The sequence below is a fragment of the Haloferax sp. Atlit-10N genome (genome assembly GCF_003586325.1).
GTDB classification, from domain to species: Archaea; Halobacteriota; Halobacteria; order Halobacteriales; family Haloferacaceae; genus Haloferax; species Haloferax prahovense.
On the sequence record NZ_PSYX01000003.1, the window covers coordinates 273,479 to 380,892 of the forward strand.

Genomic DNA, 107,414 nt, shown 5'->3' on the forward strand with positions numbered 1-107,414 from the left:
GGTCGAATCCGAGAATGGTTTCGATTCGCCGGTTCGCTCGGCGCTCCGACGCGCCGGCGCGCTAGCCGCCGCTGACCGGCGGGAAGAGCGCGAGTTCGTCGCCGGCGGCGGCCTCCTCGCCGAGCGCGGCGGCTTCGCCGTTTCGCAGAACGTTGATGTGGTCGTACAGTTCACCGTCGTCGCCGAACACCCGCGATTCGAGCGCCGGGTGCGCCCCGACGAGGGCGTCGAGCGCGTCGCCGACGGTCGCGTCGCCGTCGACGTCGACCCGAACGGTCCGCGTGCCGGCGACTTCCGCGAGGTCGGCGAACAGCTTCCACTCCATACTCCCGTCTCGTCGCCCGGCGCTCATGAGGATTGCGCCCCTGACGACCGCGGCGCGTCGCCGTCGGAGTCGCCGTTTTCGTCTCCGTCTCCGTCTCCGTCGCCCCCACCGTCAGTTCGGCTCGTGTCGGTCGTCGCCCGGCGTTCGACCTTTCGGAGGACCTCCGGCCGGCCGACGACGTAGAGCGTGTCGCCGGCCGCCAGTTCGCGTCCCCGGCCGGGAATCGCGTCCACCGGGCGGTTCGCCGACCGGATGGCGACGACGGTCGTGTCCACGTCCGAAACCGCTAGTCCGTCGAGGTCTGCACCCGGTGCGACGGTCGTGACCGCCATCGTCTCGTCGGCGTTCCGGAGGAGCGACGCGAACTCGCGGTCGACGTGGGGGTCCGCGGGGAGCGTCACGAGTCGGTACTGCTCGCCGCTCGTCAGGCGGTCGGCGTCCTCCTCGTCGAGGGCGACGGTCGCCACGTCGTCGGCGACGCCGCGAAGTTCGCCGAAGGCGACGCGGGTCGGTGCGGACGGTGCGGCCGGCGCGTCGGTGCCGCCGTCGGACAACGACCCCGAACCGCTGGGAGGCGTCTCGGTCGTCGGTTCGGCGGACTGGGCCGGTTCAGTCGCGTCGGTCGCTCCCGCGACGGCGTCGCCCGACGGGTCGTTTTCGTCGTCAGCCGCCGGCTTCGGAACCGACCAGACCTGCACGGGGTCGCCGGCGGCCGCGCCGGAACCGGGGTCGCCGCGAATGGCGACCGCGACGGTGCCGGGTGCGAGCGTCGGCCCGAGGCCGGCCGCGCGACTGCCGAGCGCGAGGTACGACACCTCGTTCCCGCTGGCTTCGAACTCCACGTCGACGTGACCGACGCCGTGGTCGTCCTTGATGCGCGTCGCGAGTCGGTCGCGGAACTCGGCCTCGCTGAGCCGCCGGGGGAACAGCAGCGTCTTGCCGCTCAGTTGGGTCTTGACGGCCTCGCCGACCGGGTCGTACCCCTCGATGTCGCCGATGTCCTCGGGGAGCGTCACCGACGTGACGCGGCCGACGGTCCGGACCAGTCGGCTCACGTCGGCGTCGAGTTCCTTCGCGCCCGCGACGGCGAACACGTCCGTCGCGAGTCGGTCGCCAGCGACGCGGCCGACCGGCGCGATAAGCGCTCCGCCAAGGAGCGACACGGTGTTGAAGAGGACGGTGTCGAGTTGGAACACCTCGGTCTCGGTGCCGGTGGTGAACGCGCCGAACAGGCCGATCGTGTTCAGGTAGAGCGCGACGACCGCCCCGCCGAAGAGGACCGAAAGCGCCCGCGGGATTATCTCCCGGGTGTACCACCGGTAGAGCAGCGAGGCGATCGCCGAGACGACGAACGCGCCGACGACGAGTCCGACGAACCGGAGAATCTGCAGGACGAGCGAGTCGTCCGCCGGCGGAATCGACACCTGTCCGGCGGTCGCCGACCCCCCGACCGCCGCGAGCAGGTCGGCGGCGGGTGCGGCCGAAGCGGGCCCGGCGGCCGAGGCGAGGGCGGCGAACATCACGCGACCGCCTCCTCGAAGCCGGTGAGGTCGCTTCTCGACCCGACCGCATAGAGCGTGTCGCCGGCGGAAATCTCCTGGTCTCCCCGCGGCGCAATCGTCCAGTTCCCGCCGTGGCGGACCGCGAGAACGGCCACACCGTAGCCGTCGCGGACGCCGGCCTTCCCGAGTGTCACCCCGTCAAGTGGGCTCTCGGCGCGGACCGAGAGCCGCGAGAAGCGCTTGCCCGCGCGGCGGAGCAGGGAGACGAGTTCGAACTCCCGGCGGACGCCGCGGGAGGTGACGATGAACCGCTTCACGTCGCTCCCGAGAAGCGATTCGACCTTTCCTCGGTCGACCGCGAGCGTGACGCGGCCTTCGCCGCCGACGGCCGTCGGCGCGCGCGGCGCGGCCTTCGGGGCGTCCGCGTCGTCCTCGTCCTCGTCGGCGTCGCTCGGGGTCTCGACGACCGATTCGACTCCGGCGACGCTCGCCGGGACGGTGCCGCCGTCGGTGACGACGACCACCTCGTCGCCGCGCGCGAGTCCAGTCGGGACGAGCGCCGTCACCGACACCGCGCGCTTGCCCGTCGGGAGGCGCTTCGAGAGACCGCCGACCGGGGCCGCGGCGGAGACGGTCGCACGGGCTCGTTCATCGAGTCTGACCTCGACGGCGGCGAGGTCGAACTCGTTCTGCAGGCGGTCGGCGAACCGCGATTCGAGTTCCACGAGCGGGATGTCGGCGGGGAACGTCCACTCGCCGTTTCGGATACTGGTACGGATGTCCAGCGGGACCGGCGGGTAGCCCTCGATGTCGCCGACCTCACCGGTGACGGTGACGCTGACCTGTCCGCGGCCGCCGACGAGTTCGACCACGTCGGTCGAGAGCGACCGCTCGGTGAGCTTTCGCAGCGACATCTTCCGCGGGATGTCGTTGGCGAAGGCGTCCCCGCGGTTGTGCGCGTACAGCGACCCCATCAAGACGACAAGCAGCGCGACCGTCAGCCTGACCTGACTCTCCGACTGGGTGATTGTCGGGTCGGCCAGCGCCATGAGACCGCCGCTCGCGCCCGCGATGGCGACGCTGAGGACGACGACGGCGAGGCCCGGAACGGTGACGCCGGTGACGTAGCGGAAGCCGAATCCGAGGAGCCACGCGACGGCGGCCGGGACGAGCCCGGTGAGAATGCCGAAGTACAGCCCGTAAACGACTTCGACGGGGAGTGAAGCCATGGACCGGTACACTCGCCGACGGAATAAAGACGTGACGACGCGCCCGTGACAGGCCGATACCCGACCGTTTTTGGCCTCGGACGCCAGAACTGGGAGAGACATGGCTTCGGTACGCGAGTGGGTCGGTGCCCGCGCGACGATTGGGACGGTGTTCTTCGCCGCCGTCCTATCGGTCGCCATCGGCATCCTCAACATCAGCTCCCCGGTCACCGGCGGCGTGCTGGCACCGTACATCCCGGAAGCGGTCCGCATCACCGCCGGCTTCACCGGGACGCTGACGGGCTTTCTGCTCCTCGCGAGCGTCTTCGGACTCCGCCGACGCTACCGCGCCGCGTGGTACTCGACCGCGGTGTTGCTCCCGGTGACTGCCGCGCAGGGGCTCATCCAGTCGCCGGAACGGGCGGCACCCCTCGTCGGCCTCTCGCTTATCAGTCTCGCGCTCCTGCTTTTCAACCACAGGGCGTTCGACCGCGACCTCGACCTGACGGCGACACAGCTGTCGGCCCTGCTCGCCATCGCGGGCGCACAGACCTACGCGACCGCCGGGGCGTGGGCGCTCAGAGAGCAGTTCAACGGCATCGACACGCTGTTCGACGCGTTCTACTTCGGCGTCGTCACCGGCAGCACGGTCGGCTACGGCGACATCACGCCGCAGACCGCCATCGCAAAGCTGTTCGGCATCTCGGCGCTGTTGCTCACGGTGGCGACGTTCGCTGTGGCGCTCGGTGTCCTGCTCACGCCCGCAATCGAAGCGCGACTCACCAAAGCACTCGGACGCATGACCGAATCACAACTCGACATCCTGGAGAACCACGTCCTCGTCCTCGGCTACGGGGAACTGACAGAACCGATTCTCGAAGAGCTCGGCGACCGCGCCCGCGTCGTCATCGTCACGCCCGACGAGAGCCGCGCCAAGCGCCTCACCGACCGCGGCTACGACGTGGTCACGGACGACCCGAGCGACGAGGAGGCGCTCCAGCGGACCCGCGTGGACGCCGCCCGCTCGGTCGTCGTCGCCACCAACAACGACGCCGAAGACGCGCTGGCCATCCTCACGGCGCGACAGCTCAACCCCGACGTGCACATCGTCGCGGCGGCGACCCAGCGCGAAAACGAGCGAAAGCTCCGCCGCGCCGGGGCCAACACCGTCATCAGCCCGGCGGCGCTCGGCGGTCACTTCCTCGCCGAGTCCGCCGTCGGCGGGAGCGGCCTCGAAACCATCGAGGAACGGCTGCTCGACGAACAGCCCACCGACCCGACCGTAGACGAGACGGTCGAGACGAACGGGAAGGGTGCGGCCGACGAGACCGACGACACCGACGAGACGAACCGCTCGTAACCGCGCGCCGCCTCCGCTCTGACTCTACGACCGCGCGCTCAGTGCCCGCGGTCGAACACCGCAACGTCGCAGTCTATCTCGCGGATTCGCTCGAACGTCGGCGGCGAGATGAACCGCGAGGCGGGCGAGCGGTCGCCGCTGGACCCGAGCACCACGAGGTCGTAGGTGGCGGCGTTCGAGGCGATGAAGTCGGTCACGTCGGAGCGGGCGACCCGCGTCTCGATGTTCCCGTCTGCGGTTTCGACCAGATTGGCGAGTTTCGACTCCGCGGGCCGGCGCTCGACCTCGGAGGAGATGCAGGTCGTGACGCTCACGCTCCCGGTCTGCCCGGCGAGGCGGGTTGCGAAGTCTATCATCGCGTGGGCAGAGTCGCCCGGCCGCGAGACGAGGACGAGGATGCGCCGCCAGCGGGTGGTCTCACCGGTCGAGCGAAACGCCACGGTGTCGTACGACCCGCCGAAGAGGCCGCGGATGTAATCGGAAAGCAGGCCGCGATCCTCCTCGTAGGGCGTCACCACGAGGTCCGAGTTGGTGTTCGCCGCGGCCTCGGTCGTCGCGGTCAACGGGTCGCCGCGGGCGACCGCGACCTCCACGGGCACGCCCAGTCGGGTCCGCAGTTGGTGCGCGCAGGATTCGAGGCGCTCGACCGACGCGTCGGCGTCGGTGTCGAGTTCGCCGCCGGCGTTCGTCTCCGCGTCCGCGTCGCCCTCGGCGGTCGCCGCCGGCGGGAGCACGTCGAGGAGGACGACCTTGCCGGCGCTGTGGGCGGCGGCGAGTCGGGCGGCGAAGAAGGCCGTCTGGGTCGCCGCCTCCCCGCGCATCGGGACGAGCACGTGGTCGTCGCCGCGGACGGTCCCGTAGAGGTACTCCGCGCGGCGCTCGTAGAACTGCTCGCGCCAGATAGTGAACGCGATGGCGATGACGACGCTGGCGAAGAAGATGCTCACCACGTACTCCTCGGGGTTCACGTCGCCCGTGACGAGCGTCAGGAGCGCCGTCGAAAACGCGGAGGGGGCTTCCACGTCGAGGAGCCACGTCGTGACCCCCGCGAGGAAGATGGCGAGCGCCGCCGCCGACGGGTGGACGATTGCGGTCCCCGTCGGGCCGTAGGTCCACCCGGTAAAACCGACCGCGACGAGGCCGCAGAGCGCGCCGATAGTGAGTGCGACGACGAACTTCACCGGCGACGCGTACCGCCCCTCTGGGTCGGAAAACAGCGTGTACGACCCCGACGCGAGCGGCGGGAACAGCAGGAACGAGAGCGTGCTGACCGAGTTGGAGACGAACGTCACCCCGGCGATGAGCACGGGGATGATGAGGAGAATCGAGAGGTGAAGCAGGTTGTTCGTGTTCTCTATCCACCGACCGAACGCCACCATCTCACGCCGCTCTATCCGGCGGAGCCGGGCGCGGAGCGCGCCGGCGCGTGCGACCGCTCGGGCCGCGAGGTGGCGCAGGTCCACGGTTCGGTTACGCGAGGTCGGTGACGGCGTCGAGCGTGATGGAGATGGCGCGCTCGACGTTGTTCTTGGCCTTCTCGGGGAGTTCCTCGTCCGAGTCGGCTCCCTTCTGGGTGCCGGCGACGAGGTTGCCGTCGACCGTGCAGATAGCCCCGGCGCGGAGGCCCTTCCGGCGGGCGAGCGAGAACACCGTCGCGGCCTCCATCTCGATGGCGAGCAAGCCGGCGGCGTTCCAGTCGTCGACGTACTCGTCGGACTCGTTGTAGAACGCGTCGTCGGAGACGATGGGGCCGACGTGGACGTCCTCGTCGTTGGCCTCCGCCGAGTCGACGAGCGACGTGAGCACGTCGTAGTCGGGGACGGCCGGGTAGACTTCGGACTCGTAGCGCTTCGAGGTGCCCTCCTCCTTGGCCGCGCCCGTGGCGACTATCATGTCGCCGACTTCGATGTCCGCCTGCAAGGCACCGATGGTGCCGACGCGGATGAACGTCTCCACGCCGACGCGGGAGAGTTCCTCGATGGCGATGGCCGCCGAGGGGCAGCCGATACCGGTCGAGGAGATGGTGAGCGGGACGCCCTCGTACTCGGCGTTGACGACCTTGTACTCGCGGTTCTGCGCGACTTCCTCGACGTTGTCACACTGCTTCGCGATGCGGTCGACGCGCCCGGGGTCGCCCGGGATGAGCGCGATGTCGTTCACGTCGCCTTCTTCGACGAGGAGATGGGGCTGTTTCGCCATGTACCGACCGACTCGGGTCGCGGGCAAAAACGACGCGGTTCGAACGGGGGCGGGTGCGATCGGCTGGAACGGCCGGCCGACTGCTCGGCCGACCGACCGAGCCGCCGTCACGCGAACCCGGTGAAAAGCGCCGGCGCGAGGACCAGCAACGTCGCGCCGAAGACGAGCGAAGAGCGGAGCCACTGCCCGCGCACCGCCGTCGCGCGCTCCTCGTAGATTCGCCGGCCGGCGCGCGGGAGGACGAAGCGGGCGAACGCGACGTAGATGAACGCCACGACGACCGCGGTCGCGACGAGATGCGACGGGAGGTCGACGCCGGCGACCCCGAGGTCCGGCGCGACGGCGTCGGTCGCGAGGTAGACGAACGCGTAGAGGACGCCGGCGAGCGCGCCGGCGGCGTGGTGGACGACGTTGGCGTCGCCGAAGCTCACCTCGTCGGGCGTCGTCCGTCGGACGACCGCCGCGGCGACGTAGGCGGGGGTAAAGCCCTCGTCCTGTCGCCACATCGGGATGGCCATCACGACCGCGGCCGCGACCCCGACGACCGCGCCGAGGAGCAGTCGCCCGGCGACCGCACCGAGGCTCGACGCGGCGTCGAGGACGGCGACGGCGACCGGGAGCTGGTCTAACATCGTCCCGACGAATGACTGGTGGGGATAAAATTTGTCGGGTCGGAACCGAACGGTGTCGAACCGAGGCGTGCGGTCGGTTCAGCCCTCGACGAGGTCGTCCAGCCGCCGCCAACTGAGTTGCGTCCGCGCGCCCGGCTCGGCCGCGGTGAGCGCGCCGCAGGCGTTGGCGACCGCCAGCGCCCGCTCGTAGGCGGCCCCGTCGAGGCGGGCGGCGATGAAGCCCGAGGCGAAGGCGTCGCCCGCGCCGGTCGTGTCCACCGCGTCGACGGGGTAACCGGGGTGAACGTGTCGGTCGTCGCCGTCTCTGACCTCCGCGCCGCGCGGACCGTGTTTGAGGACGAGCGTCGTCCGCGCGAGCGCCTCGGCGACCTCGGACGGGGGCTCCGAGCCGGCGCTTCGGCCGCGCTCGACCGCCGCCTCGCCGAGCGCGGTTGCGGCCTCTCGGTCGTTGAGAAAGACGTAGTCAACCTCGCGGAGGGCGTCGGCGTAGCCCCGGTCGCCGACGCGCCGACCGGGGTCGAAGCTGACCGTCGTATCCACCTCGTGTGCCCGTCTGGCGAGCGTCGCGGCCGTGTCGGGCGACTGGCTCGTCAGGTGGAGGTGGTCGGCCGCCGCGAGCGGGTCGGTCGGGAGGTCGGTCGCCTCGAACGCCTCGTTGACGCCGGGCGAACCGAGGACGAACACCTCGCCAGCGGCGTCGACGACGATGTATTTGACCGTGGTCGGGCCGCGGTCGACGCTGACGACGTGGCGGCAGTCGACGCCCTTCGAAGCGAGTTCGGCGACGGCGGCGTGGCCGTGTTCGTCGTCGCCGACGCTCCCGAGGAGCGCGGCGGGCACGTCGAGACCGACGAGGCCGCTGGCGACGTTGGCGGCGCTCCCGCCGCCCGCGCCGACCCGCGACTCGACGGTCGCCTCGCCGTCGGGCTCCGGCAGCGCGTCCACGCGGAGGGTGACGTCCCAGTTCACGTGGCCGGCGCAGATGACACGGGACATGCGTCCGCGTAGGTCGGTTCGCCGGTGGGATAACTCTCCCGGGTCGGGCGACTACGGAGCGCGGAGAAACAAAGCGTGGACGCGGGGCGCGGTCGCGACCCGGCCCGAACCTCAGCCGGCGATGGCGAACAGCAGGAGGTTGTGGACGCCGGGGCCGAGGCCGACGGCGGCGACGAGACCCAAGAGGAGCGACCCCTCGGTCGGGTCCTCGCGGACGTAGTCGGCGAGCAGGGCGACCACGAAACCGGCCACGACGAGTTTCACGAGGACGAACAGCCAGCCGACGCCGATGACCTCGGCGGTCGGGAGCGCAGCGGCGGCTTCGAGGATGATGCGCGACAGCGGCGTCCGCTCGCCGAAGCCGAGCACGTCGATGCCGACGGCGGTCGACAGCGCGTCGAGGGCGTGCCCGAAGATGGCGAGCAGGCCGAGCGACCCCGCGGCGGCCGCGTCGGGTGCGACCCGGGTCACGACTCGCCACGTCAGCGGAGTGACCGCGAGCGCGGCGACGAGGGCGACGCCGGGCCAGACGATGGAGAGCGTGCCGGCGGCCAGACCGATGAACAGCGCGAAGCCCGAGAGTCCGGCGGCGACGAGCAGTCCGGGAACCGCGAGCGCCGTCGGGGAGGCGAGGTCGGCCGCGTCGAGCGCGAGCCACGTCGCGCCGGCGGCGACGGCCACGGAGAGGTAGACCGCGGGCGTGCCGGCGAGCGGTTCGACCGCGGGCGGGAGCGCGTCGATGACGTAGAGGACGTGCAGCGCCGACCCCGACACCATCCACGGGACGAGTGCGGCGACGTGGGCGGGCGTGACCGTCGGGCGCGTGCGGCTCAGTCCGACGCCGACGCCGACGAGTCCCGCGACGAGGACGACGAGGTAGGGAAGCGGCGGGAGCGCGAACCCCTCGGGAAGGATGGCCATGCAGGAGGCGCGGCGGGGCGGCGTGAAAGCCTTACGTTCTTTAGCCTCGGGTCGCCTCGACAGGGTATGAACCGAGCCGACCTCGCCGCCCGCATCGACCACACGGTCCTCGGACCCGAGACGACGATGGCCGACGTGGAGGCCGTCCTCGACGACGCCGACGAGTGGGGGATGAACGCCTGCATCCCGCCGTGCTACGTCGGCGAGGCGAGCGAGTACGCTCCGGACGTGTTGCTGGCGACGGTCGTCGGCTTCCCCCACGGGCAGAACACGACCACGGCCAAGCGCGAGGAGGCCGTCGACGCGTGGCAGGCCGGCGCGGACGAACTGGACATGGTCATCAACGTCGGCCGGCTCAAAGCCGGCGAGGACGAACTCGTGACCGAGGACATCTCCGAGGTCGTCGCGGCCGTCCCGATCCCGGTGAAGGTCATCATCGAGACGTCGCTCCTCACCGAGGAGGAGAAACACCGCGCCTGCGAGGCCGCCGTCGAGGCCGACGCCGCCTTCGTCAAGACCGCCACCGGCTTCGCCGACGGCGGTGCAACGGTCGAAGACGTGGCGCTCATGGCGGAGTACCTGCCCGTCAAGGCCTCCGGCGGGGTCGGCTCCTACGACGAGGCGGTCGCCATGTTCGAAGCCGGCGCGGAGCGCATCGGCGCGTCGTCGGGCGTCGACATCGTCGCCAGCGCGCCCGAGGAATAGGTCGGTCGTCGGCCGATTGGCATCGCGCGGTCGCCGGTGCCCAACATTGATTACTCGACTCCCGAGAACCCAGTACCATGCTCCGAGGCGGGCCGGTCGTTCAAATCGGCGTCATTTTCGTGTCAGTACTGGGGCTTTGGGTCGGCGCGCGGCTGTTGGTCGACGCCGCCGTCCGGTCGGCTCGGAGGTTCGGGCTCTCGGAACTTACCATCGGACTGACAATCGTCGCGATAGGGACCTCGACGCCGGAGCTCTCGGTCGCGGTCGACGCCGCGTACAAGGGGTTGGGCGACATCGCGGTCGCGAACGTCCTCGGTTCGAACATCTACAACCTGGCGTTCGTGTTGGGCGTCATCTCTCTGCTCCGGGTGATTCCGGTCGCGGAGTCGCTCGTCTATCGGGACGGCCTCGCACTGCTGGCGAGCACGCTCCTCGGCGGACTGGTCCTGTTCGACCTCCGGGTCACGAGGCTCGAAGGCGTCCTCTTAGTCGGGGCGTTCGTCGCCTACACGGCGTACCTGCTCCGGGGGTCCCAGTCAGACGGGGACGGCGCGACCGACCAGTCGCTCGGCGACGGCGGCGTGACCCGCCCGATAACCGAACGAATCGACTTCCCCGGACGAGACGCCGTGTTCCTCCTGGGCGGGTTGGGTCTGGTGTTGGTGAGCGGCGACTACATGGTGCTCGCCGCGTCGGGGTTGGCCCGTGGTGCCGGCGTCTCCGAGTGGGTCATCGGCGGGACAATCGTCGCGGCGGGGACGTCGACGCCGGAGTTCGCCGTCTCGCTGGTCGCGCTCCGACAGCGGAGTTTCGGGGTCTCGGTGGGCAACGTCGTCGGCAGCAACATCCTCAACATCACGGGCATCGTCGGCGTCGCGGCGGTCGCTAGCCCGCTCGCGGTGAGCGGGTCGGCGCTCGGAACGTTCGCGTGGCTCGTCGCGGTCACGCTCCTGATAGTCGCCGCGCTCTGGACGGGGCGGGTCCTGTCCCGCTTGGAGGGCGCTTTCTTCGCGACCTCCGAAGTCACCCGGTGGATACTGGGGCTCATCTGAGGGCCCCGGGAGTCCCCTGATGCGGTTCTTTCGGACGACCGCCCTCGCACTCTTCTGTTACTCGGCTCGCAACGCGACGAGCCGTCGCGGCCCGTCGTCGCCGCCGGATTCGAGTACGAACAGCGCGTCGCCCGCCGGCGTCGGGCCGGTCAGCGCGCCGCCCGCGAGTTCGTACCGCCAGCGCTCGGCCCCGATTCGGGTGTCGTCGAGGCCGACGCCGCCCCCGGCATCGTAGGCGACGACGCGGCCGTCGTCGCTCGTGTCCGAGACGAATATCGTGTCGCCGGCACCGGCGGGCGGGGCGAAGAAGTCGTCGCCGGCCTGCCACGCGGGCGACCCCTCGCGCCTGTCGAAGGCGTCGAGGCCGGTCCCGTCGGTCGAAAAGACGCGTCGAGGGCCGACGACGAGCGAACCGTGCGGGGAGGGGTGTTCGCGGTGCCAGTCCACCGCACCGGCGCGGAGGCCGCCTCTGAGCCGGGCGACGCCCGCGCCGAAGAAGCCGGCGAACACGTCGTTCGACTGGGCGACTGCGAGCGACTGCACGCCGCCGGGGAGTTTGGTTCGCCACTGCCCGGTCGCGCCGCGCTCGACGCCCTCGTCTTGGAATGTGAACACTTCGCCGCCCTCCGTGCCGGCGACGACGGTGTCGTACCGGGCCGCGAGGGACCGGACCGCGCCGAACACCTCCTCGCGCCACTCGACGGTCCCGTCGCTGGCGCGGACGCGGTAGAGGTTCCCCGCGGTGTCAGAGACGTAGAGGCGGTCGCGGTCCGGTTCGGGTCTGACGACGGGTGCCCAGACGCTCGACTCGGTCGGCGCGTGCCACGCTTCTTCGCCGTCGTGGGTGTACGCGAGCACGCCGGTTTTGGTCCCGACGTGGCCGATGTAGACGCGCTCCGAATCGACCGTCACCGACGAGCGGAAGCCGCTCTGGGGGTCGCTTTCGACCGACCACAGTTCGGTGCCGTCGGCGACCGAAAACGCTCGGAGGCGCTCGCTGGTCGCGAGGTAGACCGTCTCGCCGAACACGACCGGGCGCGCCAGTTCGATACCGTTGACCTCGACGCCCCACGACTCGCTCGGCTTCGAGGCCGGTCCGGTCGAACGGGGGTTGTAGCCAGTCCCCTCGGGCGAGAAGTACGGGTGCGGCCAGTCGGCGCGGCCGTCGCCGGTGGAGCCCTCGTCGCCGCCGACACAGCCCGCGAGACCGGCGGCCGCGCCGATTCCGAGGGCTCCGAGGAACGTTCGTCTGGATAGGTCCGCGTCGGGTTCCGTCACGACTCCGAACCTCCAGCGTCCGCGGCTGTCCTCGCGGTCGCGTTCGTCCCCGCAGCAGCGGTCGTTCCCGCGGTCGACGCGTCGGGGTCGGCGTCGCCGACGACGGTCAGGCTGAACAGGCCGTCGTCGCGGACGAGCGGGCAGAACACGCGCCGGTTGGTCGCGGCCAGCGAGTGGCCGACGTTGCGGCCGAGCGAAATCGACCAGCGCTCGCGGTCGCCGAAGAGGCCGCGGTCGCCGGTTCGATTCAGGGCGACGAGTTCGCCCTGCCCGGTGCCGACGTAGACCGTGTCGCCGACGATGCTCGCGGCGGAGACGGTCTCTCGCGGGTCGTACTTCCACCGCTCTTCGCCGGTCGCGCTGTCGAGCGCCCGGAGCGACCCGCGGGCGGCGTAGAGGCGCTCGCCGTCGAACGCGAGTCGCTTGTGGACGCCGCGGTCGTCCTCCCAGACCACGTCGCCGTTTCGCCGTTCGAGCGCGGCGATTCGGTCCCAGCCCGCGATGTACACCCGCTCGTCGCCGACGACCGGCGCGACGGCCTCGACCGTTTCGGTCGAGACCTGCCAGAAGGGGCTGCCGTCCGTGCCGAGGCAGTAGAGCCGCTGTCCCTCGGTGACCACGAAGAGCGAATGGAGGTTGACCGCGAGGGGACGCCGAACCGCGCCGAACAGCGACCGCGTCCAGTTGACTTCTCCGGAGTCGATGTCGACCGCGCAGACGCGCTCGTCGTCGAGGCCGAGAAACAGCGTCTCGCGGTCGTTGGAGAACGCCGGCGGCGTCTGCGGACGGCCCGGGAGTTCGATAGTTCGGAACAGCCGACCCGAACGGGCGTGGTAGAGCGCGAGCCGGTTCGGCCCGTGGACCGTCGTGCCGAGCGAGTAGACGACGCCGTCGAGGACGACGGGAGCGGTCCAACGCTCGCCCTGTGCGGCCCACAACTCCTCGCCGGCGGCCGGGGCGATTACTCGCATCGGGTCGCCGGGCGTGTAGCCCACTCCGTCGGCGACGACGGGCTCGGTGGAGTCCATCCCGAAATCGGGTTCGTATTCGATGGTCGGCTCGGAGATGGGAGTCCCCTCGCGGAGGTACGCGGTGTTGGCGTCGTCGTGGGCGTAGGTCCGCCAGCCGCTTTCGAAGCGGACGCCCTCGGCGGAGTCGTCGTCGGTCTGTTCGTCGCCGCCGAGGCAACCGGCGAGGCCGACGGCCGCACCCGACCCGAGTAGTCGAAGTACGTCGCGGCGGCGTGGAGAACCGACGGAAGACGGACTGTGAGCGGCGGACGAAGCGTCGCTGTCGGTCGAGCCCGAGTCGTGGGCGGAGGGCGAACCGGGCGGTGTCCTGCGGGAACGCATCTATCACAACTGCACAACACCGTGACAAGTAACTTTTCGCCGGGAGCGGTGGCGAGGGCGCGAAAGTGAGAGGGGGTGAAAGGAAGTGAAAGGGAGCGTGAGGGCGCGGGAGGAAGGCGAAACGCGGACGAAAAGCAGGAACCGGGGCCGGGTCGGCTCAGGCCGCGGGTCTGGTGCGGCGGGCAGCCGAGCGGTCGTGGAGCATGCTGCCGACCGCACCGCCGATAGCGCCGGGGATGCCCGCGAGGGCGATGACGACGACGGCCGCGGCGAACACGGTCAGGCCGAAGAACGCGCCCGCGAACAGGACGTTCATAATCACGAGGCCGATGGCGACGATAATCGCGCCCAGCGTCGTGCCGACGAGGCCGTTGAGCGCACCGTCGGCCATGCCGGTCGTGACGAGGTAGCCGGCGACGAGACCGCCGATGATACCCGTGAGGACGTAGCCGACCGTGGGAAGCGTGACGTTCGTGAAGGGAACCGTGAGGCCTCCGAGGATGCCGACGACTACGGTCGCGATGAACCCGTAGGCGATGGCGCGCATGTTGAACTTCATAGCGAATCTAAATACAACTCTTGAGGTAATGAATTATATTCGTCCTCGGGCGGATGATACGGCCGACACGAGACTCATCGGCGACGGAGCGTCCGGTCGGTGCGACGCTCCGCCCGCCGTGTTCGTCGGCGTTCGTTGGCTTGTCGGCATCCGCGTCGAGCGGGCGAAGCACTCGGGAGACGATATCACGGGCCGTGGACGCCGGCGGTCTCGGGGGAGACCGCGGCGTTTTTGCCCGCTGACCCGGTATGTGGGATAACCGAATGGCCCGATACCACATCGAGACATACGGCTGCACCTCGAATCGCGGCGAGAGCCGCGCCATCGAGAGCGCGCTCCGCGACGCCGGTCACTACCGCGTCGACGGGCCCGAGGAGGCCGATGTCGCCATCATGAACACCTGTACGGTCGTGGAGAAGACGGAGCGGAACATGCTCCGTCGGGCCAAAGAGCTGGAGTCGGAGACGGCGGACCTCATCATCACCGGCTGCATGGCGCTCGCGCAGGGCAACGACTTCCGTGAGGAGGGCATCGACGCCCAGATTCTCCACTGGGACGACGTGCCGACCGCCGTCACCAACGGCGAGTGTCCCACTCCCGGCCCCGGCGTCGAACCCGTCTTGGACGGCGTCGTCGGCATCCTGCCAATCGCCCGCGGCTGTATGTCGAACTGCTCGTACTGCATCACGAAGTTCGCCACCGGCCGGGTCGATTCCCCGTCGGTCGACGAGAACGTCGAGAAGGCGCGGGCGCTCGTCCACGCCGGCGCGAAGGAACTCCGCATCACGGGCCAGGACACCGGCGTCTACGGCTGGGACAAGGGCGACCGGAAGCTCCCCGAGCTACTGGACCGCATCTGCACCGAAATCGACGGCGAGTTCCGCGTCCGCGTCGGCATGGCCAACCCCGGCGGCGTCCACGGCATCCGCGAGGAACTCGCCGGCGTGTTCGCCGAACACGACAAGCTCTACAACTTCATCCACGCGCCGGTGCAGTCCGGCTCCGACGAGGTGCTCGAACACATGCGTCGCCAGCACCGCGTCGACAAGTTCAGAGAAATCGTCGAGACGTTCGACCGGGAGCTTGCGTACTGGACGCTCTCGACCGACTTTATCGTCGGCTACCCGACCGAGACCGACGAGGACCACGAGCGGTCGATGGAGCTGCTCCGCGAGATTCGCCCCGAGAAGGTCAACGTCACGCGCTTTTCGAAGCGCCCCGGTACCGACGCCGCCGACCTGAAGGGCCTCGGCGGGACGCTCAAAAAGGAGCGCTCCAAGGAGATGTCCGAGGCGAAGATGGACATCGTCGCCGCCGCCTACGACGAGATGGTCGGCACGGAGCGCGAGGTGCTCGTCGTCGAGGAGGGCACCGGCGATTCCGTGAAGTGCCGCGACGAGGCCTACCGACAGATAATCGTCCAGAACGCGACCGAACACGGCCTCGAACCCGGCGACTTCGCCCGCGTGAAGGTGACCGCCCACCAGACCGTCTACGCCTTCGCCGAACCGGTCGAGGCACAGCCCGACCCGCGCGAGCCCACCGCTGCCTAAGCGGTCGATTCCCCGCCGATTCCCCGCCGACCGCACTCGTTTCTCAGCGCTCGTCGCGCCCCCGAACGCCGTCCTCGCCGACCCGGAGAAACATCCCTTTGGACGCCGGCGCGGTCGGTTCGAACCCCCAGCGCTCGTAGTAGCCGTCCACGTCGGCCAGGAGGTTCACGAACGCCGACGGCGGGGCCTCGCGGTCGAGGTAGTCCACGAGCGCGTCCATCACGCGGGTGCCGAGCCCGCGGCCCTGATGGTCGGGGTGAACCGCCACGTCGACGACCTGAAAGACGGTGCCGCCGTCGCCGACGAGCCGACCCATGCCGACGACGAGCTCGTCCGAGTCGTCGCCGCCACGGGCCACGTCAGCGTCGCCATCGCGGTCACCGCCGTCGAAGACGACGCGCACGCCGAACGTCGTGTTCGGAACGCCGCGCTCGGCGGCCGCGAGCGACCGGGGAGGCATTCCGGCGGCGTCGCGGAGGGCGACGTACGTTTCGGGGTCGGGAAACTCGGGGACGAGGCGGTAGTCGTCGGTCACGATTCGGCCGTCGCGCCGCCCGGTCCTAACGGTTTCTCTCCGCCGAACCCAGCAACAGATTGATAGCGACCCGCGGGGTGACAGCACCCGTGTCCGACGACAGCCCATCGGAGCCCCGAACACTCGCGAGAGACGCGCTGGAGACGGTCGCTATCGTCGTCGCGGTCGGCGCGGTGCTCTTCGCGGTGAGCGGCGTGTGGCCCCCGATGGTCGCCATCGAGAGCGGGAGCATGCAACCCACGCTCGAACGCGGCGACCTCGTCGTCGTGACCGCGGAGGGTCGCTACGGCGGCCCCGCGGCCGACGACTACGGCGTCGTCACGGCCAACGCGAGCGAGGGCTACGGACGGCTCGGTGGGCCGGGCGACGTCGTCGTCTACGACGCGCCGTCGCACCCCACACCCATCATCCACCGCGCCGTCTTCTGGGTCGAGGAGGGCGAGAACTGGTACGACCGGGCCAACGAGTCCTACGTGAGCGGCGCGGGCTCCTGTGCGGAGCTTCTGAACTGTCCCGCGCCGCACGCCGGCTACGTCACCCGCGGGGACAACAACGACTACTACGACCAAGCGCAGGGTATCGCCGTGCCGGTCCGCCCCGACTGGGTGCGGGCGAAAGGCCAGTTCCACGTGCCGTACCTCGGAGCGCTACGGCTGGAAGCCGAGAAACTGTTCTGAACACCCCCCGACGCGTCAGCGACCGTCGCCGCCGTCGGGCGAGAACATGGTGTAGCGGTCCGTCTCGTCGTCTTCCTTCCACTCGCCGAGTTCCCGCGGGTCGATGTGGACGAACACGTCGTCGACCTCGTCGATGTTCCGAATCGCCTGGACGACCCACGTCTCGATGTCGTGGGCCTCGGTAATCGTCATGTCGCCTTCGACCTCGATGTGGAGGCTCACGTCGATTTCGGGGCCGACGTAGTGGGCGACCACGTCGTGTGCGCCGTAGACGTCGGGGTGCGACAGGGCGGTCTGGACGATGAGCGCCCGGAGGTACTCCGGCGGGGCGGCCCCGACGAGGTAGTTCACGTTGTCGCGGACGATTTCGTAGCCGGTGTAGACGATGCCGATGGAGACGACCATGGCGGCCAGCGGGTCCAAGATTGGGTAGCCGAACTGCCCGCCAATCACGCCGACGAGCGCCGCCCCAGCGGTGAGGATGTCGTTTCGGTTGTCGACGCCGGCGGCGACGAGCGCGGGCGAGTTCTGCTCGCGGCCGACCGAGTAGCAGTAGCGGTAGAGGACGTACTTGGCCGCCGCCGCGACGACGAGGACGACGACGCCGAGCATCCCCGCGTCTCCGCCGTAGGTTCCGGCGAGGATGCTGGACGTGCTCTGCCAGAGAATCGCCCCGCCGGCGGCGAAGATGCCGACCGCGACGAAAAGCGAGATGAACGGCTCGATGCGCTCGTGGCCGTGGGGGTGTTCCCAGTCCGGCGGCTTCGTCGTCAGGTAGAGGCCGCCGAGGATGATGGTGCTGTAGACAACGTCCGCGAGGCTGTTGACCGCCTCGGACCCGAGGGCCAGACTCCCGGTCGTCCACCACACGCCGCCCTTCCCGAGGACGAGAAGCAGGTTCGCCACGAGGACGACGAATCCGACTCGACGGATGGCCCGCTTTCGCTCCATTACCGTGGCTTTCGGGAGTGGGGTTCAAATGCGCTTCGGGCCGGAGCGGCCCATTAGATGCACTTGATGCGAGTTTTAGAGTCAGTCTAATCCGAAGTGAACCGCGTCGTCGTCGCCGTCGACGACCGCGCCGTCGAGGCCGGCGAACGCCTCGTGAAGTTGGTCGTAGGAGTCGTCGAGGGCCTGCACGAGCACTTTCGTGTCGGAGATGACCGGCATGAAGTTCGTGTCGCCGCTCCACCGCGGGACGACGTGGGTGTGGAGGTGGTCGTCGATGGAGCCGCCGGCGGCCGACCCGCCGAGGTTCTCGCCCGCGTTGCAGCCGTCGGGGTCGAAGGCGGCGTCCAACGCGGCGAGCGTCTTCGATTTGAGCCGCGCGTGGTCGAGGAGCTCCGCGTCGGAGAGGGCGGCGAACTCGCCGGTGTGGCGGTACGGGATGACCATGACGTGGCCCGGCGCGTAGGGGTAGTTGTTCAGGAGGACGAACGAGTGCGGGGAGCGAGCGACGATTTTGCTCTCCCTGTCGTCGTCGCGTTCGGGGAGCGCACAGAAGGGACAGCGGTCGTCGTCCGGGTCGTCGGCGTCGGCCGCGTCTTGGTCGTCGTCGCGGGCGACCCACTCGATGCGCCACGGGGCGAACAGTTGGTCCATGGCGGCCCAACGGGACCGGACGTGCAAGCCGTTTCGGTCTCGGAGCGGTCGATACCGACCTCGAGCCCGACGCCGACCCCGACTTCGTCCGATTACCGCGTGAGGTTCTCGTAGCCGTCTTCGGTGACGATGATGGTGTCTTCGGCCTGTCCGACCAGCGCGCCCTCCTCTTCTTTCAGGACGGGGTAGCCGCGCAGGATGCCCTGTTGTTCGAGCCGGCGGATGGCCATCTCGGAGCGGCCGCCCTCGAACCAGCGACCCGCGAAGGGGAGCAGTTTGTACTTCTCGCGGACCTCGTCGAGCAGTTTGCGCGACATGCGGTCGCGGACCGAGCGGTCGTTGACGAGGCTGTAAATCTCGTTTTTCGAGCCCTCGGTGACCTTGCCGGAGCCGTCGGTGGCGAACGGTTCGATGGCGACCACGTCGCCGACTTCGAGTTCGACGCCGCGCTCTGCGCCGCGGTTCGGGATGGTCGGGTCGGTGTGGGCGTCCCACTGTTCGACGCCGTGGCCCGAGAGATTGAGGACGGGCGTGTAGCCGTAGCCGCGAATCACGTCCTCGATTTCCGCGCCGATTTTCCCGGTGTGTGCGCCCGCTTCGACCATGTCGAGGGCGGCGTCGAGCGCCTCTTCGGCGGACTCGACGAGTTCGTCGTTGCCCGAGAGGTCGACGGTCACGGCGGAGTCGGCGATGTAGCCGTCGACGTGGACGCCGACGTCGAGACAGACCATGTCCTCGCCGAACACGGTGTCGTCGTCGCGGCCGGGGCTGGCGTGCGACGCCTCCTCGTTGACGCTGATGTTGACCGGAAAGGCGCAGCCGTCGGCGAGTTCGCGGATGCGACCTTCGGCGTACTCGGCGACTTCGAGGTGGGTGACGCCGGGTTCGACCATCTCGGCCGACTCGTCCAGCACCGTGCGCAGGACCTCCCCTGCCTCTCGATACTTCTCGACCGTCTCGTCGTCGAGGGGTCCGATGCTCATGGTCGCGACTTCGCGGCCGCGCCGGAAAGCGATTGCGGGATGGCCGGCGACTGAGCGCGGGCCGCCGCAGCCGACTCGGACACCATGCGAGACAAATGCTCTCATGTCTATATAGCACAACATTCCGAAACTAGCAACCCTTTCTTAGGTAGCCGTGCTCAGAAACAGGAGAGAACGTTTCCAATGAGTGTCCCATCCTTCCATCCCGACGTCGCCGAGCAACACCTTCGAGTCGACATCGACGACTGGGACGACGTGTACGTCGTCGGCGACGTACACGGGTGTCTGCCGGCGCTCGAACGCCTCGTCGATCGGCTCGACCCGTCCGAGGACGACCTCGTCGTCTTCGTCGGCGACCTCGTGCGGAAGGGGCCGGACAGCAAGGGCGTCGTGGACTACGTCCGCGAGCGCGACAACTTCCTGACCGTCCGCGGCAACAACGAAGAAAAGCTCATCCGGGGCACGAAGGAGATAGACGCGCTGACCGACGACGACCTCGAGTGGATTTCGAACCTCCCGGTCGCCATCACGTGGGACGGGGCCATCGTCGTCCACGGCGGCATCCACCCCGAGAAACCGCTGTCCGAACACGACATCGACGCCCTCGAAAACACCCGGGCGATGAACCCCGGCGACAGCTACGACGGCCCGTTCTGGTTCGAACACTACGAGGGCCCCGAGCGCGTCTTCTTCGGTCACACCGTCATGGCCCACCCCGCCGTCTTCGAGCACGCGATGGGTCTCGACACGGGCGCGGTCTACGGCGGCGCGCTCACGGCCTACGACCTCCGCGCCGACGAACTCGTCGCCGTCGAGTCCGAGGTCACCCACGAGTCACGCAAGGACTCGAAGATTCTCGAACCGCGCCAGCCCGCGCTGGTCTGAGCCGCGCCGGGGCGGAGGCGGCGAACTAAAGGTCGCCGCCGAACCATCTCCTCTCAGCACATGTCCGACGACGAGGCTCGCGGCGGCGACTCGCAGGCCCGGCAGAGTCAGACGACCGCGCCGGTCCGCGTCCGCGAGCGCGGAGACGGTGAGTCGACCTCAGCCGACGCCGACCTCACCGACCCCGCGCTGTACCTCAACCGCGAACTCAGCGAACTCGCCTTCCACGAGCGCGTCCTCCACGAGGCGGTCGACGACCGCAACCCGCTTTTCGAGCGCGTCAAGTTCCTCTCGATTCTCACCTCGAACCTCGACGAGTTCTTCATGAAGCGCGTCGGCGGCCTGAAACAGCAGATGGCCGCCGGCGTGAGCGAACTGTCGCCCGACGGTCGGACGCCGAGCCGACAGTGGTCGCTCGTCCTCGACCGCGCCCGCGACCTGCTCGACCGGCAGTCGGCCTGCTTTCACGACCTCGTCCGACCCGCGCTCGCCGACGCGGGCATCGAAATCGTCGGCTACGACGACCTCGCGCCCGACGAGCGGGCGGCGCTCCGCGACTACTTCGAGGCCTCGGTCCTGCCGACGCTCACGCCCCTGACGTTCGACCCGGCGCACCCGTTCCCGTTCATTTCGAACCTCTCGCTGTCGCTCGCGGTCCGGACGACCGAGGGCGACGACGAGCCGACGAAGTTCTCGCGGGTCAAGGTCCCCGGCAACCGCCCGCGACTCGTCAACGTCGACGAGCGCGTCGGCGACGCGGACGGGGCGACCGTCGCCGATGCCTCCACCACCGAATCCGCCGGCTCAGCCGCTCCGGTAAGGTTCGTCCCGCTCGTGGCCGTCATCGAGCGCAACATCGACCTCCTGTTTCCGAACGTCGACGTCGTCGACACCTCGGCGTTCAGGGTGACGCGGAACGCCGAGGTCCGCCGGAACGAGGAGGTCGCCGAGGGCCTCATCGCCACGATAGAGGACGTGCTCCGCCAGCGTCGGTTCGCCACGGTCGTTCGGCTGGAAGTCCAGTCGGGCACGCCCGAGGCGGTCCGCGACCTGCTCGCGGAACAGCTCGACGTGGACGACCCCGAGGTGTTCGAGCGCGACCTGCCGCTGGACTACGGGGCGCTCACGTCGCTTTTCGACCTCGACCGCCCGGAACTCGAAGTCGAGCCGTGGACGCCGCAGCCCCACCCGCGGTTCGCCGGGCGCTCCGCCGACGACCCCGAGTCGGTGTTCGCCGAAATCGCCCGGAAGGACGTGCTCGTCCACCACCCGTACCACTCGTTTACGGGCACGGTGGGAACGTTCCTCGCGGCCGCCGCGGCCGACCCGGACGTGCTGGCCATCAAAGCCACCATCTACCGGACCGCGCCGGACTCCGAGGTCATCGAGACGCTCATCGAGGCCGCGAAGAACGGCAAGCAGGTCGCGGTGATGGTCGAACTCAAAGCGCGGTTCGACGAAGAGAACAACCTCCGGTGGGTCCGCCGCCTCGAAGAGGAGGGCATCCACGTCGCCTACGGCACTATCGGGCTGAAAACCCACTCGAAGACGGCGCTCGTCGTCCGCGAGGAAGACGACGAGGTGCGACTGTACTCCCACGTCGCCACCGGGAACTACCACTCCCAGACGGCGAAGCTCTACACCGACCTCGGGCTGTTCACGACCGACCCCGACATCGGTCACGACCTCGTGCGCCTGTTCAACTTCTTCACCGGCCACTCGCGGCAGGAGACCTACCGGAAACTGCTGGTCGCGCCGACGAACCTCCGCGAGGAGATGACTCGGCTCGTCCGCCGGGAGGCCGACCACGCCCGCGCCGGCCGCGACGCCCGCATCGTCGCCAAGATGAACTCCCTCGAAGACCCCGCGATGGTCCGCGAACTCTACGAGGCGTCGATGGCGGGCGTCGATATCGACCTCGTGGTCCGGGGCATCTGCCGGCTCAGACCCGGCATCGAGGGGCTCTCGGAGAACGTCTCGGTGTCGAGCGTCGTCGGGCGGTTCCTCGAACACTCGCGTATCTTCTACTTCGAGAACGGGGGCGAGCCGGACTACTACGTCGGTTCCGCGGACTGGATGACTCGCAACCTCGACCGTCGGGTCGAGGCCGTCGCGCCCGTCGAGGACCCCGAGCACCGCGCCGAACTCGACGCCGTCCTCGACGCGCTCCTGTCGGACAACCGCCGGCGCTGGGTGATGGACGCCGACGGTCGGTACGAACAGCGCCGACCCGGCGACGACGAGCGGGTCAGAGAGGCCCACCGAGAGCTGATGGACCGGGCGTTCGGCGAGGCGTACCGGGCGGGCGACGACTGACCAAAAAAGACCGATTCAGGCGCTCGGTTGCACCCGCGCGAGCACGTCGCCGCGGTCGAAGTCGCCGCCCTCGGCGACGAGTATCTCCGTGACCGTCCCCGTCGCCGGCGCGGCCACGTCGATGCTCACCTTCTCGACCTGTATCTCGCAGAGCGTCTCGCCCTCGTCGACCGCCGAGCCCTCGCGGACGAACCAGTTGGCGAGGTAGCCCTCGACCACGTCGTCCGCGTCGTCGGGCCAGACAGACGCCGAATCGACGTCGATGGCGTCCGTCATGCGCGACCTCCGTCTGGTTCCGACGCTCCCGTCATTCGTGGAGTTCGCGGACGGCCGCCGCGATGTCGTCGGTGCCGGGGTTGACTTCGTCTTCCAGCGAGCGGGCGTAAGGAATCGGCACGTCCGGGATGGCGAGACGCTTGACGGCCGAGAGGTCGTCCAGCGCGCCCTCGGCGGCCCGCGCGATGATTTCCCCCGTCACGCCGAACGACTGGTAGTCCTCGTCGACGACGAGGAGTTTGCCGGTCTTGCGGACCGAGTCGAGCACCGTCTCGGTGTCGAGAGGCACGAGCGTCCGGAGGTCGATGACCTCGGCGTCGATGCCGTCGTCGTCGAGCTGTTCCGCGGCCTCCATCGCCCGGTGGACGTGCAGGCCGAGGGTGACCACGGTCACGTCGTCGCCGGGGCGCTTCACGTCCGCCTCGCCGAACGGAATCGTGTAGTCGTCCTTGGGAACCCCAGTCTTCGGGCCCGAGGGCGAGGGCATCCAGCCGAGGCCCATGAGGCGCTTGTGGAACATGTAGACGACCGGGTCGTCGTCGCGGATGGCGCTGTGCATCAGCCCCTTGGCGTCGTAGGCCGTCGAGGGGACGACGACTTTCATCCCCGGCAGGTGGGCGAAGGTCCCGTAGAGCGTCTGGGAGTGCTGGCCGGCGTCGTTGTAGGTGCCGCCGACGGCCGTAGTCAGCACCATGGGGACGGAGAACGACCCGCCGCTCATGTAGGTGTTCTTCGCCATGTTGTTGTAGATTTGGTCCATGGCGACGCCGAAGAAGTCGACGAACATCAGTTCGGCAATCGGGCGCATGCCGGCCTGTGCGGCCCCGACGGCCGCGCCGAGGTAGGCCGTCTCGCTGATGGGAACGTCCATCACGCGGTCGCGACCGAACTCGTCCAAGAGGCCCGTCGTACTGGAGAAGATGCCGCCGTAGTCGGCGACGTCCTCGCCCATGTAGAACACCTCCTCGTTCTCGCGCATCTCCCACGCGATGGCTTCCACCATCGCCCGGCTCATGGTCAGTTCGCGGTCCGTCTCGGTCGCCTCCGTGTAGTCTCGTGATTCGGTCGCCATCAGTTGTCACCTCCCGTCTCGTCGGCGTCACCCGACGCGCCTGTCGCGCTCCCGCCGTCCGTCGCCGCCTGCGCCGGCGGGTTCGTAAACACGTTCTCGTACGCCTCCTCCGGGTCCGGTTCGGGCTGTTCTTTGGCCCACGAAATCGCCTCCTCGACCCGCTCGTGGGCGCGCTCGCGAATCTCGTCGAGTTCGTCGTCGGTCACGCCGTGCGAGCGGAGGTCCTCGGCGAGTCGCTCGATGGAGTCGCGCTGTTTCGCGCGGTCGATGTCGGCCTCCGGGCGGTACGCCTCGGCGTCGCCCATGAAGTGACCCATCCGGCGGTGGACCTGCACCTCGATGAGCGTCGGCCCGTTGCCGTCGCGGGCGCGCATCACGGCCTCGCCCGCGGCCTCGTAGACCGCCGTGGCGTCGTCGGAGTCGATGCGGACGCCCGGCAGGTCGAAGCCGGCGGCGCGCTGTGCGCCGTTCTGCACGTCGGTCACGCGGTCTTTCGGCATGCTGATCGCCCAGTCGTTGTCCTCGACGACGAAGACGACCGGGAGGTCGTGGACCGCCGCGAGGTTCAGCGATTCGAGGAAGCCGCCCTGGTCGATAGCGCCCTCGCCGAGGAAGGCGACGGCGACCGAGTCGGTGTTCCGCTTTTTCGCGGCCATCGCCGCGCCGACCGCCGGCGGACAGCCCTGCGCGATGATGCCCGAACACGCGAAGTTCACGTCGGGGTCGAACAGGTGCATGTGGCCGCCCTTCCCGCGGCACAGCCCCGTCTTCCGGCCGAAAATCTCGGCCGTCATGCGCTTGAGGTCGACGCCCTTCGCGATGGCGATGTGGTGCGGTCGGTGCGGCGCGGTCACCGTGTCGTCGTCGCGGAGGTGCATGCAGACGCCCGCCCCGGACGCCTCGTGGCCGGCCGCGAGGTGCAGTTCGCCGGGAATCGGCCCCGCCGAGATGTCGAACGCCGGCTGTTTGCCGACGAGGTACTCGTCCACCAGTCGCTCCTCGTAGTGCCGAGCGGTCACCATCTGCTCGTACATCGTCTGTAGGTCGGTAACACTCACCATGGTTGGCGTCCGGGTGTACTCCCGTAGAACTATTAACATTAATTGTGTAAGTCATGACCATCAGAACGAGCGGACTGCGGATTCACGCGAAGCGACGGGTCGAGACAGGTCTAAGCCCGACTCGAGCGTATCGTCTCGTATGAACGACACGACGCCGAACCTCGTCTCGATACCCGTCGGCGACGCGGTGCTGGAGGGCGACCTCCGCGTTCCGTCCGGGGCGTCGGGACTCGTGGTGTTCGCCCACGGCAGCGGCAGCAGCCGCAAGAGCCCGCGGAACACCTTCGTCGCCGAGGTCATCCGCGACCGCGGGCTCGGGACGCTCCTTTTCGACCTGCTCACGGAGTCGGAAGACGAGACGTACGAGACGCGGTTCGACATCCCGCTTCTGACCGAGCGACTGCTCGGCGCGACCGAGTGGCTCCGCGGCCGCGACGACGCCGCCACCCTCGACTACGGCTACTTCGGGTCGAGCACCGGTGCGGCGGCGGCGGTCCTCGCGGCTGCCGACCTCGGCGACGACGCCGGCGCGGTCGTCTCTCGCGGCGGGCGCGTCGACCTCGCGGAGTCGCGGCTCGGCGACGTGACGGCACCGACGCTGTTCGTCGTCGGCGGTGCCGACGAGCCGGTTTTGAGCCTGAACCGCGACGCGTTCGACCGACTGGACTGCGAGAAGTCGCTGGCGGTCATCGACGGCGCGGGCCACCTGTTCGAGGGGCCGGGCGAACTGGACGAGGTGGCCGACCTCGCCGCCGACTGGTTCGAGAGCCACCTCGGCTGAGGGCGTCGCCCGCGGTCGCCGGCGACCACGGAGCGGCGGGTCGGGACGGTCAGCGCGAGAACTTGCGGTCCTTCGCGGGGTCTTCGACGACGACCCACCAGCGGACGTCCTCCTTCGGGTGGCGGCGCTCGACGTGTTCGTCGAGTCGCTCCCCGGAGTCGAAATCGCGGCCGCAGCGGTTGCAGCGGTGGTGTCTGTTGGCCATGGGTACGGATACGCCGTCGATGCTGATCAACATATATGGGTGGCCGCTTCCGACGCGACCGAACTGTTGTAGACGGCCTGAACCGGTACGTTTAGAACGGTTTATTCGAAAAACACCGCTCAATGACAGAACCCGAGTCGACGGAGCTCGACGAATCCGTTCGCGAGGCCGTCGAACGGTCACGAAGCGGCGCGCCGGCGGTCGGTTCGGTGGTTCGAGACCGGTTTTCGTCCGACGAGGTGTTCCAGCGCATCGTCGCGGCCGCGGACGAGGAGATAACCTCCGGCGCGCGGGAACTGTTCTTCAGCGCCCTCGCCGCGGGCTTCGCGATTACGATCACGTTCCTCCTCTACGTCTCGATGAAAGCGTCCACCGGCGGCGACCCGGTGTTAAGTGCGATGCTCTACCCGCTCGGGTTCATCTACATCATCATCGGGGGCTATCAGCTCTACACCGAGAACACGCTCCCGCCGGTCGCGTTGACGCTGGAGCGGTTGGCCAGTATCCCCGCGCTCTTGCGTAACTGGGTCGTCGTCCTCGCGGGGAACCTCTTCGGCGGGACGCTCGGTGCGGCCGCCCTCGCCTTCGGCGGCGTCCTCTCGCCGGAAGCCGCGAACGCGGCGCTCGAACTCGCTCAGAAGGGCGTCGAGACGCCCTGGTGGAGTCTCTTCTTCAAGGCCGCGTTCGCCGGCCTCATCGTCGCCGGCGTCGTTTGGGTCACCTTCGCCGCCCGCGACACCATCTCTCGCCTCGTCGTCGTCTACCTCGCGTTCCTCGCGGTTCCGCTGGGTGGCCTCTTCCACGTCGTCGTCTCCTACACCGAGATGGTCTACCTCGTGATGAACGGCCAGCTGGCGTTCCTCGTCGGCTTAACCGAGTTCGTCGTCCCCGTGCTGTTGGGCAACACCTTCGGCGGCGTCGTCCTCGTCACCGTCGTCAACTACTTCCAGACGACGGAAAACCGGTTGGAATCCGCTCGCTTCGAGGGGGCGAAACGACAGCTCTCGGTTCGCGAGTGGGTGCTGGGTGGGCTCGCGGGACGGTCGTACGTCCCGCTCATCGAGACCGAAGAGGGAACCGAAGACCACCCGGACTCCTACCGGGTCGTCGTCCCCATCGCGAATCCGCGGACCGAGTCGCACGTCGTCGAACTCGCCTGCGCGCTCGCGAAGTCGAAAGAGGACGCTATCGTCGATATCGTCCACGTGGTGCAGGTCCCCTCGCGCGTCTCGCAACGCTACGGTGCCGCACAGAACCAGCGGATTATCGCACACTCCAACGAGCAGCTCGAAGACGCTCGCGAACGCGCTGCCGGCTACGATATCGAAGCCCGGACGTCGACCGTCGTCTCACACCGCTCGTTCGAGGAGATATTCACCGTCGCCCGACGCAAAGACGCGGACCTCGTCGTCATGGGCTGGAGCAACGACCGAATCTGGGCGGGGGGACGTGCAGAGCGGACGATGAGCGAGTTGACGAGTCGCCTGCCCTGTGATTTCCTCGTCCTCAACGACCGGAACTACGACACCAGTCGACTCCTCTTGCCGACGGTCGATAGCGCCCACTCGGCGCTCAGCGCCGAAGTCGCGAAATCCCTCCACTCGACCGTCGGGTCGGAGGTGACGCTCCTTCACGTCGTCGACGGCCCGGACGACCGCGAACGGGGCGAGGCGTTCCTCTCCGACTGGGCGACCGAACACGGCCTGCAGGACGCGGCGCGAATCGTCGACGACTCCGGCGACATCGAACGAGCCATCGCCGACCGGGCCGACAGCCACTCGATGGTGCTGATGGGAGCGACCGAACGGGGCCTTCTCACTCGACTCCTGACCGACTCGCTGCACCTCGACGTGGTCAACGACACCGACCACGCGGTTCTCTTGGTGGAGCGCGCCACCGACCGAAGCCTCAGGCAGCGTCTGTTCGGACGCTGAGGCGGTCGGCTACTCTCCTCGCGGCCGTTCGCTCTCTGCAACTCAGTAGCGTCGGCATTCGAACTGGTCGCCCGCGACCGCGCCGTTTTTGTAACCGTAGGAGAGACAAATACGCATGAGTTCAGACGCCGACCAGGCGATAACGGTCTACTCGGACTACGTGTGTCCCTTTTGCTACCTCGGGAGGCAGTCCCTGTCGCAGTATCAAGAGACGAGAGACGAGGAACTCGATATCGACTGGCATCCGTTCGACCTGCGGAGTCAGAAGCGCCGCCCCGACGGAAGCATCGACTTCTCGGTCGACGACGGAAAAGACGAGGACTACTACGAGCAAGCGAGACAGGGTGTCCGACGGCTACAAGAGCGGTACGACGTCGAGATGACTCTGGAACTCGGGACCGACGTGGACTCGCTTCCGGCGCAAATCGTCTCGTACTACCTGAAGGAACACGCCGACTACGAGACGTGGCTCGCGTTCGACGAGTCGGTCTTCGAGGCGCTCTGGCAGGACGGCAAAGACATCGGCGACGAGGCGGTACTCGTCGAACTCGCCGAGTCGGTGGGCGTCGACGGCGAGGAAGTCACGTCCGCGCTCGACGACGAAACGCTTCGGACCGAAGTGCGCGAACGATTCAGTGAGGCCCAGCGACACGGCGTCACCGGTGTCCCAACGTTCGCGTACGAGGGCTACGCCGCGAGAGGTGCAGTTCCGCCGGAACAGCTAGCGCGACTCGTCGAGGGCGCGTAGACACCGGACGACCGACCAACGAGACCGACAGCGCTCGAAGGGTCGTCGCGCCCGCCGGCGAGTCGGTTCACCCGGCGGTGTTCGTTTCGAGCATCCGACGGAGCGCGACTTCCATCTCCTCGAACTCCGAGAGTTCGAGTTCGTCGGTGGTGACGATGACGCCGCGGTCCCCGGCGACGACGCGGCCGACGAACCCGTCAGAGAAGACGCGAAGGGTGAACTCGTACTCGCCGAACTCCGGACGCTCGCCGTTCCTGCCGGCGTTGTAGGTTTCCTGCGGTCCGAACCCGGTGCGCTCGCTCTCGACGAGTTCGGATTTGGCCGCGCGCGCCGCGGCCTCGTCGCCGCCGTAGAGGTCCCGCCGGACGTACAGCACGTCGAAGTCGTCGCGGGTGAAGTGGACGACGCTTCGGAGAGAATCCCCGAGAGTCGTTCGGCAGGTGGAGACGAGGGCGTCGGCGACGCTCCCGGTGATTGTCGGCGTTGATTCGGTCACAGGAGTAGATAGCACGCCACAGTATTTGGCCGTCTCGCCTCTCCCACCCGGTCGCCGCGCCGCTCGGCCCGGCGCGGTTCAGGCCAGTCGGAACCGCGTGTCGGTGAGTTCCGCCGAGACCTCCCAGAGCCGTGCGGCAGTCTCCGGGTCTCTGGCGCGGTCGCTCGGCTCCGCGATGCCGGGGTTGCCGCGCATGCCGAACAGCCCCTGCGGGCCGACGTACTCCCCGCTTTCGACGGCCGGCGACGTGGCGGCGTACAGAAGCGGGAGCGCGCCCATCTCGGCCGACTGGGCGAATATCGCGTTGCCGAGTTTGCTCATCCAGTACCGGAGTGTCGACCCGGACGCCTCGGGGCCGCGGAACTGGAGGTTCGTGTCGGCGTAGCCGGGATGTGCGCCCACGCTCAGCACGTCGTCGATGCCCGCGGCGGTCAGCCGGCGGTCGAGTTCGAACGCGAAAAGCAGGTTCGCGAGCTTGCTCTGGGCGTAGGCGTCCCACTCGTCGTAGTCGCGTTCGCCCTGCAGGTCGTCGAAGTCCATCCGGCCGCGCTCGTGGAGGCCGCTCGACATCGCGACGAGTCGCGTCTCGCCGGGCGTGTCGCGGAGCGTCGGAAACAGGCGGGCGTTCAGGACGAAGTGACCGAGGTGGTTCACGCCGAACTGCGTCTCGAAGCCCTGTGCGGTCTCCCGCCGGGGAATCGCCATCACGCCGGCGTTGTTGCAGAGGGCGTGTAACGCCCCGTGTTCGGCGGCGAACTCGTCGGCGAACCGCCGAACCGAATCGAGGTCGGCGAGGTCGAGTTCCGAGAGGGTCAGCGAGGCCGCCGGCACCGAGTCGCGGATGTCGGCCATCGCGTCCTCGCCGCGGTCGAGGCTCCGGCAGGCCATGACGACGTGCGCGCCCTTCTCGGCGAACGCGCGCGTCGCTTCGAAGCCGAGGCCGCTGTTCGCGCCGGTGACGATGACGGTCTTCCCCGAGAGGTCGGGGGCGTCGGCCGCGGTCCAATCGCTCATGGGGAACTGCAAGGACCGAACCGAGTAAACCGTGGCGGCGACCGCCGGCGCGGCTGGGCGAGCGGTCGCAGACGCTCGATTGAGACTACTTCGACGCGGTGCTGGTCTGCATCCCGTCGGAGTTGTACGCCGAGCCGAAGCCCTCGTCGTCGAGGAGGATGATCCCCGCCGACGACCCGGTGAGTTCGCCGAACTCCTCGATGGCGAGGTCGGCCGCGGTCTGGGCGTCGCAGCCGCGTTCGAGGTGGCCGACCGCCCTGCGAGCGAGCGTCACGCGCGCGATGTCTTCTCCCGCTCCCGTGGTCGACGCGCCGCCAGCGGGGGAGGCGTAGAAGCCCGAGCCGATTTGGGGTACGTCGCCGACGCGGCCGGCGAGGGCGAACCAGCGGCCGCCGGTCGAGGTCGCGGAGGCGAACGTCTCGCCGTCGGTGGCGACCGCCCCGACCGTGTCGTGACCGGGAAGGCGAACATCGTGAGCCGAGCGGTCACTGCTTGCTGAGGTTCCCTCAGAATTGTCGTGGCCGGGCAGGCGAACGTCGTGAGCCGAGCGGCCACTGCCTGCCGAGGTCTCCTCGGAACTGTCGTGCGCCGGCAGATAACCGTCGCCCGCCTCGGCCGTCGGGTCGCTCGTGCTACCGCCGAATCGGTCGGCCAGCCACGCGAGGTGTTCGCTGGGCGAGCCCTCGGGCGCGTCCGCGTTCGCCCAGCGCTCGCGGGTCTCGTCGGTGAAGAGGTCGACGCCGGTCTCGACGCCCGCGTCGGCGGCGAAGTCGACCGCCGGCTCGCCCGTTAGGAGGACGTGCGGGGTGTCTTCGAGGACAGCGCGCGCGACGGAGACGGCGTGTTCGACGCCCTCCATGCCGGAGGCCGCGCCGGCGCGTCGGTCGCTCAGCATGACGCCCGCGTCGGTGCGGACGACGCCGTCGGACTGGACCGCGCCGCCGACGCCCGCGTTGAACCGGTGGTCCGATTCGAGGACGCGGACTGCGGTCTCGACCGCCGAAAGCGGGTCGGGTTCGCTCGCGCCCGCGTCGGCCGCGTCGTCCAGGACGGCCTGTCTGGGTTCCGGTTCGCCGGGGATGCCGCCGGCACCGCCGTGGAGGATAATTCGCATACGAGGGTGTCTTCGGAGCGCGGTCCTAAACGTATCGACCGACGAATAGAGCGATACTTGCACTTCGCCGTCGATAACGGCAGGACTTTTACACCGCACTGGAAAACCCAAATTGTTCATGAGCTACGACCAGATTGAGGTTCCGGACGACGGCGAGAAAATCACGGTCGACGAGGAGACGGGCGAGCTCTCCGTCCCCGACAACCCGATTATTCCGATCATCCACGGCGACGGAATCGGAACGGACGTCGGCCCCGCCGCACAGAAGGTCCTCGACGCCGCCGCCGAGGCGACCGGCCGCTCTGTCTCTTGGATGCGCGTCTACGCCGGTTCGTCCGCCCGCGACAAGTACGACGAGAACCTCCCGGAGGACACGGTAAGCGCCATCCGCAACCACCGCGTCGCAATCAAGGGCCCGCTCACGACACCCGTCGGTGCCGGCTTCCGCTCGCTCAACGTCGCGCTCCGCAAGAAGCTCGACCTCTACGCGAACGTCCGCCCGACCTACCACCTCGACGGCGTCCCGTCGCCCGTGAAGAACCCCTCGGCGATGGACATGGTCACGTTCCGCGAGAACACCGAAGACGTGTACGCCGGCATCGAGTGGGAAGCCGGCACCGACGAGGTCCAGAAGGTCAAGGAGTTCGTCGAAGAAGAAATGGGCGCGGACGGCGTCATCCACGACGGTCCCGTCGGCATCGGCATCAAGCCCATCACCGAGTTCGGGACGAAGCGCCTCGTCCGCGAGGCTATCGAGTACGCCCTCGAAAACGACCGCCCGTCGGTCACGCTCGTCCACAAGGGCAACATCATGAAGTTCACCGAGGGTGCCTTCCGTGACTGGGGCTACGAACTCGCAGAAGAGGAGTTCGGCGACGTCACCATCACCGAAGACGAACTGTGGGAAGAGTACGACGGCGAGCGTCCCGAGGACAAGGTCGTCGTCAAGGACCGCATCGCCGACAACATGCTCCAGCAGCTTCTCACCCGCACCGCCGACTACGACGTCATCGCCACGATGAACCTCAACGGCGACTACATGTCCGACGCCGCCGGCGCGCAGATCGGTGGTCTCGGCATCGCCCCCGGCGCGAACTTCGGCGAGGGTCTCTGCCTCGCAGAGCCCGTCCACGGCTCCGCGCCCAAGTACGCCGGCCAGGACAAGGTCAACCCGACCGCGATGATTCTCTCCGGCCGCCTCATGTTCGAGTACATGGGCTGGAAGGACGCCGGCAAGCTCATCCGCGACGCCGTCGAGAAGACCATCTCGGACGGCGACGTCACCTACGACCTCGAACGCCAGATCGAGGGCGGCAACAAGCTCGCCACGAGCGAGTACGCCGACAAGGTCGTCGAGAATATTCAGGAACTCGCGTAAGCGAACACACCACTTCTCTCTCGCGGCATCGACGCCGCAGTTCTTTCGCGCCGACTACAGTCGATTCGGGTCCCGCCAGCGCTGAATCCGGTTCCACAGGGGGCGGACGAACCCGAAGACGACCGCGCCGGCGGTGTCGGCGACGATGTCGACGCCCGTGTCCTCCAAGTAGACAGAGCGGGGCCACTCGACCCAGAAGCCGGTGAACAGACGCTCGTACACCTCGAACCACGTGCCGATGGCGGCGACCGCCATCGGGAGGACGACGAGGAGCGCGACCCGCGAGTGGAGCAGGCGGGGGTTGAGGACGTAGAGGACCGCCGCGACGCCGAACCCGGAGGCGGCGTGGACGAGGATGTCCCACCACCAGATGCGGGTGTAGAGAAACAGCGCCATGCTCGTGAAGTGCGTCGCGGTGACGGCGCCTCCGAACACCGCGACGGCGGCCATCTCTCGGGGGCGTTCTTCCCACCCCGCCAGCACCATCTCGTCCCAGGTGCGCCTCAGCATGCGCGAGGGGGTGCGCGGGTCGCGCCGAGTACGGTGTGGAGGTTCGGTGCCGGGTCTTCTGCGAGCGGAGGCATAGACGAGAGATAGGACATCATCAATATGTACGTTTTCCCGACGGAGCAACACGTTTGGGGTTAAATTAACCACCTCGACGGGAGCATCGCGTCCGGAGTCAGCGGTTCGACGGGGAGTCGTCGTCCGCCTTCTCGCCGCCGTCGGAGCGGAGGTGACCGGCGCTGCGCGGCGAGTCGCCGCGGGGGGAATCTGCCCGCGCCCGCGACCTGAGGACGCCCTCGACGAGGACGAAAAAGCCGAGGCCGCCGACCACGTCGACCACGAGGTCAATCGCGGTGTCCTCGAGGTAGTAGGCCATCGACCAGCCCCACCAGAAGTCCTTGAACAGGTACTCGTACACCTCGAAGCCCGCGCCGATGGCGAGGATGACGCCGGCGACAACCACCGGGGCGCGATCGCCCCGGAAGGTCCGCGGGAACACGAGGAACAACACGCCCGCGACGCCGAAGCCCGAAAGCGAGTGGGTGAGCACGTCCCACCACCAGATTCTCGTGTAGATGTCGTAGGCGAGCCCGCCGAAGTGGAGCGCGCTGACGACCGCCGCCCAGACGCCGACGAACACCCACAGCCACGGCTCGCGTGCGAGCTTCGAGTGACTCATGGTCGCCCGCTGCTCGGCGGGGTATCCGGGGTGTTCGGCGCGCCGGGCGCTATCCATAGAGGAAGTACGCGGGGGAAGGGCATAGTTAGGGACTACCGTCTATCGGATGGTGACACCGGACTGATAAATGCTTTCTCCTCATGTGTTTCGAACGAAACGTTCCGGGACTCGTTCGAGAGACCCCACCCCGACGGCCCGTCAGGGAGATTCTAACGGGGGGTCGCGCTCGGCGTCAGTCCAGCCACGGCGGGTTGTCCCGCGGCGGCGAAAACACGTCGATGCCGACGACGGTCTCGTCGCCGCGGTTCTCCGCGCCGTGGAGTTCGCCGCCTGCGAGCGAGTAGGCGTCGCCGGGACCGACGACGAGTTCCTCGCCGTCGTCGCCGACGAGGAACGTCAGTTCGCCGGCGACGATGTAGCCGACCTGCTCGTGTGGGTGGTCGTGAACCGGGACGGCCGCGCCGGGTTCGATGCGGAAGTGCTGGACGTTCATCTTCTCCCCGCCCGCGAGGAGCGAGAGGGAGACGCCGTCGGCCGCCTCGGCGGACGGCGCGTCGTCGAGTGAAACTCGGTCCATGGTGGCAAGCCACAGGGAACGGGGATAAATCCGCCGGGGAGGCGCCGCGGGGGTCGTCACCCGCGAGGGGTCCACGGTCGCTTCCGCTCCCGAACGTTCAAATCCGACGCCGCGGAACATCGGCGTATGTACGCGGTCGTGGGGTGTACGGACTGCGCGAACATGTGGCTCCTTTCGGACCCCGACGGGTCGAAGACGGCGACGTGTCCGCGGTGCGGCAGGCGACACCAGACGAAAAAGCTCCGGCGGTTCTTCGAGTCCGATGACCGGGACGCCGCGCGGCAGGCGCGGTCGGCGCTCTTGGCGAAGAAACACGGCGACAGCGAGGCGTTCGCGCAGGTCGAACACGTCTCGGAGCTCGACCGGCGGGTCGAGGAGTCGGGCGTCGACGACCGCGAGTACCTCGAAGGCTCGGGACTCGACGCCGACGAGGTGTTCGAGGCGGGCGAGGCCGCCTCTCGCGGTCGGAACTCGTCGGCGGCGTCGCCCGACCGCCTGACGGTCGTCCGCGAGGCGGTTCGGGATGGCGACCGGCCGACCGAGGAGGAAATCGTCGCGACTGCGGTCGAACGCGGCGTCCCGGACGACCGCGCCCGCGACCTGCTCGACAAACTCCGGCGGCGCGGCGAGGTGTCGGAGTCGCGGGGCCGACACCGACTGGTCTGAGCGTCGCGGCGGGCGACCGGTACAAAGGGGCCGCGAGCGCGGGCACCTCAGAGCGCGCCGAGCAACTTCGCCACGGTCAGCGCGGAGGCGACGACGCCGAGGGCCAACTTCACCAGCCTGAGCGCGAGCGCCAACCGCCGCGCGTCGTCGTAGTCGTCGGGCGATTCGGGGTCGGTACTGCGTGTAGAGAGTGGCATGGGAGGGGATGGGTTGTGGACACGCCCGCGGGTGCTGCCCGACGGACGCGTTTTCATCGTTTCCGCGGAAACGGAATAAACGCGAGCCACGGGTGCGGGGTGAAAGTGAAAGTGGACGTCGATGACTGAATCCGTCGATACAGGTCTGTGGGAAGCGAATAACGGCTGTTTAGTCGTCTCCGACAGCGGTGAAACTGAAACCGGGTTCGGATTACCGGCCGAGTTCGGCGTGGGCGCTGGAGAGGTGCCGCGAGGCGAGCGCGGAGAGGAGCGAGAGTTCGCCCGCGAGGGAGCCGACGGCGATGCATTCGGCGAGGGCGTCGGCGTTGGAGCCGGCGGGGTCGCCGCCGCCGCTGACGCCGAGGATATCGAGGCCCTCGGACTGCGTCGGGAGCTTCGTGCCGCCGCCGACGGTGCCGACTTCGAGGGAGGCGATAGAGACCGAGACGTAGAGGTCGCCGTCCTGCACCTCGGCGGTCGTGATGGCGTTCGCGCCCTCGACGACCTGCGCCTCGTCCTGTCCGGTGGCGAGGAACATCGCGGCGACGACGTTGGCGACGTGGGCGTTGAAGCCGAGGCTCGCGGCCTTCGCGGAGCCGACGAGATTCTTGCGGGTGTTGAGTTCCGCGACCGCCTCGGGCGTGGTGTGCAGGCGCGCTTCGACGACTTCGCGCGGGATGCGCACGTCGGCGGTGACGCTCCGGCCGCGCCCCTCGACGGCGTTGATTGCGGCGGGCTTCTTGTCGGTACAGAGGTTGCCCGAGAGGGCGACGAGTGAGGCGGTCGTCTCTTCTTCGACGACGCCGCAGGCGGCCTCGGTGGCGATGGTGGCCATGTTCATTCCCATCGCGTCCTTGGTGTCGTAGCGGAACCGCAGGTAGACCGAGTTGCCGACGACGTACGGCGTCACGTCGAGGAGTTCGCCGTGGTTCGTCGTCTCCTCGGCGGCTTCCTTCAGCGCCGCGAAGTTGTCGCGGGTCCACGAGACGAGCGCCTCGGCCTCGGCCACGTCGGCGACGCGGAACACCGGCGCGCGGGTCATCCCGGACTTGAGGACGCGAGCGGTCGCGCCGCCGGCGCTGTTGATGACCGAACAGCCGCGGTTGACCGACGCGAGGAGCGCGCCCTCGGTGGTCGCGAGCGGGAGGTACTTCTCGCCGGAGACGGAGCCGCCGTCGACCGAAACGGGGCCGGCGACGCCCATCGGCACCTGAATCGCGCCGACCATGTTCTCGATGGCCGACTCGGCGGCTTCGGCGGGGAAGCCGTAGTTCCCGACCGCGTCGAGCGACGCGCCGGACTGCGATTCGACGAGCAACCGGCGCGCCTCGGCGGCGGTGTCGGCGTCGGCGTGCGCTTCGAGTTCGTGGAGGCGGAGTTCGCCCTCCCGAACGCGGTCGGCGAGGGACGCGGCGTCTGTCATGCTCCGACGTTTTCCGCGCCGGCCCTAACGCGTTCCGGTTCTTTCAACGGTCGCTGTCCGGCCGCCTCCCGAACCGTTTTGCCCTCCCGCGTCGGGGTCGAACGTATGACCGCGGCAGCGGACCTCGTACTGACGAACGCGGAGGTACACACGCTCGGGTCGCCCGACGAAACCCACGAAGCCGTCGCCGTCCGCGACGGCGAGGTCGTCCGCGTCGGCCGCGCGTTCGACGTGGAACTGCTCGTCGGCGTCGAGACGCGGGTCGTCGACTGCGAGGGACGAGTCGTCCTCCCCGGCTTCATCGACGCCCACACGCACCTCCCGATGGTCGGCCGGTCGCTCGTCCACGCCGACCTCTCCACCGCCGACTCCGCGGCGGAGGCGGTCGAACTGCTCCGCGAGCGAGCCGCCGAAGTCGAAGCCGACGACGGCGGAGCCGGCGGTGATGGGGCCAGCGGCGGCGGGACCGGCGACGAGACCGACTGGGTGCTCGGCTACGGCTACGACGAGAGCACGTGGGACGAATCCAGGTATCTCACCCGCGACGACCTCGACGCCGTCTCCGAGTCGCTTCCCGTGGTCGCCTTCCGCGAGGACCTCCACACCGCCGGCGTCAACTCGGTCGTCCTCGACCGCTACGCCGACGAGATGCCCGACGCGGGCGTGCAGACCGCCGGCCGAGACGCTGTTTCCGAGGGTGTCGGCGACGGCGACGCCGCCGGCGAGCCGACGGGCGTCGTCGTCGAGGGCGCGGTCGACGTGCTCCGCGAGGCGACCGAACCGGGCCGCGAGGAGATGGCGGCGCTCGTCCGCGCCGCGCAGTCGTACGCGACCGCCCGCGGGGTCACCGGCGTCCACGACATGGTCCGTGGCTCCCGCGCTCCCGAGGTCTACCGTGACCTCGACGAAGCCGGCGAACTGGACCTCCGCGTCCGAATCAACTACTGGTCGGACCACCTCGACGCGCTCCGCGAGGTCGGCCTGCGGACGAACCACGGAGGCGGAAGCCACCGCGACCTCGTCACCGTCGGCGCGATAAAGACGTTCACCGACGGGAGCTTCGGCGGCCGGACCGCGAAGCTCACCGAACCGTACGCCGACGCCGCGGGTGACCCCGCCGCGGCCGACGACGAGACGGGCCAGTGGGTCGTCGACCCCGAAGAACTCCGCGAACTCGTCGCCGACGCGGACGAGTCGAGCTACCAGCTCACCGCGCACGCCATCGGCGACGCGGCCATCGACGCGGTTCTCGCGGCGTACGAGGAGACCGACGACCCCGGCTCGGCCCGCCACCGGGTCGAACACCTCGAACTCGCCTCCGACGAGGCCATCGAGCGGTTCGCCGAACTTGGCGTCGTCGCCTCGGTCCAGCCGAACTTTCTGAAGTGGGCCGACGAGGGCGGCCTCTACGACGCCCGCCTCGGCGAGCGACGCCTGCGAACCAACCGCTACCGCGACCTGCTCGACGCCGGGGTCGACCTCGCGTTCGGGAGCGACTGCATGCCGCTCGGGCCGCTTCTCGGCGTCGACCTCGCCACCGACCACCCGAACCCCGACCAGTCGCTCACCGTCACCGAGGCGCTCCGGGCGTACACGTCCGGCGCGGCCTACGCCGGCTTCGACGAGGACCGACTGGGAACCGTCGCGGCAGGCACCGCCGCGGACCTCGTCGTCCTCGACGAGTCGCCGTGGGAAACCGACTCGATTCGCGACGTCGCGGTCTCGATGACCGTCGTGGACGGTCGCGTCGTCTTCGAACGCGACTGAACGAGAAATCGCCATCGACGGAGGAGTACATTCGAAGAAAATTATTCTTCAACCGAGTAGACGACGTTCGAGGGTTCTGAACCCAATCAGACTGAAGTACCACCGACCAATCGGGACTGAAGAGAATCTTTACTGGTGGGTTGCGAGTATTGAAGAAAAATATTTTTCAATAAGGGCCGATGATTGGACTTCTACCGTGGTGACCAATCGTGGTTGAATTACAGTCGGTCGGGTTCGAGTCGGAGCTCAGCCTGTTCAAATACGACACGCTCGAACAGCTTCCGGAGAGCCACCGCGACCTCGACGAGGCCGCCCGCTCCCGGCGAATCGCCGCCGCCCGCGAGGAGCTCGGCGACCGGGTTATCGTGCTCGGACACAACTACCAGCGACGCGAAATCGTCGAGCACGCGGACTTCATCGGCGACTCCTACGAGCTCTCGAAGCGCGCCGCCGAGTCCGATGCCGAGTACGTCGTCTTCGCCGGCGTGACGTTCATGGCCGAGAGCGCGGACATCATCACCGACGACGACCAGACGGTGATTCTCCCGTCGATGGAGGCGTCGTGTCCGATGGCCGGGATGGCCGAGGCCGTGCAGGTCGACTCCGCGTGGGAGACGCTCGTCGAGGAGTCCGGCGGCAAGGACATCGTCCCCGTGACGTACATGAACTCCTACGCAGACCTGAAGGCGTTCTGCGCCTCCCACGGCGGGCTCATCTGCACCTCCTCGAACGCCACCGACGCCTTCGAATGGGCCTTCGAGCGCGGCGACGCCGTGCTGTTCCTGCCCGACAAGCACCTCGGGCGCAACACGGCCGACGAACTCGGCATCGACGAAGTCGTCGAGTGGGACCCGTGGGCCGGCGACGTGGCCGAGTCGATGGGTGCCGCCGGCGAGGTCGAACCCGAGGTTCCCGACCTCGGCGACGCCGAGGTCATCCTCTGGGACGGCTACTGTCAGGTCCACGAGCGCTTCCGGGTCGACCACGTCGAGGAGGCGCAGGCCGACGGCGCGAAGGTCGTCGCCCACCCCGAGTGCCGCCCGAGCGTCGTCGCGGCCGCCGACGAGGTCGGTTCGACGAGCCACATCTGCGACGTCATCGAGAACGCCGCCCCCGGCGAGACGTGGGCCATCGGCACCGAAGTCCACCTCGCGCGACACCTCGCGCGCTGGCACCCCGAGGTCGACGTGCGGCCGCTCTGCGGCGACGCCTGCATGGACTGCAACGCCATGCGGCAGGTCGACCCCAACTACCTGACGTGGGTGCTCGAAGAACTCGCCGCGGGCCACGAACCCAACGTCGTCGAGGTCGCGCCCGAGGAGAAGGAACTCGCCGCGGTCGCGCTCGACCGCATGCTCGAACTATGAAGGCCGACGTGCTCGTCGTCGGCTCCGGTATCGCCGGCTGTGCCGCCGCCCTCGCCGCCGCCCGCGAGGGGGCCGACGTGCTGGTCGTCACGAAGGCGACCGAGCCCGAGGACGCCGCGTCCGACTGGGCGCAGGGCGGCATCGCCGTCACCCAGTCCGCGCCCGAGGAGTTCGCCGCCGACATCCGCCGGGCGAGCGACGGCACCGCCGACCCCGAGGCGGTCGAGACGCTCGTCTCCGAGTCCCGAGCCGTCGTCGAGGACGTGCTCTTGGGCACGCTCGAAGTCGAGTTCGACGCGGTGGGCGGCGGCACCGACGGCACCGGCGCCGCCGACTTCGACCTCGCCCGCGAGGCGGGCCACTCCAGCCGCCGCATCCTCCACGTCGACGCCAGCACCGGCGCACACGTCCTCCGGCCGTTTCTCCAGCACCTCTCGGCCCGCGACGGCGTGCGCATCGTCGACGACGCGACGGCGCTCGACCTCCTGACCGAGGAGGGAACCGTCCGCGGCGCGACCGTCCTCGCCGACGGCGAGGTCGAACCTGTGTTCGCCGGAGCGACCGTCCTCGCCACCGGCGGCATCGGCGACTGTTACGCCCGGTCGACCAACCCCGCGGGCGCGACCGGCGACGGCGTGGCGATGGCCGCCCTCGCCGGCGCGACCGTCTCGGACATGCAGTACGTCCAGTTCCACCCGACGGCGTACGACCCCCGGACTGACCCCCAGGCCGACGACGCGCAACCGTTCCTCGTCAGCGAAGCCGTTCGCGGCGAGGGCGCGGCCCTGCGCGACGCCGACGGCCGCCGATTCATGCCTGACGTGCACGAAGACGCCGAACTCGCCCCCCGAGACGTGGTCGCCCGCGCCGTCTCTCGCGCCCGCGACCGAACCGGCCGCGTCGTCCTCGACGTGTCCGACCTCGACTTCCGCGAGGAGTTCCCCGACCTCGCGGCGCTCTGCGACGACCGCGGCGTCGACCTCGACGCCGGTATCCCCGTCGCCCCGAGCGAGCACTTCCTCTGCGGCGGCGTCGCCGTCGACGACCGCGGCAGGACCTCGCTGTCCCGCCTGTTCGCCGCCGGCGAGTGCGCCCGCACCGGCGTCCACGGCGCGAACCGACTCGCCTCGACCAGCCTGCTCGAAGGGCTCGTCTGGGGCGTCCGCGCCGGCGAGACCGCGGCCGAGCGGGGCCGCGGCGAAGCCGAGGCCGTCGAGTACGCGTCGCCGCGCGACTCCGACCCGGCGCTGCCCGACGCCTTCGCCGACACGAAGTTCGACCGCCTCGGGCGAACGATGGACGGGTTCGTCGGCATCGAGCGCACCCCCGATGGGCTCGGGACCGCGCGGGCTCGGCTCCGCCGCCTGAAGGGCGAGGTCGACGCCTACGCCCGCACCCGCGTCTCGCGGTCCATCTACGAACTCCGGAACGCCTGCGTCTCGTCGCTCCTCGTCGCCCGCGCGGCCGCCGACGCGCCGTCGGCCGGCTGTCACTCGCTGGTCGACCCGGACGGAAGCGAGGAAAGTGACGACGCGGGTCAGGGGGTGACCCCGAGTGCTGACGACTGAGACCGTCGAGCGCTGGCTGGCCGAGGACGTCGGCCACCGCGACGTGACGAACGACGTGCCCGGCGACACCACCGGGCGACTCGTGGCGAAGGAGCCGGCGGTCGCCGCCGGTCTCGACGCCGCCGTCGCCGTCTTCGACTCCCTCGGCGTCGAGGCCGAGCGAGCGGTCGAAGTCGGCGACGCGGTCGAAGCGGGTGACGAGGTTCTCCGGGTCGAAGGCGACGCCCAGAGCGTCCTCCGCGGCGAGCGCGTCGCCGCCAACGTCGTCGGCCACGCCTCCGGGGTCGCGACCACGACTCGCGAGGCAGTCGACGCCGCCCGCGAGGTTTCCAACTCGGTTCGAGTGGCGGCGACCCGCAAGACCACGCCCGGCCTCCGCGGCGTCGAAAAGCGCGCCGTCGTCGCCGGCGGCGGCGACACCCACCGCCTCACGCTCTCGGGGATGGTGATGGTCAAGGACAACCACGTCGCCGAACTCGGCTTGGAGGAGGCGGTCAACCGCTTCGCCGAGCGCAAGTCGTTCGCCACGAAGCTCGAAGTCGAAGTCGAGACGCCCGAGATGGGCGAGCGCGCCGCGGCCGCCGGAGCCGACATCGTCCTGTTCGACAATCTCCCGCCCGAGGCGGTCCGCGAGGGCGTCTCCCGGCTCCCCGAGGGCGTCATCGCCGAGGCCAGCGGCGGCATCACGCCGGAGACGCTCCCCGCCTACGCCGACACCGGCGTCGACGTGGTGTCGATGGGCTGGCTCACCCACAGCGCGCCGAGTTCGGACTTCTCCTTCCGGACCGGGTGAGCTGGGCGCCCCGCCAGCCGCGCCGAAGGGAAAACCCCTTACTTTCGGTCGTCGCACTCGCGGGCAATGGGCTTCTTCGACGACCTCCGCGACCGCATCGAGGCGACAGACAGCGTCGTCTCGGTCGGCCTCGACGCCGACATCGACCGTATCCCCGACCACCTCTTCGACAAGGACCTCCCGCGGTGGGCGTTCAACCGCCGCATCATCGACGCGACCCACGAGCACGCCGCGGCGTTCAAGCCGAACGCGGCGTTCTACGAGGACGAAGACGGCTGGCGCTCCCTGCGCGAGACCATCGCCTACGCCCACGGCAAGGGCGTGCCGGTACTCCTCGACGCCAAGCGCGCCGACATCGGCAACACGACCCGCAAGTACGCCGACCTGCTCGACGACGCCGACGCCATCACGGTCAACCCCTACATGGGCCGCGACTCCATCCAGCCGTTCCTCGCCCGCGAGGACAAGGGCGTGTTCGTCCTCTGCCGCACCTCGAACCCCGGCGGCTCCGACCTCCAGTCGCTCGAACTCGATTCGGGAGAACCCCTCTACGAGCGCGTCGCGGCGCTCTGCGACCTCTGGAACGAACACGGGAACGTCGGCCTCGTCGTCGGCGCGACCGGTCCCGACGAACTGGAACACCTCCGCGAACAGGTGCCCGACCTGCCCTTCCTCGTCCCCGGCGTGGGGGCGCAGGGCGGCGACGCCGAGGCCGCCGTCGAGTTCGGTCTCGCCGACGGCGTCGGCCTCGTGAACTCCTCGCGCGGCATCATCTTCGCCGGCGAGGACGACGGCGAGGACTTCGACAAGGCCGCCGGACAGGCGGCAAAGCGCCTCAAAAAGCGGCTGAACCAGTACCGTTGAGTCGGCGCGGGCGCTCGATTTTCGGCAGGTGACTCGTCGGCAGGTGACTCCCCGGCGAGACGTTTACCACCGTGCGCCCCTAACTGCGGCCGTGGACCGAGACCGACTCGTCATGGGGCTCGCGGCGGTGTTCGCGGGAATCACCATGCTCCTCGTCGTGTTGGCGTTCGCCTACCAACAGCTCCTGTTGCTGTTCGTCGCCATCCCCTTCGGCGCGACGACGTACTTCATGTACGCCCACGTCAGCGGCCGCCTCGAAGAGCGGTTCCGCCGGACGCGCGTCCGCGCCGACGCCGGGCGCGGCGGGTTCGGCTTCCGGTCGGAGCGACGGCGGGGCGACCGCCGACAGACCGGCGGCTTCGGCGCGGGTCCCCGCGGCGACCCCCAAGAGGGACCGCGAGCCGGGCGATTCGGCCCTAACGTCGGTCCCGACGGCGGGTTCGACGGCGGTCGGCGGAGACGGCGCGCCCGCGACGGAAGCGGGACGCGAGTCCGCCCGCCGCGGCGCGGTATGAGTCGGCAGAAAGCCCTCGAAACGCTCGGCCTCGACGACGACGACGCCTCCGAGGACGAGGTGAAGGCGGCCTACCGGAAGCGAGTCAAAGAGACCCACCCCGACTCGAAGACCGGCGACGAAGAGGCCTTCAAGCGCGTCAACCGCGCCTACGAGCGCCTGACCGAGTAACACGGTTTCCTTTTCACCCGCATTCGACCGCCACGAGCCCCGACGAGCGCCCCCGCGTCGGTTCCGTCTCGATTGCGGTACGTTCTCATGGTAATGGCTATCGCGGAAAGCGTTTTCACGGTCGGTTTCCTACCCGCTTCCATGAGCGCGGATCGGGCCCTCTTGGATGAGGCCCTCGAGCGCGGTGAGGAAGAAGGCGGCAACGTCGAGTTCAAAGAACGCCTCACCCGCGCCGTTCACCTGTCCGACGGCCGGATGGAGTCGCTCGCGGCTCAGCTCCGACACCGAGTGCTCTCCGGCGACGGCGTGGCGACCTACGTGGTCGGCGTCACCGACGACGGCGGCATCGCCGGCATCCCGCCGGACGACTTCTCCGAGACCATGGACGTGCTGTCGCTTCTAGCCGAGGAGGCCGGCGCGCACATCGAAGACGTGGAGACGTGGGGCGTCGGCGATTCGGCCGAGCGCGGCCTCGTCGGCGTCGCGACCATCCGCGAGGGGGCGATGCTCGACGTGGACGACGACCACATCGTCGTCGGCACCGCGGGCCACGTCGACCACGGGAAGTCCACCCTCGTCGGCTCGCTCGTGACCGGACAGGCCGACAACGGCAACGGCGGCACGCGGTCGTTCCTCGACGTGCAACCCCACGAGGTCGAACGCGGACTGTCGGCGGACCTCTCGTACGCCGTCTACGGCTTTTCGGACGACGGCCCGGTCCACATGCGAAACCCCCACCGGAAGTCCGACCGGGCGCAGATCGTTCAGGAGGCCGACCGGCTGGTCTCGTTCGTCGACACCGTCGGCCACGAGCCGTGGCTCCGGACGACGATTCGCGGCCTCGTCGGTCAGCGTCTCGACTACGGCCTGCTCGTCGTCGCCGCCGACGACGGCCCGACGCGGACGACCCGCGAACACCTCGGCATCCTGCTCGCGATGGAGCTACCGACGGTCGTCGCCATTACGAAGGTCGACGCCGTCTCCGAGGAGCGCGCCGCCGAGGTGGAACGCGAGGTCGAGCGACTCCTCCGCGACGTGGGTCGGACGCCCCTGAGCGTCGAGCGCCACGGCGTCGAGGCCGCGGTCGAAGAGATAAGCGAGTCGGTCGTCCCGCTGTTCCTGACGAGCGCGGTCACGATGGACGGCCTCGGCGACCTCGACCAGTTGTTCGAGTCGCTCCCGAAGCGCAGCGCCGCGGAGGGTGACTTCAAAATGTACATCGACCGCACCTACTCGGTCACGGGCGTCGGCGCGGTCGCCTCGGGCACGGTCAACTCCGGGGCGGTCGAGGCCGGCGACAAACTGCTCTTGGGGCCGATGTCCGACGGCGAGTTCCGCGAGGTCGAGGTCCGCTCCATCGAGATGCACTACCACCGGGTCGACCGGGCCAACGCCGGCCGCATCGTCGGTATCGCCCTCAAGGGCGTCCGCGAGTCCGAAATCGAACGCGGGATGGTGCTCCTCCCGGCCGACTCGGAGCCCACCGCCGTCCGCGAGTTCGAGGCCGACGTGATGGTTCTCAACCACCCGACGCGGATTCAGGAGGGCTACGAGCCCGTGGTCCACCTCGAAACCATCTCCGAGGCGGCCGTCTTCCACCCTGACGGGGGGCGGCTCCTGCCGGGCGACACCGGTACGACCCGCGTGGAGTTCAAGTTCCGGCCGTACTTCGTCGAGGAGGGCCAGCGGTTCGTCTTCCGCGAGGGCCGGTCCAAGGGCGTCGGGACCGTGACGAAGGTCGACTAACGTAACACGGGCGGCGACGCGGATTCGTCCCCGCCGGCGGTCAAGACGATTCTTCGACCGGGGCGTAGCCGTCCGGTTTTCTCGCCGCCGCGCCGAACAGCACCGCCCAGTCGAGCAGCCGCGCGACCCTGTCTCGCCAGCGAGATTCCCACCCGTCGGGGTCGCGGTGGCGCTCCCAGTTCGGGACGGCCGGCTCGAACGCGTCGAAGACCGCGTCGGCAGACCTCGGCTCGTCGCCGAGCGCGTCGAGGGCCTCTCTCGCGCCGAAGACGTTCGCCTCGAAGGCGGCCCGCAAGGCGTCCCGCGTCGGGTCGTCGCGGACGCGCTCGAAGCCGCGGCTCACCTCGCGAGCGAGGCCGAGCGACTGGCAGAACACGAGCCAGTCGCGGCCCTCGTCGGGCGTCACGTCGAGTCGGTTCGCCACCCGGCCGCAGCAGTCGTCTTCGGAGCCCGGAATCAGGGGCACCGCGCGGTGGGCGTCCCACAGTCGGTCGAGGGAGTCCGGCGCGGGCGGGACCGGTTTGCGCCTCACAGTCCGAACGAGTCGGCGAGCACGTCCTCGTCGGTCTCGCCGAGGGTGTACGTCGGGCCGTCGACCACGTCGACGGTGACCTGCGCGGGGCCGAACACGCCGGGGTCGACCTCGCCGAAGTCCCAGTCGGCGTCCTCGAACAGTTGTTCGAACGGCACGCCGTAGTCGGGTCCGGCCGTGGAAATCGCGCGGTCGAAGTCGTCGAAATCCTCGCTGACGGTGACGTGGACGCGCCCGCCGTAGGCGACGGCGTCGTTCGTCCGTCCCATGGCGACGCTCTCGTCGTAGCTGACGGGGGCGAGCGGGGCGGAGCCGTTGATAGAGAGGACGTTCGTCGGGTCGTAGCCCGCCTCGAAGAGGTTGAACACGGCGAGTTCGGCCGCGCGGGCCGCGCCCGTGACGCTCCCGACGAGCGAGCCGGTCGCGTAGGTCGGCAGGAAGACGGCGCTCGGTTCGAGACCGGTCGTCTCCGCGACGTGTTCCGCGACCTCGTCGGTCGGGAGGTCGATGCTCTCGACGGAGAGGACCGTCAGGTCGAACTCGTCGTAGTAGCCGAGGTGGTGGAACTCCTCTTCCTCGCCGACCAGCGCGCGTGCGGGGCCGGAGCCGAGGCCGTCGAAGTCGTCGAAGGTGAGCTCCCAGCCGGCCTTCTGCGAGCAGAGGAGAGCCAGCGCGGGGCGGTCGGTGGAGAGTTCGACGTGCGGGCGGGGCGTGCCGGCGACCTCGCCCATCCGCGTCTGTACCGTGGCGAGACCCGCGGTCTGAATCTCCGCGAGGAGCATCCCCGCCTCGACACCGCCGTCGGCGTCGACGCCGAAGTCGATGACCGTCGCGCCCGAGTCGAGTTCGTAGCCCTCGATGCCGAGTTCCCCGGCGAAATCGAGCGCCTCGTCGACCAGTTCGATGGCCATCCGATTGATGCTGTCCATGCGAGGCGATTGCGCGCCTTCGGCTAAAGGGTTTGTCAGTCACCCACCGCTCCGGGGCGCGTGGACGTGCCACGTGGGGCGGGTCGCGGGAATGCGCGGCGGGTCGCCGCGCCCCCGTGCGACACTATTCGCGGTCGCTTCTCGCTTCCCGACCGAGGTGGGCTTCGACCGCGTCGACCTTGTCGGCGGCCGTCTGGTCCTTCGTGCGCTTGTCGTCTATCTTCAGGAACGTGCTCACGCGGTCGCCGTCGACCGCCTTGTGGGCCGCGCCGACCGCCGCGAGCAGTTCGTCGATGTCGTCGGCCTCGATGACCGTCCCCATCGGGTTCGTCTCGTAGGACACCTCGAAGTCGTCGAGGGCCGCGACCGCCTTGGCGACCTCGCCCGACATGCTCCCTTCGACGACCGGTGCGACGCTCAGCATCGCGATGACTGTCATGGTCGAACCCACGCGCCACGCGGTAGTAAAACGGAGTGGACCGAGACGGCCGATTCGACGACGGAACCGACGAGGCTATCCCCTCGAACAGCCACAGGTTCCGATATGTTCCAGAGCGAACTCACTCGGGTGGCACTCGTCGTGGGGGCGAACGTTGTCGGCGGGGTGACCCTCGGCTCGGCCATCGGCGGAACGGTCGGCTACGCGGCGGAGTGGACCGCGACGGGCGCCGTCTTGGGGCTGGCAGTCGCCGTCTTCGCCGCCCGACGATAGCCGCCTCCGCACCCCCGACTTGGCGGCGCATCGCGCTTTTCTCGTCGGCCGACGTATCAGTGTCCATGAATCCGCGTGTCACGAGAGCGCTCACGCTCGGCCGGGCCATCGTCTACGAGGTGCGAACCGAGCGGCTCACCTTCATGGCGGGAAGCATCGCTTACGGGGCGTTCGTCTCGCTGTTACCGCTGTTCCTGCTCGTCCTCGCGGCCGTCTCCGCCACCGGCGACAGCGGCCTCCGCGAGGGCGTCATCGCCGTCATCCAGTCCGTGTTGACCCCCGGCGCGGGCGACGTTATCATCGCCGAACTGGAATCATCGACCCAACTGGCGAGCCTCTCGCTCGTCGGGGTGCTCGTGTTGGTGTGGGGGACGCTTCGCATCTTCCGCGGCCTCGACACCGCCTTCTCGGACATCTACGAGTCGGAGGCGGCCAACACCTTCGCCGACCAGCTCTCCGACGGCATCGTCGTCCTCGTCACCGTCGCCGTCGCCGTCGTCGCCGGCGCGCTCATCGAGTCCGCGCTCCCGGCGCTCGACGGGGCGCTCGGATGGGTCGTCTACCGCGGGCTCCTCGTGGTCGTCCTGTTCGTGACGTTCTACCCGATGTACTACATCTTCCCCGACGAGGACGTGACCTACCTCGAAGTCGTCCCCGGGACCCTCGTCGCCGCCGTCGGGCTGACGACCTTCGAGTCGCTGTTCCGGCTCTACGTCGAGTTCAGTAGCCGCGCGCCCGAGTCGAGCGTCGTCGCCGGCATCCTCGTCCTCCTGACGTGGCTCTACTTCAGCGGGCTCGTCATCCTCCTCGGCGCGGCCGTCAACGCGGTGCTGTCGAACCGCTCGCGCGACGTGAACGTCCGCCCACTGTTCGGCGGCGTCCCCCTCGACTCGCAGACCGACGCAGTGACTCGTGGCGAGGTGACGGCCGCCATCGAACGACTCGACCACCTCGTGGCGGCCGCTCCGCACGAGGACCTGACGGTTCGCGTCGGCGACGAGTCCGTCACGCTCCCCCGGCCCGAACGGGTCGTCGTCGACACCGAAACCAGTCGATTCCTGCCGGAGGGGCCTGTCAGACTGGAACTCCGATGGTCCTCGTGGCCTGACAGTCAGGAGGAGTGATGACGGGCGTTATGTGGCTGGCGTGCGTATGCGACACTATGGCAATAAAGACCCCTGCCCGACCGACTCAGCCGGCGCGACCGCTCGAACGGGACCGAACGAGGTGGGAGGCCGTGGAGACGACCGCCGAGACCGCCTCCCGCGCGGTTCGGCCTCCGACCGTCGTCGAACACCGACGACTGCCCGAGAAGGATTTCGGCGAGGCGCGACTCGTCTGGCGCTGTGACGACTGCGGCGAACTCGGCTCGCTGACCTCGTTCCCGACGGGGTGTCCCGACTGCGGCGCGGGTCGCGAGGCGCTGTTTTACTTCACCGAGGACTGACGCCTCGGTCGAGCGCGGTCCGCCACCGGCCGACCGCGACCGTTTTCCCGCCGGCCGACGACCCCCGGATATGTATCTCTCTCACCCCGTCCGTCGCATGCGCGACGACCCCCTCGACGACGAGGTCGCGGAACTCCGCGTCGAACCCGCGGACGACGACGCCCGCGCCGCGCTCGAAACCCGCGTCGAGTCGCTCGGCGGCAGCCTCGAACGCGAACTCCGGTTCGGCGGCGTCGTGGTCTCGATCGCCGAATCCGCCGTTTCTGACCTCTGCGAACTCGACGGCATCGAACGAATCGAGACGGTGGACACGCTCGGATATTGATTCTTCGCCCACGCGTGCGAGGCCAGAATCGCGAATGGTGTCAACTATTTAGTGTATCCTCTGCGGACGTGCCGTATGGTCTCCCTCCATTCCCGCGTCACGCGAGTGGTCGGCGTCGTCGCCGCCGCCGTCGGCGCGTCCGCCGCGCTCTCCGCCAGCGAGTTCGGCATCGAACTCCGTGAGAGCACCGCGCCCGCGTCGCTCATCACACGCCTCGCCACCCGGTCGCCGCTCGAATTCGGCGCGCTACTCGTCGTGTTCGCGGCCGTTATCGCCCTCGTGACGTTTCCGACCGAGTCATGAGCGTGCTCGCCGACCTCGGGGGCGTTCCCCTACTCGTCGCGTACCTGTTGCTCCTCGCGGGCACGGGCGTGCAGTACCGACGCGGAGCGCTCTCCGCCACGCGGGCGGTTCTCCTCGTCGGGATGTGTCTCACGTGGCTCTCGTACGCCCTCTTACAGGTGACGCAGTCCGGGACCGTACCGACGGGAACGCCGCTCAACTACGCCCTCGACGCGCTCGCCGTCGTTGTCCTCATCGTCGGCGTGGCCGCGATGGTCTGGTGGTGGCGAGCGCGGGACGAAACGTGAGTTCTCGGGGACGCGACGAGACGCGTCGCTGACCGAGTTGAATTCAGAGAAGTGCGTCGGCTGGGATTTGAACCTCAGTCGCTCTGCTCACTCCGTTCGCGTCGCTCCCTGATTTAAATCCCACCGGGCCGCATTCACAACTCATAGTCCGAGCGACACGCACAGCGGTCGCTCGGAAGGTAGATTCGTTGTAGAAGTGCGTCGGCTGGGATTTGAACCCAGGTTGTGACCATGGCAAGGTCACGTGATACCACTACACTACCGACGCATGTGGTGGAAGTGCGCTGGCTGGGATTTGAACCCAGGTTGTGACCATGGCAAGGTCACGTGATACCACTACACTACCAGCGCATTCCGCGTGTATCGTGGCGTGCTGCTGCGTTACTCGATAGTGTCGGGTTGATAAATAAGACTTGCGAAACGGGGGAGAAATCGGGCGACGGCGCGCCACCTGCTACCACGTGAGATTCGCCTTCGCCGACCTGTCGTCGACCGTGTAATTACGTACCACGCGTCATTCGCCAATCGTCCACAAACTGGGTCGTGGGACGCTCTATCACCCCAGAACGGATTCGCTACTCTTTTAGGTAGGCCCCCGGTACAAACGCCACAGTCTAGACGAGACGAGGATGAACCCGGCATGAAACTCAGCGTACTCGTGCCGTCCTCACTCGTCCGGGAAGCCGAAGATCAACGCGAGGCAACTCGCAAACTCGGCTACGTCGCCCGCGCGGCGGCGGTCTTCCGGGCGAACGAACTCGTCGTCTTCCCCGACGAAGACGGCGAGAACAAGTGGGGCGGCGAGTTCGTCGAAACCGTACTTCGGTACGCCGCGACGCCCCCTTACCTCCGCAAGGAGGTCTGGGGCAAGCGCGACGAACTCCGCTACGCTGGTATCCTGCCGCCCGTTCTCGTGGCGTCTACGACCGCGGACGGCTCTGACGAGTCGCCCGCGTTGCGAGAAGGAATCGTGACCGAGGTCGGACCTGACGACCGCGTTCGGGTCAATTGCGGAATGCAACACCCGATCTCCCTGTTCGTCCCTCCCGGGATGGACCTCACAGAGGGAGAGCGCGTCGCTGTCAGGATCTCTTCGCGAGAACCGGTCCGTGCGCGGATCGTCGACGAGCCCCTCCCGGGCTTCGACGTATCCCGCATGGACCTCACGGAAGCACTCGGCAGGCCAGATGCGGGCGTGCGAATCGCCACGTCTCGCTATGGCGAACCGCTGTCGGTCCCCACATTGGGTGACTTGACGGCCCGCATCACCGATGTCGGCGGCATGACCGTCGTCTTCGGGTCGCCGGGCCGTGGGCTTCCGGACATGCTCGGGATGTCTCCCGAGGATGTTGCAGACGTCGAACCTTCCGTTGGTCCGGGGTTCGACCTCTGGCTCAATACGATTCCGCGACAGGGCAGCGAGGTCGTGCGAACAGAAGAAGCGATGTTCGCCTCCCTCGCCTCCCTGACACTCACGGAGTGAATCCATGCCACAACCAAGCAGACCACGAAAAGGCTCGATGGGCTTCAGCCCCCGCAAGCGTGTGACCAAAGAGGTCCCGCGTATCAAGTCGTGGCCAAGTGACGACGGTTCCCCTGCACTGCAGGGATTCGCTGGCTACAAGGCCGGTATGACCCACGTCATGATGGTCAACGACGAGGCCGACTCCCCCCGCGAGGGAATGGAGGAGTCCGTCCCGGTGACCGTCGTCGAGACGCCGCCGATGCGCGCCGTCGCCCTTCGCGCCTACGAGCAGACGCCGTACGGTATGAAGCCGCAGACCGAGGTCTGGACGGACGAGTTCCACGACGAACTCGACCGCGTCCTCGACCTGCCGGCAGAGAACACGTTCGACTCGGACGCCGACGCGCTTCGCGAGGCCGTCGAGGCCGGCGAAGTCGATGACCTCCGCGTCATCACGCACACGGTGCCCGCCGAGCTCGCGAACGTGCCCAAGAAGAAGCCCGACGTGATGGAGACTCGCGTCGGTGGCGGCTCCATGGTGGAGCGCGCCGACTTCGCCCTCGACCTCGTTGCCGAGGGCGGCGAACACGAGATGTCCGACGTGTTCCGCGCCGGCGAGTACCTCGACGCCGCGGGTGTCACGAAGGGTAAGGGTACGCAGGGTCCCGTCAAGCGATGGGGCGTCCAGAAGCGTAAGGGCAAGCACGCCCGCCAGGGCTGGAGACGCCGTATTGGCAACCTCGGCCCCTGGAACCCGTCCCGTGTCCGCTCTACGGTTCCGCAGCTCGGTCAGACTGGGTACCACCAGCGCACCGAGCTCAACAAGCGCCTCATCGACCTCGGTGAGGGTGACGAAGCCTCCGTCGAAGGTGGCTTCGTCAACTACGGCGAGGTCGACGGCTCCTACGCGCTCATCAAGGGCTCGCTGCCGGGCCCCAACAAGCGCCTTCTGCGGTTCCGCCCGGCCATCCGGCCGAACGACCAGCCGCGCCTCGACCCCGAGGTGCGCTACGTCTCTACCGCATCGAACCAGGGATAATCCATGCAGGCAACTATCCGAGACCTGAACGGCGACGACGCGGGCAGCATCGACCTGCCCGAGGTCTTCGAGACGGCTTACCGTCCCGACCTCATCAAGCGTGCCGTCATCGCCGCGCAGGCAAACCGAAAACAGCCGTACGGTGCCGACCCCTACGCCGGACTTCGAACCCCGGCAGAGTCCATGGGCAGCGGCCGTGGGATGTCCCACGACCCACGCCAGAACGGCGTCGCCCGACGCGTCCCGCACGCCGTCTCCGGCCGTCGCGCTCACCCGCCGAAGGCCGAGAAGGACCAGGGGAAGGAGATCAACACGAAGGAGCGTAAGCTCGCTGTCCGCTCGGCGCTCGCCGCCACGACGGACTCCGAGCTGGTCGCCGAGCGCGGTCACCGCTTCGACGACGACGTCGAGCTCCCCCTCGTCGTCTCCGACGACTTCGAGGACCTCGTCAAGACGAAGGAGGTCGTCGACCTCCTGCAGTCGCTCGGCGTCTACGACGACATCGAGCGCTCCGAGGAGAACAAGAAGGTCAAAGGCGGCCAAGGCAAGCTCCGCGGTCGCAAGTACACCCGTCCGAAGTCCATTCTCTTCGTGACGGCCGAGGAGCCCTCGAAGGCCGCTCGCAACCTCGCCGGCGTCGACGTCGCCACCGCGGCGAACGTCTCCGCCGAGGACCTCGCGCCCGGCACCCACGCCGGTCGCCTCACGCTCTTCACCGAGAGCGCGCTCGAGGAGGTCGCAGAACGATGAGCATCATCGAACACCCGCTGGTCACGGAGAAGGCGATGAACCAGATGGACTTCGACAACAAGCTCCAGTTCATCGTCCACATCGACTCGACGAAGTCCGACGTGAAGGACGAAGTCCAGTCGCGCTACGACGTGACCGTCGAGAAGGTCAACACGCAGGTCACGATGAAAGGCAAGAAGAAAGCAACAGTTCGTCTCTCTGAAGACGACGACGCGCAGGAAGTCGCGTCGCGTATCGGGGTGTTCTAACAATGGGACGCCGAATTCAGGGCCAGCGTCGTGGTCGCGGTACGTCCACCTTCCGGGCGCCGTCGCACCGCTACAAGGCCGAACTGTCGCACAAGAAGTCCGAGGAGAAAGACACCATCACGGGCACGGTCGTCGGCATCGAGCACGACCCCGCACGCAGCGCGCCCATCGCCCTCGTCGAGTTCGAGGACGAACAGCGCATGATTCTCGCGCCCGAGGGTGTCACCGTCGGCGAAGAGCTTCAGATCGGCGTTTCCGCCGAAATCAAGCCCGGCAACACGCTGCCGCTCGCCGAGATTCCCGAGGGTGTCCCCGTCTGTAACGTCGAGCACCAGCCCGGCGACGGCGGGAAGTTCGCCCGCGCCTCCGGCGTGAGCGCGCAGCTTCTCTCGCACGACCGCAAGGTCGCCATCGTGAAGCTCCCGTCGGGCGAGGTCAAGCGCCTCAACCCCAACTGCCGAGCCACCATCGGCGTCGTCGCCGGCGGCGGCCGCACGGAGAAGCCCTTCGTCAAGGCAGGCAAGAAGTACCACAAGATGAAAGCGCGCGGTATCAAGTGGCCGCGCGTGCGTGGTGTTGCTATGAATGCCGTCGACCACCCGTTCGGTGGCGGTGGCCGGCAGCACCCCGGTCAGCCGAAGTCCGTCTCGCGGAACGCTCCGCCGGGCCGGAAGGTCGGTGACATCGCCTCCAAACGCACCGGTCGCGGTGGCAAGGGAGGTAAGTAACCATGAGTACGCAATACCGCACCGGCCGCGAAGGTGAGTTCACCTACCGCGGCTACACGCTCGACGAGCTGCAGGACATGGAGCTCGACGAGGTCACGGAACTGCTCCCCGCTCGTCAGCGGCGAACCATCACCCGAGGCCTGTCGGCCGAGCACGAGAAACTGCTCGCGAAGGCTCAGGACAAGACGGAAGAGGAGACGGCTAACACGCCGATTCGAACGCACCTGCGTGACATGCCGATTCTCCCCGAATTCGTCGGTCTCACCTTCGCCGTCTACACCGGCCAGGAGTTCGAACGCACCCAGATTCAGCCCGAGATGATCGGTCACTACCTGGGCGAGTTCCAGCTGACCCGTAGCTCGGTCGAGCACGGTCAGGCCGGTATCGGCGCGACCCGGTCTTCGAAGTTCGTGCCCCTCAAGTAAACCATGGGAATCAACTACAGCGTCGAGGCCGACCCGGACACCACGGCCAAGGGTATGCTCCGGGACCGGCCCATCAGCATCAAGCACAGCAAGGCCATCTCCCGAGCCATCAAGGGGATGCCCGTCGCCGACGCAGAGGAGTACCTCGAAGCCGTCATCGACGGCGAGCGGTCGGTTCCGTTCAAGCAGCACAACTCCGGTGTCGGTCACCGAAGCGACATCGACGGCTGGGACGCGGGACGGTACCCCGAGAAGGCGTCCAAGGCGTTCCTCGAACTCCTCGAAAACGTTCGCAACAACGCGACCGAACAAGGGTTCGACGGACCGGCCATGGAGATCAAGCACGTCGCCGCCCACAAGGTCGGCGAACGTCAGGGTCGCAAGCCCCGCGCCTTCGGTCGGGCGGACCCGTGGAACACCCCAATCTGTGACGTCGAACTCATCATCGAAGAGGTCGAGGAATAATGGCTGACGAACACCAATTCATCGAGAACGGACTGCAGCGGTCCCAGATCGACGAGTTCTTCGCAGAAGAGCTCGGCCGAGCGGGCTACGGCGGCATGGACGTCGCCAAGACGCCGATGGGCACCCAGATCGTGCTCAAGGCCGAAAAGCCCGGGATGGTCATCGGGAAAGGCGGGAAGAACATCCGTAAGGTCACCCGCGAACTCGAAGAGCGATTCAACCTCGACGACCCCCAGATCGACGTGCAGGAAGTCGACGAGCCGGACCTCAACGCCCGGATCGTCGCCGACCGCCTCGCCAACGCGCTCGAGCGCGGCTGGTACTTCCGTAAGGCGGGCCACACGACCATCGACCGCATCATGGACGCCGGCGCCCTCGGTGCCGAAATCGTCCTCTCCGGTAAGGTCACGGGCGCTCGCTCCCGCGTTGAGAAGTTCAACCGCGGCTACATCAAGCACAACGGCGAGCCCGCACAGGAGATCGTCGACGAGGGCCAGGGCGTCGCAGTCATGAAGCTCGGCACCATCGGCGTGACGGTCAAGATCATCCCGCCGGGTGCGAAGCTCCCCGACGACTTCGAAGTCGAGGAAGACGCGAACCCCGAAGCGGTCGAACAGATCGAAGAGACCGAGAGCGTCGAGGACCTCCTCGAAGAGGAGCCGGAGGAGGTTCCGGACGTCTCCGAGGAGGCCGACGCCGAGACGGACGCAGTCGACGAAGACGTCGTCGAGGAAGCGGCCGTCGAAGCGGTCGAAGAAGAAGTCGTCGACGAAGCCGACGACGAGGACGACGAAGCGGTCGAGGAAGTCGTCGACGACGACGAAGAACTCGACGAAGACGTCGCCGAAGAGGCGGCCGACCTCGTCGCGGAGATGGAAGACGACGACGAAGAAGAAACGGAGGAAGAATAAATGGCGATCCTCTACACCGAAGAGATTCGCGACATGACGCCCGCAGAGCGCACCGCCGAGCTCGAAGAGCTCGAGACGGAGCTGCTCAACGCGAAGGCCGTGCAGGCCGCGGGTGGCGCGCCGGAGAACCCCGGCCGCGTCTCTGAACTGAAGAAGACCATCGCCCGAATCAAGACGATTCAGGGCGAAGAAGGCGACCTCGACGAAGAATAAAATGCCACTTACACCCGAGACCCTCACGCGACACGAGCTCAACGGCCTCCACGTGGAGGTCGTCGACGCGGCGAACCCCGACCTCGTCGGGATAGCCGGTCGCATCGTCGTCGAGACGATGCACACGCTCATGGTCGACGACGGGTCCCGGGTGCGGCAGGTGCCGAAACGAGGGGCGACCTTCGAATTCGAGATTCCGCGTACAGATGAAGCCGCCGGCGCCGCGAAGGCGTCGGGGACCGCGTCCAAACTTCGGTCGGATACTACTGGCGGATTTGATGCCAGTCAGTCTGATCGGCTCGCCGACTCATCATCGGCAGCTTCCCCTTCAGGGAATTGCGAGGGCGCGGCCTACGTTACGGTGGATGGCGCACAACTGCTCTCACGACCCGCCCTGCGCACCGAAACTACAGGTGACTCGAAATGGCGATAGGACTTGACGTTCCAATGCCTCCGGAACCTGACGATTCCGAGGCTTACGACTACGAAAAATGTCCGTTCTACGGCTCGCTCTCCGTCCGGGGTCAGACCCTGGAGGGGACAGTCGTCTCGACGGACATGGCAAAGACCGTCATCGTCGAGCGGGAGTACGACGTATTCGTTCCGAAGTACGACCGCTACATGAAGCGACGTTCCCGCATCCCGGCACACGTGCCGGGCGTGCTCGACGACGTCGCTGTCGGTGACGAAGTAACGATTGCGGAGACCCGACCTCTCTCGAAGACGAAATCCCACGTCGTCGTCGAGATTATCGGAGGTGACGAGTGATGGAAGCGCTCAAAGCGGACATCACCAAGGGTGTCGCCCGTGGCTCGCTGGTCACGTGCGCCGACAACACCGGCGCTCGTGAACTGAAGATTATCAGCGTCGCGGGTTACTCCGGCACGAAGAACCGCCACCCCAAGGCAGGCATCGGGAACAAGGTGACCGTCTCGGTCACCAAAGGTACCCCCGAGATGCGCCGCCAGGTGCTCGAAGCGGTCATCGTCCGCCAGCGGAAATCCATCCGCAGGCCCGATGGCACGCGTGTGAAGTTCGAGGACAACGCCGCCGTCATCATCGACGAGATGGAAGAGCCTCGCGGGACCGAAATCAAGGGTCCCGTCGCACGCGAAGTCGCCGAGCGCTTCGGGAGTATCGCATCGACGGCTACGATGATTGTATAGTATGACTCGACAACCGCGCAAACAGCGAACCCAGATTCGCGACGCGCCGCTCCACGAGCGGCAAAAGCAGGTCCGCGCACCGCTGTCGGACGACCTCAGCGAGGAGTACGGCAGCCGTAACGTCCGCGTCAACGCGGGCGACACGGTCGAGGTGCTCCGCGGCGACTTCGCCGGCGAAGAAAGCGAAGTCACCGAGGTCGACCTCACCGACGCCGTCATCTACGTCGACGGCGTCACCGTTGAGAAAGCCGACGGCGAGGAGGTCCCACGCCCCCTTCAGGCCAGTAACGTCCGCGTGACGGAACTGGACCTCGAAGACGACGTGCGCGAGGCCCGACTCAAGGAGGATAACGAATGACTCGACACCAGAAGCGACTGTCCGTACCGAAGTCCTGGCCGGTCGAGCGCAAGACAGGCACGTTCACGGTCAAGGCCGGAGCGGGTCCGCACGGCGAAGAGGGGGTTCCCCTCCTCATCGTCCTGCGCGACGTGCTCGGCTACGTGGACTCGAAGAAGGAGGCCCAGTACGCCCTCAACCACCAGAGCATTCTGGTCAACGGCGACGTGGCCTCCGACGTCCGCCGTCCTATCGGGATGTTCGACATCCTGGCGTTCGTCCAGCGAGAGGAGTACTACCGCGTCTTCCCCGACGAGGGAGGCCGCCTGGCGCTGACCCCCATCGACGCCGACTCGGCATCCAGCCGTCTCGGTAAGATCGTGAACAAGACGCAGGTCGGCGGTGGCGACTTCCAGCTGACGCTCCACGACGGGGCGACCCTCATCGTCGAGGACGCCTCGGAGTACAGCGGCAAGGACTCCATCGTCGTCGACAACGAGACGAAGGACGTCGTCGCGCACTTCCCCTACGAAGAAGGCGCGCTCGTCACGGCCGTCAACGGGCGGCACTCCGGCGAGATCGGCGAAATCACCGAGATTATCGTCACGCCCGGAAGCGGAAACAACTCCGTTGTCGTCGAGACCGAAGACGGCGAGTTCGAGACGGTCGAACAGTACGTCGTCGTCATCGACGAGAACTTCACGGGTTCGGACGACGAGTCCGAAGCACGTCAGGCTACTGACGGCGGTGATGACGAATGAGCGAGGCTGACTTCCACGCGATGCGCGACCCGCGCATCGAGAAGGTCGTCGTCCACATGGGCGTCGGCGAAGGTGGTCGCGAACTCGCGAAGGCCGAGGACATCCTCGAGGAGATCACCGGTCAGGAGAGCGTTCGCACGATCTCCGGCCGCGCCTCGCAGGACTTCGGCGTCCGCCGCGGCGAACCCGTCGGCGCGAAGGTCACCCTCCGTGGTGACACCGCCGTCGAGTTCCTCGAAACCGCACTCCCCATCGCGGACCTCTCCGTCTCGTCGTTCGACCAGACGGGCAACTTCGGCTTCGGCGTCGAAGAGCACACGGAGTTCCCGAGCCAGGAGTACGACCCGCAGATCGGTATCTACGGGCTGGACGTGACGGTCAACCTCGTCCGCCCCGGCTACCGAGTGAAAAAGCGCGACAAGCGTTCCCGTCAGATTCCGTCGTCCCACCGGATGACCGTCGAGGACGCCGTCGCGTTCATCGAGTCCACGTTCGACGTGGAGGTTGAAGAATGAGCGATAGCGAAACAGAACAGACGGGCGAGCACGCATCCCGCCGCACCGGCCAGGAGAACGAGTGCCGGCGCTGCGGTCGAAAGCAGGGACTTGTCAGCAAGTACGACATCAACCTGTGCCGCCAGTGCTTCCGAGAGATCGCCCGCGAGATGGGATTCAAGAAGTACCGATAAGCAATGGCTGACAACGACCCACTCAGTAGCGCTCTCTCCGGTGTGGACAACGCCGAGAGCGTCGGACATCTGTCCCACGAGATCCAGCCCGCCTCCAACATCATCGGCTCCGTCCTCGAGGTCTTCTACGACCGCGGGTACATCGACGGCTTCGAGTTCGTCGACGACGGCAAGGCCGGTCTGTTCGAGGTCGAACTGAAAGGCGCAATCAACGATTGTGGCGTCGTCAAGCCCCGGTATTCCGCCGGAGCCGACGACTTCGAGAAATGGGAGAAGCGATTCCTCCCCGCCCGTGACTACGGCGCGCTCATCGTCACGACGAGCCACGGCGTCATGAGCCATTACGAGGCCCGCGAGAAGGGCATCGGTGGCCAGATCATCGCCTACGTCTACTAGAACAATGAGCCGAATAGAAATCGAAACCCCAGACGAGGTATCCGCCGAGGTCAAAAACCTCGAGCTCACCATCGAGGGCCCCAACGGAAGCGTCACCAAGCGCCTCTGGTACCCGAACGTCTCGGTCTCCGCCGAAGACGACGCTATCGTCATCGAGAGCGACGTCGAGAACGCGAAGACCAACGCGACCATCGGTACCTTCGAGAGCCACGTGAACAACATGCTTCACGGCGCGACCGAGGGGTGGGAGTACAAGATGGAAGTCCACTACGCTCACTTCCCGATGCAGGTTAGCGTCGAAGGCAGCGACGTGGTCATCAAGAACTTCCTCGGCGAGAAGTCCCCGCGACGAGCGCAGATTCGCGGCGACACGGACGTACAGGTCGACGGCGAAGAACTCACCCTGACGGGCTCCAACAAGGAGGACGTCGGGCAGACCGCCGCCGACATCGAACAACTCACCCGCGTCAAGGACAAGGACACTCGCGTGTTCACCGACGGCGTGTACATCACCCAGAAACCGCAGACTGGTGATGCCTAATGTCGGAAGAAATCACCGAACTCGAAGACATCAGCGGCGTCGGCCCGTCGAAGGCCGACGCGCTCCGCGAAGCCGGCTTCGAGAGCGTCGACGACGTACAGGCCGCGAGCCAGTCCGAACTGGCCGAGGTCGACGGCATCGGTAACGCGCTCGCCGCGCGTATCAAAGCCGACGTCGGTGGCCTCGAGGTCTCCGACGAGGCCGAGGCCGAAGTCGAAGACGAGTCCGAAGCCGAGCCAGAGGAAGAGGAAGCCGAAGAGGTCGAGACGGAGCTTCAGCCCCGCGGTCACGCGGACAAGAAGCCCCAGCTCGACGAGGAAACCGCGGAAGCCCTGGCGCAGAAGCGCCGCGAGGGCAAGCCGCAGTTCAATCGGCAGGACCACCACAAGAAGAAGCGCACGCCCACGTCGTGGCGTCGCCCCCGTGGTGGGCTCTCCAAACAGCGTATCGGCATCAAGGGCAAGGGCCCCAAGGTCGAGGCGGGCTACCGCACGCCGAAGGCCGCCCGCGGCCTACACCCGTCGGGCTTCGAGGAGGTCCGCGTGTTCAACACGGACGACCTCGAAGGCATCGACGGCGATACGCAGGCAGTTCGCATCGCCTCCTCGGTCGGAGCGCGCAAGCGCGAGCGTATCGAGGAAGCGTGTGAGGACCGCGAGATTCGCGTCCTCAACCCCACCTACGTCGAAGTCGAGGTGGACAACTGATGACGGACCTCAAAGCGCAGAAGCGAATGGCGGCCGACGTCCTTGACGTCGGCAAGGGTCGAGTTTGGTTCGACCCAGAGGAACAGGCCGAAATCGCGGAGGCCATCACGCGCGAAGACATCCGTGAACTCGTCGACGAGGGCACGATTCGCGCCAAGGACGCCAAGGGCAACTCGAAGGGTCGCGCACGCGAGCGCGCCGCCAAGCGTTCCTACGGTCACCGCAAGGGTGCCGGCTCCCGCAAGGGCCGTTCCGGCGCTCGACAGAACAAGAAAGACGCATGGGTCAGCCGAATCCGCGCCCAGCGCCGTCGCCTGAAGGAGCTTCGCGAGGACGGAACGCTCGACCGTTCCCAGTACCGCTCGCTCTACAACAAGGCGTCCGGTGGCGAATTCGATAGCGTGGACCGGCTCGAAGCGTACATTCAGAACAACTACCAGGTGGAGATTCAATAATGGCGACCGGACCACGATACAAGGTTCCGATGCGGCGTCGCCGCGAAGTCCGGACCGATTACCATCAAAGGTTGCGCCTGCTGAAATCGGGCAAGCCCCGCCTCGTTGCTCGCGTGAGCAACAAGCACGTCAGGGCGCAGCTGGTCACTCCGGGCCCGCAGGGCGACGAGACCCACGCTGCAGCGACCTCTGCCGACCTCGACGAGTACGGCTGGGAAGCCCCCACGGGCAACCTCCCGAGCGCGTACCTCACGGGGTATCTGGCAGGTAAGCGGGCGCTGGCCGCCGGCGTCGAGGAAGCGGTCCTCGACATCGGCCTCAACACGGCCACGCCCGGAAACAAGGTCTTCGCGGTGCAGGAGGGTGCTATCGACGCTGGCCTCGAAATCCCCCACAACGACGCAGTACTCGCTGATTGGGACCGCAACCGCGGTGTCCACATCGCCGAGTACGCAGAGCAGCTCGACGAGCCGCTCTACAGTGGAGACTTCGATGCCACGAACCTCCCCGACCACTTCGACGAAGTGCTCGGGAACCTTCAGGAGGACGAATGAGCAGAAATAACAACGGCTGGGAGCCGCGAACGCGGCTCGGCCGCATGGTGCAGAACGGCGACGTCACGTCGATGGACCAGGCGCTCGAGACGGGACTTCCGCTCAAGGAACCCCAGCTCGTCGACCAGCTCCTTCCCGGACTGGACGACGAGGTGCTCGACATCAACATGGTCCAGCGCATGACCGACTCCGGCCGCCGGGTGAAGTTCCGGTGTGTCGTCGCAGTCGGGAACCGTGACGGCTACCTCGGCTACGCTGAGGCCCGCGACGACCAGGTCGGCGGTGCCATCCAGAAAGCCATCGAGGTGGCGAAACTGAACATCATCAAGGTAGACCGCGGCTCGGGGTCGTGGGAAGACCGCGCAGGCGGCCTCAACTCCCTCTCGCGCAAGGCAGAGGGGAAGGCCGGCTCCGTGACGGTCCGCATCATCCCCGCCCCGCAGGGTCTCGGCCTCGCGGCCGCAGAGACCGTCCGGAACATCCTCGAACTCGCCGGCATCCAGGACGCCTGGACCAAGAGCGACGGGAACACCCGGACCACGGTCAACCTCGCGAAGGCGACCTACAACGCGCTCAAGAACGCGTCGCAGTCCCGTACGCCCCAGCGCGCTCGTGAAGTGCGTCAGGAGGTGCGCGAATAATGCAGGCTATCGTTCAGCTTCGCGGTGAAGTCAACATCGCACAGGACGTCCGCGACACGCTCACGATGCTCAACATCCACCGCGTGAACCACGCGACGTTCGTGCCGGAAACGGACGCCTACCGCGGGATGATCTCGAAGGTCAACGACTTCGTCGCGCACGGCGAGCCGAGCGTCGACGTCGTCGAGACCCTCATCAGCACGCGCGCCGAGCCCGAGCAGGGCGACGGCGACATCACCGACGAGTGGGTCTCCGAGAACACCGACTACGACGACGTGGCCGCGCTCGCGCAGGCCATCGTCGACGAGGAGACGACGCTGCGAAAGCAGGGCGTCTCGCCCGTGCTCCGTCTGCACCCGCCGCGCGGCGGTCACCGCGGACAGAAGCACGTCACCAAGGAAGGTGGCCAACTCGGAAAGCACAGCACCGAACAGATCGACGAGCTCCTGGAGGACATGCGATGACGTCCAAGAAGCGACGCCAACGCGGTTCCCGCACGCACAGCGGCGGTACGCACAAGAACCGACGCGGTGCTGGTCACCGCGGCGGTCGCGGCCGCGCCGGACGCGACAAACACGAGTTCCACAACTACGAGCCGCTCGGCAAGCACGGCTTCAAGCGACCGGACGTCCTGCAGGACGACGTCGCCGAAGTCAAGATCCAGAAGCTCGACGAGGACGCGGCGCTCCTCGCGGCCGACGGAGTCGCCGAGAAGGACGGCGACACCTACACCATCGACGCCCGTGACGTGGCCGAGGACGGCTGGGAAGCGGACGTCGTGAAGGTGCTCGGTGGCGGGCAGGTTCGTAACGAACTGCACGTCGTCGCCGACGCCTTCACCGCCGGTGCCGTCGAACTTATCGAAGAGGCGGGCGGCAACGCCGAACTCTCCGAACGCGCCGAAGAAGCGGCGGAGGCCGAGGAATCGGCCGACGCCGACGAGGACGACGAGGAATAAATCATGGGATGGAAGGACGCCGCCGAACCAGTGCTGGCGCGGATGCCCGCAGTCGCCCGACCGGAGGGACACGTACCGTTCCGCCGGAAGCTCGGGTGGACTGGCGGGATCCTCGTTCTGTACTTCTTCCTGACGAACGTGACGCTGTTCGGTGTCGACGCCGCGACCGCGAACGACCTGTTCGGTCGGTTCCGGTCCATCTTGGCCGGCCAGCAGGGCTCGGTGCTCCAACTGGGTATCGGCCCAATCGTCACGGCGAGCATCGTCCTACAACTGCTTGGCGGTGCTGACCTGCTCGGGCTCGACACGGACAACAACCCGCGCGACCAGATCCTCTACCAGGGACTGCAGAAGCTGCTCGTCGGGGTCATGATCGTCCTGACGGGTCTGCCGATGGTGTTTGCCGGCAACTTCCTGCCGGCCGACCAGGCCGTAGCGGCGTCGCTCGGCATCGGTACGCTCGGCGTGAAGGGACTCATCTTCGCGCAGATCGCCGTCGGTGGTGTCCTCATCCTGTTCATGGACGAGATCGTCAGCAAGTGGGGCGTCGGCTCCGGGGTCGGCCTGTTCATTATCGCCGGCGTCAGCCAGCAGCTCGTCGGTGGGCTGTTCAGTTGGGAGGGCCTCGGCGGCGCGTCCGGGTTCTTCCCGACGTGGATCGGTATCGTCACCGGTGCCATCGAACTGCCTGCCTCGCCGACCGACCTGCTGTCGACGATCTTCCTCGGTCAGGGACAACTGCTCGCGCTCATCACGACGGTGCTCATCTTCGGCATCGTCGTCTACGCCGAGAGCGTCCGCGTCGAGATTCCCCTCTCGCACGCCCGCGTGAAGGGTGCCCGCGGTCGCTTCCCGGTCAAGCTCATCTACGCGAGCGTCCTGCCGATGATCCTCGTTCGCGCCCTGCAGGCGAACATCCAGTTCCTCGGGCGCATCCTCAACAACTCGTGGGCCGCCATGCCAGCGTGGCTCGGCCAGTACACGAGCGGACAGGTCACCGGTGGCCTGTTCTACTACCTCGCGCCCATCCAGTCGCGGTCCGACTGGATGTGGTTCCTCGGGCTCACGTCGGCCGACCCGCTCGACATCGCCATCCGCGTGCTCATCGACCTGGTCTTCATGATCGTCGGTGGCGCGGTGTTCGCGATATTCTGGGTCGAGACGACGGGTATGGGTCCGGAATCGACCGCGCGACAGATTCAGAACTCCGGGATGCAGATTCCCGGGTTCCGACGCAACCCGCAGGTCATCGAGAAGGTCATGGAGCGGTACATCCCGCAAGTGACCGTCATCGGTGGCGCGCTCGTCGGCCTGCTCGCCGTCATGGCGAACATGCTCGGCACCATCGGCGCAGTCTCCGGGACGGGGCTGCTCCTTACGGTCTCCATCACGTACAAGCTGTACGAGGAGATCGCGGAGGAACAGCTCATGGAGATGCACCCGATGATGCGCAACATGTTCGGCTCCGAATAGCGGGCACCGACGCGCTCGACTGCCGCCGCACGCTCGCGGCGAACGTCACTTCCACATCACCTCATTTCTGACGCGCTCGCACCGAGAGCGGCGCGGCCGCCTCGGATCGCCCGTACCGCCGGACAATCCGGTCACTTTTGACTGCCGCCGCCGGAACAGCGGGGTATGCACGAGGGGCGACTCGCAGTCGACATCGAGACGGCCAGCCCGAACGGCCCGCCGAGCGACTTCCGGAACACCGACGACTTCGAGTTGGTCGCCGTCGGCCTCGGCCACCGTGGCGACGGCGACGACCCCGAGGTCGAAGTCGAAGTGCTCCTCCGCGACGGCGACTGGTCGCTTGAACACACCGCCGACCTCCTCCGACGGGTCGTCGAGTGGTGCGAGACGCGCGACGAGGGCGTCGTCACCTACAACGGCGAGTACTTCGACGAACACCACCTCCGCGCGTGGGCCGACCGCGTCGCCGACGCCGGCGTCTGGGCGGACGCGCCGCGTCGAATCGACGCGCTGTTCGCCGACCACGTCGACCTCGGAACCCTCGCCGCGGACGCGTACCCGGAGGCGGTCCGTCCGAACCGCGACATTCCGGCGCTGTGGAAGGCGTGCAAGGAAGCCGGCGTCGACCAGCCGACCGTCTGGTACGACGACTACGACCTCCCGGCGGGCTACCTCGAACGCCTCGGCATCGAGGACGGCCACGTCAAGGGAGCCCACGTCGGGGAGGCGTTGGGCGAGGCGTACGTCGACGGCGTGGTCGCGGGGCTCGACCACACGCGGACGCACGCCGAACTCACTCGGCTCCTCGTCGACTACGCCGCCGGTGACATCGAACCGCTGTTTTCGCTCCACGACGCGCTCCGCCGGGCCGACGCGAGCGCGGACTGAGTCGTTTCGCCCCTGCCGACCCGGCCCGACGCCGTCGTCGGACCCGCGCGTCGTCCTGTCTCGCGGCAAACGTTTAGCCGCCGGCAGTCGTATCGCGTGGTATGAACGACCTCGAACCGGCGGCCGCCGTCGAGGAGGCGCTCCGCGGCAACGGCATCAGCGTCGAGTCAGTCTCGCTCGACGACGCCGTCTCGCTGACCTATCTCACGGCGTTCCCGGACGTCGAACCCGACCACGGCGAAGTCGGCCGCGCCGTCACGGCCTTCCTCGACCTCGCTCGCGACGACGAGTTCAACCCGAGGACCGTCGAGGCGACGGTGCTCCGAAGCGAGGGCGACGTGCAGGCGACGTGGACGCTCGAAGCCGACTGGATTCGCGCGTACAACGACTACTCGCTGGGCGACGAGGAACTGTCCCAACGCGTTCTCGACAGCCTCTACGAGGAGGGAGACGCGTGAGTGCGTGGCGTCACCGCGGCGAGCCCTCCGCCGCGCGCGGCCCGCGTCGGCCCTCGCACTTCGAGTACTCGCGCGTCTCGCTGACCTTCGAGAGCGAGGGGACGAACTGCGCGGGCTGGCTCTATCGCCCCGACGGCGTCGAGTCGCCGCCGGTAGTCGTCATGGCGGGCGAACTCGCGGCGGAGCGTCGCTTCGGGCTTCGACCCTACGCCGAGCGACTGGCCGAGGCGGGCTACGCGGCGTTCCTCTTCGACTACCGGAACACCGGTGACTCCAACGGGGAGCCCCGGAATCTCGTAGCCCCCGACTCGCAGGTCGCCGACTGGCACGCCGCGCTCGACGGACTCCGCGGGCGCGACGAAATCGACTCGCGCTCGCTCGTCCTCTGGGGCGCGGGGCTCTCCGGCGGCTACGCGCTCCGCGCGGCGGCCGAAGACGGTCGGGTCGCCGCGGTCGTCGCCCAGAACCCCATGCTCGACGGAAAGGCGGTCACGCGGGGCCGAGGCGTCAAAGGGACGCTCGCGGCGGTCGCGGCCGCCGTTCGCGACAAACTCCAGTCGCGGCTCCTCGGCCCGTATCGCGTCCCCGTCGTCGGCGACGGCTCGTCGATGGCGGTCTTCGAGGACCCCGGCGTGCGCGCCGCCTACCGCGACCTCGTGCCGCCGGGGAGCGCGTGGCGCGACGAGACGCCCGCTCGGCTGTTCCTCTCGCTGCTCCGCTACCGGGCGCTCCCCGACCCGGAGGCCGTCACCTGCCCGACGCTCCTCGTCTCGGGGACGCGCGACGACCTCGCGCCCGCCGACGCGGTGGCCGACCTCGCCGACGAGCTACCGGAGTCGACGCTGGTCGAACTCCCCGCCGGCCACTTCGACCACTACGACCGGGTGTTCGAACAGACGTTCGGCCACCTCCTGTCGTTCCTCCGAACGGTTCGCTGACGGGGGACAAGTCACCCCGTTGAACGCTCGCGCGAACCATTATGTCCTCGCCCGGCCTATACCACACAGAAATGTCCACATCCACACGTTTCGTCTCGTTGTTCCTCGCCGTCGCGCTCGTCGCGGTGGCCGCGTCCGCCCCGGTGTTCGCACAGGAGTCCGAGACGCCGAGCGACGAGGAGATGCAACAGCTCCTCGAAGAGGGCGTCGCGCTGTACAACGACAACGTCGAACAGCTCGACGTCTCGTTCGCGCGGAGCCTCATCGCCGGGAAGACGGTGAACGTCTACGTCGAAGACGGCGACGAGACGCACGTGTTCTCGGCGTCGGTGCAAGACGACATGCGCATCGACGACATCTCGACCGGTCCCAACGACGAGGCCTCGACCCGAATCACGACGGACCGACAGACCCTCGAAACCATCGCCGACTCGTCTGACCCGCTCGCCGAGGTTCAAGACGCTCTCGCCGACGATCGCATCCGCGTCTCCGGCGAACGGGGTCACCCCGTCGACCAGGTCGTCTGGACCGTCGCCAACACGTTCAAGGGCTTCTTCCTCTGAACACGGGCAGAACCGAACTTCGTCCGACCCCGTCTTTTCTCCGCGTCATCGCGTCCGTAACCCACTTTGCCGCCTCCCCCGTCTCTCCGTCGATGACGTTCACGCGCACGGTCGAACTCGACGGCCACATCATCGACTCGGGGATGATGCAACAGGCCATGGGCATCGTGATGGACCTCGGGGGGGACTTCGACGTCGAGCAGTTCGACGTCGGCCGGCAGAAAGACGAGACCTCCTACTGCCGGATGTCGGTGTCCGCGGACGACCGCGAGACGCTCCAGGAGATACTGCACGAACTCCACCAAATCGGCGCGAACCTCACTGACCCCGTCGACGCGCGCGTCGAGGCCTCGCCCGCCGACCGGGTCGTCCCCGTGGGCTTTTACTCGACGACGAACCACCCGACCGACGTTCGGTATCAAGGCGAGTGGCTCCCGGTCGAGGACATCGAGATGGACTGCGCGATAGTCGTCGAGGAGACCGACGACGGCCCGCGGGCCTACACGAAGGTCCTCAACGGCATCGAGGAGGGCGACCTCGTCGTCACCGACGAGGCGGGGATTCGCGTCAAGCCGCCGGAGCGCCCCCGAGACGCCTCCGGTCCCTTCGGGTTCATGCAGGGCGGCGTCTCCTCGGAGCGACCGTCGGAGTCGCTCATCGGCGAGGTGGCCGACGCGCTCCGCGAGACCAAAGCCGATGGCGGGAACGTCCTCGTCGTCGCTGGGCCGGCGCTCATCCACTCGGGCGGCGGCGACGCCCTCGCAGAACTCGTCCGCGAGGGCTACGTGGACATGATTTCCGCCGGTAACGGCTTCGCCACCCACGACATCGAACGCGGGCTGTACGGCACCTCTCTCGGGATGGACATGGAGACGATGGAACACCCCCGAAAGGGACACAAACACCACATCTACACCATCAGCGAGGTCATCCGCGCCGGCGGTATCGCCGAGGCCGTCGAGGAGGGACTCATCAAAGAGGGCGTGATGTACGAGTGCGTGAAAAACGACGTGCCGTACGTCCTCGCGGGGTCGATTCGAGACGACGGCCCGCTTCCGGACACCATCACCGACACCATCGAGGCGCAGAACGCCATCCGCGAGCAGGCCCACCGCGCCGACATGGTGCTCATGCTCTCGACGCTCCTGCACTCGGTCGCCGTCGGCAACTGCTTGCCCTCGACGGCGAAGACCGTCTGCGTGGACATCAACCCCGCGACCGTCACGCAACTGCTCGACCGCGGCTCCTCGCAGGCCATCGGCATGGTCACGGACATCGGGACGTTCGTGCCGACGCTCGCCGAGAAGGTGCTCGAAGCCGACGGCGAGAGCTGAGCGGGTCGCTCGCGGGTCGCGTCGTGCGCCCCCGTCTGACGTGTCTATTATGACCCCGGGTGGCCTCTCGTGTCCTGTATGCAACCCACAGCAGCGCGAGTGCTTCTCGCGGCACTCATGGTTCTCCTCGCCGGGTGCGGGGGCGGTGTCGGCGGCGACGCCACGACCGCAACCGACGCATCGACGGGTGCGACAGACGCGACCGCGACAGCCACCGACGGCGAATCGGCCGACCAGAGCGGCGACGGCGACGCCGAACGGGCCTCGTTTTCGTTCAACGGGACGTGGGACCAGCGGTACCGGACCGGGCAGTACTACCGCTACGACATCACGAGTCCGAGCATCGATGGCACCGCTACCTACGAGTGGGAGGTCGTCTCCGCGACCGACGACGAGGTGACGATTCGGACGAAACTGGTCACGCCCAACACGACGAGCGAGCAGACCGTGAGCGCGCCGCCGGACGAGATTTACGGCGAACTCGCCGGAAGCCCGTCGGGGTCGGTCGCTACCATCGGCTTCGACTCGCCGTACTACAGCGGGGTCGACGGCGAGACGCTCCGCGTCGGCGACGGCTGGGAGGCCTCGGGCGAAAACGGCAACGTGAGCTTCAAAGTCGAGGAGATATCCACCTACGCCGGCCTGGAGTGCGCGAACTTCGTCGTCCGGACGAACGGGAGCGTCTTCTGGGAGAGCTGCGTCACGCCGGAGAGCCCGCTGCCGGGCTACATGGCGTTCTACGAGGAGGAAGGCGACGAAGAGCCCGCGTTCGAGATGGTGCTCGTCGAGTACCGAGCCGGAGACTAACGCGGCCGCGGGCGACCTCGGACGCGACGATTAGACTTTTTCCAGCGGGACGACCGCCATCGGGATGTTCGAGTTCAACAGCACGTCCTGTGCCGTGCTGCCGAAGACGATTTTCGAGGTCGGATTGCGCTTTCGGACGCCGATGACGATTTCGTCCGCGTCCTGTTCGTCGGCGCACTGGAGGATGTCGTCGGCGGCGTCGTTACCGCGGATGTACTGGTGAGTCTCCACGTCCACGAGGTCGCCGAGGCGGGAGACGACGACGTTCAGGGCGTCCTCGCCGTCGCGAACGTCCTCGCTGTCGGTCTCGTCGCCGCCGCGGTGGGAGTTGACGACGTGGAGCACGTCGCCGGCGTCGATTCGTCGCGAGAGATAGTCGCAGACTTCGGCGCTGGTGTGGACCGAGTTCGTCCCGATAACGTATGTTGCCATGCCACATATCGCTACGCCGTCCTATAAAAATCCACGCCCGACCGCGCTCGTCAGGCCTGCTTCATCATCGCCAGCACGTCGTCTCTCGTCATCTCTTTTCCGTGCTCGTCGTGGGCGTGGTGCTGAATCACTTTCACGACCTCGTTTCTGTTCTCAGAGGTCACGCTGAACCCGCACGAACACGTCGCCTGTTGCATCGCCTTCGACATGGTAGCAGAGATAGGCGCCCCGAGAGCAAAGCGTGTGTTCACACTCGTCGTGACACTCCCGCTGACGGGCGGGTCCCCGCGGCCACGGTGTCTCTGCGGCCGTGGTCTCGCCGTTGTGTCGCCCGCTCCGCCAACCCATCGGGGACAAAACATATACCCGACCGTAAATGTCAGTCGGGTATGGAAAGAAACGCCCTCCTCACGGCCGGGGCGGTCGGCGTCGTCGTCGTGGCGCTCGTCGCCGCCGCCGTCGTTCCGGGGGTCGTCGCGGACCCGACCGACGACGGCCCCGTCCGTCCCGGACCGGTGGACGTCGCCGGCGTCTCCATCGCGGCCGGACAGGCGACGGGGGAGACGGTCACGCTCGAAATCGAGACCAGAATCGACCACCGAGGTAACCCCACGCAGAACGTGAGCGTCCTCGTCCGCGCCGTCGACGCCGAGTCGGGGCTGTTGACGACGACGCAGGAACTCGACGTCGGGACGCTCTCCAAGGACGGTGAGGTGGCGACGACGACCAACCTCACGGTCCCCCGCGAGGGCGGCTACGACATCGAGGTCGTCCTCTACAGCGACGACGAGCGGGTCGACCAGGCGCGAAAGAGCGTCCGCGGCGTCTCGGCCATCAAGCCGCCGTACCTCCGGTCGACCACCTCGTTCACCGACAGCGAGGCGCTCCCGCCCGTCTCCTTCGCCATCGCCGAGGCCGGCGAGGACCGGACGACGCTCGACCTGACGGCGACGCTGACGAACGCCGGCGACGACCCGGCCGAGGACCTCTCGGTGCTGTTCGTCCTCCGGCAGGCCGAATCGAACATCGTGGCCTCCCGGACGACGGTCGACGCGGGGACCATCGCGGCCGGCCGGACCGAGACGGTGGACGCGTCGGCGAGCGTCCCGAACGACTACAACTACTACATCGACGCCGTGTTGCTCCGCGACGGGGTCGTCATCGACACCGCCCGCGGCGCGGCGAACCTGAACCCAACGAGGACGATTAGCGTGAACCAGACCAGAGAGGACGTGGAACTCCGCGTCGAAGACTTCGAGAACGGCGACGGCGGCGACGCGCCGCAGCGAACCGACTACGAGCGGACCGAGACCTCCTCGGCGGCACCGGGCTTCGGCCCGATAGTGGCCGTCGTCGGACTTCTCGTGGCCGTCTTCGCCACCCGGAGGTGGTCGAAATGAGCGACGAGACGCGGACGGAGGGAGCGCAGTCGACGACTGACGAGCCACCGACGACCGACGATGACGCGTCCGGGGTGGACAGACTTCGAGAGCCCACACCGGACCCGACCGACGAGGAAGAAGGCGAGAACCGCGAGTTCGCGGAGCGGATGCGCCGCTACCTCGACTACGCGGTCCTCGCGGGACTGCTGTTGCTCGCGCTCATCGCGGCGCTACAGTTCTACCTCAACGCCAGCCAGACCATCACGACGTGGGTGAACCCCGAGTACCGCGCGCCGTTCCAAGCGGCGTTCAACCTCGTGTTGCTCCTCGGGGCGGCGCTCGGCGTCTCCATCCAGCTTCGCCGGCTGACGAGCGACTGAGCGGTCGCCGAGGTAGCTCTCGCCACACACACAGTTTTCAGGCCGCCGCCCGACACCTTTGTGTGAACTTCCTTTTCGTGTCGGCGGACGCCGCGCTCATCACCGACCTCGCGTGGCAGGTCCACAGAGAGGGCCACGACGTTCGGTACTACATCGAAGCCGAGCGCGACAAAGAGATCGGCGACGGCTTCGTCCCGAAGACCGACGACTGGCGCGCGGAGGTCGAGTGGGCCGACGTGACCGTCTTCGACGACATCTGGGTCGGCTCCGACATCGGCACCGGCGCGCTGGCGCAGGAACTTCGCGAGGAGGGACACGCCGTCGTCGGCGGGACGCCCAACACCGACCGCCTCGAAGAGGACCGCGGCTACGCGATGGACGTGCTGGAGTCCCACGGCGTGAACACGGTCGAACAGCGCGTCTTCCACGACTTCGACGAGGGCATCGAGTACGTCCGGCGGAACCGCGCCCCCTACGTCATCAAGCCGCTCGGCGAGGTGCAGAACGTCAAGCGACTCCTCTACGTCGGCAACGAGGACGACGGCAGCGACGTGGTCGAGGTGCTCCGCGCGTACAAGCAGGCGTGGGGCCACCGAATGAAGGGCTTTCAGCTCCAGCGGAAGGTCGAAGGCGTCGAAATCGCCGTCTGCGGCTTCTTCAACGGGGAGACGTTCGTCGACCCGGTGAACTTCAACTTCGAGCACAAGAAACTGTTTCCGGGCAACATCGGCCCCTCGACCGGCGAGATGGGAACCTCGATGTTCTGGGCCGGGCGGAACCGGCTGTTCGAGGAGACGCTGGGTCGACTCGAATCGTGGCTCGCCGAGGAGGGCTACGTCGGGAGTATCGACATCAACTGCATCGTCAACGAACACGGCATCTATCCGCTGGAGTTCACGCCGCGGTTCGGCTACCCGACGATTACGCTCCAAGAAGAGTCCTTCGAGTCGTCGACGGCGCAGTTCTTCTACGACCTCGCCCACGGCAACGACCCCGAACTATCGGTCCACGGCGGCTACCAGATCGCGGTCCGCATCGTCCTGCCGCCGTTTCCCTTCACCGACGAGAAGACCTACGACGAGAACTCCCGCAACGCGGCGGTCGTCTTCGAGACCGACAGCCGCGAGGGCGTCCACATCGAGGACGCGAAACTCGTCGACGGGCAGTGGCGCGCCGCCGGCGAGAGCGGCATCCCGCTCGTCGTCACCGGGAAGGGCGAGACGATGCAGGAGGCGAGAAAACAGGCGTACGACCGCGTCGACGACATCGTCATCCCGAACCTGTACTACCGCGACGACATCGGCGAGCGCTGGATAGACGGCGACGGCGACCGACTGCTCGCGTGGGGCTACCTCGGCCCGACCGGCCAGTAGTCGATTAGTTGAGCACCAGCCACGCGACGAAGACGGCGAGCCCGCCGACGGCGGTGCTCACCGCGGCGTGGAACCGGAGACGGTCGAGAATCGCGTGGGCGTGGCCGTCTTCGACCGACAGCAGTTCGTGAATCTCGCTACCGATTTCACAGCGCGGGAGGAAGTCCATGGCGACGTGGAGGAAGACGCCGGAGGCGAAGCCGAAGACGAGCCCGCGGAAGGCACCGGTCGCCGGGAGCGACACGGCGCTGGAGACGATGGCGGCGATGCCGAGACCCGCCGCGGGGAGGAGAAGCGGGGCGACGGATTTGCCCTGTCCCGAGAGCCGCCGGGCGGCGGCGTAGCCGGCCGGGCCTTTGTGCGAGACGATGGCGAGTCCGAGGCCGACGCCCACGTCGATGTTCCCGTAGACGATACCGATAATCGCGCCCGCGGAGATGGCGTGCGCCGAGAGTTCGGTCACGGTGCGGTCAACGGGGAAGTCCATGTGGGCGAAGCGGTGGCCGACGGTGTGAGCGGCGAAGCCGGCGAGGATGCCGAAGGCGATGCCGAAGCCGCCGAACTGGGTGTGGTGGCCGAGCGCCTGCGGGACCAGAAACACCGCGGCGCTCGTCACCATCGCGCCGCTGGCGAGGCCGTAGCCCCAGACGAGTCCCTCGGCGTGCTCGGCCCGGCTGCGCGCGCCGAAGGGCGCGGCGAGCGCCATCGCGCCGAAGGCGGCCCACGAGACGACGAGCAGGTTCCACGCCTCGGCGCTCGCGGCGTACGCGGAGAGCGCGACGAGTGCCACGACGCTCCCCACGCCGATGGCCGTCGAACGGTTCATATTGTGAACGAACTGGTTCGGATTAATAAGGGGCGCGGTTCCGGCGGGATGGGGGAGTCGAAGCTGCGAGAACCCTCACCGCGTCGCTTTCTTCCAGACCCTGCGGTCCGCGATGTCGCCGTCGAACTCGGCGGGGTCGGCGTCGGTCGCCGCCCAGACGAACAGGTCGGCTACGTCGTCGGGGTCGCGGCCCTGTCCGCCGGTGAGGTCGGTGGCGACGAGACCGGGGTCGACCACGGTCACGGTCTGGTCGCAGTCGGCGGCGAACTGTCGGACGAGCGCCTCGGCGGCCGCCTTGGAGACGGCGTACGCCCCCATTCCCGGCTTCGCCTCACGAGCGATTGAGCCGGAGGGCACGAGGATGCGCCCGTCGTCGGCCATGTGCGGGAGCGCCTCTTTGACCGCCGCGAAGACGCCGCGAACGTTGGTCCGGAGCGTGTCGTCGAACGCCGCGTAGGACTCTTCGGGCGCGGGCATCTCGCCGGGCGTCCCGTGGGCGACGGCGGCGTTGGCGACGAGCACGTCGATGTGCCCGCCGGCGCGGGCCGCCGTCTCCATCAGTCGCTCCATGTCGAGTTCGTCGCGCACGTCGGCGCGGACGGCGCTCGCGGTCCCGCCGTCGGCCTCGATGTCGTCGACGACCGACTGGAGGGCGTCGCCGTCGCGGGCGCAGGCGACGACCGTCGCGCCGGCGCGACCGAGGGCGCGCGCGACCGCCGCGCCGATTCCGGAACTCGCGCCTGTGACCACCGCGGTGGTGTCGTTCATGCGGGGCCGTAAGGAGGGACCGAGCCTAAAGCTACCCCCCGACGGCGGTCGATTCGGTCAGTCGATTTATGTTCTCTACGTCCTTACGAACGGACATGAATTCTGTCTCGGCTCTCGACTCCCTCGCCGGCGAGTCCGTCGTCGTCGTCGGCGGCGGGTTCGGCGGCCTCTCGACGGCGTGCTACCTCGCGGACGCCGGTGCCGACGTGACGCTGTTGGAGAAGAACGAACAGCTCGGCGGCCGAGCCAGCACGCTCGAACGCGACGGCTTCCGGTTCGACATGGGGCCGTCGTGGTACCTCATGCCCGACGTGTTCGAGCGCTTCTTCGCCTACTTCGGCAAGCGGCCTGAGGACTACTACGGGCTGACCCGACTCGACCCGCACTACCGCATCTTCTTCAAGGACGGCGACCGCGTGGACATGCTCCCCGAGGTCGAGGCCAACAAGGCCACCTTCGAGTCCTACGAGCCCGGCGCGGGCGACAGGCTCGACGACTACCTCCGGAAGGCCGAGCGGAACTACCGCATCGGGATGGAGCACTTCGTCTACACCGACCGCCCGGAGCTGACCGACTACATCGACCTCGACGTGTTCCGGTACTCGTGGGGGCTGTCGCTCGTCGGCTCGATGCAGGACCACGTCGAGAAGTACTTCGACCACCCGAAGCTCCAGCAGATAATGCAGTACACGCTGGTGTTCCTCGGCGGCGCGCCGAACAACACGCCGGCGCTCTACAACCTCATGAGCCACGTGGACTTCAACATGGGCGTCTACTACCCCGACGGCGGCCTCGCGGGCGTCGTCGACGCCATCGTCGACCTCGCCGAGGAGCTGGGCGTCGAGTTCCACACCGACTCGCCCGTGGCCGAAATCGCCGGTCGCCGCGGCGGGTTCGCCGTCCGCACCGAAGACGGCCGCGAGTTCCTCTGCGACCAGGTCGTCTCCGACGCCGACTACGCCCACACCGAACAGGAACTCCTCCCGGAGAAGAAGCGCCAGTACGACGCCGACTACTGGGACTCCCGAACGTACGCCCCCTCGGCGTTCCTGCTCTACCTCGGCGTCGAGGGCGACGTGGACGAACTCGCCCACCACACGCTCGTGTTACCCACCGACTGGGACGACCACTTCGAGACGATATTCGAAGACCCCGCGTGGCCCGACGACCCCGCGTACTACCTCTGTGTCCCCTCGAAGACCGACGACACGGTCGCTCCGGAGGGCCACAGCAACCTGTTCGCGCTCGTCCCCATCGCGGCCGGGCTGGAGGACACGCCGGAACTCCGCGAGAGCTACCGCGACCTCGTCCTCGCCGACATCGCCGACAACACCGGCGTCGACCTCCGCGACAGAATCGTCGTCGAGGAGTCGTTCTGCGTGAACGACTTCAAGGAGCGCTACAACAGCACGCAGGGAACCGCCCTCGGACTCGCCCACACGCTGTTCCAGACGGCGCTCCTCCGCCCGCCGCACGGCTCCGAGACGGTCGACGGCCTCTACTTCACCGGCTCGTTTACCACGCCGGGCATCGGCGTCCCGATGTGTCTCATCAGCGGTCAACTCACCGCCGAGGAGATGGCCGAAGACGCGAGATGAGCGCCGATATGGCCGCACAGAGCGAGTCCGGCGAGGGCGGCGACGACGGACGAGCAGACGGCGGTCTCCGAGACCGACTCGTCTACCTCGCGGTCCTCTCGCGGCCCCGGTTCTGGCTCTACCTCGCCGGCCCCGTCGTCGTCGGCGTCGCGGCCGCCGCGAGCGCCCCCGCCGACCTGTTCGGCCTCGAACCCGTCGCCCTGTTCGCGTACTTCCTCGTCCCCGCGAACGTCTTTCTCTACGGCGTCAACGACGTGTTCGACGCCGACGTGGACGAAGCGAACCCGAAGAAGGACGACCGCGAGGCCCGCTGGCGCGGCGACCCCGTGAACACCGTCGTCGTCGCCGCGAGCGGCCTGCTCGGAGTCGGCCTGTTCGCCGTCGCTCCGCGGGTGGCGTGGCCGTGGCTCGCCGCGCACTTCTTCCTCGCCGTCGAGTACAGCGCGCCGCCGTTTCGGTTCAAGACGACGCCGCTTCTCGACTCGGTCTCGAACGGCCTGTACGTCCTGCCGGGCGTCGCCGCCTACGCGGCCGTTTCGGGGTCGAACCCCCCGATGCTCGCCGTCGCGGGCGCGTGGCTCTGGACGATGGGGATGCACACGTTCTCCGCGATTCCCGACATCGAGCCGGACCGCGAGGCCGGCATTCGAACGACCGCGACGGCCCTCGGCGAGCGGCGGACCTACTGGTACTGCGCCGCGACGTGGGTTCTCGCGGCCGTCGCCTTCGCCGCGGTCGACCCCCGACTCGGCGCGCTCTTGGCGGCCTATCCGGTCGTCGTCCTCGGTATCGCCACCTCCGGCGTCGACGTGGACCGGGCGTACTGGTGGTACCCCGTTATCAACACCGTCGTCGGCATGCTCATCACCCTCGGGGCTCTCTGGAGGCTCGTCAATGGGTGAACCGGAGGTGCGGCCGTGAGCGCGAGCGACCTGCGAGCGCGGCTGCCGTCTACCCGCGGTGAAGCGGAGGCGGCGCTCGACCGACTCGTGCGCGACAACCGCTTTACCATCTCGGTGTTCTTCCCGCTGAACGGCGCGGTGCTCCTCGTCGCCAGCGCGATGGGCTGGCTCCCCGACCCGCTGGCGTTCAACGCGTTTCTCATCCTCCTCGGGACGTTCGTGATGCGCTCGCCGCTCATCGTGGGCGTCCTCCCGCTCGTGACCAGACGTGCCGCTCTCGGCGTCGGCGCGCTCACCGCGTACGCCTACGCCATCGAGTACACCGGCGTCACCACGGGCTGGCCGTACGGCTGGTTCCACTACGGCGTCGACCTCGGGCCGACGGTCGCCGGGGTTCCTATCGGCTTGCCGGTGTTTTTCATCCCGCTCGTCATGAACGCCTACCTGCTGTGTCTGCTCTTGCTGGGCGACCGCGCCCGCAACGGGGCCGTCCGCCTCGGCGTCGTCATCGCGGCCGTCCTCGCCATGGACGTGGTGCTGGACCCCGGCGCGGTCGCGCTCGGCTTCTGGGAGTACTACCGCCTCGCCGACGACGCGGTGCTGTTCTACGGCGTCCCGCTTTCGAACTACGCCGGTTGGGTCGTCAGCGCGACCGTCGCCGTCGTCGCGCTCGATTGGTCGTTCGACCGCGAGGCGCTTCTCGCGCGACTCGACCGCACGGAGTTCATGCTCGACGACCTGGTGAGCTTCGTCATCCTCTGGGGCGGCATCAACGCGTGGTTCGGCAACTGGATTCCCGTCGCGGTCGCGGCGCTGTTCGGCGTCGGACTGCTCAAGACGGACCGGTTCGACTCGCGGCTTCTGCGGCTTCCGCGGCGGTTGCCGTGGCGCTCCTGAACGGCGGGATTCCCTCGCGCTCGCGCCCGTCTGTCGCGGCCCCAGCGCTGTCTCTCAGTCGGATTCGACGCCGCGACGCCGGCCCCGATAGGCGGCTCCGAGCCGTTTCCACTTGAGCAGGCCGAAGCCGAGGAGGACGAACCCGAAGCCGACGAGCGTGGTCGCGGTCACGGGCTCCGTGAACAGAAGCCAACTGTACACCGTCCCGAAGCCGGCGATGGCGTAGGTGACGAGGTTGAGCTCGACGGAACCGAGTCGGGGGAGAAGCGAGAAGTACAGCAGGTAGCCGACCGCGCTCACGAAGACGCCGAGATAGACGAGACCGACGACGCCCGCCGGCGACGCGTCGACCCCCGCCAGCGACTCCGTCGGACTCGCCGCGCTCGCGAGATGGGTCGCGGCGGCTCCGACGACCATCGCCCACGCGGTCTGGGTGGCGAACGGCATCTCGGTCTCGATTCGCTGGGCGAGCACGCCGCCGAGCGCGAAGGACGCCGCGGCGAGCACCAGTATCGCCTGCCCCGCGGCGTTCCCCGCGAGGAGGTTCGACGGGTTCGGGTCGGTGATGACGACTAAGCCGAGGAAGCCGACGACGACGCCGAGCAGTTCGACCGGGCCGAATCGCTCGTCGGGCAGAAACAGCTTCGCGAACCCGACGGTCAGTATCGGAATCAGCCCCGCGAGCACCGAGGCGACCGCGCTCGGGACGGTCTGCTGGCCGACGTTCTGGAGGACCCCGTAGCCCCCGAGCGTCAGGAGACCGGCGACCGAGACGGCCGCCCAGTCGCCTCGTGTGCGGGGTCGCCAGTAATCGGTGCGTCGCCCCGCGTACAGCAACAGGAGGACCGCCCCGATGTCGAGCCGGAGCGCGGCGTACAGAATCGGCGGGAACGACCCCAGCCCGACCGTCACCGCGGGGTAGGTGCCACCCCAGACCGCCGCCAAGAACACGAACAGGACGGCGTTCCGGTATCGACCGGCGAGGAGTTGGCTACCGACCATGACGAGGGACGGTGTGTGAAGCCGGCGTCGCGGGCGCGGTCGAGTCAGCGGTTCGCGGTGACGTGTCGAGAATCGATCTCGGCTCGTCGGCGGTCGAGAGCGATGCGTCGGCGTGTGCGCTCATCACCGGGACCTACGCCCGCGAGCCGGGAGAACCGGAGGGTTAGGATGCTAACCCCCGTCGCCGGGCCGCGCAGCCGGCGGGTCGCGGTCGGCGTCGAGACCGGCGAGCGCGGAGACGGCGGCCCCGAGGAGCTTTCGCTCCGCGCGGCGGAGCGTCTTCGAGATGGCGACGTCGGAGACGCCACAGCGGTCGCCGAGAGAGGCGAGCGACTCGCCCCGCGGCGTCTCGTAGTAGCCGTGTTCGACCGCGGTTCGGAGCACCCGCGCCTCCGTCTCGGTGAGTCGCTCACAGCCGTCGAGGAGCGTCGCGGCCTCGTGGAAGTTCCGGAAGACGGCGGCCGCACCCGAGTCTGTGAGCGGCGTCTGCTCGACGACGGTGAGTTCGTAGCGGCGGTCGAGCGAGTCGAGAGTGGCCGCCGCGGCATCCGGCTCGGCGAACCCGAGGTGCCACCGTTCCCAGCCGTCCCTGTCGCGGAACGGAGCGATGACAGCGCCGCCGTTGGCCATGACCGTCTCGATGGCGACGGTCTCTTCGAGCACGACGTGGGCCGTCGCGTGCGACCCGCGCTTCCACTTCAGTTCGAAGTGGCGCACGCCGTCGGCGTCTCTGAGCGCGCGGATGCCGGCCTCTAACTGCGACCGCCCCGGCGACGAGGCTTCGACCCAGAGGTCGCACTGGCCGGTTTCGGGCGAGAGATTCCAGTACGGCGTGGTCAGCGTCACGTCGTGCGCGGCGGTCACCCGTCCCAGCGGACAGTCGTCTAACCGGGTGTCGAGGGTGACGCGATGCATGCCGGGGGCTCTCTCGGCCACCCAGTAAATCTTTCAGTCGCGGAAAAATCGCGCGTCGCTCAGTCCGAGCCCCAGCGGTTCAGCGACCGGAGCCAGCCGGAGACGCGCCCGCTCCGTCGGCTGCGGCCGATCCGCGTCGAACCGGGGCCGAAATCAGCGTCGAGGTCGTCGTCGTCCGGGTAGGGGACGACGCTGACGGCCTTGAACACGGCCACGGGGTCGCGCCAGACGGCCCAGTACGCCGCGGTCTTCGCGAGGAGCGTGAGCTTCCGCCCGAAGCTCAGTTCGGGCGTCGCCGTGAGCGTGTCGTAGCCGAGGTTCCGAATCGACCGGTGGTGGTCGGCGTACAGCACCGCCGAGAGGAGCACCGGGAACTGGCAGTCCGCCGGGAGGTACTCGATGCCGGCGACGCCGTCGCGGTACAGCGACTCCGTTCGACGGAGTTCGTCGCGCATCACGTCGGCGACGCGCTCGTCGAACTCGAGGTCGAGTATCTGTTCGGCGTCGACGCCGTGGCGGTCGAGCGTCGTCCGCGGGAGGTACACCCGGTCGCGCTCGACCACGTCTTCGCCCACGTCGCGCAGGAAGTTCGACATCTGGAACGCCTGTCCCAGCGCCGTCGCGTGCGGGAGCGCCGCCTCGGGGTCGTCGGGACGCATGACGTCGGTCATCATCCGACCGACCGCGGAGGCCGACCCGTCCATGTACGTCTCAAGTTCGTCGTAGGTCTCGTAGCGGTCTTTTTCGATGTCCGACTCCATCGCGTCGATGAAGACGTTCACGTCGTCGGGGTCGATACCGTAGCGCTCTCTGAGTTCGGCGAACGCCGACAGGACGGGGTCGTCGGTCTCGACCTCGCCGAGCGCCTCGGCGCGGAGGTGTTCGAGACGCTCGCGCTGTTGTGCCGGCGGCGCGGTCTCCTCGGCGTCGACGACCTCGTCGGCGACCCGAAAGAACGCGTACAGCACGTACGTGGCGTGTCTGACGCGCTCCGGGAGGAGGCGCGTCGCGAAGTAAAACGTCTTTCCCGTCCGCTGTTGGATGTCTTTTCCCGCCTCGACCTGTGATTCGTTGAGCATCGTTTCGTGTACGTGGCCGCATCCGTCTCGGGACCAACTGAGCTGACCGGGGAGGACAGTCATTCGTTAGGTCTCCGCCGACATAACGCTTCGTGCTGTCGTGAAATCAACCCGCGAACCCGCCGACTTCGCAGTGGTACCAGCGCGGGCGTCTCCTGTCAGGTTTCGTTACCAGAACGTGTCGCTGCAGTCGTAGACGACCCCGTGTTCCGGGCAGACGTACTTGCAGTGGCGGTGGTCCATCGATGTGCCGCAGAAGGGACAGGGCCGTCCCTTCGGAGACTCGATGGCACACGCGTTCCGTCCGGTGTCGTCGTCCATACGAGTTTTCGTAGGACGCGACCGACATATCCCTTACTGCCGTCGGGGGGTCCTGCCGGTTCGAGTCGGTCCGCTGGTGAGGCCGAGTCGGTTCCGTCTCGGACACCGGCGAGCGCTGTCGGGGCGGCGGCACCGACCGACTCGGCGCGCCCGGAGACTCCACCCGAATTTGGTACGGAACTGGAACAACGCTCATGTGCGGTCGTCGCCGAGTCGAACTCGTCGCGTCGAACGGCACCCGCGAGAATAATACCGCGCTCGACCAATCAACCAAACGAACAGTCGATGGAGAAGGCGCTTTGGTATCTGCTCACGGCGACCCGCGGCGGCGAGAACCGCGTCCGCATCATCCGCGCCCTCTCGGAGCGCCCGCAGAACGCGAACCGCCTCGCCGACGAACTCGACGTGGGCTACAAGACCGTCAGACACCACCTCGACGCCCTCGAATCCCACGGGGTCGTCGAGGCCGGCGGCGACAAGTACGGACGGCTGTACTTCCTCACCGACCAGTTCGAACGGTACCGCGACACCTTCGAAGAAATCACGACACACCTCGAATGACCATGGCAATGGACACCCAAATCATGGCGGCCAGCGCCCTCTCGGGCGCGAACATCGTCTTCCTCGCGGCGCTGACCGCCGTGTGGATTCGCAACTACCGGACGTTCCGCACCTCGCTCGTCCTCGGTCTGCTCGCGTTCGCCGTCGTCATGCTCGTCGAGAACGCCGTCGCGCTCTACTTCTTTTTCACCATGCAGAGCCTCTACTCCGGGGACCCCCACGTCCAGCAGGCCGTGTTGGTCCTCCGCGGCCTCCAACTCGTCGCGCTGACGTTCCTGACCTACGTGACGGTCCGGTGAGCGACCCGGCGGTATCGACCTTCGGCCCTCGCCCCGGTCCGAATTTGGTACAGAGTCGACCCCGATTCGTCACGGAGTCACCCCGAATCTCGAAAAAACGCCTTTAGCCGGTCTCGCGTCTTCGTTGTCGTGGCACCGACCACACGTGAGACCAATGACGGACACGACGACTCCGACGACGCGACGAACCGTACTCGGACTGACCGGCGCGGGCGTGCTGGCCGCCCTCGCCGGCTGTTTGGGTAGTGCGAGCCTGCCGGGCCAATCGACCGGAAACGGAAACAGCCAGTCCGCGCGAACCTACCGCGTGACCGTGGCGAACCTGACGACCGGACAGCCGTTTACCCCGCCGGCGGTGGTCGCCCACCGCGCCGGCGTGGAACTGTTCGCCGTCGGCGACCCGGCGAGCGACGCCATCAGAGAACTCGCCGAGAACGGGAACCTCGGCCCGCTCGGTGAGCTGGCCGAAGCGAGCGACGACGTTCGCGGCGTCGCGGTCGGCGACGCGCCGCTCGTCCCCGACGAACTCCCGGCGAGCGAGATGTTTCCCGCGGCCGCGACGCTCGAACTGGAGACCGACGCCAGCGGCGCGTACCTCTCGTTCGTCAGCATGCTCATCGGCACGAACGACGGGTTCGCCGGCCTCGACACCGTCCCGCTCCCGGAGCGGGTCAACGAGTCGCGGTCGTACTTCGCGGCCAGCTACGACGCCGGAACCGAGGTCAACACCGAGGCGTACGGCGACATGGTCCCCCCTGCACAGGCCCTCTACGGCATCGACTCCGGGACCGACGGAACCGGCATGAGCGACCCCGACCTCGCCGAGAACGGTGTTATCGCGCCGCACGCGGGTATCGTCGGCGACGGCGACCTCGACCCCGCCGTCTACGGCTGGGACGACCCCGTCGCGCTGGTTCAGGTCGAACGACTCGACTGAGTCGGCCGCGACCTGACTTCTCGACCGCTGAAACGCCGTCGCTCACGGGTCACGAGCGTCGTCGGAGAACAAAAACCGAGGCGTGGACGCCGTCGGAAGCGAACGACCGGGGGCGGTCGTCCGGTGAAACCACGTAGCGTACCACGCGGCGAGTGCAGGGAGGCCCGACCGCGCGATGCTGTTGCAGCCGCGTCTACCCGTTGTCGGAGCGCGTTGAACCGCTCTGGTGGTGATGGTGGTGGTGGGGGGCATCCGGTCGGCGAGAGACCGACGCGAACGGGAGGGTCTCTGACAACGGCGATTACCAGTTCGTTATCACTCGTCAAAGCTGTACCGGTGGTTCGAGAGCCGGGCCATCGGACATCGACGGGCTCGGATTCGGCACTAAGACGGCGTTTCACGCCCCCTGTGCTCGTGTTACCTACCGAAATGTCACCGGTGCCGGTCCCGAGTGACGGCGCTTCGCGCGTCGGCTCTCGGCCGGTTCACTCGTCGCCCCCGTCGCCGAACTTCGCGTACGGCCGGCGGTGAGTGTTCCGAATCAGATCCTCGTCGGAGACGCGAAGCCCCAGTTCGTCTAACTCCTCGCCGATTCGACTGAGGTCGTCGCCGTCGACGCCGATAGCTCGGACCATGACGTTTCGCTCGCCGGTCATCACCTCCTGTACCTCGACGACGCCGGGGACCGCGGCGGCGGCCTCGGCCAACTCCTCGCGCTCCGGAATCGGGGCCGTACAGACGATGAGCGTGTACAGTTGGTACCCCGCGCGCTCGTAGTCCACGTCGGCGTGGTAGCCGCGGACCACTCCGTCGGCTTCGAGTCGCTGGATACGGTTTCGGACGGTGCTCGCCGAGGCGTCGAGTTTGTCGGCGATGTCGGTCGACGACGTGCGGCGCGCCTCCGACTGCAACGTGTACAGTATCTTCCTGTCCAGCGCGTCGAGTTCTCGACTCGTCATTCGTCTGGTCGTCTGTCGCCCGCGACATTAACCCTCCCGGCATCGTTGTCAGAAGCTTAGTTTAAACTAGATAATACGCGACTCCCGACAATATACTACATATACTTCCGGACGGCCGATGCTTTCTAACGGGTCGAACGCGAACGAAGGGGACACCGACACAGATGAACCCAACAGAGATCGGTATACGCCTCGTCGCGGGGGCGTTGCTCATCCTCACGAACGGTTTCTTCGTGGCCATCGAGTTCGCGCTGACGCGCGCCCGCCAGTTCACCGAGTCCGAGTTCGTCGACGGCGACTCCCGACTCGAACGGGCCTGGGAGATGACCCAGGAGCTCGAACTGTATCTCACGACCTGCCAAGTCGGAATCACGGCGTCGAGCATCGCCGTGGGTATCGTCGCCGAGCCCGCGCTGGCGTCGCTGTTCGAACCGCTACTCGAGCCGCTGTTCGCCGGCACGACGCTCGCGACCATCGGTGCCGGCGCGCTCCTCGCCTACCTGATCATCAACCTCCTCCACCTCACCCACGGCGAGCAGACGCCGACGTACCTCGGCGTCGAGCGCTCCCGAATGGTCTGTCGCTACGGGGCGGCGCCGCTGCACTGGTTCTACGTCGCCATCTCGCCCGTCATCAAGTTCGGCGACTGGGTCGCCAAGTGGACGCTCAAGCTCTTCGGCATCGAGATGTCGGGCGCGTGGCTCGAGACCGAAGCCGAGGTAATCGAGTCCCGGGGTCAGCTCCGCGAGCGCCTCCACTCCCTGCTCGAGGAGGGCGAACTCCCCGAAGAACGCCGCGACGAGGTCCTCAGCGCGCTGGACGTGGACGAACTCTCCATCAGCGAAATCATGATTCCGAGCGACGACATCGTCTCGCTCTCGGCGACGGCGACGCCCGGCGAGAACTTCGACCGGATTCGGAACACGCCCCACACCCGGTTCCCGCTCGTCGGCGAGTCGTTCACCGACTTCCGCGGCGTCGTCTACGCGCCCTCCATCATCGACAACTTCGAGGCGCTCCGCGCCGGCGAGCGCTCGTTCGACGAAATCGCCGCACCGACGATGACGCTCGCCGCCGACACGAACGTCAGCGACGCGTTCGACCAGTTCCAAGCGGAAGACCAGGAACTCGCGCTCGTCCTTCGGGACGGCGAAGTCGTCGGCCTCCTCACGGCGACCGACGCGCTCGAAGCCGTCATGGGCGAACTCGACGACCCGCTCGACTAGCGTCGCAGACGACGTTTTCGACGTTTTTTCAGACGCGACGCGTCGCTCACAGCGACGTGATTTCGCGGAAAACGGGCGCGGCCGTGACGACTCACGGACGGCTCTGCGTGCGTGACGAATCGAAGAATGCCCGGGGTGGGCTCCGAACCCACGATCTCCGCATGTCCCAGGTGCGAAGCCGGCATGACTTCGCGAGGGGCGGAGGCTTCCAAGGCGTTCCGCACCGATTGTGAAACCCTATGAGTGCGGCGCTATGTCCAGCTAAGCCACCCGGGCTCAACTTCCCGTTGTGTGCTGGTTGTATTTAAGCTTCTCATCTCCGACGACCGCGAGGCGAGTCACCACGCCACTCGATTCGCGTCATCACCCGCGGATTTATGTCCCAACACCGGGTGCACACACGCATGAGCCAACCGGAGATCGTCCAGTCCGTCCTCGGAGAGGAAGACGTGGTGACGCGCGTCCACCTCGGGGGCGAGGACGAACTGTTTGTGACTCCGACGCGGACGCTCGTCTATCGGGCCGAAGGCCTCCTCTCGGACGAGTCCGTCGACGAATTCTCGCACGCCGCGGAGCGACTGTCCGTCAAGGAAGGGCGACGAAAAGCGAAGCTATCGCTCGACTACGGTCTCGACGGGAGCGAGACGTTCTCGATGTCCTCGAAGCGGCTCGACGACGCGCTCCAGCCTATCGTCGAGGGCGTTCTCGCGGCAGCCGGCGTGACCGACGAGGAAGGCGAGCGTGTCGTCCAGACGTTCCGTTTCAGCGAACTCACGTTCGTCGTCACCGACGCCCGCGTCGTCCGGCACATCGGCAGCGCGGTCTGGGACGAAGACTACGAATCGTACCGCTACGCCGACGTGACTGACCTCGAATTCGAGTCGGGGAGCGTCGCCACGACGGTCGTGCTCACCGTCGACGGCCGCCAAGAGCGGTTCAAGATTCCCAACGAGGAGGCGCGGCTCGTCCGCGAGAAACTCGCGCGTGCGCTGTGCGACTACCACGGCGTCGGCAGTCTCGAGGAGTTCCGCGTCCAGATGGAGAAAGCGCGGGCGAACGACGAGTCAGCCGACGCCGCCGCCGACCGCGACAACACCGACTTCGGCGCGGGCCCCGACCCGCTGAGCGCGAACCCCGGTGAACTGTCCGACGAACCGGCGAACGGCACCCGCGCCGAGGGTGACGCGCCCGCCGAGCCGAGCCAACAGACCGCCCGCACGCAGTCCGTCGAAGCCCCGTCCGCGACCGGCGCGGTGGCGGAGGCGAAGCAGGCCGCCGAGTCGGCGTCGACCGAGTCGGCGTCGGGCAACGTCGCCGACGCCGCGGACCTCGGGTTCGAGGGCTCCGGCTTCGAGTCGGCCGCCGAGTCCGAGTCGGCGGACTCCGGCGCTGTCGATGCCGACTACGCCGAACTCGCCGACGAAATCGAGTCGCTCCGCGAGGTCGTCGAGGCCCAAAGCGAGCAGATTCGCCACCAGCAGGAGCTGGTCGAACAGCTCATCGAAGAACTCCGCCGCGGGCGGTAACCGCGGCAGTTCGCCCCCGACGACCGCCCGGACACCTATTCCCGCCCGAGCACTTTCCTGATACACGACGAGCCGAAGGGCCCGAGTTCGCCGGACTCGAACGTCACGAAGTGGCCGGTGGAGATGGACGCGCCGCAGCGGCGGCAGTCGAAGTCGCCCTCGCGCTGGACGACCTGACTCTCGAATCTGACGAACGTGCCGCCGCGGTTGTGACGGACGCGGCCGCCGTCGCGCTCGATGATGCCCCGAAGCTCCGCCGTGTCGAGGATGTCGCGCGTGAGCGTCGGGTCCGTGGTGACCGTCTCGATGCGGTCGACGACCTCGGCGAGGGAGAGTTCGTCGGCTTCGAGGTGCGCGAGGAGGTCGAGCGCGAGTTCGACGCGCTCGTCGCGTGTGGGCTCGGTCACGGTTCGGGAGCCAATCGAACCGGGTCGGGCTAAAGCCCTCCGAAGCACAAAGCGTTTGGTCGCGGCGCGACGACCGACTCCAGAGCTTCCGTGCCCCGTCCGCGTCTCGCCGCCGGCCTCGCGCTCGCGGCCGTCGTCGCCGGTCTCCTGTTCGCGTCTCCAGACGCCGTCATCGCGCGCGCGGCGTGGGTCGCAGCCGACCCCGTCCGACTCGTCGCCGTCGTGAGCGCGCTCGCGCTCGTCCGCCCGCTTCTCGCGTGGCCGACGACGCTCCTCGCGCTCGTCGTGGGCTACGGCCTCGGCCCGGTCGGCGCGCCGTTCGCGCTGGCGCTCATCGTCCTCACGAGCGTCCCGCCGTTCCTTTTCGCGCGGCGCTACCGCGGAACGACCAGACTGGCCGATGTCGGCGAGCGGACCGTCGAGCAGACGGGGTCGGTCAAGGGCGTGGCCGCGAGCCGCCTGCTTCCGGTCCCCTCCGACGTGGTGTCGGTCGCGGCGGGCGTCGCCAACGTCCGACTCGGCGCGTTCGCGCTCGGAACCGCCGTCGGCGAACTCCCGTGGGCTGTCGCAGGCGTCATCGCCGGCGCGTCGGTCGAGACGCTTACGACCGAGTCGCTGGCCGCGGCCGTCCGCCCGGAGTTCGTCGTGCTCGCGGCGGTCGCGGGCGTCTCGATGCTCGTCCCGACCGCGTACCGTCGCTACCGGGGCGAGTCCGGCGCGTAGGTGAACTCGAAAATAGAGAGCGTAGAGGTACGTAGCGCGCGCGAGCGGCGGTCCTATTCTAACAGCGACTCGCCGGTCATCGCGGCCGGCTGGTCGACGCCGACGAGTTCGAGGATGGTCGGCGCGATGTCGCACAGCGAACCGCCCTCGCGGACGGTCCGGCCGCCCGAAAGCGGGTGGTCGGGGTCGAGGTCGGCGGCGTCGCCCTCGACGGCCTCGTCCCCGGCGTCGTTCTCCGCGGCCGCCTCGTCGTCGCGGTCGGCCGCGAGGTAGACGAACGGGACGGGGTTGAACGTGTGGGCCGTGTGCGGGTCGTCCTCGGTGCCCATGTCGTCGGCGTTGCCGTGGTCGGCGGTGATACAGACGTGGCCGCCGTGAGCGCGGACGCTCTCGACGAGCCGCCCGAGCTGTTCGTCGACCGCCTCGACCGCCTCGATGGCGGCCTCGTAGTCGCCGGTGTGGCCGACCATGTCGGGGTTGGCGTAGTTGAGAACCATCACGTTCGGGTCGTCGGACTCGATGATGCCGATGGCCGTATCGGTGAGCTCCGCTGCGGACATCTCGGGCTGGAGGTCGTAGGTCGGCACGTCGGGGCTCTCGACGATGTTCCGAATCTCGCCGTCGAACTCGACCTCGCGGCCGCCGTTGAGGAAGTAGGTGACGTGAGGGTACTTCTCGGACTCGGCCATGCGCAGTTGCGTCATGTCCGCCTCGGCGAGCACCTCGCCGAGCGTGTCTTCGGGCTGTTCCGGCGGGTAGGCGACCGAGACGTCGAACGTCTTGTCGTACTGCGTCATCGTCGTCATGAGAAGCTCCGGCGGCGTCGTCTCGAACTCCCAGACGGGCTCGATGTCGCAGAGCATCCGCACGAGCTGTCGCGCGCGGTCCGCGCGGAAGTTGAAGAAGATGACCGAATCGCCGTCTTCGAGGGCGGGCGCGTCGTCGACGACGGTCGGCTCGACGAACTCGTCGGTGTCGCCGCGGTCGTACGACTCGGTGACGGCGTCGACGGCGGTGTCGGCGGTCCACTCCGCCTCGCGCTCGACGATGGCGTCGTAGGCGCGCTTGGTGCGCTCCCAGTTCTGGTCGCGGTCCATCGCGTAGTAGCGCCCGGAGACGGTGGCGACGCCACCGGTTCCCTGCTCCTCGGCGACGGCTTCGAGGTCCGAGAGGTACGCCTCGCCGCCGGTGGGACTGGTGTCGCGACCGTCGGTAAAGGCGTGGGTGACGGCGTCGACGCCGCGGTCGGCGGCGAGTTCGATGAGCGCGTGGAGGTGTTGTTGGTCGGAGTGGACGCCGCCGTCTGAGACGAGGCCCATGAGATGGACGCGCCCGTCGTGTTCGTCGGCGTGGTCGTAGGCGGCCGTGATGGCCTCGTTCTCGAAGAACGAGCCGTCGTCGATGCTGTCGCCGATGCGGGTGTACGCCTGCTTGACGACCCGGCCGGCCCCGATGTTGAGGTGGCCGACTTCGCTGTTGCCCATCTGGCCGTCCGGAAGGCCGACGCGCCGGCCGTCGACGATGAGCGTCCCGAACGCGCCCGCGTCGCGGTAGCGGTCGAAGTTCGGCGTGTCCGCCGCCTTGATAGCGTCGCGGCGGTCGTGGTCGCCGAGTCCCCACCCGTCGAGGATGATGAGTGCTGCGTCCATGCGTCGCCGTTCGGCGCGCCGGGCTAACTGTCCTTTGCTCCCGACATGGAATGACAACGTGTCGCGTACGGAGATGAGAGGGCGGCGTTCGCGCCCCGACGGGGGTTCGCGCCGCCCCAACCGCCCCCGCTGCTCCCGCCCCGACGGCCTTTTCTTTCGGGGCGTCGTCCGACTCGGCGATGGGTCTACGCGACTTCGACCTCGACGCGGCGGTCGACGACTGGACGGAGTACTACCTCGGGAACGGCCCGAGCCTCGTCGTCTTCCTCGTCCTCAACGCCGCCGCGTTCCTCGTCGGGGTGAGCTTCTACGTCCACTCCGACCCCGCGCTGTCGGACCTGCCGACGTTCCTCTACCCGCTTTTCGGCGACTCGCCGACCGCCCTCGCGCTGATGACGCTGTCGGCCGCGACGCTGCTTCCGAACCTCGGCCGCCGCGTCGCCGACGCGCCGGTCAACCGACCGCTCGCGTACCTCCACACGCTCGCGTTCGTCTGGCTCGTCAAGTACGGCGTCTGGACGGTCGTCGCGCTCAACCTCCGGCCCGACCTCTACGTCGGCTTCTCCGGGGCTGCGCTGTGGGACTACTGGGGCATCATGCTCACCCACGCGGGCTTTCTCGCGCTCGCCCTCGTTGTCCCGCGCTACGGCGCGACCACCAAGGGCGCACTCGGGTTCGCCCTCACCCTTGCGCTCGTCAACGACGTGTTCGACTACGGTCTCGGCTACTACCCGCCGCTGAAGTACGAGGCGGGGGCGCTCCTCGCGGGTATCACCGTCGCCCTCTCGTTCCTCGCGGTGTTCCTCGCCTCCCGGGCGTTCGACCGTCTCTCAGAGACGCCGGAGACGGCCCCGTGAGCGCCCCGGGACCGCCCCGACAGCGCCCCGTGAGTCACAATCGCTAATCGCATGACGGCGCGGAGTATCACATGAGTCAGGCTTTTCCCCGCCCGCAGTCTATGACCTCGTAATGGACTCCGCGGTACTGCTTGACCTACTCGGGAACGAAAACCGCCGGCGCATCCTGCGGTTGCTCTCGCACAAACCGTGCTACGTCACCGAGATAAGCGAGTACCTCGGCGTCAGCCCCAAGGCCGTCATCGACCACCTCCGAAAGCTGGAGGACGCGGGACTCATCGAGTCGCGCACCGACGACCAGCGGCGCAAGTACTTCCATATCTCACGAAATCTCCGACTGGAGGTGAACGTCTCGCCGTACGGGTTCGGCGCGAAGAGCGCCTACCCGCCGAGTCCGAGCCTCGACATGGCCGGACGCTGTCCGCACGTGACGCTCGAAGTCGAGAACGCCGGGAGTGACGACGTCTCGGAACTAGCGCGCGAACTCGGAAAACTGGAGGAACTCGACAACGAACTCTCCTTGGCCCAGCGGTGGGTACAGGGCCGCATCACCGACGTGCTCGACCGCCTCAACGACCGCCTCGGCGTCGACGCCGACAGCCGGTTCTACGCGGAGATTCTCGCCGCGCTCGCCAACGGGTCGAACACCGTCCGCGGCATCGCGAAGGACCTCAACGCGGACCCCGCGGTCGTCGACAGCGCGCTGCACCACCTCGCCGACGGCGGTCTGGTCGCCCACAACGGCGACCGCTGGCGAATCGACTGACGCCTACAACTCCTCTGTCAGGCCCGCCCGAAGGTCGCGGCCGAAGTAGTGACCGACCAGCCCCGCGAGCCCGCCGCTCGCCGCGCCGACGCCCGCGATGGCGACGCCGTAGTCCGCGAGCAGTTGGACCGCGAAGGGCGCGAACACGGCGAACAGCGTCGAGAGGACGAACGCGAGGCCCGCGGCGATTGCGCCGGCGAGGACGACCTCCGTGTAGCGTCGCTTCGACCCGACGAGGCCGAGGACGAAGCCGGCGGCGGCGATGCCGACGAACCGCCCGACGAAACCGACGATGGGAATCGCGCCGCCGACGAGCAGTCCGCCGATGGAGAGCAGGAGCGCCGCGAGGAACACGCGCGGGGAGAACAGCCCGCCGAGGCGACCGCCGCCGGACGAGGCGGAGCGCTCCGCCCGCATCGAATCGTCGCTCTCGCGGTTCACGCCGGAGAGCAGGTCGTCGACGGACTGCTCAGACTCCCGTTGGTCCGACCGTTGCATGTGTACAGGGTCGCGGGCGAGCCTGATGGCTCTTGTGCCGGTTGGTCAGCCGCGGTGACTGTTCGGCGTCGCGTGACGGTGCGCCGCCCGGCTCGGTCCTACGCGTTGCGGCCGAGGATGAAGTACAGGACGAGTCCCAAAAGCGGCGCGAGGAAGACGACGACCGCCCAGAGGAACGCCGGGTGACTGCTGTTTCGCTTCGCGTCACTGTACGTCCACACCACCATCCCGAGGAACAGGAGGAAAAACAGCAGGCCGACGACGAGCGCGCCTGCGCCGCCCGACTGGAGGGGTATCGTGGGGAGCATACGCTGGCTGACGGACGGTCCGGTAAAATGTCTTGTGTCCGTTATGTCGGTGGTGCGGCCGTCTCCCTCGTTGCACTCGGCCGGTTCTCTCCCAGTCGTCGTACCGAGTCGCGAGCGAAGCGAGCTACTCGGCGTTTTTCCCTCCAGGTTTTTGCCGTGAGCGGGTCGCCTCCGGCGACCCCGAACGGTAAAAAGGTGGGTTTGAAGTCTGCCCCCACGGTATCCCGCGATATGAACGCAGGGGACCGCGTCCGCGTCACCCGCGCGGACGTCACGAACGAAGGCGTACTCATGCCGTCTTCCACCGAGGACCACCTCGTCGTCAAGCTCGACGGCGGGTACAACGTCGGCATCGCCCGCGAGGGAGCCGACGTGGACGTGCTCGAAACCGACGTGTACGACATCGAAGACGCACAGTCCGAGGGCGACGGCACCTCAGAGATCGAGTTCGACGACGACCTCCCGACCGTCTCGCTCATCTCGACCGGCGGGACAATCGCCTCGACGGTCGACTATCGAACGGGCGCGGTGACCGCGCAGTTCGACGCCGAGGACGTGCTCCGGGCCGTCCCCGACCTCGCGGGCCGGGCGAACTACCGCGGCCGCGTCGTCGCCAACATCCTCTCGGAGAACATGACGACAGACGTGTGGGTCGACCTCGCCGAGGCCATCGCCGAGGAAATCGAGGCCGGGGCCGACGGCGTCGTCGTCATGCACGGCACCGACACGATGCAGTTCTCCGCGTCGGCGATGTCGTTCATGCTCGACACGCCCGTCCCCATCGTCTTCACGGGCAGTCAGCGCTCGGCCGACCGCCCCTCGTCGGACAACGTGATGAACGCCGTCTGCGCCGTCGAGGCCGCCAAGGCCGACGCCGCCGAGGTCATGGTCTGCATGCACGCCTCGGAGTCCGACGACGTCTGCGCGCTCCACGAGGGGACGCGCGTCCGCAAGAACCACACCTCCCGGCGCGACGCGTTCGAGACCGTCGGCGCGAAGCCGCTCGGCGAGGTCGACTACGAGGCCGAGGAGGTCACGTTCCGCCGCGACTACGCCCCCCGCGGCGAGGCCGACCTCGCGCTCCACGCCGACATCGAGTCCGAGGTGGAACTCGTGAAGTTCACGCCGGGGATGGACCCCGCGGCGCTCGACTACCTCGACGGGAAGGCCGGCGTCGTCATCGAGGGGACGGGCCTCGGCCACGTCCACACCGACCTCATCCCGCGGTTCGAGGAACTCGTGGAAGACGGAACCACGGTCGCCATGACCTCGCAGTGTCTCGACGGCCGCGTCTGCGACCGCGTCTACGACACCGGCCGCGACCTGCTCGACGCCGGCGTCGTCGAAGCGGGCGACACGCTCCCCGGCACGGCGAAGGTGAAGCTCATGTGGTCGCTCGCCAACCTCTCCGACCCAGCCGGCGCGATGGGCCGGAACCTCGAAGGCGAGCTGACCCAGCGCTCCGTCCCGTGGGAGTGAACTGATGGAGATTCGACCCGCGCGACCCGAGGACTACGACGCGGTCGCCGCGTTCACCCGCGACACGTGGGCCGACCGCGGCGGGTCGGACTACATCCCCGACATCTACCACGACTGGATTTCCCCCGGCGAGTTGGACCAGGCGACGCTCCTCGTGGACATGTGCGAGGAGACGCCCTCCGACGATGTGGCCGCCATCGCGCAGGTCGTCATGCTCTCGGAGTACGAGGGCTGGGCGCAGGGGATGCGCGTCGCGCCCGACTACCGCGAGCAGGGGCTCGCGACCCGGCTGTCGCACGCGCTTCTCGACTGGGCGCGCGAGCGGGGGGCGCGCCGCGTCCGCAACATGATTCACTCGTGGAACGTCCCGAGCCTCGCCAACGCCCGCACGGTCGGGTTCGACCCCGGCGTCGAGTTCCGCTGGGCGACGCCCGAACCGGACGCGACCGCCGAGCCGGAGACGGCGGTCGGCGACGACGCCGACGCCGCGTGGGCCTACTGGACCGGGTGCGAGGCGCGAACCGCGCTGTCGGGGCTCGCGCTCGACCCCGTCGAGTCGTGGGCGCTCTCCGAACTCACCCGCGCGCGCCTCCACGACGCCGCGGCCGACGACCGACTGTTCGTCGTCGGCGACGACTGCACGACAGGCTTCACCTACCGGAACCGAACCTACACCCGCGAACGCGACGACGAGGGCGAGGTGACGTGGGCCGAGTACGCGGTCGCCGCGTGGGACGACGCGCCGGCCTGCGAGTCGCTGTTGGACGCGGTTCGACGCGACGCCGCCTCGGTCGGCGCGGACCGGACGCGCGTCCTGTTCCCCGAGCGAATCGAGTGGATTTCCGACGCGTCGCTCGCCCGGAGCGACCTCGCGGAGGAACCGACGTTCGTGATGGAAGCGGACCTCTCCTGACCGGCGCGTCTCGTTCGCTCCCGGCCGAGCGCGGCCTACTTCCACACGACGCCGCGGACTTCGAAGCGCGCGCCGCCGAGTTCCGAGTCGGCCACGTCGAGTTGCCACCCGTGGAGGTCCGCGATTCGCCGGGCCGTCGAGAGGTGAAGCGAGTCGTAATCGACGCCGAGCAACTGGTTCGGGCTCGCGGCCGTCGCCGCGCGCTCTTCGGACGACGGGTGGGGGCCGTCGTCGTCGACGTAGAAGCCGTCAGCGGTCGTCCCCACGACGACGTCTGAGGATGGCCCGGACGGCGCGTTCCGCTCGAAGCAGTTCGTAAAGAGCGCGACCAAAAAGAGCCCGAGGAGATGGGTGTCGGCCAAGAGCGTCCCGTCGCCGACGACCCGGTAGCTGGCGTCGTTCGCGCCGTCGAGCGACGCGACGGCCCACGCCTGTGCGACGTGCTCGCGAAATCCCACCGGCGCGAGGTCGAGCGTGCTCGGTTGCTCGGCGGCGTCGATACCCCACTCGACGAGCGACTCGATCCGAGAGAGGCTCTCGGAGAGCGCGACGGCGGCGTCGCCGTCGAGCGACGCGAGTCGCTCGGCCGCCTCGATGGCCGTCGTGAGGTTGGTTCTGAGCTCCGACGCGAGCGCGCCGACGAGCGCAGCGAGGTGTTCGTTCTTCTCGTTGACCTGCAGTTCCGCGAGCCGCCTGTCGGTGATGTCGAGGTGGACGACGAGCGCGAAGTTCCCGTGTCGCGGTGTGTCCACCTGGACGACCCGGAGCGCGAACCACCGGTAGACCGTCGGTGAGTGACACGGGTACTCGGCGGTGAAGAGGTCGCGGTCGCCGCGGAGCACCGCGCGGATGCCGTCGGCGACGACGCCGGCGATTTCGTCGACCTCGCGGGCCGCGTCGCACACGTCGAGGTAGTTGACGCTCGTCGAATCGGGGTCACCGACGTAGTCGTTCGCGTCGGCGAACGTCCGCCACGCCCGGTTCGTGTAGACGATATCCCCGTGTCTGTCGAGGAGGGCAATCGTCGCGGGGAACTCTTCGAACCCGCGTTCGATGAGCGAGACGTCGTCCATCACAGAGCGTACGTCGGGAAACCGTTTGACAGTTTCTACCACATCGGGGCCGAGACACGAGCCGCGCCGCTCGCTGGGTGGCGTGTCGGAAAAATCGGCGTTCCTCCGGTCGCGGCCGGGTGCAATCGGCCGCGGATTCGAGTTCGGTCGCGGTTTGGGTGGTCAGTCCGAGGCGACGGCTCGGGGCTTATGCTCGTTTCCCTCTGTACCCGCCATGGCGAGCACGTCGTCGAAGAAGCCGAGCGAGTCGTGGGGGCCGGGATGGGCTTCGGGGTGGTACTGGCGCGTGATGACGCTCAGTTCCTCGCTGGCGAGGCCTTCCGCGGTGTCGTCGTTGACGTTCACCTGCGTCACGTCGAGTTGGTCGCCGGGATCGGCGACGGTGTAGCCGTGGTTCTGGGTGGTCATGACGACCTTTCCGCTCTGGAGGTCGCGGACGGGCTGGTTGACGCCGCGGTGGCCGAAGGCCATCTTCTCGGTGGTGCCGCCGAGCGCGCTGGCGACGATCTGCTGGCCGAGGCAGATACCCGCCAGCGGGACCTCGCCGGCGAACTCCTCGACGAGTTCGCGCGTCGCGGTGTAGTTTTCGGGGTCGCCGGGGCCGTTAGAGATGAACAGCACGTCGGGTTCGAGCGCGGTTACGTCCTCGGCGTCCGCGTCGTAGGGAAGCACGTGGACCGTGGCGCCGCGGTCGACGAGAGAGTCAACGATGGAGCCCTTCGCGCCGCAGTCGACGAGCGCGACGGTGGTGTCGCCGTCGCCCTCGAACGTCGTCAGCTCGGTCGTGGTGACCTGCGCGCCGATGTCGACGTGCTCGCTCATGCCCTTACACTGCGCGAGTTCTTCCTTCGCGTCCTCGGGGGTCACGTCCTCGCCGACGGCGATTCCGACCTTCATCGCGCCCTCCTCGCGGATGGACGTGACGAGGTCGCGCGTGTCGAGGTGGTCGACCGCCGGGACGCCCTCGTCGGCGAGCCACTCGACGACCTCCTCGGTGAACTCGCGTGCGACGGCCGCCCGAGGGTGGACCCGGTCGGACTCGAATCGCTCGGCTCGGACGCCGTAGTTCCCGATGAGGGGGTACGAGAAGGTGAGCACTTGTTCTTCGTACGAAGGGTCGGTCAGACTCTCTTCGTATCCCGTATATGCGGTTGTGAACACCAGTTCACCGCGTGTGCGCCCCGGAACACGGCCACGCGCTTCGACCACGCGACCGTCTTCCAGCGCCAGATAGGCGTCCGACATTACGAGAAACGAACGGAACACGGGTGCATAAGTGTTACTTTCGAAGTCGAGTTACGAAATTCGTAATCGGTAAGTCGCTGGGGACGGCACGTGAGATATGGACGAGCTTGACCGACGTATCCTCGATATCCTTCGACGGGACGCTCGGACCCCCAACACGGAGATCGCGGCCGAAGTCGGGACCTCCGAGGGGACCGTCAGAAACCGCGTCGAGCGGTTGGTCGAGGAGGGCGTCATCGAGCGCTTTACGATTTCGACCCGCACGGGGAACCTGAAGGCGATGATAGAGGTGACCGTCGCGGTCGACGTCGACACCAACGACGTGTCCGAGCTGATGGCCGACTGGAAGGACGTGGACTTCGTCTGGCAGGTCTCCGGCGAGGAGGACATCGTCCTCGTCGTCGACGCCGCCGACACCCGCGCCGTCAACGACCTCATCACCCGCGCCCGCGAGCACGACGACGTGAAGAGCACGAAGACCCGCCTGATTCTCGACGAGCGCCTCGGCTAATCCCGCGCCGCCGCCGCGTGGTCCGCGGTTCGCATCGAAGCTTAGTTGACCCCCGACTCCGACGGAAGGCACATGAGCAACGCAGCGGCCGACGAGGCTACTGAACTCCACAAGAACGCAGCGCAGGACGTCATCGCCGTCGACTCCGACGACAACGCCGAGGGGACGGTCAACCGACTCGACGCCCACACGGGCGACGGCATCCGCCACCGCGCCTTCACCTGCCTCGTGTTCAACGAGGAGGGACAGATACTCCTCGCCCAGCGCGCGCCCAACAAGCGCCTGTGGGACACCTCCTGGGACGGCACCGTCGCCTCCCACCCCGTCGAGGGCCAGACCCAAGAGGAAGCCACCGAAGAGCGCCTCGAAGAGGAACTCGGCATCTCGCCCGACCAGTACTCCGACCTCCGCGTCACGGACAAGTTCGAGTACAAGCGCTACTACGAGAACGCCGGGCTGGAGTGGGAAGTCTGTGCCGTCCTGAAGGTCACGCTCGAAGACACCACGCTCGACCCCGACGAAGAGGAAATCGCGGGCATGCTCTGGGCGGATTACGAGCACCTCCACGACAACCCCGAGTGGTACCGCCAACTGCGTCTCTGTCCGTGGTTCGAAATCGCCATGCGCCGTGACTTCGAGTAGGCTCTCTCTCGCAGCTGACGCGCGGGACTCGATTCTCTCGCACGCCCGCGAGGGTGCCGCCGGCGACCCGCCCGCCGAGGTCTGCGGCGTCCTCGCCGGCGACAGCGACGCGCGCACCGTCACCGCCGCCCACCCCGTTTCGAACGTCGCCGACGACCCACGGGTCGCCTACGAACTCGACCCCGAGGAGACGGTTTCGATTCTCGAAGCCATCGAGTCCGCGGGCGACGACGCGGTCGGCTTCTACCACTCGCACCCCGAGTCCGACCCGGTCCCGAGCGCGACGGACCGGGAACAGGCGTCGTGGCCGGGATACGTCTATCTCATCTGCTCGCCCGACGGCCGGATGACCGCCCACGAGTGGACCGGCGACGAGTTCGACGAACTCACTATCGCGGTCGAGTGATCCGTCGGCCTCCCGAACCTCGCCGGTACGCCGCGACCGCCGGCACGCTTCGGTGAGAATATCCTTTCTCAGTTCACAGACGCAGCCATGGAACCCGACCGCTACGACGACCTCGACGGACAGGTCGCGCTCGTCACCGGCGCGAACCGAGGTATCGGCCGCCAGATAGCCGAGAACCTCCGCGACCGCGGCGCGACGGTGTACGCGGGGTCGCGCAGCGTCACCAACGAGACGCCGGAGGGGACGGAGCGAGTCCTCCTCGACGTGACCCAAGAAGGGGACATCGAGGAGGTCGTCGACGGCATCTTCGCCGACCAGAACCGCCTCGACATCCTCGTCAACAACGCCGGCGTCGGCGGCGAGGGCGAGGACATCGTCGCCGAGTCGACCGAGCGAATCGACCGCACCCTCGGCGTCAACCTCCGCGGGCCGATGCTCCTGTGCAAGCACGCGGTTCCCCTTCTCCTCCAGTCCGACGGCGGCCGCGTCGTCAACGTCTCGTCCGGCATGGGCGCGCTCGGCGAGGAACAGTCCGGCGGGTCGCCCGCGTACCGAATCTCGAAGACCGGCCTCAACGGCCTCACGGCCTACCTCGACGGCCAGTACGGCGACGACGGCCTCATCGCCAACTCGGTGTGTCCCGGTTGGGTCCGCACCGACATGGGCGGCGAGGAGGCGAACCGACCGGTCGAGAAGGGCGCGGAGACGCCGACGTGGCTCGCGACGTTCAAGCCCGGCGCGCCCGCGGGGAAGTTCTGGCGCGACAAGGAAGTCATCGACTGGTAAGCGACCGACCCCCCGCCGCGACCCTCACGTGACGCCGCCGCTCTGCTTCTCGAACGCCTCGTATGCTTCCCCGTCCAGAATCTCGCGGAAGTGCTCGACCGCCCGGTACACGTCCTCGAAGCCGATGTAGGCCGGCGCGGGAGCCATCCGGACGACGTTCGGTTGACGGAAGTCCACGATGACGCCCCGCTCCTTGAGCGCGAGGCTGACGCGGTAGGCCTCGGGGTGCTCGACCGCGACGTGGCCGCCGCGGGCCGCGGGGTCACGCGGGGTGCCGACCTCGCACTCCGGCAGTCGCTCGTCCACGAGGGCGATGAGGTAGTCCGTGAGCGCCAGCGACTTCTCGCGCAGGGCGGCCACGCCGCCGGCGTCCTCGACGACGTCGAGCGCGCCGTCGAGGGGGGCTGCGGACAGCACCGGGACCGTCCCCGACTGGAACGCGCCGGCCGACTGCGCCGGTTCGTAGGTCATCGCCATGTCGAACTGCGTCTCCTTGTCGTTGCCCCACCAGCCGGCGAGCGCGGGCGTGACGCCGAAGTGGCGCTCGTTGACGTAGAGGCCGGCGATGGAGCCGGGACCGGCGTTGAGGTACTTGTAGTGACACCAGACCGCGAAATCGACGCCGACCTCGGAGAGCCGGTGCGGGACCGCGCCGACCGAGTGCGCGAGGTCGAAGCCGGCCAGCGCGCCGGCCTCGTGAGCGGCTTCGGTGATGGCCTCGATGTCGAACAGTTGGCCGCTCCGGTAGAGGACCGACGGGAGAAACACCATCCCCACGTCGTCGTCGATGGCGTCGAGCACGTCCTCGGTCTCGATGGTCCGCCCGTCACGGCTCTCGACCACGCGGAGCGCCTCGTCGGGATCGCGGCCGGCGTGCCGGAGTTGCGCGCGAATCGCGTAGTGGTCCGTCGGGAAGTCGAGGTCGTCGACGACGATGTTCTCGCCGCGGGCGGGGTCGTAGAACGTCCCGACGAGCGCGTGGATGTTGACCGTCGTGGAGTTGGCGACCACGACTTCGTCGGGCTTCGCGCCGACGAGCGGGGCGAGTCGCTCGCCCAGGCGCTCGCCGTAGGTGAACCACTCCGGGTCGGCGTCGGTCCACCCGCGGATGGCGAGGTCGCGCCACTCGTCGACGACGCGTTCGAGCGCCGCCTCCGCGTCGACAGACAGCGGGCCGAGCGAGTTGCCGTCCATGTACAGTTCGCCCTCGGGGACGTAAAAGCGGTCGCGGAGGTCCGAAAGCGGGTCCGCCGCGTCCATCTCGCGGGCGGTCTCGACGGTGGGGTCGTCGGTCATACGCGTGTCGAAGCGCCGGCGCGACAAGTAGATTCACGACCCGCACGGCGTGGTGTTTTTCACGGTCGCCCGCGGCCCACCGGTATGGTTCGCTCCGACGGCGACTCCCGACCCGACCCCGACGACCCCGACGACGGCGATTTTAACGACTCGTCTGCCATCGGGGTCGCCGACCGCGCGGCCGACCTCGACCCGCAGGCTCACGCCGCCGTCGCCGAGGTCGAGCGTCTGGGCCTCCCCGAGTGGTCCGCGCTCGGCGTCGAGAGCGCCCGCCGGGTCGAAGACGAGGTGTTCTCGGCCGGCGACGCGCCCGAGGTCGCCCGCGTTACGAACTTCGCAATCGACGGCGAGAGCGGGGACGGGGCCGCCTCGACCCACGAGATTCCGCTTCGCGTCTACCACCCTGAACCCGGCGAGACGCGCCCCGCGGTCGCGTTCTTCCACGGCGGCCTCTGGGCGATGGGCACGCTGGACTCCATCGACGGCGTCTGCCGACGACTGGCGGTCCGTTCGGGCCGCGTCGTCGTCTCGGTCGACTACCGACTCGCGCCCGAGTACCCGTTTCCCGCCGGCCTCGACGACTGCGTGCGGGCGGTCGAGTGGCTCGCCGAACGCGGCGCGTCCGTCGGGGCCGACCCCGACCGAGTCGCCGTCGCGGGGACCAGCGCCGGCGGGAATCTCGCGGCCGCCGTCTGCCTCCACGCCCGCGAGTTCGACGGCCCGACCATCGAGAGACAGGTCCTCCTGTACCCGATGACCGACTGCTCGGCCGACCACGACTCGCTCCGGGAGAACGCCGACGGCCCGCTTCTCACCCGCCGCGACGTGCTGTGGGCCCACGACACCTACCTTCGGAACCCGGTTGACCGCCACAACCCCTTCGCCGCGCCGCTCCGGGCCGACTCGCACGCCGACCTCCCGCCGGCGCACGTCGTCACCGCCGGCTTCGACCCGCTTCGAGACGAGGGCGCGGCCTACGCGTCGGTGCTCGACGCCGCGGGGGCCGACGTCGTCCACGACCACGAGGCTGCCATGCCGCACGGCTTTCTGAGCCTCGCGGCCGACGTCGACGCGGCGGACGCGGCGCTCGACCGGGTCGCGGACGCGCTGGAAAATGAGGGCTGAGTCTGCTTATTCGGCGTCGGCGTTCGCTTGCTCGGCCTCGCGGGCGAGTCGGTCGTAGGCGGCCCACGAGGGGTCAACATCGGGGTGCTCGATGCGCTCGCCGTCGACGACGACGCCCTCGCCCGCGACGACAGTGCCGGCGACGCCGACGGGGGTGCCGCGGGCGTCGAGCGCGGCGACCACGTCGTCCGTGACGTCGGGGTCCGTGGCGACGACGAGCGACCCGGCGGTGGTCGAGCGCCACGGGTCGATGCCGAGGAAGTCGCAGGTCTCGCGGACGCCGGGCCGGAACGGGATGCTCGACTCGTCGATTTCGAGTTGGACGCCCGCGCTCTCGGCGATTTCGTTGAGCGCGCCGTGGACGCCGCACTCGGTGGCGTCGTGCATGGCGTGGACACCGCGGCCGCCGGCGGCCGAGACGGTCATCGCGTCGCGGACCGCGTCGGTCTCGTCGAGTCGCGCCTGCGCGTCGGCGAGCACGTCATCGTCGAGGTCGACGAAGGCGTCCGGAAACAGCGTCGTCAGGAGGCCGGTCGCCTCGACGCCGGGGCCCTTGGTCACGAGCACGTCGTCGCCGGGTCTCGCGCCGTCCGGGCGGACCACGTCGTCGTGGTCACCGACGGCGAGGGCGGTCGCGCCGCCGACCCACGGGTACGAACAGCCGGCGTAGCGGGCGGTGTGGCCGGTGACGATGCTGACGCCGAGGTCGTCGGCCTCGGCGTGCATCGCCCCCCAGAGTTCGGCGAACTGCTCGTCGGTCATCTCGGGCGGGAGCGTAAAGGAGACGGCGAGGTGCGAGGGGTCCAGCCCCGAGACGGCGATGTCCGAGAGGACGATGTCGATGGCGAACCGGCCCGCGCGCTCGAAACCGAGCGCGGGGAGCACGGAGACGGGGTCGGTCGCGATGGCGACGGCGGTGCCGTCGATGTCGAGGAGGCCGAAGTCGACGCCGTGGGTCGGGCCGAGCGCCACGTCGTCGCGGGCCGCGCCCAACCGCGGGTAGATGTACTCGTCGAAGAACTCGCGGTCGACCTTTCCGAGGTCGGTCATACGCGACCTGCGGGGGCCGCGAGTAAGAACGTACTCATCCGGCGACGACGGGTCCGGCCCGGTGGGGTTCGAGGCCCGGTCGTCGGCGCGGTCGCTCGCCGGTCGAAAGGTGGGACGGTCCCCCGTCCCTGCTCATGAAGAGACGCGGAGACGGTTCGAAGGGGCATGGAAAGTCCCACCACCGGACTGCTCCCGCGTCGGTTCAACGTGCACGCCGGACGTACAAGAACCTCGCTAAGTTCCCTCGATGGACCTATATAGCTTCAACGAGCAGCCGGCAAATACTGCCCCCATTGGTCGAAATCGCCGGCGGAGCTCAGACCGGGCGATGGCCCGCCTCGTCGGGGGTGTTGTTCGGCGTTCGCCACGCGTCGTCGAGGTGCTCGACGAGTGCGCGGGTGACGGCCACCGGCTCCTCGTGGTGGACCCAGTGGGTCGCCTCGTCGAACGTCTTGAGGTGGCCGTCTTCGCAGAACGCGAGGCTCTCGCGCGCCATCTTCGGCCGGAGGAACCGGTCTCGGGTCCCCCAGACGACGAGCGTCGGGGGCTCGACCGTCTCGACGCGGGGCCGCGGGCGCTCGCGGGCGACCGCCCGGTACCAGTCGACCATCGAGCCGTAGGCTCCGGAGACCGACCACGCGGCGCGATAGCAGTCGAGGTCGGTCGCCGAGAACGTGCCGGGGAGCGCGGTGCCGGTCATCGTCCGCTCCAAGACGGCCCAGTCGCCGACGGGGGCGACGAGCTCGGGGAGCTTCGGCAGTTGGAAGAACAAGACGTACCAGCTCCGAAGCTGTTGGCCCGGGTCGCGTCTGAGGTGGCGGGCGAGCACTACCGGGTGCGGGAGGTTCATCGCGGTGAGAGAACGCACCCGGTCGCGGTGGTGGAGCGCGGTCCACCACGCCACCGCGCCACCCCAGTCGTGACCGACGACGTGGACCTTCTCGTAGCCGAGCGCGTCCGCGACGCCGACCACGTCACCGGCGAGTTCGTCGATGCTGTACCACTCGACGCCCGAGGGGCGGTCGCTCAGGTTGTAGCCGCGCTGGTCGAGCGCGACGACCCGGTAGCCCGCATCGGTCAACGGGCGGAGGTAGTCCGCCCACGCGTACCAACACTCCGGAAAGCCGTGGAGGAGGACGACGAGTTCGCCGTCTTCCGGTCCGGCTTCGACCGCGTGGAGCGTGACCTCGCCCGCGTCGATGCGGCGGCTCGTCGCCTCGACGGACAGCTCCGCGTCGTCGCACGACAGCCCCGATTGCTTCGCCATACCCCTCGCTACGGCGGCGAAGGACAAATGTGCCGCGGCGGCGCGAGAGGCCATCGGCGGCGAGAAAACGGGTCGCTTCCGCGGCGCCGTTCGGACTACCCGAACAGGCGCTCCCTGATGCTCCGAGCGCGACTCCGTTCGGCCAGGAGGACCGAACACTCCACGTCGTCGACGACGTCCATGACGACGGTGCCGCGGACGAGCCGCGAGAGGAGGCCGCGTTCCGTCGCGCCGACGACGAGCAGCGACGCGTCGGTCGCGTGCGACTCGATAGCCCTCTCGACGTCGCCGGTCTCGACGGTGAGCGTGGCATCTCCGAGACCGCGCTCGTCGGCCCACTCGCGGAGGAACTGCTCACCCGCGTCCCTGTCGTCGGCGACGTGGAGAAGCTCTATCTCCGCGTCGCAGAACTCGCGCAGGACCGAGGCGATAGACGCCGAGAGGTCGGAGTCCGGACCGCCGGCGGTCGGCACGAGCACGTGCGAGGGGTCGAACCCGCGGTCCTTCAGCACCAACACGTCGTAGGGGAGCGCGTGCGTTATCTCCTCGAACGCGCTCTCGGCGCGGCCGGGCGACCCGTGGCTGTCGGGGCCCCAGCCCATGACGACGAGGTCGGCGCTGTAGGTCTCCGCCGCGTCGAAGACCTCCTCGAACGACCGGTGAGAGAGGACCGTGTGGGTCTCGATGTCCACGCCGAGTTCGTCGGCGTCGACGCGGGCCTGTTCGAGCAGGCGGTCGGCTTCGGCGAAGTCGTACTCCTCGCGGGCCGATTCGAGGGCGGTCTGGTCGGGCACTTTCACGATGTGGACGCCGACGAGCGTCCCGTCGTTGGCCTTGGTGACGGCCCCGGCCAGCGAGATGAGGTCGCGCTCGCTTTCGGGGTTCGAGAGGGGGACCATGACGCGATAGCCGCCGTCGGGCTGGACCGACGTGGCGGCCGAGACTGCGGCATCCGGGAGCTGCTCCGACTGCTGGAGCAGGTACTTCCCGAGGATACCCTGCTTCGTCGCCCTGGTGCGGGCGTAGGCGGCGTACCACAGCATGGCGAACACGACGAACCCGGCAGCGAGGAGGACGATGTTGTCGGCGAAGAAGGCCATGAGGGCGAACGACGTAATCGCTCCGAGGATGGGGGTAATGGGGTACAGCGGAACCCGGTAGTCCGGCTGGTAATCCTCGGGGTCGGACACGCGCATCACGATGAGCGAGACGTTGAGCAGCCCGTAGATGATGAGGTGGAGGACGCTCCCGGCGTTCGCGAGGGTGTTGACGTCGGCCAGCAGGATGAACAGGAGGATGAACCCGCCGGTGATGGCGATAGAGCGGTACGGCGTGCCGAACCGGGGGTGAATCTCGTTGAGTTCCTCGGAGACGATGCGGTCGCGCCCCATGGCGAAGTTGATGCGCGAGGAGGCGAGAATCGAGGCGTTCGCGGACGAGGCGGTGGCGAGGAGGCCACCGAACAGCATCGCACCCGCGCCGACCGGACCGATGAGGAGCCGGGCGACGTCGACGACGGCGGTCTCGTTTCCGGCGACGAGGCTGTTGTCCACGGCGGCCAGCACGGTCAGGAGGACGAGCGCGTACACCAGCGTCACGATGACGACGCTGCCGAGGACGGCCCGCGGGAGGTTCTTCCCGGGGTTCTTGATCTCCTCCGCGACGGAGGTAATCTGGACGAATCCGAGGTACGAGACGAAAATGAGGCCGGTCACGGGGAGGAGCGGTGACACGCCCTTGTCCGGCGGGACGAACGGTCGGAGTTTGGCGAGGTCCGCGTTCAGCAGTCCGAAGACCGTGAACACCGCGAGGATGGCCAACAAGATGAGCACGATGGCGTTCTGTAGCTTCCCCGTCTCCTTCGCGCCGACGTAGTTGATGAACACGAAGAGGAGACCGCCCGCGAGGGCGACGAGTTTCACGCCGGAAACCGTGATACCGCCGAGGACGAGGCTCGGAATGGGGAGAAACGTCACCACGTACTGACCGAACCCGGTCATGTAGAACGCGGAGGCGAACGCGAGCCCCATCCAGTTGCCCCACCCGGCGACGCTGCCGAACAGCGGCCCGAGGGCGTGGTTGATGTAGTAGTACGCGCCGCCGGATTTCGGCATCGCGGTGCCCAGTTCGCTGGCGGACATGGCGGTCAAGAGCGCGATGACGCCGCCGAGAACGAACGCGGCGGCCGCGAGCGGCCCGGCCTGTTGGACCGCGGCCCCCGGAAGCACGAAGATGCCCGCGCCGATCATCGTCCCGATACCGATAGTCAACGCCGCGAGCGGGCCGAGGTCTTTGGCGAGTTCCTCGTCTGTCATGTTTCACCGTCTTCGTCGGCGTCGCCCGCCGGCAGCACGACCACGGGACGGTCGCTGTGCCGAATCAACTCCTCGCGGACCGCGCCCGAAAAGAGGTCCCACCACGAGCGGCCGCCGCGCGGGGTGAAGACGATGGCCGTCGCGTCGGCCTCGCGAGCCGCTTCGAGAATGGCGTCGCCGACGTCGGTCGCGAATCGGAGGTCGGTCTGAAGTTCGATGCCGGCGTCGTCCGCGGCGCGGCGGGCGATATCGAACAGTTCCTCCGCGACCTCCTCACGCTGTTCGACGCCGGCTTTGTCCGGCGCGCCGCCCGCCTTCTCGATGACGTGGACGACGGAGGCCCGACCATCGGCCGCCGCGATGCGCGGGAACGCGGTGGCACAGGTGATATCGGCGTCGTCCGCGTTCGCGAGCGGGAGCAGCGGGCGAGAGAACAGCGACTCGACGTGTTCAGTCATGTGTCGAACCTGCGAGAGTGGAGTAAGGGAGGCGATTCCACCCGGCGGAACGGGATTGTGCCGGGGCGAGCGAGCCCTCTTCACAACGTGACCGTCGGGAATTCATGCGCGGAGGTTGTGCGGCAATAGATTTAGAAGTTCGCAAACCGGGGCACAGCGTCGAAGCGAATCGAACGCGGAGGGAACGCGCCCGCTCAGACGGCGGTGACCCACGCCCGGTACGCCTCGTCGCGGCCGTAGACCGCCTGAAAGACG

The 107,414-nt window shown here is 68.1% G+C and carries 129 protein-coding genes and 3 tRNA genes (1 of these 132 cut by a window edge); 78 read left to right on the forward strand and 54 right to left on the reverse strand.

Annotated elements, in window-relative coordinates:
• Positions 1-61: 61 nt before the first annotated feature.
• Genes samp1 through C5B91_RS12130 form a run of 3 tightly spaced genes read right to left on the reverse strand, consistent with a single transcriptional unit; the run spans position 62 to position 3,056 of the window.
• On the reverse strand, positions 62-325 hold the full coding sequence (samp1, locus tag C5B91_RS12120) for a ubiquitin-like modifier protein SAMP1 (protein ID WP_008095188.1): 264 nt from the start codon (positions 323-325) through the stop codon (positions 62-64).
• Positions 326-348: 23 nt separating this feature from the next.
• The gene (locus C5B91_RS12125; protein WP_115819384.1) at positions 349-1,845 is read right to left on the reverse strand and encodes a cation:proton antiporter regulatory subunit; all 1,497 of its coding nucleotides are present in this window, start codon (positions 1,843-1,845) and stop codon (positions 349-351) included.
• The gene (locus tag C5B91_RS12130; protein ID WP_049967776.1) at positions 1,845-3,056 is read right to left on the reverse strand and encodes a potassium channel family protein; all 1,212 of its coding nucleotides are present in this window, start codon (positions 3,054-3,056) and stop codon (positions 1,845-1,847) included. The genes C5B91_RS12125 and C5B91_RS12130 overlap by 1 nt, the downstream gene beginning before the upstream one ends.
• A gap of 100 nt (positions 3,057-3,156) precedes the next feature.
• Between C5B91_RS12130 and C5B91_RS12135 the strand changes: the two genes are divergently transcribed.
• On the forward strand, positions 3,157-4,395 hold the full coding sequence (locus tag C5B91_RS12135) for an NAD-binding protein (RefSeq protein WP_008095195.1): 1,239 nt from the start codon (positions 3,157-3,159) through the stop codon (positions 4,393-4,395).
• A gap of 38 nt (positions 4,396-4,433) precedes the next feature.
• Here the strand turns inward: C5B91_RS12135 and C5B91_RS12140 are convergent, their stop codons facing one another.
• The 5 genes from C5B91_RS12140 to C5B91_RS12160 form a co-directional block, all read right to left on the reverse strand.
• Positions 4,434-5,858: a universal stress protein gene (locus tag C5B91_RS12140; protein WP_008095197.1), complete on the reverse strand. Its 1,425-nt coding sequence runs from the start codon at positions 5,856-5,858 to the stop codon at positions 4,434-4,436.
• A gap of 7 nt (positions 5,859-5,865) precedes the next feature.
• Complete coding sequence (locus C5B91_RS12145) at positions 5,866-6,594, reverse strand: nucleoside phosphorylase (protein WP_008095198.1); 729 nt, start codon at positions 6,592-6,594, stop codon at positions 5,866-5,868.
• A gap of 107 nt (positions 6,595-6,701) precedes the next feature.
• A complete protein-coding gene (locus C5B91_RS12150; protein WP_008095199.1) occupies positions 6,702-7,226 on the reverse strand; it encodes a hypothetical protein in 525 nt (174 codons plus the stop codon).
• 78 nt (positions 7,227-7,304) lie between these two features.
• The gene (locus C5B91_RS12155; protein ID WP_049967775.1) at positions 7,305-8,222 is read right to left on the reverse strand and encodes a carbohydrate kinase family protein; all 918 of its coding nucleotides are present in this window, start codon (positions 8,220-8,222) and stop codon (positions 7,305-7,307) included.
• A gap of 111 nt (positions 8,223-8,333) precedes the next feature.
• Positions 8,334-9,143 (reverse strand): DUF63 family protein, encoded by an 810-nt coding sequence (locus C5B91_RS12160; protein ID WP_049967774.1) that lies wholly within the window; start codon positions 9,141-9,143, stop codon positions 8,334-8,336.
• Between the two features lie 66 nt (positions 9,144-9,209).
• Here C5B91_RS12160 and deoC point away from each other — a divergent pair, with 66 nt between their 5' ends.
• Both deoC and C5B91_RS12170 read left to right on the forward strand, forming a co-directional pair.
• Positions 9,210-9,848: a deoxyribose-phosphate aldolase gene (gene deoC / locus C5B91_RS12165; protein WP_115819385.1), complete on the forward strand. Its 639-nt coding sequence runs from the start codon at positions 9,210-9,212 to the stop codon at positions 9,846-9,848.
• A 77-nt stretch (positions 9,849-9,925) separates the two neighbouring features.
• Complete coding sequence (locus C5B91_RS12170) at positions 9,926-10,900, forward strand: sodium:calcium antiporter (protein WP_008095203.1); 975 nt, start codon at positions 9,926-9,928, stop codon at positions 10,898-10,900.
• A 57-nt stretch (positions 10,901-10,957) separates the two neighbouring features.
• Here C5B91_RS12170 and C5B91_RS12175 read toward each other — a convergent pair whose 3' ends face one another.
• From C5B91_RS12175 to C5B91_RS12185, 3 genes are all read right to left on the reverse strand, one after another.
• Entirely contained in the window at positions 10,958-12,178 is a 1,221-nt protein-coding gene (locus C5B91_RS12175; RefSeq protein ID WP_008095204.1) for a PQQ-binding-like beta-propeller repeat protein, read from the reverse strand.
• Entirely contained in the window at positions 12,175-13,530 is a 1,356-nt protein-coding gene (locus C5B91_RS12180) for a PQQ-binding-like beta-propeller repeat protein (RefSeq protein ID WP_115819386.1), read from the reverse strand. Before C5B91_RS12180 ends, C5B91_RS12175 begins: the two co-directional genes overlap by 4 nt.
• A gap of 157 nt (positions 13,531-13,687) precedes the next feature.
• Entirely contained in the window at positions 13,688-14,089 is a 402-nt protein-coding gene (locus C5B91_RS12185) for a DUF5518 domain-containing protein (RefSeq protein ID WP_049967771.1), read from the reverse strand.
• Between the two features lie 263 nt (positions 14,090-14,352).
• Here C5B91_RS12185 and C5B91_RS12190 point away from each other — a divergent pair, with 263 nt between their 5' ends.
• Positions 14,353-15,642 (forward strand): tRNA (N(6)-L-threonylcarbamoyladenosine(37)-C(2))-methylthiotransferase, encoded by a 1,290-nt coding sequence (locus C5B91_RS12190; protein WP_008095208.1) that lies wholly within the window; start codon positions 14,353-14,355, stop codon positions 15,640-15,642.
• A gap of 43 nt (positions 15,643-15,685) precedes the next feature.
• On the opposite strand, the gene C5B91_RS12195 is transcribed toward C5B91_RS12190, so the two are convergent.
• Positions 15,686-16,177, reverse strand: a complete 492-nt coding sequence (locus C5B91_RS12195) for a GNAT family N-acetyltransferase (protein ID WP_049967770.1) — start codon at positions 16,175-16,177, stop codon at positions 15,686-15,688.
• A gap of 89 nt (positions 16,178-16,266) precedes the next feature.
• On the opposite strand from C5B91_RS12195, the gene C5B91_RS12200 reads away from it, so the two are divergent.
• Positions 16,267-16,854 carry a S26 family signal peptidase gene (locus C5B91_RS12200; protein WP_115819387.1) on the forward strand — a complete coding sequence of 196 codons (588 nt, stop codon included), beginning with the start codon at positions 16,267-16,269 and terminating at the stop codon, positions 16,852-16,854.
• A gap of 15 nt (positions 16,855-16,869) precedes the next feature.
• Here the strand turns inward: C5B91_RS12200 and C5B91_RS12205 are convergent, their stop codons facing one another.
• The 3 genes from C5B91_RS12205 to map form a co-directional block, all read right to left on the reverse strand.
• Complete coding sequence (locus tag C5B91_RS12205; RefSeq protein ID WP_049967768.1) at positions 16,870-17,805, reverse strand: cation diffusion facilitator family transporter; 936 nt, start codon at positions 17,803-17,805, stop codon at positions 16,870-16,872.
• Between the two features lie 81 nt (positions 17,806-17,886).
• The gene (locus C5B91_RS12210; protein ID WP_008095217.1) at positions 17,887-18,456 is read right to left on the reverse strand and encodes an HIT domain-containing protein; all 570 of its coding nucleotides are present in this window, start codon (positions 18,454-18,456) and stop codon (positions 17,887-17,889) included.
• A 92-nt stretch (positions 18,457-18,548) separates the two neighbouring features.
• A complete protein-coding gene (map, locus tag C5B91_RS12215) occupies positions 18,549-19,439 on the reverse strand; it encodes a type II methionyl aminopeptidase (protein WP_004974836.1) in 891 nt (296 codons plus the stop codon).
• Positions 19,440-19,622: 183 nt separating this feature from the next.
• On the opposite strand from map, the gene C5B91_RS12220 reads away from it, so the two are divergent.
• Both C5B91_RS12220 and ppk1 read left to right on the forward strand, forming a co-directional pair.
• A complete protein-coding gene (locus C5B91_RS12220; RefSeq protein ID WP_008095220.1) occupies positions 19,623-20,324 on the forward strand; it encodes a metallophosphoesterase family protein in 702 nt (233 codons plus the stop codon).
• Positions 20,325-20,384: 60 nt separating this feature from the next.
• Positions 20,385-22,640 (forward strand): polyphosphate kinase 1, encoded by a 2,256-nt coding sequence (gene ppk1, locus C5B91_RS12225; protein ID WP_115819388.1) that lies wholly within the window; start codon positions 20,385-20,387, stop codon positions 22,638-22,640.
• 15 nt (positions 22,641-22,655) lie between these two features.
• Here ppk1 and C5B91_RS12230 read toward each other — a convergent pair whose 3' ends face one another.
• Genes C5B91_RS12230 through C5B91_RS12240 form a run of 3 tightly spaced genes read right to left on the reverse strand, consistent with a single transcriptional unit; the run spans position 22,656 to position 25,022 of the window.
• Positions 22,656-22,916 carry a lipoyl domain-containing protein gene (locus C5B91_RS12230; protein ID WP_008095224.1) on the reverse strand — a complete coding sequence of 87 codons (261 nt, stop codon included), beginning with the start codon at positions 22,914-22,916 and terminating at the stop codon, positions 22,656-22,658.
• Positions 22,917-22,947: 31 nt separating this feature from the next.
• Positions 22,948-23,988: an alpha-ketoacid dehydrogenase subunit beta gene (locus C5B91_RS12235; protein WP_004974849.1), complete on the reverse strand. Its 1,041-nt coding sequence runs from the start codon at positions 23,986-23,988 to the stop codon at positions 22,948-22,950.
• Positions 23,988-25,022, reverse strand: a complete 1,035-nt coding sequence (locus C5B91_RS12240; RefSeq protein WP_115819783.1) for a thiamine pyrophosphate-dependent dehydrogenase E1 component subunit alpha — start codon at positions 25,020-25,022, stop codon at positions 23,988-23,990. Before C5B91_RS12240 ends, C5B91_RS12235 begins: the two co-directional genes overlap by 1 nt.
• A gap of 166 nt (positions 25,023-25,188) precedes the next feature.
• On the opposite strand from C5B91_RS12240, the gene C5B91_RS12245 reads away from it, so the two are divergent.
• The gene (locus C5B91_RS12245; RefSeq protein ID WP_115819389.1) at positions 25,189-25,830 is read left to right on the forward strand and encodes a dienelactone hydrolase family protein; all 642 of its coding nucleotides are present in this window, start codon (positions 25,189-25,191) and stop codon (positions 25,828-25,830) included.
• A 49-nt stretch (positions 25,831-25,879) separates the two neighbouring features.
• On the opposite strand, the gene C5B91_RS22440 is transcribed toward C5B91_RS12245, so the two are convergent.
• The gene (locus C5B91_RS22440) at positions 25,880-26,035 is read right to left on the reverse strand and encodes a hypothetical protein (protein WP_008095233.1); all 156 of its coding nucleotides are present in this window, start codon (positions 26,033-26,035) and stop codon (positions 25,880-25,882) included.
• Positions 26,036-26,157: 122 nt separating this feature from the next.
• Between C5B91_RS22440 and C5B91_RS12250 the strand changes: the two genes are divergently transcribed.
• Together C5B91_RS12250 and C5B91_RS12255 are read left to right on the forward strand one after the other, a co-directional pair.
• Positions 26,158-27,969: a formate/nitrite transporter family protein gene (locus C5B91_RS12250; RefSeq protein ID WP_008095235.1), complete on the forward strand. Its 1,812-nt coding sequence runs from the start codon at positions 26,158-26,160 to the stop codon at positions 27,967-27,969.
• Between the two features lie 115 nt (positions 27,970-28,084).
• The gene (locus C5B91_RS12255; protein ID WP_115819390.1) at positions 28,085-28,717 is read left to right on the forward strand and encodes a DsbA family protein; all 633 of its coding nucleotides are present in this window, start codon (positions 28,085-28,087) and stop codon (positions 28,715-28,717) included.
• 67 nt (positions 28,718-28,784) lie between these two features.
• On the opposite strand, the gene C5B91_RS12260 is transcribed toward C5B91_RS12255, so the two are convergent.
• From C5B91_RS12260 to C5B91_RS12270, 3 genes are all read right to left on the reverse strand, one after another.
• The gene (locus C5B91_RS12260; RefSeq protein ID WP_115819391.1) at positions 28,785-29,213 is read right to left on the reverse strand and encodes a hypothetical protein; all 429 of its coding nucleotides are present in this window, start codon (positions 29,211-29,213) and stop codon (positions 28,785-28,787) included.
• Between the two features lie 78 nt (positions 29,214-29,291).
• Positions 29,292-30,227, reverse strand: coding sequence for an oxidoreductase (locus C5B91_RS12265; protein WP_115819392.1), 936 nt, complete (start codon positions 30,225-30,227; stop codon positions 29,292-29,294).
• Positions 30,228-30,312: 85 nt separating this feature from the next.
• Positions 30,313-31,341, reverse strand: coding sequence for an isoaspartyl peptidase/L-asparaginase (locus C5B91_RS12270; protein WP_004042661.1), 1,029 nt, complete (start codon positions 31,339-31,341; stop codon positions 30,313-30,315).
• 118 nt (positions 31,342-31,459) lie between these two features.
• On the opposite strand from C5B91_RS12270, the gene icd reads away from it, so the two are divergent.
• A complete protein-coding gene (gene icd, locus C5B91_RS12275) occupies positions 31,460-32,719 on the forward strand; it encodes an isocitrate dehydrogenase (NADP(+)) (RefSeq protein WP_008095245.1) in 1,260 nt (419 codons plus the stop codon).
• Between the two features lie 54 nt (positions 32,720-32,773).
• Here icd and C5B91_RS12280 read toward each other — a convergent pair whose 3' ends face one another.
• From C5B91_RS12280 to C5B91_RS12290, 3 genes are all read right to left on the reverse strand, one after another.
• The gene (locus tag C5B91_RS12280) at positions 32,774-33,229 is read right to left on the reverse strand and encodes a hypothetical protein (RefSeq protein ID WP_049913576.1); all 456 of its coding nucleotides are present in this window, start codon (positions 33,227-33,229) and stop codon (positions 32,774-32,776) included.
• Positions 33,230-33,401: 172 nt separating this feature from the next.
• Complete coding sequence (locus tag C5B91_RS12285) at positions 33,402-33,905, reverse strand: hypothetical protein (protein WP_008095249.1); 504 nt, start codon at positions 33,903-33,905, stop codon at positions 33,402-33,404.
• Positions 33,906-34,137: 232 nt separating this feature from the next.
• Positions 34,138-34,482 carry a cupin domain-containing protein gene (locus tag C5B91_RS12290; RefSeq protein ID WP_008095252.1) on the reverse strand — a complete coding sequence of 115 codons (345 nt, stop codon included), beginning with the start codon at positions 34,480-34,482 and terminating at the stop codon, positions 34,138-34,140.
• 126 nt (positions 34,483-34,608) lie between these two features.
• On the opposite strand from C5B91_RS12290, the gene C5B91_RS12295 reads away from it, so the two are divergent.
• Positions 34,609-35,148, forward strand: a complete 540-nt coding sequence (locus tag C5B91_RS12295) for a DUF5817 domain-containing protein (RefSeq protein ID WP_008095253.1) — start codon at positions 34,609-34,611, stop codon at positions 35,146-35,148.
• 47 nt (positions 35,149-35,195) lie between these two features.
• On the opposite strand, the gene C5B91_RS22100 is transcribed toward C5B91_RS12295, so the two are convergent.
• Together C5B91_RS22100 and hmgA are read right to left on the reverse strand one after the other, a co-directional pair.
• Positions 35,196-35,345 (reverse strand): hypothetical protein, encoded by a 150-nt coding sequence (locus tag C5B91_RS22100; RefSeq protein ID WP_156037882.1) that lies wholly within the window; start codon positions 35,343-35,345, stop codon positions 35,196-35,198.
• A gap of 211 nt (positions 35,346-35,556) precedes the next feature.
• Positions 35,557-36,768 (reverse strand): hydroxymethylglutaryl-CoA reductase (NADPH), encoded by a 1,212-nt coding sequence (hmgA, locus tag C5B91_RS12300; protein WP_008095255.1) that lies wholly within the window; start codon positions 36,766-36,768, stop codon positions 35,557-35,559.
• A gap of 105 nt (positions 36,769-36,873) precedes the next feature.
• Between hmgA and C5B91_RS12305 the strand changes: the two genes are divergently transcribed.
• From C5B91_RS12305 to C5B91_RS12335, 7 genes are all read left to right on the forward strand, one after another.
• A complete protein-coding gene (locus C5B91_RS12305; protein WP_115819393.1) occupies positions 36,874-38,535 on the forward strand; it encodes an amidohydrolase in 1,662 nt (553 codons plus the stop codon).
• Positions 38,536-38,744: 209 nt separating this feature from the next.
• Positions 38,745-39,902 carry a quinolinate synthase NadA gene (gene nadA / locus C5B91_RS12310; RefSeq protein ID WP_008095260.1) on the forward strand — a complete coding sequence of 386 codons (1,158 nt, stop codon included), beginning with the start codon at positions 38,745-38,747 and terminating at the stop codon, positions 39,900-39,902.
• Positions 39,899-41,470: an L-aspartate oxidase gene (locus C5B91_RS12315; RefSeq protein ID WP_115819394.1), complete on the forward strand. Its 1,572-nt coding sequence runs from the start codon at positions 39,899-39,901 to the stop codon at positions 41,468-41,470. Before nadA ends, C5B91_RS12315 begins: the two co-directional genes overlap by 4 nt.
• The gene (gene nadC / locus C5B91_RS12320) at positions 41,457-42,263 is read left to right on the forward strand and encodes a carboxylating nicotinate-nucleotide diphosphorylase (protein WP_008095264.1); all 807 of its coding nucleotides are present in this window, start codon (positions 41,457-41,459) and stop codon (positions 42,261-42,263) included. The genes C5B91_RS12315 and nadC overlap by 14 nt, the downstream gene beginning before the upstream one ends.
• Positions 42,264-42,329: 66 nt before the next feature.
• Entirely contained in the window at positions 42,330-43,127 is a 798-nt protein-coding gene (gene pyrF / locus C5B91_RS12325; RefSeq protein WP_115819395.1) for an orotidine-5'-phosphate decarboxylase, read from the forward strand.
• A 91-nt stretch (positions 43,128-43,218) separates the two neighbouring features.
• On the forward strand, positions 43,219-43,812 hold the full coding sequence (locus C5B91_RS12330) for a J domain-containing protein (RefSeq protein WP_008095266.1): 594 nt from the start codon (positions 43,219-43,221) through the stop codon (positions 43,810-43,812).
• Positions 43,813-43,953: 141 nt separating this feature from the next.
• Entirely contained in the window at positions 43,954-45,558 is a 1,605-nt protein-coding gene (locus C5B91_RS12335) for a GTPBP1 family GTP-binding protein (RefSeq protein ID WP_008095267.1), read from the forward strand.
• A 40-nt stretch (positions 45,559-45,598) separates the two neighbouring features.
• On the opposite strand, the gene C5B91_RS12340 is transcribed toward C5B91_RS12335, so the two are convergent.
• The 3 genes from C5B91_RS12340 to C5B91_RS12350 form a co-directional block, all read right to left on the reverse strand.
• Positions 45,599-46,090 (reverse strand): hypothetical protein, encoded by a 492-nt coding sequence (locus C5B91_RS12340; protein WP_115819396.1) that lies wholly within the window; start codon positions 46,088-46,090, stop codon positions 45,599-45,601.
• On the reverse strand, positions 46,087-47,019 hold the full coding sequence (mch, locus tag C5B91_RS12345) for a methenyltetrahydromethanopterin cyclohydrolase (RefSeq protein ID WP_115819397.1): 933 nt from the start codon (positions 47,017-47,019) through the stop codon (positions 46,087-46,089). The genes C5B91_RS12340 and mch overlap by 4 nt, the downstream gene beginning before the upstream one ends.
• A 124-nt stretch (positions 47,020-47,143) precedes the next feature.
• Positions 47,144-47,458, reverse strand: a complete 315-nt coding sequence (locus C5B91_RS12350) for an MTH1187 family thiamine-binding protein (protein WP_004062408.1) — start codon at positions 47,456-47,458, stop codon at positions 47,144-47,146.
• A gap of 105 nt (positions 47,459-47,563) precedes the next feature.
• On the opposite strand from C5B91_RS12350, the gene C5B91_RS22445 reads away from it, so the two are divergent.
• From C5B91_RS22445 to C5B91_RS12375, 6 genes are all read left to right on the forward strand, one after another.
• The gene (locus tag C5B91_RS22445) at positions 47,564-47,731 is read left to right on the forward strand and encodes a hypothetical protein (RefSeq protein ID WP_162832772.1); all 168 of its coding nucleotides are present in this window, start codon (positions 47,564-47,566) and stop codon (positions 47,729-47,731) included.
• 65 nt (positions 47,732-47,796) lie between these two features.
• Positions 47,797-48,855: a YihY/virulence factor BrkB family protein gene (locus C5B91_RS12355; RefSeq protein WP_049967756.1), complete on the forward strand. Its 1,059-nt coding sequence runs from the start codon at positions 47,797-47,799 to the stop codon at positions 48,853-48,855.
• Between the two features lie 38 nt (positions 48,856-48,893).
• Positions 48,894-49,178: a hypothetical protein gene (locus C5B91_RS12360; protein WP_049913578.1), complete on the forward strand. Its 285-nt coding sequence runs from the start codon at positions 48,894-48,896 to the stop codon at positions 49,176-49,178.
• Between the two features lie 70 nt (positions 49,179-49,248).
• Positions 49,249-49,503, forward strand: coding sequence for a hypothetical protein (locus tag C5B91_RS12365; protein ID WP_008095276.1), 255 nt, complete (start codon positions 49,249-49,251; stop codon positions 49,501-49,503).
• Positions 49,504-49,578: 75 nt separating this feature from the next.
• Positions 49,579-49,806 carry a hypothetical protein gene (locus tag C5B91_RS12370; RefSeq protein WP_008095278.1) on the forward strand — a complete coding sequence of 76 codons (228 nt, stop codon included), beginning with the start codon at positions 49,579-49,581 and terminating at the stop codon, positions 49,804-49,806.
• Positions 49,803-50,093, forward strand: a complete 291-nt coding sequence (locus tag C5B91_RS12375; protein ID WP_008095280.1) for a hypothetical protein — start codon at positions 49,803-49,805, stop codon at positions 50,091-50,093. Before C5B91_RS12370 ends, C5B91_RS12375 begins: the two co-directional genes overlap by 4 nt.
• A gap of 197 nt (positions 50,094-50,290) precedes the next feature.
• Here C5B91_RS12375 and C5B91_RS12380 read toward each other — a convergent pair.
• Together C5B91_RS12380 and C5B91_RS12385 are read right to left on the reverse strand one after the other, a co-directional pair.
• Positions 50,291-50,361 (reverse strand) — tRNA-Gly (locus tag C5B91_RS12380).
• A gap of 12 nt (positions 50,362-50,373) precedes the next feature.
• Positions 50,374-50,444: transfer RNA gene (locus tag C5B91_RS12385), tRNA-Gly, on the reverse strand.
• Positions 50,445-50,733: 289 nt separating this feature from the next.
• On the opposite strand from C5B91_RS12385, the gene C5B91_RS12390 reads away from it, so the two are divergent.
• From C5B91_RS12390 to C5B91_RS12540, 31 genes are all read left to right on the forward strand, one after another.
• Positions 50,734-51,576 (forward strand): putative RNA uridine N3 methyltransferase, encoded by an 843-nt coding sequence (locus C5B91_RS12390; protein ID WP_049967754.1) that lies wholly within the window; start codon positions 50,734-50,736, stop codon positions 51,574-51,576.
• A 4-nt stretch (positions 51,577-51,580) separates the two neighbouring features.
• Positions 51,581-52,597, forward strand: coding sequence for a 50S ribosomal protein L3 (locus tag C5B91_RS12395; RefSeq protein ID WP_004974909.1), 1,017 nt, complete (start codon positions 51,581-51,583; stop codon positions 52,595-52,597).
• A 3-nt stretch (positions 52,598-52,600) separates the two neighbouring features.
• Positions 52,601-53,347 (forward strand): 50S ribosomal protein L4, encoded by a 747-nt coding sequence (gene rpl4p, locus C5B91_RS12400; protein WP_008095285.1) that lies wholly within the window; start codon positions 52,601-52,603, stop codon positions 53,345-53,347.
• Positions 53,344-53,595, forward strand: a complete 252-nt coding sequence (locus tag C5B91_RS12405; RefSeq protein ID WP_004974911.1) for a 50S ribosomal protein L23 — start codon at positions 53,344-53,346, stop codon at positions 53,593-53,595. Before rpl4p ends, C5B91_RS12405 begins: the two co-directional genes overlap by 4 nt.
• Before the next feature lie 2 nt (positions 53,596-53,597).
• Positions 53,598-54,323 (forward strand): 50S ribosomal protein L2, encoded by a 726-nt coding sequence (locus tag C5B91_RS12410; RefSeq protein ID WP_004974912.1) that lies wholly within the window; start codon positions 53,598-53,600, stop codon positions 54,321-54,323.
• A 2-nt stretch (positions 54,324-54,325) separates the two neighbouring features.
• Entirely contained in the window at positions 54,326-54,748 is a 423-nt protein-coding gene (locus tag C5B91_RS12415; protein WP_008095287.1) for a 30S ribosomal protein S19, read from the forward strand.
• A gap of 3 nt (positions 54,749-54,751) precedes the next feature.
• Positions 54,752-55,213, forward strand: a complete 462-nt coding sequence (locus C5B91_RS12420; RefSeq protein WP_004042608.1) for a 50S ribosomal protein L22 — start codon at positions 54,752-54,754, stop codon at positions 55,211-55,213.
• Positions 55,213-56,124, forward strand: coding sequence for a 30S ribosomal protein S3 (locus C5B91_RS12425; RefSeq protein WP_008095290.1), 912 nt, complete (start codon positions 55,213-55,215; stop codon positions 56,122-56,124). Before C5B91_RS12420 ends, C5B91_RS12425 begins: the two co-directional genes overlap by 1 nt.
• Positions 56,125-56,337, forward strand: coding sequence for a 50S ribosomal protein L29 (rpmC, locus tag C5B91_RS12430; RefSeq protein WP_004062417.1), 213 nt, complete (start codon positions 56,125-56,127; stop codon positions 56,335-56,337).
• A gap of 1 nt (position 56,338) precedes the next feature.
• The gene (locus C5B91_RS12435; RefSeq protein ID WP_008095291.1) at positions 56,339-56,770 is read left to right on the forward strand and encodes a ribonuclease P protein component 1; all 432 of its coding nucleotides are present in this window, start codon (positions 56,339-56,341) and stop codon (positions 56,768-56,770) included.
• Positions 56,761-57,105: a 30S ribosomal protein S17 gene (locus tag C5B91_RS12440; protein ID WP_042663561.1), complete on the forward strand. Its 345-nt coding sequence runs from the start codon at positions 56,761-56,763 to the stop codon at positions 57,103-57,105. Before C5B91_RS12435 ends, C5B91_RS12440 begins: the two co-directional genes overlap by 10 nt.
• A complete protein-coding gene (locus tag C5B91_RS12445) occupies positions 57,105-57,503 on the forward strand; it encodes a 50S ribosomal protein L14 (protein ID WP_004974917.1) in 399 nt (132 codons plus the stop codon). Before C5B91_RS12440 ends, C5B91_RS12445 begins: the two co-directional genes overlap by 1 nt.
• Before the next feature lies 1 nt (position 57,504).
• Positions 57,505-57,861: a 50S ribosomal protein L24 gene (gene rplX, locus C5B91_RS12450; RefSeq protein WP_004974918.1), complete on the forward strand. Its 357-nt coding sequence runs from the start codon at positions 57,505-57,507 to the stop codon at positions 57,859-57,861.
• Positions 57,858-58,601 (forward strand): 30S ribosomal protein S4e, encoded by a 744-nt coding sequence (locus C5B91_RS12455; protein ID WP_008095292.1) that lies wholly within the window; start codon positions 57,858-57,860, stop codon positions 58,599-58,601. Before rplX ends, C5B91_RS12455 begins: the two co-directional genes overlap by 4 nt.
• On the forward strand, positions 58,598-59,116 hold the full coding sequence (locus C5B91_RS12460; RefSeq protein WP_004974920.1) for a 50S ribosomal protein L5: 519 nt from the start codon (positions 58,598-58,600) through the stop codon (positions 59,114-59,116). Before C5B91_RS12455 ends, C5B91_RS12460 begins: the two co-directional genes overlap by 4 nt.
• A complete protein-coding gene (locus tag C5B91_RS12465) occupies positions 59,113-59,289 on the forward strand; it encodes a 30S ribosomal protein S14 (protein ID WP_004042587.1) in 177 nt (58 codons plus the stop codon). The genes C5B91_RS12460 and C5B91_RS12465 overlap by 4 nt, the downstream gene beginning before the upstream one ends.
• 3 nt (positions 59,290-59,292) lie before the next feature.
• The gene (locus C5B91_RS12470; RefSeq protein ID WP_004042581.1) at positions 59,293-59,685 is read left to right on the forward strand and encodes a 30S ribosomal protein S8; all 393 of its coding nucleotides are present in this window, start codon (positions 59,293-59,295) and stop codon (positions 59,683-59,685) included.
• Positions 59,686-59,689: 4 nt separating this feature from the next.
• Positions 59,690-60,226, forward strand: coding sequence for a 50S ribosomal protein L6 (locus tag C5B91_RS12475; RefSeq protein WP_049967752.1), 537 nt, complete (start codon positions 59,690-59,692; stop codon positions 60,224-60,226).
• The gene (locus C5B91_RS12480) at positions 60,226-60,933 is read left to right on the forward strand and encodes a 50S ribosomal protein L32e (RefSeq protein ID WP_004974943.1); all 708 of its coding nucleotides are present in this window, start codon (positions 60,226-60,228) and stop codon (positions 60,931-60,933) included. The genes C5B91_RS12475 and C5B91_RS12480 overlap by 1 nt, the downstream gene beginning before the upstream one ends.
• Complete coding sequence (locus tag C5B91_RS12485; RefSeq protein WP_008095301.1) at positions 60,933-61,388, forward strand: 50S ribosomal protein L19e; 456 nt, start codon at positions 60,933-60,935, stop codon at positions 61,386-61,388. Before C5B91_RS12480 ends, C5B91_RS12485 begins: the two co-directional genes overlap by 1 nt.
• The gene (locus C5B91_RS12490; RefSeq protein WP_004969595.1) at positions 61,388-61,942 is read left to right on the forward strand and encodes a 50S ribosomal protein L18; all 555 of its coding nucleotides are present in this window, start codon (positions 61,388-61,390) and stop codon (positions 61,940-61,942) included. The genes C5B91_RS12485 and C5B91_RS12490 overlap by 1 nt, the downstream gene beginning before the upstream one ends.
• On the forward strand, positions 61,939-62,583 hold the full coding sequence (locus C5B91_RS12495; protein WP_049905066.1) for a 30S ribosomal protein S5: 645 nt from the start codon (positions 61,939-61,941) through the stop codon (positions 62,581-62,583). The genes C5B91_RS12490 and C5B91_RS12495 overlap by 4 nt, the downstream gene beginning before the upstream one ends.
• Positions 62,583-63,047, forward strand: coding sequence for a 50S ribosomal protein L30 (locus C5B91_RS12500; RefSeq protein ID WP_008095305.1), 465 nt, complete (start codon positions 62,583-62,585; stop codon positions 63,045-63,047). The genes C5B91_RS12495 and C5B91_RS12500 overlap by 1 nt, the downstream gene beginning before the upstream one ends.
• Complete coding sequence (locus tag C5B91_RS12505; RefSeq protein WP_004974953.1) at positions 63,044-63,541, forward strand: uL15m family ribosomal protein; 498 nt, start codon at positions 63,044-63,046, stop codon at positions 63,539-63,541. Before C5B91_RS12500 ends, C5B91_RS12505 begins: the two co-directional genes overlap by 4 nt.
• A gap of 3 nt (positions 63,542-63,544) precedes the next feature.
• Complete coding sequence (secY, locus tag C5B91_RS12510; RefSeq protein WP_049967751.1) at positions 63,545-65,014, forward strand: preprotein translocase subunit SecY; 1,470 nt, start codon at positions 63,545-63,547, stop codon at positions 65,012-65,014.
• Positions 65,015-65,179: 165 nt separating this feature from the next.
• Entirely contained in the window at positions 65,180-65,902 is a 723-nt protein-coding gene (locus tag C5B91_RS12515) for a hypothetical protein (protein WP_115819398.1), read from the forward strand.
• A 101-nt stretch (positions 65,903-66,003) separates the two neighbouring features.
• On the forward strand, positions 66,004-66,360 hold the full coding sequence (locus tag C5B91_RS12520; RefSeq protein ID WP_004974960.1) for a hypothetical protein: 357 nt from the start codon (positions 66,004-66,006) through the stop codon (positions 66,358-66,360).
• Positions 66,357-67,298 carry an alpha/beta hydrolase gene (locus C5B91_RS12525; protein WP_115819399.1) on the forward strand — a complete coding sequence of 314 codons (942 nt, stop codon included), beginning with the start codon at positions 66,357-66,359 and terminating at the stop codon, positions 67,296-67,298. Before C5B91_RS12520 ends, C5B91_RS12525 begins: the two co-directional genes overlap by 4 nt.
• A 71-nt stretch (positions 67,299-67,369) precedes the next feature.
• Positions 67,370-67,861, forward strand: coding sequence for a hypothetical protein (locus C5B91_RS12530; RefSeq protein WP_049905067.1), 492 nt, complete (start codon positions 67,370-67,372; stop codon positions 67,859-67,861).
• 92 nt (positions 67,862-67,953) lie between these two features.
• Entirely contained in the window at positions 67,954-69,195 is a 1,242-nt protein-coding gene (locus tag C5B91_RS12535) for a TIGR00300 family protein (protein WP_008095352.1), read from the forward strand.
• 117 nt (positions 69,196-69,312) lie between these two features.
• On the forward strand, positions 69,313-70,002 hold the full coding sequence (locus tag C5B91_RS12540; protein ID WP_008095354.1) for a hypothetical protein: 690 nt from the start codon (positions 69,313-69,315) through the stop codon (positions 70,000-70,002).
• Between the two features lie 30 nt (positions 70,003-70,032).
• Here C5B91_RS12540 and C5B91_RS12545 read toward each other — a convergent pair whose 3' ends face one another.
• Together C5B91_RS12545 and C5B91_RS22105 are read right to left on the reverse strand one after the other, a co-directional pair.
• Complete coding sequence (locus C5B91_RS12545; protein WP_008095356.1) at positions 70,033-70,434, reverse strand: universal stress protein; 402 nt, start codon at positions 70,432-70,434, stop codon at positions 70,033-70,035.
• Between the two features lie 50 nt (positions 70,435-70,484).
• Complete coding sequence (locus tag C5B91_RS22105; RefSeq protein ID WP_158544173.1) at positions 70,485-70,643, reverse strand: DUF1059 domain-containing protein; 159 nt, start codon at positions 70,641-70,643, stop codon at positions 70,485-70,487.
• Between the two features lie 180 nt (positions 70,644-70,823).
• Between C5B91_RS22105 and C5B91_RS12555 the strand changes: the two genes are divergently transcribed.
• The 3 genes from C5B91_RS12555 (at position 70,824) to C5B91_RS12565 (ending at position 73,569) form a co-directional block, all read left to right on the forward strand.
• Entirely contained in the window at positions 70,824-71,834 is a 1,011-nt protein-coding gene (locus C5B91_RS12555) for a PGF-CTERM sorting domain-containing protein (RefSeq protein WP_008095358.1), read from the forward strand.
• Positions 71,831-72,196 carry a hypothetical protein gene (locus C5B91_RS12560; protein ID WP_115819784.1) on the forward strand — a complete coding sequence of 122 codons (366 nt, stop codon included), beginning with the start codon at positions 71,831-71,833 and terminating at the stop codon, positions 72,194-72,196. Before C5B91_RS12555 ends, C5B91_RS12560 begins: the two co-directional genes overlap by 4 nt.
• A 62-nt stretch (positions 72,197-72,258) precedes the next feature.
• Positions 72,259-73,569, forward strand: coding sequence for a phosphoribosylamine--glycine ligase (locus C5B91_RS12565; protein WP_008095362.1), 1,311 nt, complete (start codon positions 72,259-72,261; stop codon positions 73,567-73,569).
• Between the two features lie 4 nt (positions 73,570-73,573).
• Here C5B91_RS12565 and C5B91_RS12570 read toward each other — a convergent pair whose 3' ends face one another.
• Together C5B91_RS12570 and C5B91_RS12575 are read right to left on the reverse strand one after the other, a co-directional pair.
• Positions 73,574-74,395, reverse strand: coding sequence for a hypothetical protein (locus C5B91_RS12570; protein WP_008095364.1), 822 nt, complete (start codon positions 74,393-74,395; stop codon positions 73,574-73,576).
• A gap of 75 nt (positions 74,396-74,470) precedes the next feature.
• The gene (locus C5B91_RS12575; RefSeq protein ID WP_008095366.1) at positions 74,471-75,163 is read right to left on the reverse strand and encodes an SDR family NAD(P)-dependent oxidoreductase; all 693 of its coding nucleotides are present in this window, start codon (positions 75,161-75,163) and stop codon (positions 74,471-74,473) included.
• A gap of 95 nt (positions 75,164-75,258) precedes the next feature.
• On the opposite strand from C5B91_RS12575, the gene C5B91_RS12580 reads away from it, so the two are divergent.
• From C5B91_RS12580 to cruF, 3 genes are read left to right on the forward strand one after another with little or no spacing between them, the layout of a single operon-like run.
• Positions 75,259-76,761: an NAD(P)/FAD-dependent oxidoreductase gene (locus tag C5B91_RS12580; RefSeq protein WP_008095367.1), complete on the forward strand. Its 1,503-nt coding sequence runs from the start codon at positions 75,259-75,261 to the stop codon at positions 76,759-76,761.
• A complete protein-coding gene (locus C5B91_RS12585; RefSeq protein ID WP_008095369.1) occupies positions 76,758-77,663 on the forward strand; it encodes a prenyltransferase in 906 nt (301 codons plus the stop codon). Before C5B91_RS12580 ends, C5B91_RS12585 begins: the two co-directional genes overlap by 4 nt.
• Before the next feature lie 15 nt (positions 77,664-77,678).
• Entirely contained in the window at positions 77,679-78,560 is an 882-nt protein-coding gene (cruF, locus tag C5B91_RS12590) for a bisanhydrobacterioruberin hydratase (RefSeq protein ID WP_008095371.1), read from the forward strand.
• Positions 78,561-78,614: 54 nt separating this feature from the next.
• Here cruF and C5B91_RS12595 read toward each other — a convergent pair whose 3' ends face one another.
• On the reverse strand, positions 78,615-79,562 hold the full coding sequence (locus C5B91_RS12595; RefSeq protein ID WP_008095373.1) for a DMT family transporter: 948 nt from the start codon (positions 79,560-79,562) through the stop codon (positions 78,615-78,617).
• An 11-nt stretch (positions 79,563-79,573) separates the two neighbouring features.
• Here C5B91_RS12595 and C5B91_RS22110 point away from each other — a divergent pair, with 11 nt between their 5' ends.
• A complete protein-coding gene (locus C5B91_RS22110; protein ID WP_158544174.1) occupies positions 79,574-79,729 on the forward strand; it encodes a hypothetical protein in 156 nt (51 codons plus the stop codon).
• Positions 79,730-79,733: 4 nt separating this feature from the next.
• Here the strand turns inward: C5B91_RS22110 and C5B91_RS12600 are convergent, their stop codons facing one another.
• From C5B91_RS12600 to C5B91_RS22450, 3 genes are all read right to left on the reverse strand, one after another.
• Complete coding sequence (locus C5B91_RS12600) at positions 79,734-80,477, reverse strand: helix-turn-helix domain-containing protein (protein WP_049967746.1); 744 nt, start codon at positions 80,475-80,477, stop codon at positions 79,734-79,736.
• 59 nt (positions 80,478-80,536) lie between these two features.
• Positions 80,537-81,556 (reverse strand): phytoene/squalene synthase family protein, encoded by a 1,020-nt coding sequence (locus C5B91_RS12605; RefSeq protein WP_008095376.1) that lies wholly within the window; start codon positions 81,554-81,556, stop codon positions 80,537-80,539.
• A gap of 168 nt (positions 81,557-81,724) precedes the next feature.
• Positions 81,725-81,877 (reverse strand): HVO_2523 family zinc finger protein, encoded by a 153-nt coding sequence (locus tag C5B91_RS22450; protein WP_004974999.1) that lies wholly within the window; start codon positions 81,875-81,877, stop codon positions 81,725-81,727.
• Positions 81,878-82,162: 285 nt separating this feature from the next.
• On the opposite strand from C5B91_RS22450, the gene C5B91_RS12610 reads away from it, so the two are divergent.
• The 3 genes from C5B91_RS12610 (at position 82,163) to C5B91_RS12620 (ending at position 83,674) form a co-directional block, all read left to right on the forward strand.
• Positions 82,163-82,438 (forward strand): winged helix-turn-helix domain-containing protein, encoded by a 276-nt coding sequence (locus C5B91_RS12610; RefSeq protein ID WP_004975000.1) that lies wholly within the window; start codon positions 82,163-82,165, stop codon positions 82,436-82,438.
• A 2-nt stretch (positions 82,439-82,440) separates the two neighbouring features.
• On the forward strand, positions 82,441-82,737 hold the full coding sequence (locus C5B91_RS12615) for a hypothetical protein (RefSeq protein WP_049913585.1): 297 nt from the start codon (positions 82,441-82,443) through the stop codon (positions 82,735-82,737).
• Positions 82,738-82,891: 154 nt separating this feature from the next.
• A complete protein-coding gene (locus tag C5B91_RS12620; RefSeq protein ID WP_049967744.1) occupies positions 82,892-83,674 on the forward strand; it encodes a spondin domain-containing protein in 783 nt (260 codons plus the stop codon).
• 485 nt (positions 83,675-84,159) lie between these two features.
• On the opposite strand, the gene C5B91_RS12625 is transcribed toward C5B91_RS12620, so the two are convergent.
• Positions 84,160-84,633 (reverse strand): Lrp/AsnC family transcriptional regulator, encoded by a 474-nt coding sequence (locus C5B91_RS12625; protein ID WP_004975004.1) that lies wholly within the window; start codon positions 84,631-84,633, stop codon positions 84,160-84,162.
• A 164-nt stretch (positions 84,634-84,797) separates the two neighbouring features.
• On the opposite strand from C5B91_RS12625, the gene C5B91_RS12630 reads away from it, so the two are divergent.
• A complete protein-coding gene (locus C5B91_RS12630) occupies positions 84,798-85,859 on the forward strand; it encodes a CNNM domain-containing protein (protein ID WP_049967743.1) in 1,062 nt (353 codons plus the stop codon).
• Between the two features lie 127 nt (positions 85,860-85,986).
• Here the strand turns inward: C5B91_RS12630 and C5B91_RS22115 are convergent.
• A tRNA-Met gene (locus C5B91_RS22115) sits at positions 85,987-86,135 on the reverse strand.
• 128 nt (positions 86,136-86,263) lie between these two features.
• On the opposite strand from C5B91_RS22115, the gene C5B91_RS12635 reads away from it, so the two are divergent.
• Positions 86,264-87,385, forward strand: coding sequence for a hypothetical protein (locus tag C5B91_RS12635; protein ID WP_008095380.1), 1,122 nt, complete (start codon positions 86,264-86,266; stop codon positions 87,383-87,385).
• Between the two features lie 35 nt (positions 87,386-87,420).
• Here C5B91_RS12635 and C5B91_RS12640 read toward each other — a convergent pair whose 3' ends face one another.
• Positions 87,421-87,792 (reverse strand): DUF5830 family protein, encoded by a 372-nt coding sequence (locus C5B91_RS12640; RefSeq protein WP_008095381.1) that lies wholly within the window; start codon positions 87,790-87,792, stop codon positions 87,421-87,423.
• A gap of 90 nt (positions 87,793-87,882) precedes the next feature.
• Here C5B91_RS12640 and C5B91_RS12645 point away from each other — a divergent pair, with 90 nt between their 5' ends.
• Positions 87,883-88,515, forward strand: coding sequence for a TVP38/TMEM64 family protein (locus tag C5B91_RS12645; RefSeq protein ID WP_049967742.1), 633 nt, complete (start codon positions 87,883-87,885; stop codon positions 88,513-88,515).
• Between the two features lie 53 nt (positions 88,516-88,568).
• On the opposite strand, the gene gpmI is transcribed toward C5B91_RS12645, so the two are convergent.
• Positions 88,569-90,164 carry a 2,3-bisphosphoglycerate-independent phosphoglycerate mutase gene (gene gpmI, locus C5B91_RS12650; RefSeq protein WP_049967741.1) on the reverse strand — a complete coding sequence of 532 codons (1,596 nt, stop codon included), beginning with the start codon at positions 90,162-90,164 and terminating at the stop codon, positions 88,569-88,571.
• Between the two features lie 179 nt (positions 90,165-90,343).
• Here gpmI and C5B91_RS12655 point away from each other — a divergent pair, with 179 nt between their 5' ends.
• Entirely contained in the window at positions 90,344-91,021 is a 678-nt protein-coding gene (locus C5B91_RS12655) for a DUF1405 domain-containing protein (protein WP_008095387.1), read from the forward strand.
• A gap of 112 nt (positions 91,022-91,133) precedes the next feature.
• Positions 91,134-91,787: a metalloregulator ArsR/SmtB family transcription factor gene (locus C5B91_RS12660; RefSeq protein ID WP_008095389.1), complete on the forward strand. Its 654-nt coding sequence runs from the start codon at positions 91,134-91,136 to the stop codon at positions 91,785-91,787.
• A gap of 3 nt (positions 91,788-91,790) precedes the next feature.
• Here the strand turns inward: C5B91_RS12660 and C5B91_RS12665 are convergent, their stop codons facing one another.
• Both C5B91_RS12665 and C5B91_RS12670 read right to left on the reverse strand, forming a co-directional pair.
• Positions 91,791-92,285, reverse strand: a complete 495-nt coding sequence (locus tag C5B91_RS12665; RefSeq protein ID WP_115805072.1) for a hypothetical protein — start codon at positions 92,283-92,285, stop codon at positions 91,791-91,793.
• Between the two features lie 98 nt (positions 92,286-92,383).
• Positions 92,384-92,593, reverse strand: a complete 210-nt coding sequence (locus C5B91_RS12670) for a PLDc N-terminal domain-containing protein (protein WP_008095393.1) — start codon at positions 92,591-92,593, stop codon at positions 92,384-92,386.
• Positions 92,594-92,824: 231 nt separating this feature from the next.
• Between C5B91_RS12670 and gatD the strand changes: the two genes are divergently transcribed.
• Positions 92,825-94,072, forward strand: a complete 1,248-nt coding sequence (gatD, locus tag C5B91_RS12675; protein WP_008095394.1) for a Glu-tRNA(Gln) amidotransferase subunit GatD — start codon at positions 92,825-92,827, stop codon at positions 94,070-94,072.
• Between the two features lie 4 nt (positions 94,073-94,076).
• Entirely contained in the window at positions 94,077-94,985 is a 909-nt protein-coding gene (locus C5B91_RS12680; RefSeq protein ID WP_115819401.1) for a GNAT family N-acetyltransferase, read from the forward strand.
• A 35-nt stretch (positions 94,986-95,020) separates the two neighbouring features.
• On the opposite strand, the gene C5B91_RS12685 is transcribed toward C5B91_RS12680, so the two are convergent.
• A complete protein-coding gene (locus C5B91_RS12685) occupies positions 95,021-96,058 on the reverse strand; it encodes a PAS domain-containing protein (protein ID WP_115819402.1) in 1,038 nt (345 codons plus the stop codon).
• 162 nt (positions 96,059-96,220) lie between these two features.
• Positions 96,221-97,303: a glutamine-hydrolyzing carbamoyl-phosphate synthase small subunit gene (gene carA / locus C5B91_RS12690; RefSeq protein WP_049913586.1), complete on the reverse strand. Its 1,083-nt coding sequence runs from the start codon at positions 97,301-97,303 to the stop codon at positions 96,221-96,223.
• A 97-nt stretch (positions 97,304-97,400) separates the two neighbouring features.
• On the opposite strand from carA, the gene C5B91_RS12695 reads away from it, so the two are divergent.
• From C5B91_RS12695 to C5B91_RS12710, 4 genes are all read left to right on the forward strand, one after another.
• Positions 97,401-97,814, forward strand: coding sequence for an Lrp/AsnC family transcriptional regulator (locus C5B91_RS12695; protein ID WP_004042482.1), 414 nt, complete (start codon positions 97,401-97,403; stop codon positions 97,812-97,814).
• A gap of 72 nt (positions 97,815-97,886) precedes the next feature.
• Complete coding sequence (locus C5B91_RS12700; RefSeq protein ID WP_008095408.1) at positions 97,887-98,456, forward strand: NUDIX domain-containing protein; 570 nt, start codon at positions 97,887-97,889, stop codon at positions 98,454-98,456.
• A complete protein-coding gene (locus C5B91_RS12705) occupies positions 98,443-98,862 on the forward strand; it encodes a desampylase (RefSeq protein WP_008095410.1) in 420 nt (139 codons plus the stop codon). The genes C5B91_RS12700 and C5B91_RS12705 overlap by 14 nt, the downstream gene beginning before the upstream one ends.
• An 87-nt stretch (positions 98,863-98,949) precedes the next feature.
• The gene (locus C5B91_RS12710) at positions 98,950-99,648 is read left to right on the forward strand and encodes an SDR family NAD(P)-dependent oxidoreductase (protein WP_115819403.1); all 699 of its coding nucleotides are present in this window, start codon (positions 98,950-98,952) and stop codon (positions 99,646-99,648) included.
• Positions 99,649-99,672: 24 nt separating this feature from the next.
• Here the strand turns inward: C5B91_RS12710 and kynU are convergent, their stop codons facing one another.
• Positions 99,673-100,944: a kynureninase gene (kynU, locus tag C5B91_RS12715; RefSeq protein WP_115819404.1), complete on the reverse strand. Its 1,272-nt coding sequence runs from the start codon at positions 100,942-100,944 to the stop codon at positions 99,673-99,675.
• An 84-nt stretch (positions 100,945-101,028) separates the two neighbouring features.
• Between kynU and C5B91_RS12720 the strand changes: the two genes are divergently transcribed.
• Entirely contained in the window at positions 101,029-102,069 is a 1,041-nt protein-coding gene (locus C5B91_RS12720) for an alpha/beta hydrolase (protein ID WP_115819405.1), read from the forward strand.
• A 6-nt stretch (positions 102,070-102,075) separates the two neighbouring features.
• Here the strand turns inward: C5B91_RS12720 and C5B91_RS12725 are convergent, their stop codons facing one another.
• The 5 genes from C5B91_RS12725 to C5B91_RS12745 all read right to left on the reverse strand — a co-directional run.
• Entirely contained in the window at positions 102,076-103,119 is a 1,044-nt protein-coding gene (locus C5B91_RS12725; protein ID WP_008095414.1) for an AIR synthase family protein, read from the reverse strand.
• Between the two features lie 316 nt (positions 103,120-103,435).
• Positions 103,436-104,386 (reverse strand): alpha/beta fold hydrolase, encoded by a 951-nt coding sequence (locus C5B91_RS12730; protein ID WP_115819406.1) that lies wholly within the window; start codon positions 104,384-104,386, stop codon positions 103,436-103,438.
• Between the two features lie 95 nt (positions 104,387-104,481).
• Positions 104,482-106,701, reverse strand: a complete 2,220-nt coding sequence (locus C5B91_RS12735) for an amino acid permease (RefSeq protein WP_115819407.1) — start codon at positions 106,699-106,701, stop codon at positions 104,482-104,484.
• Positions 106,698-107,159 carry a universal stress protein gene (locus tag C5B91_RS12740; protein WP_008095420.1) on the reverse strand — a complete coding sequence of 154 codons (462 nt, stop codon included), beginning with the start codon at positions 107,157-107,159 and terminating at the stop codon, positions 106,698-106,700. The genes C5B91_RS12735 and C5B91_RS12740 overlap by 4 nt, the downstream gene beginning before the upstream one ends.
• Positions 107,160-107,353: 194 nt before the next feature.
• Positions 107,354-107,414, reverse strand: partial view of a hypothetical protein gene (locus C5B91_RS12745; RefSeq protein WP_008095422.1) — the 3' end only. 335 nt of this gene lie beyond the right edge of the window; the window shows 61 of its 396 coding nt (coding positions 336-396); its start codon lies beyond the right edge, outside the window; the stop codon is at positions 107,354-107,356.

Bases quoted from the DNA above. Each gene is read 5' to 3' on its own strand.
- samp1 (WP_008095188.1), bottom strand. From the start codon at position 325: ATGGAGTGGAAGCTGTTCGCCGACCTCGCGGAAGTCGCCGGCACGCGG.
- C5B91_RS12125 (WP_115819384.1), bottom strand. From the start codon at position 1,845: ATGTTCGCCGCCCTCGCCTCGGCCGCCGGGCCCGCTTCGGCCGCACCC.
- C5B91_RS12130 (WP_049967776.1), bottom strand. From the start codon at position 3,056: ATGGCTTCACTCCCCGTCGAAGTCGTTTACGGGCTGTACTTCGGCATT.
- C5B91_RS12135 (WP_008095195.1), top strand. From the start codon at position 3,157: ATGGCTTCGGTACGCGAGTGGGTCGGTGCCCGCGCGACGATTGGGACG.
- C5B91_RS12145 (WP_008095198.1), bottom strand. From the start codon at position 6,594: ATGGCGAAACAGCCCCATCTCCTCGTCGAAGAAGGCGACGTGAACGAC.
- C5B91_RS12150 (WP_008095199.1), bottom strand. From the start codon at position 7,226: ATGTTAGACCAGCTCCCGGTCGCCGTCGCCGTCCTCGACGCCGCGTCG.
- C5B91_RS12155 (WP_049967775.1), bottom strand. From the start codon at position 8,222: ATGTCCCGTGTCATCTGCGCCGGCCACGTGAACTGGGACGTCACCCTC.
- C5B91_RS12160 (WP_049967774.1), bottom strand. From the start codon at position 9,143: ATGGCCATCCTTCCCGAGGGGTTCGCGCTCCCGCCGCTTCCCTACCTC.
- deoC (WP_115819385.1), top strand. From the start codon at position 9,210: ATGAACCGAGCCGACCTCGCCGCCCGCATCGACCACACGGTCCTCGGA.
- C5B91_RS12170 (WP_008095203.1), top strand. From the start codon at position 9,926: ATGCTCCGAGGCGGGCCGGTCGTTCAAATCGGCGTCATTTTCGTGTCA.
- C5B91_RS12180 (WP_115819386.1), bottom strand. From the start codon at position 13,530: ATGCGTTCCCGCAGGACACCGCCCGGTTCGCCCTCCGCCCACGACTCG.
- C5B91_RS12185 (WP_049967771.1), bottom strand. From the start codon at position 14,089: ATGAAGTTCAACATGCGCGCCATCGCCTACGGGTTCATCGCGACCGTA.
- C5B91_RS12190 (WP_008095208.1), top strand. From the start codon at position 14,353: ATGGCCCGATACCACATCGAGACATACGGCTGCACCTCGAATCGCGGC.
- C5B91_RS12205 (WP_049967768.1), bottom strand. From the start codon at position 17,805: ATGGAGCGAAAGCGGGCCATCCGTCGAGTCGGATTCGTCGTCCTCGTG.
- C5B91_RS12210 (WP_008095217.1), bottom strand. From the start codon at position 18,456: ATGGACCAACTGTTCGCCCCGTGGCGCATCGAGTGGGTCGCCCGCGAC.
- map (WP_004974836.1), bottom strand. From the start codon at position 19,439: ATGAGCATCGGACCCCTCGACGACGAGACGGTCGAGAAGTATCGAGAG.
- C5B91_RS12220 (WP_008095220.1), top strand. From the start codon at position 19,623: ATGAGTGTCCCATCCTTCCATCCCGACGTCGCCGAGCAACACCTTCGA.
- ppk1 (WP_115819388.1), top strand. From the start codon at position 20,385: ATGTCCGACGACGAGGCTCGCGGCGGCGACTCGCAGGCCCGGCAGAGT.
- C5B91_RS12230 (WP_008095224.1), bottom strand. From the start codon at position 22,916: ATGACGGACGCCATCGACGTCGATTCGGCGTCTGTCTGGCCCGACGAC.
- C5B91_RS12235 (WP_004974849.1), bottom strand. From the start codon at position 23,988: ATGGCGACCGAATCACGAGACTACACGGAGGCGACCGAGACGGACCGC.
- C5B91_RS12240 (WP_115819783.1), bottom strand. From the start codon at position 25,022: ATGTACGAGCAGATGGTGACCGCTCGGCACTACGAGGAGCGACTGGTG.
- C5B91_RS12245 (WP_115819389.1), top strand. From the start codon at position 25,189: ATGAACGACACGACGCCGAACCTCGTCTCGATACCCGTCGGCGACGCG.
- C5B91_RS22440 (WP_008095233.1), bottom strand. From the start codon at position 26,035: ATGGCCAACAGACACCACCGCTGCAACCGCTGCGGCCGCGATTTCGAC.
- C5B91_RS12250 (WP_008095235.1), top strand. From the start codon at position 26,158: ATGACAGAACCCGAGTCGACGGAGCTCGACGAATCCGTTCGCGAGGCC.
- C5B91_RS12255 (WP_115819390.1), top strand. From the start codon at position 28,085: ATGAGTTCAGACGCCGACCAGGCGATAACGGTCTACTCGGACTACGTG.
- C5B91_RS12265 (WP_115819392.1), bottom strand. From the start codon at position 30,227: ATGAGCGATTGGACCGCGGCCGACGCCCCCGACCTCTCGGGGAAGACC.
- C5B91_RS12270 (WP_004042661.1), bottom strand. From the start codon at position 31,341: ATGCGAATTATCCTCCACGGCGGTGCCGGCGGCATCCCCGGCGAACCG.
- icd (WP_008095245.1), top strand. From the start codon at position 31,460: ATGAGCTACGACCAGATTGAGGTTCCGGACGACGGCGAGAAAATCACG.
- C5B91_RS12280 (WP_049913576.1), bottom strand. From the start codon at position 33,229: ATGCTGAGGCGCACCTGGGACGAGATGGTGCTGGCGGGGTGGGAAGAA.
- C5B91_RS12285 (WP_008095249.1), bottom strand. From the start codon at position 33,905: ATGAGTCACTCGAAGCTCGCACGCGAGCCGTGGCTGTGGGTGTTCGTC.
- C5B91_RS12290 (WP_008095252.1), bottom strand. From the start codon at position 34,482: ATGGACCGAGTTTCACTCGACGACGCGCCGTCCGCCGAGGCGGCCGAC.
- C5B91_RS12295 (WP_008095253.1), top strand. From the start codon at position 34,609: ATGTACGCGGTCGTGGGGTGTACGGACTGCGCGAACATGTGGCTCCTT.
- C5B91_RS22100 (WP_156037882.1), bottom strand. From the start codon at position 35,345: ATGCCACTCTCTACACGCAGTACCGACCCCGAATCGCCCGACGACTAC.
- hmgA (WP_008095255.1), bottom strand. From the start codon at position 36,768: ATGACAGACGCCGCGTCCCTCGCCGACCGCGTTCGGGAGGGCGAACTC.
- C5B91_RS12305 (WP_115819393.1), top strand. From the start codon at position 36,874: ATGACCGCGGCAGCGGACCTCGTACTGACGAACGCGGAGGTACACACG.
- C5B91_RS12315 (WP_115819394.1), top strand. From the start codon at position 39,899: ATGAAGGCCGACGTGCTCGTCGTCGGCTCCGGTATCGCCGGCTGTGCC.
- pyrF (WP_115819395.1), top strand. From the start codon at position 42,330: ATGGGCTTCTTCGACGACCTCCGCGACCGCATCGAGGCGACAGACAGC.
- C5B91_RS12335 (WP_008095267.1), top strand. From the start codon at position 43,954: ATGAGCGCGGATCGGGCCCTCTTGGATGAGGCCCTCGAGCGCGGTGAG.
- mch (WP_115819397.1), bottom strand. From the start codon at position 47,019: ATGGACAGCATCAATCGGATGGCCATCGAACTGGTCGACGAGGCGCTC.
- C5B91_RS12350 (WP_004062408.1), bottom strand. From the start codon at position 47,458: ATGACAGTCATCGCGATGCTGAGCGTCGCACCGGTCGTCGAAGGGAGC.
- C5B91_RS22445 (WP_162832772.1), top strand. From the start codon at position 47,564: ATGTTCCAGAGCGAACTCACTCGGGTGGCACTCGTCGTGGGGGCGAAC.
- C5B91_RS12355 (WP_049967756.1), top strand. From the start codon at position 47,797: ATGAATCCGCGTGTCACGAGAGCGCTCACGCTCGGCCGGGCCATCGTC.
- C5B91_RS12360 (WP_049913578.1), top strand. From the start codon at position 48,894: ATGGCAATAAAGACCCCTGCCCGACCGACTCAGCCGGCGCGACCGCTC.
- C5B91_RS12365 (WP_008095276.1), top strand. From the start codon at position 49,249: ATGTATCTCTCTCACCCCGTCCGTCGCATGCGCGACGACCCCCTCGAC.
- C5B91_RS12370 (WP_008095278.1), top strand. From the start codon at position 49,579: ATGGTCTCCCTCCATTCCCGCGTCACGCGAGTGGTCGGCGTCGTCGCC.
- C5B91_RS12375 (WP_008095280.1), top strand. From the start codon at position 49,803: ATGAGCGTGCTCGCCGACCTCGGGGGCGTTCCCCTACTCGTCGCGTAC.
- C5B91_RS12390 (WP_049967754.1), top strand. From the start codon at position 50,734: ATGAAACTCAGCGTACTCGTGCCGTCCTCACTCGTCCGGGAAGCCGAA.
- C5B91_RS12395 (WP_004974909.1), top strand. From the start codon at position 51,581: ATGCCACAACCAAGCAGACCACGAAAAGGCTCGATGGGCTTCAGCCCC.
- rpl4p (WP_008095285.1), top strand. From the start codon at position 52,601: ATGCAGGCAACTATCCGAGACCTGAACGGCGACGACGCGGGCAGCATC.
- C5B91_RS12405 (WP_004974911.1), top strand. From the start codon at position 53,344: ATGAGCATCATCGAACACCCGCTGGTCACGGAGAAGGCGATGAACCAG.
- C5B91_RS12410 (WP_004974912.1), top strand. From the start codon at position 53,598: ATGGGACGCCGAATTCAGGGCCAGCGTCGTGGTCGCGGTACGTCCACC.
- C5B91_RS12415 (WP_008095287.1), top strand. From the start codon at position 54,326: ATGAGTACGCAATACCGCACCGGCCGCGAAGGTGAGTTCACCTACCGC.
- C5B91_RS12420 (WP_004042608.1), top strand. From the start codon at position 54,752: ATGGGAATCAACTACAGCGTCGAGGCCGACCCGGACACCACGGCCAAG.
- C5B91_RS12425 (WP_008095290.1), top strand. From the start codon at position 55,213: ATGGCTGACGAACACCAATTCATCGAGAACGGACTGCAGCGGTCCCAG.
- rpmC (WP_004062417.1), top strand. From the start codon at position 56,125: ATGGCGATCCTCTACACCGAAGAGATTCGCGACATGACGCCCGCAGAG.
- C5B91_RS12435 (WP_008095291.1), top strand. From the start codon at position 56,339: ATGCCACTTACACCCGAGACCCTCACGCGACACGAGCTCAACGGCCTC.
- C5B91_RS12440 (WP_042663561.1), top strand. From the start codon at position 56,761: ATGGCGATAGGACTTGACGTTCCAATGCCTCCGGAACCTGACGATTCC.
- C5B91_RS12445 (WP_004974917.1), top strand. From the start codon at position 57,105: ATGGAAGCGCTCAAAGCGGACATCACCAAGGGTGTCGCCCGTGGCTCG.
- rplX (WP_004974918.1), top strand. From the start codon at position 57,505: ATGACTCGACAACCGCGCAAACAGCGAACCCAGATTCGCGACGCGCCG.
- C5B91_RS12455 (WP_008095292.1), top strand. From the start codon at position 57,858: ATGACTCGACACCAGAAGCGACTGTCCGTACCGAAGTCCTGGCCGGTC.
- C5B91_RS12460 (WP_004974920.1), top strand. From the start codon at position 58,598: ATGAGCGAGGCTGACTTCCACGCGATGCGCGACCCGCGCATCGAGAAG.
- C5B91_RS12465 (WP_004042587.1), top strand. From the start codon at position 59,113: ATGAGCGATAGCGAAACAGAACAGACGGGCGAGCACGCATCCCGCCGC.
- C5B91_RS12470 (WP_004042581.1), top strand. From the start codon at position 59,293: ATGGCTGACAACGACCCACTCAGTAGCGCTCTCTCCGGTGTGGACAAC.
- C5B91_RS12475 (WP_049967752.1), top strand. From the start codon at position 59,690: ATGAGCCGAATAGAAATCGAAACCCCAGACGAGGTATCCGCCGAGGTC.
- C5B91_RS12480 (WP_004974943.1), top strand. From the start codon at position 60,226: ATGTCGGAAGAAATCACCGAACTCGAAGACATCAGCGGCGTCGGCCCG.
- C5B91_RS12485 (WP_008095301.1), top strand. From the start codon at position 60,933: ATGACGGACCTCAAAGCGCAGAAGCGAATGGCGGCCGACGTCCTTGAC.
- C5B91_RS12490 (WP_004969595.1), top strand. From the start codon at position 61,388: ATGGCGACCGGACCACGATACAAGGTTCCGATGCGGCGTCGCCGCGAA.
- C5B91_RS12495 (WP_049905066.1), top strand. From the start codon at position 61,939: ATGAGCAGAAATAACAACGGCTGGGAGCCGCGAACGCGGCTCGGCCGC.
- C5B91_RS12500 (WP_008095305.1), top strand. From the start codon at position 62,583: ATGCAGGCTATCGTTCAGCTTCGCGGTGAAGTCAACATCGCACAGGAC.
- C5B91_RS12505 (WP_004974953.1), top strand. From the start codon at position 63,044: ATGACGTCCAAGAAGCGACGCCAACGCGGTTCCCGCACGCACAGCGGC.
- secY (WP_049967751.1), top strand. From the start codon at position 63,545: ATGGGATGGAAGGACGCCGCCGAACCAGTGCTGGCGCGGATGCCCGCA.
- C5B91_RS12515 (WP_115819398.1), top strand. From the start codon at position 65,180: ATGCACGAGGGGCGACTCGCAGTCGACATCGAGACGGCCAGCCCGAAC.
- C5B91_RS12520 (WP_004974960.1), top strand. From the start codon at position 66,004: ATGAACGACCTCGAACCGGCGGCCGCCGTCGAGGAGGCGCTCCGCGGC.
- C5B91_RS12530 (WP_049905067.1), top strand. From the start codon at position 67,370: ATGTCCACATCCACACGTTTCGTCTCGTTGTTCCTCGCCGTCGCGCTC.
- C5B91_RS12535 (WP_008095352.1), top strand. From the start codon at position 67,954: ATGACGTTCACGCGCACGGTCGAACTCGACGGCCACATCATCGACTCG.
- C5B91_RS12540 (WP_008095354.1), top strand. From the start codon at position 69,313: ATGGTTCTCCTCGCCGGGTGCGGGGGCGGTGTCGGCGGCGACGCCACG.
- C5B91_RS12545 (WP_008095356.1), bottom strand. From the start codon at position 70,434: ATGGCAACATACGTTATCGGGACGAACTCGGTCCACACCAGCGCCGAA.
- C5B91_RS22105 (WP_158544173.1), bottom strand. From the start codon at position 70,643: ATGTCGAAGGCGATGCAACAGGCGACGTGTTCGTGCGGGTTCAGCGTG.
- C5B91_RS12555 (WP_008095358.1), top strand. From the start codon at position 70,824: ATGGAAAGAAACGCCCTCCTCACGGCCGGGGCGGTCGGCGTCGTCGTC.
- C5B91_RS12560 (WP_115819784.1), top strand. From the start codon at position 71,831: ATGAGCGACGAGACGCGGACGGAGGGAGCGCAGTCGACGACTGACGAG.
- C5B91_RS12570 (WP_008095364.1), bottom strand. From the start codon at position 74,395: ATGAACCGTTCGACGGCCATCGGCGTGGGGAGCGTCGTGGCACTCGTC.
- C5B91_RS12575 (WP_008095366.1), bottom strand. From the start codon at position 75,163: ATGAACGACACCACCGCGGTGGTCACAGGCGCGAGTTCCGGAATCGGC.
- C5B91_RS12580 (WP_008095367.1), top strand. From the start codon at position 75,259: ATGAATTCTGTCTCGGCTCTCGACTCCCTCGCCGGCGAGTCCGTCGTC.
- C5B91_RS12585 (WP_008095369.1), top strand. From the start codon at position 76,758: ATGAGCGCCGATATGGCCGCACAGAGCGAGTCCGGCGAGGGCGGCGAC.
- C5B91_RS12595 (WP_008095373.1), bottom strand. From the start codon at position 79,562: ATGGTCGGTAGCCAACTCCTCGCCGGTCGATACCGGAACGCCGTCCTG.
- C5B91_RS12600 (WP_049967746.1), bottom strand. From the start codon at position 80,477: ATGCATCGCGTCACCCTCGACACCCGGTTAGACGACTGTCCGCTGGGA.
- C5B91_RS12605 (WP_008095376.1), bottom strand. From the start codon at position 81,556: ATGCTCAACGAATCACAGGTCGAGGCGGGAAAAGACATCCAACAGCGG.
- C5B91_RS22450 (WP_004974999.1), bottom strand. From the start codon at position 81,877: ATGGACGACGACACCGGACGGAACGCGTGTGCCATCGAGTCTCCGAAG.
- C5B91_RS12610 (WP_004975000.1), top strand. From the start codon at position 82,163: ATGGAGAAGGCGCTTTGGTATCTGCTCACGGCGACCCGCGGCGGCGAG.
- C5B91_RS12615 (WP_049913585.1), top strand. From the start codon at position 82,441: ATGGCAATGGACACCCAAATCATGGCGGCCAGCGCCCTCTCGGGCGCG.
- C5B91_RS12620 (WP_049967744.1), top strand. From the start codon at position 82,892: ATGACGGACACGACGACTCCGACGACGCGACGAACCGTACTCGGACTG.
- C5B91_RS12625 (WP_004975004.1), bottom strand. From the start codon at position 84,633: ATGACGAGTCGAGAACTCGACGCGCTGGACAGGAAGATACTGTACACG.
- C5B91_RS12630 (WP_049967743.1), top strand. From the start codon at position 84,798: ATGAACCCAACAGAGATCGGTATACGCCTCGTCGCGGGGGCGTTGCTC.
- C5B91_RS12635 (WP_008095380.1), top strand. From the start codon at position 86,264: ATGAGCCAACCGGAGATCGTCCAGTCCGTCCTCGGAGAGGAAGACGTG.
- gpmI (WP_049967741.1), bottom strand. From the start codon at position 90,164: ATGGACGCAGCACTCATCATCCTCGACGGGTGGGGACTCGGCGACCAC.
- C5B91_RS12655 (WP_008095387.1), top strand. From the start codon at position 90,344: ATGGGTCTACGCGACTTCGACCTCGACGCGGCGGTCGACGACTGGACG.
- C5B91_RS12660 (WP_008095389.1), top strand. From the start codon at position 91,134: ATGGACTCCGCGGTACTGCTTGACCTACTCGGGAACGAAAACCGCCGG.
- C5B91_RS12665 (WP_115805072.1), bottom strand. From the start codon at position 92,285: ATGCAACGGTCGGACCAACGGGAGTCTGAGCAGTCCGTCGACGACCTG.
- C5B91_RS12670 (WP_008095393.1), bottom strand. From the start codon at position 92,593: ATGCTCCCCACGATACCCCTCCAGTCGGGCGGCGCAGGCGCGCTCGTC.
- gatD (WP_008095394.1), top strand. From the start codon at position 92,825: ATGAACGCAGGGGACCGCGTCCGCGTCACCCGCGCGGACGTCACGAAC.
- C5B91_RS12680 (WP_115819401.1), top strand. From the start codon at position 94,077: ATGGAGATTCGACCCGCGCGACCCGAGGACTACGACGCGGTCGCCGCG.
- C5B91_RS12685 (WP_115819402.1), bottom strand. From the start codon at position 96,058: ATGGACGACGTCTCGCTCATCGAACGCGGGTTCGAAGAGTTCCCCGCG.
- carA (WP_049913586.1), bottom strand. From the start codon at position 97,303: ATGTCGGACGCCTATCTGGCGCTGGAAGACGGTCGCGTGGTCGAAGCG.
- C5B91_RS12695 (WP_004042482.1), top strand. From the start codon at position 97,401: ATGGACGAGCTTGACCGACGTATCCTCGATATCCTTCGACGGGACGCT.
- C5B91_RS12700 (WP_008095408.1), top strand. From the start codon at position 97,887: ATGAGCAACGCAGCGGCCGACGAGGCTACTGAACTCCACAAGAACGCA.
- C5B91_RS12710 (WP_115819403.1), top strand. From the start codon at position 98,950: ATGGAACCCGACCGCTACGACGACCTCGACGGACAGGTCGCGCTCGTC.
- kynU (WP_115819404.1), bottom strand. From the start codon at position 100,944: ATGACCGACGACCCCACCGTCGAGACCGCCCGCGAGATGGACGCGGCG.
- C5B91_RS12720 (WP_115819405.1), top strand. From the start codon at position 101,029: ATGGTTCGCTCCGACGGCGACTCCCGACCCGACCCCGACGACCCCGAC.
- C5B91_RS12725 (WP_008095414.1), bottom strand. From the start codon at position 103,119: ATGACCGACCTCGGAAAGGTCGACCGCGAGTTCTTCGACGAGTACATC.
- C5B91_RS12730 (WP_115819406.1), bottom strand. From the start codon at position 104,386: ATGGCGAAGCAATCGGGGCTGTCGTGCGACGACGCGGAGCTGTCCGTC.
- C5B91_RS12735 (WP_115819407.1), bottom strand. From the start codon at position 106,701: ATGACAGACGAGGAACTCGCCAAAGACCTCGGCCCGCTCGCGGCGTTG.
- C5B91_RS12740 (WP_008095420.1), bottom strand. From the start codon at position 107,159: ATGACTGAACACGTCGAGTCGCTGTTCTCTCGCCCGCTGCTCCCGCTC.